This window comes from Nonomuraea sp. CA-141351 (genome assembly GCF_050944675.1).
Taxonomy (GTDB): Bacteria; Actinomycetota; Actinomycetes; order Streptosporangiales; family Streptosporangiaceae; genus Nonomuraea.
This window is the reverse complement of the sequence record NZ_CP191982.1, coordinates 6,998,225-7,112,018: the sequence shown is the minus strand read 5'-3', so window position 1 is coordinate 7,112,018 and position 113,794 is coordinate 6,998,225. Positions and strand designations below refer to the sequence as shown.

Annotated in this window: 97 protein-coding genes, 3 pseudogenes and 1 riboswitch (2 of these 101 cut by a window edge); of the genes and pseudogenes, 35 read left to right on the top strand and 65 right to left on the bottom strand. The window is 70.5% G+C overall.

The window, feature by feature from the left end:
* Window positions 1-351 carry the 5' portion of a TetR-like C-terminal domain-containing protein gene (locus ACQPWU_RS33620; RefSeq protein ID WP_433428927.1) on the bottom strand. 255 nt of this gene lie to the left of the window's left edge, so only the first 351 of its 606 coding nucleotides appear in the window; its start codon is at window positions 349-351; its stop codon lies off the left edge, out of view.
* Window positions 352-429: 78 nt separating this feature from the next.
* Between ACQPWU_RS33620 and ACQPWU_RS33615 the strand changes: the two genes are divergently transcribed.
* Complete coding sequence (locus ACQPWU_RS33615) at window positions 430-921, top strand: DinB family protein (RefSeq protein WP_433428924.1); 492 nt, start codon at window positions 430-432, stop codon at window positions 919-921.
* Between the two features lie 12 nt (window positions 922-933).
* Here the strand turns inward: ACQPWU_RS33615 and ACQPWU_RS33610 are convergent, their stop codons facing one another.
* A complete protein-coding gene (locus ACQPWU_RS33610) occupies window positions 934-1,797 on the bottom strand; it encodes an SMP-30/gluconolactonase/LRE family protein (protein ID WP_433428921.1) in 864 nt (287 codons plus the stop codon).
* A 72-nt stretch (window positions 1,798-1,869) separates the two neighbouring features.
* On the bottom strand, window positions 1,870-2,718 hold the full coding sequence (locus ACQPWU_RS33605) for a class I SAM-dependent methyltransferase (protein ID WP_433428918.1): 849 nt from the start codon (window positions 2,716-2,718) through the stop codon (window positions 1,870-1,872).
* A gap of 86 nt (window positions 2,719-2,804) precedes the next feature.
* Between ACQPWU_RS33605 and ACQPWU_RS33600 the strand changes: the two genes are divergently transcribed.
* A complete protein-coding gene (locus tag ACQPWU_RS33600; protein WP_433428915.1) occupies window positions 2,805-3,254 on the top strand; it encodes a winged helix-turn-helix transcriptional regulator in 450 nt (149 codons plus the stop codon).
* 61 nt (window positions 3,255-3,315) lie between these two features.
* Here ACQPWU_RS33600 and ACQPWU_RS33595 read toward each other — a convergent pair whose 3' ends face one another.
* The 3 genes from ACQPWU_RS33595 to ACQPWU_RS33585 all read right to left on the bottom strand — a co-directional run bounded on the left by ACQPWU_RS33595 (window position 3,316) and on the right by ACQPWU_RS33585 (window position 8,518).
* Window positions 3,316-6,255 (bottom strand): pyridoxamine 5'-phosphate oxidase family protein, encoded by a 2,940-nt coding sequence (locus tag ACQPWU_RS33595; RefSeq protein ID WP_433428913.1) that lies wholly within the window; start codon window positions 6,253-6,255, stop codon window positions 3,316-3,318.
* A gap of 173 nt (window positions 6,256-6,428) precedes the next feature.
* Window positions 6,429-7,550: an esterase-like activity of phytase family protein gene (locus ACQPWU_RS33590; protein WP_433428911.1), complete on the bottom strand. Its 1,122-nt coding sequence runs from the start codon at window positions 7,548-7,550 to the stop codon at window positions 6,429-6,431.
* Window positions 7,551-7,729: 179 nt separating this feature from the next.
* Window positions 7,730-8,518: a putative protein N(5)-glutamine methyltransferase gene (locus ACQPWU_RS33585; RefSeq protein ID WP_433428908.1), complete on the bottom strand. Its 789-nt coding sequence runs from the start codon at window positions 8,516-8,518 to the stop codon at window positions 7,730-7,732.
* Window positions 8,519-8,771: 253 nt separating this feature from the next.
* Here ACQPWU_RS33585 and ACQPWU_RS33580 point away from each other — a divergent pair, with 253 nt between their 5' ends.
* From ACQPWU_RS33580 to ACQPWU_RS33570, 3 genes are all read left to right on the top strand, one after another.
* Window positions 8,772-9,602, top strand: a complete 831-nt coding sequence (locus ACQPWU_RS33580; protein WP_433428906.1) for a hypothetical protein — start codon at window positions 8,772-8,774, stop codon at window positions 9,600-9,602.
* A 136-nt stretch (window positions 9,603-9,738) separates the two neighbouring features.
* The gene (locus tag ACQPWU_RS33575; RefSeq protein WP_433428903.1) at window positions 9,739-10,632 is read left to right on the top strand and encodes an ABC transporter permease; all 894 of its coding nucleotides are present in this window, start codon (window positions 9,739-9,741) and stop codon (window positions 10,630-10,632) included.
* A gap of 63 nt (window positions 10,633-10,695) precedes the next feature.
* The gene (locus ACQPWU_RS33570; RefSeq protein WP_433428901.1) at window positions 10,696-11,172 is read left to right on the top strand and encodes a VOC family protein; all 477 of its coding nucleotides are present in this window, start codon (window positions 10,696-10,698) and stop codon (window positions 11,170-11,172) included.
* Here ACQPWU_RS33570 and ACQPWU_RS33565 read toward each other — a convergent pair.
* From ACQPWU_RS33565 to ACQPWU_RS33535, 7 genes are all read right to left on the bottom strand, one after another.
* Window positions 11,167-11,316: a hypothetical protein gene (locus ACQPWU_RS33565; RefSeq protein ID WP_433428899.1), complete on the bottom strand. Its 150-nt coding sequence runs from the start codon at window positions 11,314-11,316 to the stop codon at window positions 11,167-11,169. The two genes, ACQPWU_RS33570 and ACQPWU_RS33565, sit on opposite strands and share 6 nt — an antisense overlap.
* A 124-nt stretch (window positions 11,317-11,440) precedes the next feature.
* Window positions 11,441-12,646 (bottom strand): RNA polymerase sigma factor, encoded by a 1,206-nt coding sequence (locus ACQPWU_RS33560; protein WP_433428897.1) that lies wholly within the window; start codon window positions 12,644-12,646, stop codon window positions 11,441-11,443.
* Between the two features lie 20 nt (window positions 12,647-12,666).
* Window positions 12,667-13,029 (bottom strand): YciI family protein, encoded by a 363-nt coding sequence (locus ACQPWU_RS33555; protein WP_433428894.1) that lies wholly within the window; start codon window positions 13,027-13,029, stop codon window positions 12,667-12,669.
* Between the two features lie 75 nt (window positions 13,030-13,104).
* Window positions 13,105-13,491: an Rv1733c family protein gene (locus ACQPWU_RS33550; RefSeq protein ID WP_433428892.1), complete on the bottom strand. Its 387-nt coding sequence runs from the start codon at window positions 13,489-13,491 to the stop codon at window positions 13,105-13,107.
* Window positions 13,419-13,691, bottom strand: coding sequence for a hypothetical protein (locus ACQPWU_RS33545; RefSeq protein WP_433428890.1), 273 nt, complete (start codon window positions 13,689-13,691; stop codon window positions 13,419-13,421). The genes ACQPWU_RS33550 and ACQPWU_RS33545 overlap by 73 nt, the downstream gene beginning before the upstream one ends.
* A gap of 24 nt (window positions 13,692-13,715) precedes the next feature.
* Window positions 13,716-14,615, bottom strand: coding sequence for an oxidoreductase (locus ACQPWU_RS33540; protein WP_433428888.1), 900 nt, complete (start codon window positions 14,613-14,615; stop codon window positions 13,716-13,718).
* An 86-nt stretch (window positions 14,616-14,701) separates the two neighbouring features.
* Window positions 14,702-15,280, bottom strand: a complete 579-nt coding sequence (locus ACQPWU_RS33535) for a helix-turn-helix domain-containing protein (RefSeq protein ID WP_433428885.1) — start codon at window positions 15,278-15,280, stop codon at window positions 14,702-14,704.
* A gap of 93 nt (window positions 15,281-15,373) precedes the next feature.
* Here ACQPWU_RS33535 and ACQPWU_RS33530 point away from each other — a divergent pair, with 93 nt between their 5' ends.
* On the top strand, window positions 15,374-16,978 hold the full coding sequence (locus tag ACQPWU_RS33530; protein ID WP_433428883.1) for an FAD-dependent oxidoreductase: 1,605 nt from the start codon (window positions 15,374-15,376) through the stop codon (window positions 16,976-16,978).
* Between the two features lie 24 nt (window positions 16,979-17,002).
* On the opposite strand, the gene ACQPWU_RS33525 is transcribed toward ACQPWU_RS33530, so the two are convergent.
* Both ACQPWU_RS33525 and manA read right to left on the bottom strand, forming a co-directional pair.
* Window positions 17,003-17,644, bottom strand: a complete 642-nt coding sequence (locus ACQPWU_RS33525; RefSeq protein ID WP_433428882.1) for a flavin reductase family protein — start codon at window positions 17,642-17,644, stop codon at window positions 17,003-17,005.
* A 55-nt stretch (window positions 17,645-17,699) separates the two neighbouring features.
* On the bottom strand, window positions 17,700-18,896 hold the full coding sequence (manA, locus tag ACQPWU_RS33520) for a mannose-6-phosphate isomerase, class I (protein WP_433428880.1): 1,197 nt from the start codon (window positions 18,894-18,896) through the stop codon (window positions 17,700-17,702).
* A 111-nt stretch (window positions 18,897-19,007) separates the two neighbouring features.
* On the opposite strand from manA, the gene ACQPWU_RS33515 reads away from it, so the two are divergent.
* Window positions 19,008-19,628: a TetR/AcrR family transcriptional regulator gene (locus ACQPWU_RS33515; protein ID WP_433428877.1), complete on the top strand. Its 621-nt coding sequence runs from the start codon at window positions 19,008-19,010 to the stop codon at window positions 19,626-19,628.
* A gap of 12 nt (window positions 19,629-19,640) precedes the next feature.
* Entirely contained in the window at window positions 19,641-20,519 is an 879-nt protein-coding gene (locus ACQPWU_RS33510) for an ABC transporter ATP-binding protein (protein WP_433428875.1), read from the top strand.
* 25 nt (window positions 20,520-20,544) lie between these two features.
* Here ACQPWU_RS33510 and ACQPWU_RS33505 read toward each other — a convergent pair whose 3' ends face one another.
* From ACQPWU_RS33505 to ACQPWU_RS33485, 5 genes are all read right to left on the bottom strand, one after another.
* On the bottom strand, window positions 20,545-21,822 hold the full coding sequence (locus tag ACQPWU_RS33505; RefSeq protein WP_433428873.1) for a cytochrome P450 family protein: 1,278 nt from the start codon (window positions 21,820-21,822) through the stop codon (window positions 20,545-20,547).
* Between the two features lie 19 nt (window positions 21,823-21,841).
* Window positions 21,842-22,936 carry an NAD(P)/FAD-dependent oxidoreductase gene (locus ACQPWU_RS33500; protein ID WP_433428872.1) on the bottom strand — a complete coding sequence of 365 codons (1,095 nt, stop codon included), beginning with the start codon at window positions 22,934-22,936 and terminating at the stop codon, window positions 21,842-21,844.
* Window positions 22,933-23,898 carry a hypothetical protein gene (locus ACQPWU_RS33495; protein ID WP_433428871.1) on the bottom strand — a complete coding sequence of 322 codons (966 nt, stop codon included), beginning with the start codon at window positions 23,896-23,898 and terminating at the stop codon, window positions 22,933-22,935. Before ACQPWU_RS33495 ends, ACQPWU_RS33500 begins: the two co-directional genes overlap by 4 nt.
* Before the next feature lie 17 nt (window positions 23,899-23,915).
* A complete protein-coding gene (locus ACQPWU_RS33490) occupies window positions 23,916-24,494 on the bottom strand; it encodes a hypothetical protein (RefSeq protein WP_433428869.1) in 579 nt (192 codons plus the stop codon).
* Between the two features lie 102 nt (window positions 24,495-24,596).
* Window positions 24,597-25,856 (bottom strand): amidohydrolase, encoded by a 1,260-nt coding sequence (locus ACQPWU_RS33485; RefSeq protein WP_433428868.1) that lies wholly within the window; start codon window positions 25,854-25,856, stop codon window positions 24,597-24,599.
* A gap of 122 nt (window positions 25,857-25,978) precedes the next feature.
* Between ACQPWU_RS33485 and ACQPWU_RS33480 the strand changes: the two are divergent.
* Window positions 25,979-27,161, top strand: a pseudogene (locus ACQPWU_RS33480) (RNA-guided endonuclease InsQ/TnpB family protein).
* A 91-nt stretch (window positions 27,162-27,252) separates the two neighbouring features.
* Here the strand turns inward: ACQPWU_RS33480 and ACQPWU_RS33475 are convergent.
* The gene (locus ACQPWU_RS33475) at window positions 27,253-27,729 is read right to left on the bottom strand and encodes a MarR family winged helix-turn-helix transcriptional regulator (RefSeq protein ID WP_433428866.1); all 477 of its coding nucleotides are present in this window, start codon (window positions 27,727-27,729) and stop codon (window positions 27,253-27,255) included.
* A 47-nt stretch (window positions 27,730-27,776) separates the two neighbouring features.
* Window positions 27,777-28,526: a helix-turn-helix domain-containing protein gene (locus ACQPWU_RS33470; RefSeq protein WP_433428864.1), complete on the bottom strand. Its 750-nt coding sequence runs from the start codon at window positions 28,524-28,526 to the stop codon at window positions 27,777-27,779.
* A gap of 79 nt (window positions 28,527-28,605) precedes the next feature.
* On the opposite strand from ACQPWU_RS33470, the gene ACQPWU_RS33465 reads away from it, so the two are divergent.
* Window positions 28,606-29,451, top strand: a complete 846-nt coding sequence (locus ACQPWU_RS33465; RefSeq protein WP_433428861.1) for an NAD(P)H-binding protein — start codon at window positions 28,606-28,608, stop codon at window positions 29,449-29,451.
* Between the two features lie 52 nt (window positions 29,452-29,503).
* Here ACQPWU_RS33465 and ACQPWU_RS33460 read toward each other — a convergent pair whose 3' ends face one another.
* Genes ACQPWU_RS33460 through ACQPWU_RS33450 form a run of 3 tightly spaced genes read right to left on the bottom strand, consistent with a single transcriptional unit; the run spans window position 29,504 to window position 32,063 of the window.
* The gene (locus ACQPWU_RS33460; RefSeq protein WP_433428859.1) at window positions 29,504-30,211 is read right to left on the bottom strand and encodes an ABC transporter ATP-binding protein; all 708 of its coding nucleotides are present in this window, start codon (window positions 30,209-30,211) and stop codon (window positions 29,504-29,506) included.
* A complete protein-coding gene (locus ACQPWU_RS33455; protein WP_433428857.1) occupies window positions 30,187-31,014 on the bottom strand; it encodes an ABC transporter permease in 828 nt (275 codons plus the stop codon). The genes ACQPWU_RS33460 and ACQPWU_RS33455 overlap by 25 nt, the downstream gene beginning before the upstream one ends.
* A complete protein-coding gene (locus tag ACQPWU_RS33450) occupies window positions 31,011-32,063 on the bottom strand; it encodes an ABC transporter substrate-binding protein (protein WP_433428854.1) in 1,053 nt (350 codons plus the stop codon). Before ACQPWU_RS33450 ends, ACQPWU_RS33455 begins: the two co-directional genes overlap by 4 nt.
* 146 nt (window positions 32,064-32,209) lie before the next feature.
* A riboswitch (TPP riboswitch) is annotated at window positions 32,210-32,304 on the top strand.
* Here ACQPWU_RS33450 and tenA point away from each other — a divergent pair.
* Window positions 32,296-32,979 carry a thiaminase II gene (gene tenA / locus ACQPWU_RS33445; protein ID WP_433428851.1) on the top strand — a complete coding sequence of 228 codons (684 nt, stop codon included), beginning with the start codon at window positions 32,296-32,298 and terminating at the stop codon, window positions 32,977-32,979. (Overlaps the previous riboswitch by 9 nt.)
* Before the next feature lie 10 nt (window positions 32,980-32,989).
* Here tenA and ACQPWU_RS33440 read toward each other — a convergent pair whose 3' ends face one another.
* Window positions 32,990-35,860 (bottom strand): BTAD domain-containing putative transcriptional regulator, encoded by a 2,871-nt coding sequence (locus ACQPWU_RS33440; protein ID WP_433428849.1) that lies wholly within the window; start codon window positions 35,858-35,860, stop codon window positions 32,990-32,992.
* A gap of 209 nt (window positions 35,861-36,069) precedes the next feature.
* Here ACQPWU_RS33440 and ACQPWU_RS33435 point away from each other — a divergent pair, with 209 nt between their 5' ends.
* Complete coding sequence (locus tag ACQPWU_RS33435; RefSeq protein WP_433428847.1) at window positions 36,070-37,050, top strand: M23 family metallopeptidase; 981 nt, start codon at window positions 36,070-36,072, stop codon at window positions 37,048-37,050.
* A gap of 4 nt (window positions 37,051-37,054) precedes the next feature.
* Window positions 37,055-38,479 (top strand): N-acetylmuramoyl-L-alanine amidase, encoded by a 1,425-nt coding sequence (locus ACQPWU_RS33430; protein WP_433428845.1) that lies wholly within the window; start codon window positions 37,055-37,057, stop codon window positions 38,477-38,479.
* Between the two features lie 56 nt (window positions 38,480-38,535).
* Here ACQPWU_RS33430 and ACQPWU_RS33425 read toward each other — a convergent pair whose 3' ends face one another.
* The 3 genes from ACQPWU_RS33425 to ACQPWU_RS33415 form a co-directional block, all read right to left on the bottom strand.
* Window positions 38,536-38,898 carry a cupin domain-containing protein gene (locus tag ACQPWU_RS33425; RefSeq protein WP_433428844.1) on the bottom strand — a complete coding sequence of 121 codons (363 nt, stop codon included), beginning with the start codon at window positions 38,896-38,898 and terminating at the stop codon, window positions 38,536-38,538.
* 156 nt (window positions 38,899-39,054) lie between these two features.
* The gene (locus ACQPWU_RS33420) at window positions 39,055-40,011 is read right to left on the bottom strand and encodes a helix-turn-helix transcriptional regulator (protein WP_433428842.1); all 957 of its coding nucleotides are present in this window, start codon (window positions 40,009-40,011) and stop codon (window positions 39,055-39,057) included.
* Entirely contained in the window at window positions 40,008-40,958 is a 951-nt protein-coding gene (locus ACQPWU_RS33415; RefSeq protein WP_433428840.1) for a LuxR C-terminal-related transcriptional regulator, read from the bottom strand. Before ACQPWU_RS33415 ends, ACQPWU_RS33420 begins: the two co-directional genes overlap by 4 nt.
* Window positions 40,959-41,073: 115 nt before the next feature.
* Here ACQPWU_RS33415 and ACQPWU_RS33410 point away from each other — a divergent pair, with 115 nt between their 5' ends.
* Window positions 41,074-44,901 carry a S8 family peptidase gene (locus ACQPWU_RS33410; protein ID WP_433428838.1) on the top strand — a complete coding sequence of 1,276 codons (3,828 nt, stop codon included), beginning with the start codon at window positions 41,074-41,076 and terminating at the stop codon, window positions 44,899-44,901.
* Window positions 44,902-44,947: 46 nt separating this feature from the next.
* Complete coding sequence (locus ACQPWU_RS33405) at window positions 44,948-45,892, top strand: NAD(+)/NADH kinase (protein ID WP_433428836.1); 945 nt, start codon at window positions 44,948-44,950, stop codon at window positions 45,890-45,892.
* A gap of 38 nt (window positions 45,893-45,930) precedes the next feature.
* Here the strand turns inward: ACQPWU_RS33405 and ACQPWU_RS33400 are convergent, their stop codons facing one another.
* Both ACQPWU_RS33400 and ACQPWU_RS33395 read right to left on the bottom strand, forming a co-directional pair.
* The gene (locus ACQPWU_RS33400; protein WP_433428834.1) at window positions 45,931-46,974 is read right to left on the bottom strand and encodes a hypothetical protein; all 1,044 of its coding nucleotides are present in this window, start codon (window positions 46,972-46,974) and stop codon (window positions 45,931-45,933) included.
* 91 nt (window positions 46,975-47,065) lie between these two features.
* Complete coding sequence (locus tag ACQPWU_RS33395; RefSeq protein ID WP_433428832.1) at window positions 47,066-49,444, bottom strand: glycogen debranching N-terminal domain-containing protein; 2,379 nt, start codon at window positions 49,442-49,444, stop codon at window positions 47,066-47,068.
* 152 nt (window positions 49,445-49,596) lie between these two features.
* On the opposite strand from ACQPWU_RS33395, the gene ACQPWU_RS33390 reads away from it, so the two are divergent.
* The 4 genes from ACQPWU_RS33390 to ACQPWU_RS33375 are packed head-to-tail and all read left to right on the top strand — an operon-like array spanning window position 49,597 to window position 53,778.
* On the top strand, window positions 49,597-50,622 hold the full coding sequence (locus ACQPWU_RS33390) for a LacI family DNA-binding transcriptional regulator (RefSeq protein WP_433428830.1): 1,026 nt from the start codon (window positions 49,597-49,599) through the stop codon (window positions 50,620-50,622).
* Window positions 50,623-50,658: 36 nt separating this feature from the next.
* A complete protein-coding gene (locus ACQPWU_RS33385) occupies window positions 50,659-51,906 on the top strand; it encodes a sugar ABC transporter substrate-binding protein (protein ID WP_433428827.1) in 1,248 nt (415 codons plus the stop codon).
* Window positions 51,903-52,940 carry a carbohydrate ABC transporter permease gene (locus tag ACQPWU_RS33380; RefSeq protein WP_433428824.1) on the top strand — a complete coding sequence of 346 codons (1,038 nt, stop codon included), beginning with the start codon at window positions 51,903-51,905 and terminating at the stop codon, window positions 52,938-52,940. Before ACQPWU_RS33385 ends, ACQPWU_RS33380 begins: the two co-directional genes overlap by 4 nt.
* Window positions 52,933-53,778, top strand: coding sequence for a carbohydrate ABC transporter permease (locus tag ACQPWU_RS33375; protein ID WP_433428821.1), 846 nt, complete (start codon window positions 52,933-52,935; stop codon window positions 53,776-53,778). The genes ACQPWU_RS33380 and ACQPWU_RS33375 overlap by 8 nt, the downstream gene beginning before the upstream one ends.
* 39 nt (window positions 53,779-53,817) lie before the next feature.
* Here ACQPWU_RS33375 and ACQPWU_RS33370 read toward each other — a convergent pair whose 3' ends face one another.
* From ACQPWU_RS33370 to ACQPWU_RS33345, 6 genes are all read right to left on the bottom strand, one after another.
* On the bottom strand, window positions 53,818-56,715 hold the full coding sequence (locus tag ACQPWU_RS33370; protein ID WP_433428819.1) for a DUF7507 domain-containing protein: 2,898 nt from the start codon (window positions 56,713-56,715) through the stop codon (window positions 53,818-53,820).
* A gap of 105 nt (window positions 56,716-56,820) precedes the next feature.
* Window positions 56,821-57,651 (bottom strand): carbohydrate ABC transporter permease, encoded by an 831-nt coding sequence (locus ACQPWU_RS33365; protein ID WP_433428816.1) that lies wholly within the window; start codon window positions 57,649-57,651, stop codon window positions 56,821-56,823.
* A gap of 64 nt (window positions 57,652-57,715) precedes the next feature.
* Window positions 57,716-58,651, bottom strand: a complete 936-nt coding sequence (locus ACQPWU_RS33360) for a carbohydrate ABC transporter permease (protein ID WP_360695603.1) — start codon at window positions 58,649-58,651, stop codon at window positions 57,716-57,718.
* Window positions 58,651-59,937 (bottom strand): ABC transporter substrate-binding protein, encoded by a 1,287-nt coding sequence (locus ACQPWU_RS33355; RefSeq protein ID WP_433428813.1) that lies wholly within the window; start codon window positions 59,935-59,937, stop codon window positions 58,651-58,653. The genes ACQPWU_RS33360 and ACQPWU_RS33355 overlap by 1 nt, the downstream gene beginning before the upstream one ends.
* Window positions 59,938-59,944: 7 nt before the next feature.
* Complete coding sequence (locus ACQPWU_RS33350) at window positions 59,945-60,679, bottom strand: hypothetical protein (RefSeq protein WP_433428812.1); 735 nt, start codon at window positions 60,677-60,679, stop codon at window positions 59,945-59,947.
* A gap of 18 nt (window positions 60,680-60,697) precedes the next feature.
* Complete coding sequence (locus ACQPWU_RS33345) at window positions 60,698-61,282, bottom strand: hypothetical protein (protein ID WP_433428810.1); 585 nt, start codon at window positions 61,280-61,282, stop codon at window positions 60,698-60,700.
* A gap of 123 nt (window positions 61,283-61,405) precedes the next feature.
* Between ACQPWU_RS33345 and ACQPWU_RS33340 the strand changes: the two genes are divergently transcribed.
* Window positions 61,406-64,309 (top strand): CBM35 domain-containing protein, encoded by a 2,904-nt coding sequence (locus tag ACQPWU_RS33340; RefSeq protein ID WP_433428808.1) that lies wholly within the window; start codon window positions 61,406-61,408, stop codon window positions 64,307-64,309.
* 153 nt (window positions 64,310-64,462) lie between these two features.
* Here ACQPWU_RS33340 and ACQPWU_RS33335 read toward each other — a convergent pair whose 3' ends face one another.
* The 6 genes from ACQPWU_RS33335 to ACQPWU_RS33310 all read right to left on the bottom strand — a co-directional run bounded on the left by ACQPWU_RS33335 (window position 64,463) and on the right by ACQPWU_RS33310 (window position 70,050).
* Window positions 64,463-64,573, bottom strand: coding sequence for an MFS transporter small subunit (locus ACQPWU_RS33335; RefSeq protein ID WP_433428806.1), 111 nt, complete (start codon window positions 64,571-64,573; stop codon window positions 64,463-64,465).
* The gene (locus ACQPWU_RS33330) at window positions 64,570-65,928 is read right to left on the bottom strand and encodes an L-lactate MFS transporter (RefSeq protein ID WP_433428804.1); all 1,359 of its coding nucleotides are present in this window, start codon (window positions 65,926-65,928) and stop codon (window positions 64,570-64,572) included. Before ACQPWU_RS33330 ends, ACQPWU_RS33335 begins: the two co-directional genes overlap by 4 nt.
* Window positions 65,929-66,072: 144 nt before the next feature.
* Window positions 66,073-66,894 (bottom strand): carbohydrate ABC transporter permease, encoded by an 822-nt coding sequence (locus ACQPWU_RS33325; RefSeq protein WP_433428802.1) that lies wholly within the window; start codon window positions 66,892-66,894, stop codon window positions 66,073-66,075.
* Window positions 66,891-67,880: a carbohydrate ABC transporter permease gene (locus ACQPWU_RS33320; protein WP_433428799.1), complete on the bottom strand. Its 990-nt coding sequence runs from the start codon at window positions 67,878-67,880 to the stop codon at window positions 66,891-66,893. The genes ACQPWU_RS33325 and ACQPWU_RS33320 overlap by 4 nt, the downstream gene beginning before the upstream one ends.
* The gene (locus tag ACQPWU_RS33315; protein WP_433428797.1) at window positions 67,880-69,235 is read right to left on the bottom strand and encodes an extracellular solute-binding protein; all 1,356 of its coding nucleotides are present in this window, start codon (window positions 69,233-69,235) and stop codon (window positions 67,880-67,882) included. The genes ACQPWU_RS33320 and ACQPWU_RS33315 overlap by 1 nt, the downstream gene beginning before the upstream one ends.
* A complete protein-coding gene (locus ACQPWU_RS33310) occupies window positions 69,232-70,050 on the bottom strand; it encodes an NAD-dependent epimerase/dehydratase family protein (RefSeq protein ID WP_433428794.1) in 819 nt (272 codons plus the stop codon). The genes ACQPWU_RS33315 and ACQPWU_RS33310 overlap by 4 nt, the downstream gene beginning before the upstream one ends.
* Before the next feature lie 144 nt (window positions 70,051-70,194).
* On the opposite strand from ACQPWU_RS33310, the gene ACQPWU_RS33305 reads away from it, so the two are divergent.
* Window positions 70,195-71,424, top strand: coding sequence for an ROK family protein (locus ACQPWU_RS33305; protein ID WP_433428792.1), 1,230 nt, complete (start codon window positions 70,195-70,197; stop codon window positions 71,422-71,424).
* Complete coding sequence (gene dgoD / locus ACQPWU_RS33300) at window positions 71,421-72,566, top strand: galactonate dehydratase (protein WP_433428790.1); 1,146 nt, start codon at window positions 71,421-71,423, stop codon at window positions 72,564-72,566. Before ACQPWU_RS33305 ends, dgoD begins: the two co-directional genes overlap by 4 nt.
* Before the next feature lie 31 nt (window positions 72,567-72,597).
* Here the strand turns inward: dgoD and ACQPWU_RS33295 are convergent, their stop codons facing one another.
* From ACQPWU_RS33295 to ACQPWU_RS33275, 5 genes are all read right to left on the bottom strand, one after another.
* Window positions 72,598-72,723, bottom strand: coding sequence for a hypothetical protein (locus ACQPWU_RS33295; protein WP_433428787.1), 126 nt, complete (start codon window positions 72,721-72,723; stop codon window positions 72,598-72,600).
* Window positions 72,724-72,906: 183 nt separating this feature from the next.
* Window positions 72,907-73,431, bottom strand: a complete 525-nt coding sequence (locus ACQPWU_RS33290) for an NUDIX domain-containing protein (protein WP_433428784.1) — start codon at window positions 73,429-73,431, stop codon at window positions 72,907-72,909.
* A 108-nt stretch (window positions 73,432-73,539) separates the two neighbouring features.
* Window positions 73,540-73,884, bottom strand: a complete 345-nt coding sequence (locus tag ACQPWU_RS33285) for a hypothetical protein (protein ID WP_433428782.1) — start codon at window positions 73,882-73,884, stop codon at window positions 73,540-73,542.
* A 50-nt stretch (window positions 73,885-73,934) separates the two neighbouring features.
* Window positions 73,935-74,366, bottom strand: coding sequence for a PPOX class F420-dependent oxidoreductase (locus tag ACQPWU_RS33280; RefSeq protein WP_433428780.1), 432 nt, complete (start codon window positions 74,364-74,366; stop codon window positions 73,935-73,937).
* Complete coding sequence (locus ACQPWU_RS33275; RefSeq protein WP_433428778.1) at window positions 74,363-75,259, bottom strand: NAD(P)-dependent oxidoreductase; 897 nt, start codon at window positions 75,257-75,259, stop codon at window positions 74,363-74,365. Before ACQPWU_RS33275 ends, ACQPWU_RS33280 begins: the two co-directional genes overlap by 4 nt.
* A 73-nt stretch (window positions 75,260-75,332) precedes the next feature.
* Between ACQPWU_RS33275 and ACQPWU_RS33270 the strand changes: the two genes are divergently transcribed.
* Both ACQPWU_RS33270 and ACQPWU_RS33265 read left to right on the top strand, forming a co-directional pair.
* Window positions 75,333-75,752 carry a MerR family transcriptional regulator gene (locus ACQPWU_RS33270; RefSeq protein ID WP_433428775.1) on the top strand — a complete coding sequence of 140 codons (420 nt, stop codon included), beginning with the start codon at window positions 75,333-75,335 and terminating at the stop codon, window positions 75,750-75,752.
* 132 nt (window positions 75,753-75,884) lie between these two features.
* Window positions 75,885-76,061, top strand: a pseudogene (locus ACQPWU_RS33265) (SDR family NAD(P)-dependent oxidoreductase); the annotation flags it as partial.
* Between the two features lie 103 nt (window positions 76,062-76,164).
* Here ACQPWU_RS33265 and ACQPWU_RS33260 read toward each other — a convergent pair.
* Genes ACQPWU_RS33260 through ACQPWU_RS33235 form a run of 6 tightly spaced genes read right to left on the bottom strand, consistent with a single transcriptional unit; the run spans window position 76,165 to window position 83,959 of the window.
* Window positions 76,165-76,689 (bottom strand): luciferase family protein, encoded by a 525-nt coding sequence (locus tag ACQPWU_RS33260; protein WP_433428772.1) that lies wholly within the window; start codon window positions 76,687-76,689, stop codon window positions 76,165-76,167.
* Window positions 76,690-76,709: 20 nt separating this feature from the next.
* Entirely contained in the window at window positions 76,710-77,546 is an 837-nt protein-coding gene (locus ACQPWU_RS33255; protein WP_433428770.1) for a carbohydrate ABC transporter permease, read from the bottom strand.
* The gene (locus tag ACQPWU_RS33250; RefSeq protein WP_433428767.1) at window positions 77,543-78,457 is read right to left on the bottom strand and encodes a carbohydrate ABC transporter permease; all 915 of its coding nucleotides are present in this window, start codon (window positions 78,455-78,457) and stop codon (window positions 77,543-77,545) included. Before ACQPWU_RS33250 ends, ACQPWU_RS33255 begins: the two co-directional genes overlap by 4 nt.
* Before the next feature lie 10 nt (window positions 78,458-78,467).
* Window positions 78,468-79,787, bottom strand: a complete 1,320-nt coding sequence (locus tag ACQPWU_RS33245) for an ABC transporter substrate-binding protein (protein WP_433428765.1) — start codon at window positions 79,785-79,787, stop codon at window positions 78,468-78,470.
* Window positions 79,788-79,798: 11 nt separating this feature from the next.
* Complete coding sequence (locus ACQPWU_RS33240; protein WP_433428762.1) at window positions 79,799-81,892, bottom strand: glycoside hydrolase family 36 protein; 2,094 nt, start codon at window positions 81,890-81,892, stop codon at window positions 79,799-79,801.
* An 18-nt stretch (window positions 81,893-81,910) separates the two neighbouring features.
* Window positions 81,911-83,959: a hypothetical protein gene (locus ACQPWU_RS33235; RefSeq protein WP_433428759.1), complete on the bottom strand. Its 2,049-nt coding sequence runs from the start codon at window positions 83,957-83,959 to the stop codon at window positions 81,911-81,913.
* Between the two features lie 549 nt (window positions 83,960-84,508).
* Here ACQPWU_RS33235 and ACQPWU_RS33230 point away from each other — a divergent pair.
* Complete coding sequence (locus ACQPWU_RS33230; RefSeq protein ID WP_433428756.1) at window positions 84,509-87,757, top strand: BTAD domain-containing putative transcriptional regulator; 3,249 nt, start codon at window positions 84,509-84,511, stop codon at window positions 87,755-87,757.
* Window positions 87,758-87,760: 3 nt separating this feature from the next.
* Here ACQPWU_RS33230 and ACQPWU_RS33225 read toward each other — a convergent pair whose 3' ends face one another.
* Window positions 87,761-89,062 (bottom strand): SGNH/GDSL hydrolase family protein, encoded by a 1,302-nt coding sequence (locus tag ACQPWU_RS33225; RefSeq protein WP_433428753.1) that lies wholly within the window; start codon window positions 89,060-89,062, stop codon window positions 87,761-87,763.
* Between the two features lie 204 nt (window positions 89,063-89,266).
* On the bottom strand, window positions 89,267-90,697 hold the full coding sequence (locus ACQPWU_RS33220) for an FAD-dependent monooxygenase (protein WP_433428751.1): 1,431 nt from the start codon (window positions 90,695-90,697) through the stop codon (window positions 89,267-89,269).
* Window positions 90,698-91,184: 487 nt separating this feature from the next.
* On the opposite strand from ACQPWU_RS33220, the gene ACQPWU_RS33215 reads away from it, so the two are divergent.
* On the top strand, window positions 91,185-94,349 hold the full coding sequence (locus ACQPWU_RS33215) for a choice-of-anchor P family protein (RefSeq protein ID WP_433428748.1): 3,165 nt from the start codon (window positions 91,185-91,187) through the stop codon (window positions 94,347-94,349).
* Window positions 94,350-94,626: 277 nt separating this feature from the next.
* Here ACQPWU_RS33215 and ACQPWU_RS33210 read toward each other — a convergent pair whose 3' ends face one another.
* From ACQPWU_RS33210 to ACQPWU_RS33200, 3 genes are all read right to left on the bottom strand, one after another.
* Window positions 94,627-94,764 (bottom strand): aldo/keto reductase, encoded by a 138-nt coding sequence (locus tag ACQPWU_RS33210; protein WP_433428745.1) that lies wholly within the window; start codon window positions 94,762-94,764, stop codon window positions 94,627-94,629.
* A gap of 1 nt (window position 94,765) precedes the next feature.
* Window positions 94,766-95,386, bottom strand: a complete 621-nt coding sequence (locus ACQPWU_RS33205) for a hypothetical protein (protein ID WP_433428743.1) — start codon at window positions 95,384-95,386, stop codon at window positions 94,766-94,768.
* A 343-nt stretch (window positions 95,387-95,729) separates the two neighbouring features.
* Window positions 95,730-96,767: a sigma-70 family RNA polymerase sigma factor gene (locus tag ACQPWU_RS33200; protein WP_433428741.1), complete on the bottom strand. Its 1,038-nt coding sequence runs from the start codon at window positions 96,765-96,767 to the stop codon at window positions 95,730-95,732.
* 68 nt (window positions 96,768-96,835) lie between these two features.
* Here ACQPWU_RS33200 and ACQPWU_RS33195 point away from each other — a divergent pair, with 68 nt between their 5' ends.
* From ACQPWU_RS33195 to ACQPWU_RS33185, 3 genes are all read left to right on the top strand, one after another.
* Window positions 96,836-97,195 carry a VOC family protein gene (locus ACQPWU_RS33195; protein WP_433428738.1) on the top strand — a complete coding sequence of 120 codons (360 nt, stop codon included), beginning with the start codon at window positions 96,836-96,838 and terminating at the stop codon, window positions 97,193-97,195.
* Window positions 97,196-97,217: 22 nt separating this feature from the next.
* Window positions 97,218-97,871 (top strand): maleylpyruvate isomerase family mycothiol-dependent enzyme, encoded by a 654-nt coding sequence (locus tag ACQPWU_RS33190; protein WP_433428736.1) that lies wholly within the window; start codon window positions 97,218-97,220, stop codon window positions 97,869-97,871.
* 284 nt (window positions 97,872-98,155) lie between these two features.
* Window positions 98,156-98,932, top strand: coding sequence for a DUF2267 domain-containing protein (locus ACQPWU_RS33185; RefSeq protein WP_433428733.1), 777 nt, complete (start codon window positions 98,156-98,158; stop codon window positions 98,930-98,932).
* Window positions 98,933-98,996: 64 nt separating this feature from the next.
* Here ACQPWU_RS33185 and ACQPWU_RS33180 read toward each other — a convergent pair.
* A pseudogene (locus ACQPWU_RS33180) lies at window positions 98,997-99,062 on the bottom strand (hypothetical protein); the annotation flags it as partial.
* A gap of 393 nt (window positions 99,063-99,455) precedes the next feature.
* Between ACQPWU_RS33180 and ACQPWU_RS33175 the strand changes: the two are divergent.
* Window positions 99,456-100,337, top strand: a complete 882-nt coding sequence (locus tag ACQPWU_RS33175) for an N-acetyltransferase family protein (RefSeq protein ID WP_433428731.1) — start codon at window positions 99,456-99,458, stop codon at window positions 100,335-100,337.
* A gap of 122 nt (window positions 100,338-100,459) precedes the next feature.
* On the opposite strand, the gene ACQPWU_RS33170 is transcribed toward ACQPWU_RS33175, so the two are convergent.
* Window positions 100,460-101,209 (bottom strand): polysaccharide lyase, encoded by a 750-nt coding sequence (locus ACQPWU_RS33170; protein WP_433428728.1) that lies wholly within the window; start codon window positions 101,207-101,209, stop codon window positions 100,460-100,462.
* A gap of 325 nt (window positions 101,210-101,534) precedes the next feature.
* Here ACQPWU_RS33170 and ACQPWU_RS33165 point away from each other — a divergent pair, with 325 nt between their 5' ends.
* A complete protein-coding gene (locus ACQPWU_RS33165; protein ID WP_433428727.1) occupies window positions 101,535-102,785 on the top strand; it encodes a hypothetical protein in 1,251 nt (416 codons plus the stop codon).
* A gap of 43 nt (window positions 102,786-102,828) precedes the next feature.
* Here the strand turns inward: ACQPWU_RS33165 and ACQPWU_RS33160 are convergent, their stop codons facing one another.
* The 3 genes from ACQPWU_RS33160 to ACQPWU_RS33150 all read right to left on the bottom strand — a co-directional run bounded on the left by ACQPWU_RS33160 (window position 102,829) and on the right by ACQPWU_RS33150 (window position 107,685).
* Window positions 102,829-104,328: an Ig domain-containing protein gene (locus ACQPWU_RS33160; RefSeq protein WP_433428725.1), complete on the bottom strand. Its 1,500-nt coding sequence runs from the start codon at window positions 104,326-104,328 to the stop codon at window positions 102,829-102,831.
* 11 nt (window positions 104,329-104,339) lie between these two features.
* Window positions 104,340-106,298: an Ig domain-containing protein gene (locus ACQPWU_RS33155; RefSeq protein WP_433428723.1), complete on the bottom strand. Its 1,959-nt coding sequence runs from the start codon at window positions 106,296-106,298 to the stop codon at window positions 104,340-104,342.
* Between the two features lie 355 nt (window positions 106,299-106,653).
* Window positions 106,654-107,685, bottom strand: a complete 1,032-nt coding sequence (locus tag ACQPWU_RS33150) for a LacI family DNA-binding transcriptional regulator (RefSeq protein WP_433428720.1) — start codon at window positions 107,683-107,685, stop codon at window positions 106,654-106,656.
* Between the two features lie 133 nt (window positions 107,686-107,818).
* On the opposite strand from ACQPWU_RS33150, the gene ACQPWU_RS33145 reads away from it, so the two are divergent.
* The 4 genes from ACQPWU_RS33145 to ACQPWU_RS33130 are packed head-to-tail and all read left to right on the top strand — an operon-like array spanning window position 107,819 to window position 112,832.
* Window positions 107,819-109,672: a glycoside hydrolase family 127 protein gene (locus ACQPWU_RS33145; protein WP_433428718.1), complete on the top strand. Its 1,854-nt coding sequence runs from the start codon at window positions 107,819-107,821 to the stop codon at window positions 109,670-109,672.
* A gap of 12 nt (window positions 109,673-109,684) precedes the next feature.
* Window positions 109,685-111,052 (top strand): extracellular solute-binding protein, encoded by a 1,368-nt coding sequence (locus ACQPWU_RS33140; RefSeq protein WP_433428715.1) that lies wholly within the window; start codon window positions 109,685-109,687, stop codon window positions 111,050-111,052.
* A complete protein-coding gene (locus ACQPWU_RS33135) occupies window positions 111,052-111,933 on the top strand; it encodes a carbohydrate ABC transporter permease (RefSeq protein ID WP_433428712.1) in 882 nt (293 codons plus the stop codon). The genes ACQPWU_RS33140 and ACQPWU_RS33135 overlap by 1 nt, the downstream gene beginning before the upstream one ends.
* Entirely contained in the window at window positions 111,930-112,832 is a 903-nt protein-coding gene (locus ACQPWU_RS33130) for a carbohydrate ABC transporter permease (protein WP_433428709.1), read from the top strand. Before ACQPWU_RS33135 ends, ACQPWU_RS33130 begins: the two co-directional genes overlap by 4 nt.
* Here ACQPWU_RS33130 and ACQPWU_RS33125 read toward each other — a convergent pair.
* Window positions 112,829-113,794: the 3' portion of a cobalamin B12-binding domain-containing protein gene (locus tag ACQPWU_RS33125; RefSeq protein ID WP_433428706.1), read on the bottom strand. Its footprint extends 81 nt past the window's final position; 966 of the gene's 1,047 nt are visible here — the last part of the coding sequence; its start codon lies off the right edge, out of view — the gene reads right to left on this strand; its stop codon occupies window positions 112,829-112,831. The genes ACQPWU_RS33130 and ACQPWU_RS33125 overlap by 4 nt on opposite strands.

The window sequence follows — 113,794 nt, the reverse complement described above, 5'->3', positions numbered from 1 at the left end:
CCCCTGGGACGTGGCCACGACGGCCGGGTCCAGAGCCATCTGGGTGGCCTGGTAGCGGCCGGGACGGGTCAGCGCGAACTCGCGCCAGGCGTTGGCGAACCCGGTCAGCGACTCCTTGCCCGACCGGCCCGACGTCGCGTCTGCGAGCCGGTCGGCCAGCTCCCGCGCGGCCAGGACGGCCACGCGGGTACGCAGGTCCCGGAGGTTCTTGACGTGCGAGTAGAGGCTCGCGTCGGCCACCCCGAACCTGCGTGCCAGCGCGGACACGGTGATGTTGTCGAACCCGGCCTCGTCGGCCAGATCGGCGGCCGCCTCGGTCACCCGATCCGCTGTCAGCCCGGCACGAGCCATGGGCACCTCCTCATAACCTAGGAATCCTAGTTTTTACCCTAGGGTCACAAGGTATCGCAACCGGTGTACGGTCACCGCATGAGCAGACGGGTGCCGTTGACCGGCGGCGAGAAGGAGAGCCTGCACGCCAGCCTCGACCGCCACCGCGACGCCGTCCTGTGGAAGGTGGAGGGGCTCGACGAGGAGCAGGCCAGGCGGCCCATGACACCATCGGGCACGAGTCTGCTCGGCCTGGTGAAGCACCTGGCGGCGGTGGAGAACGGGTGGTTCTGCCTGACGTTCGGGCGGGAGCCGGAGCCGCTGTGGTTCGCGCCGGAAGAGGACATGGAGATCCGGCCGGAGGAGACCATCGAGCAGATCGTCGCCTTCTACGGCCGCGCGCGAGCCCGCGCCGACCGGGCGATCAACGACCTGGACCTGGAGACCACGGGCACGTCATGGTCGGGGGAGACGGTGAGCATGCGGTGGGTGCTCATCCACATGATCGAGGACACGGCGCGGCACGCGGGTCACATGGACATCCTGCGCGAGCTCATCGACGGCGCCGCCGGCGACCACCGCCCCGCCTGACCGGCGCGCGTGTCACAGGGCGGTCGGCAGGACCGGCCGCCCTCTGACTCCGGGGTCGGCGGCGAAGACGGCGCCCGCGTCCGGCTCCTCGGCGCGGTCCACGCCGAGCGCCGAGGTGGTGATGAACAGCCGGTCGAGGCCCTCGCCGCCGAACGTCACCGCGGTGACCTTCCGTACGGGCAGGTTGACGACGGCGTCGAGCCGGCCGCTCGCGTCGTAGCGATGCACGGCCGCGCCCTGCCACAACGCCACCCACACCCCGCCCTCGGCGTCGACGGTCAGCCCGTCGGGGGCTCCTTGGGCGGCATCGACGACGGCGAACGGGCGCCGTCCGCTCAGCCCGCCCTCCGGGTCGTAGTCGAGCACGTCGACCCGGCCGGTCGTGGTGTCGGCGTAGTAGGCGAGGGTGCCGTCCGGGCTGAAGTCGAAGCCGTTCGAGATCGTCACCTCGGGCAGCACGACCCGCAGCCCGCCGCCGGGCTCGGCCACGTAGAACGACCCGCGGCCCGGGCTCTCGTCGTAGGCCATGCTGCCGATGTAGAAGCGGCCGTCGGGGTCGCAGCCGCCGTCGTTCATCCGGACGGCGGGGTCGGTCCAGGCCTCGCCCAGGGAGCGCAGCGGGGCGTCCAGGTCGTCGGTGCCGGACAGCAGCAGCTCGCGCTCGCCCGCGACCAGGTAGCCGCCGGACACGCGTGGCCGTACGACGGCGGCCACCTTCCCCACGTGGCGGCGGCGCACCTTGCCCTGGGCGTCGAGCGCGAGCACGTCACCGGCCAGCATGTCCACCCACCGCAGCCCGCCCCAGCGGCTCGACCACACGGGGCCCTCGCCGTGCTCGGAGACGGGGTCGGTCACGGTGTACGGGGCGATGCTCATGCCGCTCTCCTGAGGGTCGCAGGGTCGTGATCCAGACCCTACCGCCGCTCGGCCCGCGTCCTTCGGTGAGCGCTATGCCGCGGCGACGGCACGGACGCAGAAGGCGGTCGAGGGCAGCACGACGGTCCCGTCGCCGTCCAGATGGGGACGTGCGGCGGTGCTGATGAGCTCGGCGACGGCGGCGTCGGAGCCGAGGAGCTGCCGGGCCGCGGCGAGCAGCCGGGGCGCCGTGACGGCCAGGGTGACCTGTACGTAGCGCTCGAGGCCGGCGAATCTGAACGGGATCACCAGTTCCCCGCCGCTGACGTCGGCGAATCCCGCCCCTCGCAGCTGCTGGATCAGCGTGTCGAGGTCGGCCATGGCGAACGGGCCCGGTGCGCCGGGCGGCGGGGAGGCGCCCAGGGCGCGGGCCACGGCCAAGGTGCCGGTGGCGAAGCCGTTGAGCTGTGGGGAGGCCCACACGGTCGCGGCCAGAACGCCTCCCGGGGCCAGGACACGCCGGATCTCCGCGAAGGTACGGGCCGGCGCGGGGGCGAACATCAGGGCGAAGCGGGCCAGAACGACGTCCGCCGACGCGTCCGGCAGATCCAGGGTGTCGAAGTCGCCTACGAGGAACTCGACGTCCGGCTGGCCGGTGGCGCGCCGGCGGGCCAACTCGATCATCTCGCCGGACAGGTCGATGCCGATCACGTCGCCGCCGGGTCGCAGCAGCGGGGCCACCGAGAGCGCGGGCTCTCCGTATCCGGTGCCGAGATCGAGGACGCGTTGACCGGGGCGCGGGGACGCCAGCTCGATGAGCCGGTCGGTGGCCGACGACAGCGCGGCCTCCAGGTCGTCCACTAATCCTTCCAGGCCCAACGCGGCCGCGTCCCAGTCCTGGGCCTGTGCGTGTTTGATCGCGGCGATCTCGTCGACGGTCATGTCGTTGCCCCCTTCGCTTGTGGTTGCGTGATAGGACCACGAATCTATGAGGAGTGGTCCCATCACGCAACCACTAAGATGGGTCCATGCTCGGCCGGACCTACGAGGGACAGAACTGCTCCGCGGCTCGCGCTCTGGAACTCGTCGGAGAGCGGTGGACCTTGTTGATCTTGAGAGATGTGCTGCTGCGCCATCTCAAGACGTTCGGCGAGTTCCGGGCCAGCCTCGGCATCGCCAGAAATGTGCTGTCCGCCCGGCTCGATCATCTGGTTCGGGAGGGCGTCCTCCAGCGCCGGCCCTACGGCGGCCACGCCGACCATTACGAGTACCTGCCCACCGACAAGGCCACCGATCTGCTGCCGGTCATCCTGGCCCTGACCGCCTGGGGCGACCGCTGGGCGGCGCCGCAAGGTCCGCCGGTCCTGTTCCGGCACGGCTCCTGTGGCGCGGCGGTCGAGCAGAGGGTCGAGTGCGCCGGATGCGGCGAGCTCGCCGACCTCCACCAGGTGGTCGCCGTGCCGGGCCCGGGCCGCTGACCAGGTAGGGCCTCCCGGAGGCCCAGGACCCTGCCCGGCTGGGCGGCGCGGTGGCGGGTGGTCAGATGCAGTGGATGCGGTGGCCCATGATCTGGTGCGGGACGATCCGGATGTAGAGCCGGCGCTCGCCGCCCGCCCACGGCGTGACGTCCGCGTCGGCCACGTCGCCCATCTCGTCCGGCGTCACATGATGAGCCGGCCCCTGCACCAGGACGCTCCACCCTTCGCGGTTGGTCTCGTCGATCTGGTCGATCTCGAAGGCGATCTTGATGTCCACCCCTTCCAGCCCTGTACGGAGGTCCCGGTCCATCGAGCCGCCCACGGCCGTGCGGAAGACGATCGCGCCGTGGTGCATCTTGTAGTTGACGGGCAGCACGGTCGGCCCGTAGGAGCCGTAGAACGCGACCCGCCCGATCCCGCCCGGCTCGATCAGCCGCAGGCATTCCTCCCGGTCCAGCACCTCCAGCGTCGGGTTGGCCATGGCGGGCCCGTGCCCGGGCGGGCGGTCCTTGTCGCCGCCCAGCAGTTCGTGCACCGTGGTCTGCAGGGCGTCGGCCAGGCGGAAGAGGGCTCCGGTGTCGGGCATGTCGGGATTCTCCTCCAGGTATTTCAGGTAGCCCGGCGACATGTCCGCATGCTCGGCGACCTGTTCGCGGGTCAGGCCGAGGCGTTCGCGGTGATGGATGATGCGGCGTCCGAGATCTCCGGTGCCGGTCATGATGGCTACTCCTCGCGTATAGGTACGGCACGCGGTGCCGTTCACGCGTGCCTCGTTGTGGTCGGCGTCGATGAAGATCTGGCGCCCGCGATAGCAGATCGGCATGGACAGCACGCCGAGCCGGCCGGGCAGCAGGGGATCCAGCCGAAACCCGTCCGGCCGCAGTTCCAGGCCGAGGTAGCAGCGTTGGAGGAGGTCGAGCGTGCCGCCCATGGCGCCCAGGTGGATGCCTTCAGGGGTGGTGCCACCCTGGACGTCCTTGATGTCGCTGTAGAGGGCCTCGGTGAAGAACCTCCAGGACTGCGAGCGGTTGGAACGTGCCAGGACCCAGGCGTGCACGACGGCGCTGAGTGTCGAGCCGTGGCTGGTGCGGTCCAGGTAGTAGGCGACCGTACGGGGGATCAGGCTGGGCCGGACAGGGTAGCCGAGCCGTTCCAGGAGGCCGAGCAGCTCGGCGCCGGTCAGCAGGTAGCAGAGCATGAGCGTGTCGGCCTGTTTGGAGGCCTTGTAGCGGTTGACGTCGTCGCCGCCGGCCTCCAGCGCCCGGTCCAGGCGCCGCACGCCGCGGTAGCGGCTCCAGTCGAGCTCGAGCAGGTCCGCGTACCCGGTGAACTGGCTGATCACACCGTCGTGGAAGTCCACCCGCATCCGGCGGCTGATGTCGTCCCAGCGGGCCAGCTCCGCTGGCTCGGGCTCCAGACCGGGCACCAGCGAGGCCGTCTCGCGGGCGCGGATCATCAGCCACACGGTCATGACGTTCGTGTACGCGTTGTTGGCCAGCCCCGGCACGGCGGCGCCCGGGTAGCCGTCGTGGTATTCGTCGGGCCCCATGACGCCGCGGATCTCGTACCGGTCGCCGTACGGCACGGCCAGGGAGGCGAAGAACCTGGCGATGTCGAGCAGCAGCTCGGCGCACCACGAAGGCATCGAGCCGGTGGCCAGGTAGTGCTGCCACACGTTGTAGGCGATGGCCAGGCCGACGTGCCGCTGCAGCCGGGAGTGGTCGGGCAGCCAGCGGCCCGACATGGGGTTGACGTGGAGGGTGGGGGTCTCCTCGCGGCCGTCGCTGCCGCTCTGCCAGGGGAACATCGCGCCGTCGTACCCCGCCTCCCTGGCCGCGTCCCTGGCCTCGGGCAGCCGCCGCCAGCGGTAACGCAGCAGGCCGAGCGCGATCTCGGGGAAGCGCAGGCTCAGCCACGGCTGCACGAACAGCTCGTCCCAGAACACATGCCCCCGGTACGCCTCCCCGTGCAGGCCGCGGGCGGGCACGCCCGCGTCGAGCTCGGCGGTGTGCGGGGAGAGCGTCTGGAGCAGATGGAAGATGTGCAGGTGGACGATCCGGGACAACCTGGGGCCGCCCACGTCGAGCTGGGCGCGCCGCCACAGCCCTTCCCACGCGGCGGCGTGGCGGGCCAGCAGGTCGTCGAAGCGGGGTGCCCGGCGTACGTGCCTGAGTGCCGACGAGCGGGGGTCGTGGGTGGCGGGGTCGCGCGAGGTCGTCAGCGCCACGATCTTGGTGAGCGTCGCGGGCTCGCCCCGGGTCAGGTGAAGCACGTGGTCGGAGAAGACGTAGTCGGGGCCGGGCGACGGCCTGGCGGCGGTGACGCCGGGGCTCGCGGGCGGCGGCCGCGCGCCGGGCACGTCCGCGTCGATCCTGGCGGCCAGGGCCACGGTGATGTGCGAGCAGCTGGTACACGCCGTCAGCCAGGCCAGGTCGTCCTCGGAGCCGGTGGCGTGCCCGATGAGGTGGTCGCCGCGCAGCTCCCGGTAGCGGGCCACGCTCCGGTTCGAGACCCGGCCGTCCAGTGTGGCGCGCACGCGGATCGGCCCCGACCAGTTCTCGGCGGTGAACGTGGTCTCCAGGGCGGCCAGGTACGGGTCCGCCATGGACACCAGGCGGCGCTGCCGTACGCGTGTGACGCGGCCCTCGCCGTCGCGCCAGCGCAGCGCACGCACCAGCACGCCGTGCCACAGATCGAGCTCGTGCCGGTACGCCGCCGGCGCCGCCCGCTCGGGCCGGAACCACTCCGACCCCGGCGTGGCGAACGTCAGCGGCAGCCAGTCCGGCATGTTGACGATGTCCTCGTTCGTCACGGTGTGCCCGGCGACCACGGAGTCGAGCCGGTCGTAGCAGCCCGCCACGTAGGTGCCCGGCACGCGGGACTCGCCGTCGGGGGTGGCGCCCCGGGTGGCGAACCGGCCGTTGCCGAGCGTGCACAACGCCTCCCGCAGCCCCTCCCCGGCGGGGTCGAGGCCCTCGAAGACGAGCATCCAGGCGTTCATCGCGGCTCTCCGGGCACGTCCCTGCGGAGCGTGGTCGGGTCGAAGGTGCCCACACCCGGACGCTACCCACGCACGTCCCGGCCAGCCCTCTCCTGACCAGGCCGAACACCCGGAGCCGAGGCCCGTCCGGCAGGGCCCTCAGCGCGGCGGCGGCGCCGTGAGGGCGCGCACGGTCACGGGCAGCCCGTCGCGGCGAAGGCCAGGAACTGGGTCGCCTCGCGCTGGTCGAAGTTGTCGTCCGAGCCGATCACGAGGGTGCACTCGCCACTGGCCAGGCGCGGCCCCCAGGCCATGCTCTCCAGGTTCTGCACCGGCCGGCGGAAGGAGCCGAGATCGTAGACCAGTCGCTTGGTCACCGGCCGGTACGGCGCGCCCTGCGACAGGTCGTTCCTGTCCAGCACATTCGTGGCGTCATGCCGGTCGATCTCGTAGAGCTTCACCCGGTAGCCCACGCCCTGGATCCAGGACCGCTCGAGCGCAAGGTAACGGTAGTCGTCGATGGCCAGGATCTCCGACACCCCGGTGTCGGTCGCCCCATCGGGCGGGATCGGCGCGACGGGCAGCGGGTCGAGCGGGTAGGCGTACTGGCCGCGCTGGAAGCTCTGGCGCCTCCACACGGTGAGCCGTGCGGGCGAGCCGCGCTCCACCGTGGGCACCGGCCCGTCCTCGTAGCGCGGGCCCTCGGTGACGGCGGTGATCCGCCGGGGGGTGACGGCCAGTCCCTCGAAACCGAAATTACGCCGCGGCCCGCTCTCGGTATCCGTCAGCAGCAAATTCTGAGGCACGCGCAATTCGCCGACATTATGCCCCTTGAGATCCGCCAGGCGCACCCTGGGGGGTGAAATCGGAATGGCCGGATTCCGGCTGTCCGGCCGGTCCCCTTCGTCTCCCCACAGCAGCACTCCGCGCCGCGGGTCGTACCTGATCGACTCGGGGTCGGCCGACCCCGGCCTGCCGTATCCCGGGTACGGAGTGCCGTCGGTCCTGGTCAGCGTCGTGACCCCGGTCAGCCGAACGCCGGTGAACTCCCCCGTCTCCCGGTTGATGTCCAGCCGGCCGGTGTAGTAGCGGGCGGGGTTGTAGCGCCACCGGTCGTCGGAGATGAAGTACCAGGTGCCGGTGGCCGGGTCGCGGTCGATGCCCGACAACCCGCCCACGGTGGTCCCCCGGAACCGCATCAAGTGCGGCAACCGCTGCTCCCCGAGAAACCGCGTGATCCGTACGGGCTCCGCCCGCGCCGCCGAGGCGGGAGGGGCGGCGCTCACCACCATCGCGAACGCGACGGCGATTTCCATTGTTCTCCGCGAACGAGCCATATGATCCCCACAATTCCAGGAGCGGAACCGACGGAGAAAATGAAAGCGCGGATCACCGGCCAAGTCCACGGACAACCAACGGCACGCCGCCCATCAAAAAGGGTCAAATCATTCCAAGAAAAGCGCCCGGTATTCTCCCGGGCGCGCACGCCGCCGCATCAATGAAGACGGGTCCCGATGACCGTCGTGGCGTCCAGGTCGTCCGAGCGTGCCACGCGGGCGGTAAGTCCCGAGCGGATGACGGCCTCGGCGGTCGCGGCCGCCTGCCGTTCGCTGGTCTCGACCAGCAGGTGGCCGCCGGGCGCGAGCCATTGCGGCGCCCCGGCGATCACCCGCCGAACGACGTCGAGCCCGTCGCCTCCGCCGTCGAGCGCGACGAGCGGCTCGTGCAGCCGGGCCTCGGACGGCAGCAGCGCGACCGATTCCGAGGGCACGTACGGGGGGCTCGCGATGACGACGTCCACCCGGCCACGCAACGAGGCGGGCAGCGGCTCGTACAGATCGCCCTCATAGACGTGACCGGCGGCGAGGTTGCGCCGGGCGCAGCGCACGGCGGCGGGATCGAGGTCGGTGGCGTGCAGCTCGGCCCGCTCCAGCCCCGCGGCCAGCGCCGCCCCCATCGCGCCGGTGCCGCAGCACAGGTCGAGGACGACCGGCGTCCCGGCGACCCGGCGGGCCAGCTCGACGGCCTGCCGGATGAGGAACTCGGTGCGCGGCCTGGGCACGAACACCCCCGGCTCCACCGCCACCCGCAGCCCGCAGAACTCGGCCCAGCCGAGGACGTGCTGGAGGGGCTCGCCGGCCACGCGCCGCTCGACCATGGCGGCGAGCTCCTCAGAGGTGGCGGCGGTGGAGACGAGCAGTTCGGCCTCGTCCTCGGCGAACACGCAGCCGGCGGCGCGCAGCCTGGTGACGAGGGTACGGACAGATGACGAGGAAATCGACATGACAGCCTTTCGGGACGCCATGGGCGCTCCCGCGGTCACCTGGCCCGGTCGCGGGGAGGGAGCACCCAGCCTGACACAGCGTTGATGGGTCTCACCTCCTCAGGACGATCTGTCCGAGAGAGTACCAGAGCCTTTCCCTGACACCGGCGCGCTCCCGGGTCATCTCTGTGACGGAAAGGCCATGTCAGAGAGGCGGTCAGCCGGGGTACTTCCTTACGCAGCGGGCATGATCGCCACTGCCAGGAGGTCCCCCATGAATCCCCTCGCCCGGCACGTCCTGCCGGTGCTGGTCGTGCTCGGGCTGGCCGCCGCCGGGTGTGGGGAGGCCGGGGCGCGGCGAGCCACGACCAGCGCCACGGCCTCGCCCGTCCCCACATCCGTACCGACCAGCGCCACGGTCTCGCCGCCCGGGCCCACCGCCTCGCCGGCCGGGTCCACCGGCGCGTCCCGCCCCCGCGACGGCCTGGTCGCCGGCCGCTATCAGCCGCTGTGGCCGTTCTCCGACCCGGACGAGGCGGCGGCGTGGCGGCGCGCGTACCTCAAGGACGGCCGCGGGTCGTGGCATCTCGACGCGCGCCGTACCGCGCTCGCCTTCGCCCGCGACTACCTCGGCTTCACCGAGATCGACCGGGTCGCCAAGACCGTCGAACAGGGCGCCCACGCGCGGGTGCACGTCGGCTACCGCGGAGAGGAGGGCCCGCGACCGCTGGTCGCGGCCGTCGTACACCTGGTCAGGTACGGCTCGGGCGGGGACGCGCCGTGGGAGGTGGTCGGCACGGACGACACCACGCTCTCGCTCACCAGGCCCGGGTACGGCGCCGCCGTGCGATCCCCGCTGACGGTGGGAGGGCGGATCTCGGGCGTGGACGAGAGCATCAGGGTCCAGGTGCGGCAGCCGGGCTCGCCCGCGCCGGTGGGGGAGACGTGCTGCATGAGCGCCGGCGGGAGCGACTCGCCGTGGTCGGCCCAGGTCTCCTTCGCGGCGGCGCCGGGGCGGACGCTGACCATCGTGGCCTCCACCGGCGGCCACCTGGCGGCCGTCGAACGCTTCGCGGTGACGGGCGTGAGTCTCGCGATGTCCTGAGCGCCCGGGCTCGGTAAAGGTCGCCGCGTACTAGCGGGGAGGTCGCCGGTTGATCGGTTAGCCTCGGCATCGGGGAGCAGGTGCGGACGTGCCGCCCGCCGCCGGGGGCCGAGGACCGCTACGCAACGAGGTGCTCATGAGCGAACTGGAAAACGCCTCGACGGAGAGCGGGTCGCTGGCCGAGCTGGCCAGGAAGCACGGGCTGCGCCCCGCCATCGCGCGGCCGATGCTCTCCGTGTACACGCGCCGGCTGTGGGAGCGACGGCATTTCATCCTGACGTACGCGACCTCGCGCAACGTCTCCAAGTACTCGGGTTCGGCCCTGGGGCAGCTGTGGCAGATCCTCACCCCGTTGCTGAACGCGGCCATCTACTACGTGATGTTCGGTCTCATCCTGGGCGGCAGCAAGAACGTCCACAACTACCCGGCGTTCCTGCTCACCGGGATGTTCGTCTTCACGTACACGCAGCGGACCGTCACCGCGGGCGCCAAGTCGATCTCCGGGAACCTGTCGCTGATCCGCGCCCTGCACTTCCCGCGGGCGTCGCTGCCGCTGGCGTACACGATCCAGGAGCTGCAGCAACTCGTCATCTCGATGGGAGTGCTGCTGCTGATCGTGACGCTCACCGGGGAGCTGCCCACGTGGTTCTGGCTGATGATGCCGATCGTGCTGCTGCTGCAGACGTCGTTCAACATCGGGGCCGGGCTCGTGCTCGCCAGGATGGGCGCATCGATGCGCGACCTGAGCCAGCTGCTGCCGTTCATCATGCGTACGTGGCTGTACGCGTCCGGGGTGTTCTTCGCCATCCACGACAAGGTCGTCAACAGCGCCGGCCTGCCGGAATGGGTGGCCACGGTGATGTACCTGAACCCGGCGGCCTCCTACATCGAATGGATGCGCGACATCCTCATCGGGAGCCACGAGCCGCCGCGGACGGTGTGGGTGTCGTGCGTGTTCTGGGCGGTGTTCGCGCTGATCTTCGGGTTCTGGTACTTCTGGCGGGCCGAGGACCGTTACGGGCGGGGATGACGGGCTGGGCCCGGTGGGTTGGAGCAGGGAAACGAACGTCCCCGTTTCCCTCGAGGAGATCCCATGAGCGCGCCCATCGAAGACCGCCCCGTTCGCCAGCTCCGGCTGGTGGTGGAGGCCGAGGATTACGAGGCAGCGGTCGCCTTCTACCGCGACGTGCTGGGCCTGCCCGAGCAGGCCGCCTTCTCCAGCGGGGACGGCGCGCGGGTGGCGATCCTGGACGCCGGGCGGGCGACGCTGGAGATCGCGAACCCTGCCCAGAAGAAGATGATCGACGAGGTCGAGGTGGGCCGTCAGGTGGCGCCGAAGATCCGGGTGGCGTTCGAGGTGGACGACGCCCGCGGCACCACCGAGCGCCTGGTGTCGGCGGGTGCGTCGGAGGTGGCGCCGCCCACCGTCACACCCTGGGAGTCGCTCAACTCGCGGCTGGACGCGCCCGCGGGCCTGCACATCACGGTGTTCCAGGAACTGCGCACCCTCGAGGAACGCCAGGAGCTCGACGGCTTCGGCACGGACACGCACCGGCTCCCGGACTCATGATCCGCGCCCGGCGCGCCTGCCGGTGGGCCACGGGGAGGAGAGCCCGCGGGGCGCCCGCGGCGACTGCGGCGGCTCCAGCACCGCCCGGCCGAACAGGGCGCCCCGCGCCCGCACCCCGTCCATCAAGCGGGCGAACACGTCCATCCCTCTCACCATAGACGCTGAGAAATGCGCGCGACCGGCACAGGCATGGCCCGTGAGCTCGGCGGGCCGTTGACCTGGCGCATGACTGATTATGCGATTTCGGTATCGCGCGCCTGGGATCTCGTCAGGGGGTGAGGAGGCGGGCGCGTTCGGCGAGGAACTCCTGCTCGGCCGCGTTGTCGCTGAGCGCCAGCGCCGCCCGGTACGCCTCCACCGCCTCCGCGTCCCGCCCCAGCCGGTGCAGCAGGTCGGCCTTGGTGGCGGGCAGGTAGCGGTAACCAGCCAGGCGGCCCTCGCGTTCGAGCGCCTCCACCTCGGCCAGCGCCGCCTCCGGGCCGTCCACCATGGACAGCGCGACCGCCCGGTTGAGCGCGACCACGGGCGAGGGCCACACCCGCAGCAGCGCCCCGTAGAGCGTGAGGATCTGTGGCCAGTCCGTCTCCTCGTAGGCGGCCGCCTGGGCGTGGACGGCGGCGATGGCCGCCTGCAGCGTGAACCGCCCCGGCGGGCCCGCCGTCAGCGACGCCACGAGGAGCCGGTCGGCCTCGGCGATCAGCTCCCGGTCCCAGGCCGAACGATCCTGCTCCTCCAGCCGGAGCAGGCGGCCGTGCCCGTCGGTACGGGTGGTGCGCCGGGCCTGGTGCACCAGCAGCAGCGCGAGCAGCCCGGCCGCCTCCCGTGCGGCGGGCAGGAGCAGGTGGAGCATACGCGCCAGGTCGAGCGCCCGCTCCGCCAGGTCGTCGCGTACGAGATCCTGCCCGGAGTGGGCGGTGTGGCCGGTCGAGTAGAGCAGGTGGATGACGGTCAGCACCGCGTCCAGCCGCCCCGGCAGGTCCGCCACTGACGGCACCCGGTACGGGATCCGCGCGGCGGCGATCTTCTTCTTGGCCCTGGTGAGCCGGGCGGCCATGGTCGCCTCGGCCACCAGGAACGCCCGCGCGATGTCCGCCGTCGCGACCCCGCACACCAGCCGCAGCGTGAGGGCGACGTGTGCCTCGGGGGCGAGCGCGGGATGGCAGCAGGTGAAGATCAATCGCAGCCGGTCGTCGGGGATGGCGTGGAGTTCGGGCATGGGGGCGTCCTCCGGCTCCAGCAGCAGCGGCAGCTTCCGCTGCAGCGTCTTGCGCCGCTCCAGCGCGTTGAGCGCGTTGCGCCGCGCGGCCGTGGTCAGCCACGCCCCGGGCCGCCGGGGCACGCCGTCGCGCGGCCAGGTACGCAACGCCTGGACGTAGGCGTCCTGCACCGCCTCCTCGGCCGTGTCCAGGTCGCGCGTCACGCGTACCGTCGTGGCGAGCACGAACGCCCACTCCCGGCGGTGCGCCTCGGCCACGGCCTCCTCGACCGCGCCGCTCAGCGCTTCTCCACGTGCTGGGCGTTCTCCTCAAGGAGCTGGAAGTCGACCAGCGGCCTGACCTCGACGCCGCCGCGTACGATCGGGGTGAGCTTGGCGATCTCCAGGGCGTGGTCGAGATCCCGCGCCTCCACCACGAAGACCCCCGCCAGCACCTCTTTCGTCTCGATGAACGGCCCGTCCGTCACCAGGTCGCCGCGTACGGAGGTGGCCGTCTCCGGCTGCTCGAGCGCCATCCCGGCGACGATCCGGCCGCCCAGCCCGGCCACCTGCCCCGGCATCCCCAGGTGCGCCCGCATGACCTCCTCGGGCAGGTCCTCCGGGGGGACCTGCTCGTACAACAGCACCGCGTACTGCGCCATCACTCCACCACCCTGTACTCAACCGTCCTTCCATGACACCGACAATCGGGAACGACGGGAATCGACAGACCCGCGCTAGGACTGGCGTGGGCGCCGCCACCGTTCGCCGGCCAGCGACCAGGCGGCCTCCCAGTCACGGTAGCGTCCCCGATCGAGCATCCGGCGCAACCCCGCGAACGCCGGCAGCACGACCACCGCCGCCACGGCAACGAGCAGCAGCGCCGTCACCACGGCCGTGACCCGGAGATCCGTGAGGCTCGGCGGCGCGGGGACGCGCCGGCCGCGGGTATCGACCCAGATCCACACCTTCGCACCCGCCTTGGCCAGGGACGGAGCCGGCACATGGCCGGCGCGCTCCGGCCCGGAAGGCGCCGTCCACCGCGCGGGTGTCAGCTCACCCCGGGAGACCTCCCCGAATGACAGGCGCGTGACCGGCGCGTCCGCCAGCAACGTCGCCTCCACCCTCCGGCGCCCGTTTCGGCGCCCGCACGCTGCGCGCCCTCGTACGCCTGCCGCCCCGCCACGACCGCCGGCCACACGCTGAGCAGGATGAAGAGCATCGCCACCGCCAGCGCGGCGCTCTCCAGGCGGTCGGAGCGCCGCCGCAGCGGATTGCCGTCCGGCCGGTGCCTGCGCACCCACCGCTTCACGGACTCGGTCACGTGGTTCATCATGCACCCGGCGGTTCAGTCTCCGCGGCGGTGCACGCCATCGAGCCGGGAGAGTTCGTCCTCCGAGAGACGCAGCGCCCCGGCCGCCACGTTGTCGACCAGGTGGCCGGGGTTGCCGGTGCCGGGGATGGCCAGCACGTGGGGCCCGCGCTGCAACGTCCATGCCAGCCGTACCTGCGCCCCTGTCACGCCGTGCGCGCGGGCCACGGCGAGCACCTCCTCGCTGTCCGTGCCGCTCGCGCCGGCCTCGCGGCCCTCCCCGGCGATCGCGAAGTACGGCACGAACGCGATGCCCTGCTCGCCGCACGCCGTGAGGAATTCGTCGTCCTCGGGCCGGGAGTCCACGCCGTACTGGTTCTGGACGCACACGACCGGGGCGATGGACCGGGCCTCGGCGAGGTGCTGCGGCGTGGCGTTGGACACGCCGAGATGGCGGATCAGCCCGGCCTCGCGCAGCTCGGCCAGCACCCCGAAGTGCTCGGCGATCGAGGGGGTGGTCCTGCGCGTGCGGATGCGGAGGTTCACCACGTCCAGGTGGTCGCGGCCGAGCTGGCGCAGGTTCTCCTCCACCTGGCCGCGCAGCTGCCCGGGCGTGGCCCACCACCACTCGCCCGACGGATCGCGGCCGGGGCCGACCTTGGTGGTGATGACCAGATCATCGGGGTACGGGGCCAGCGCCCGGTTGATCAGCTCGTTGGCCGAGCGCAGGGGCGAGAAGTAGAAGGCGGCGGTGTCGATGTGGTTGACGCCGAGCTCGATCGCGCGACGGAGTACGCCGATGACGCGGTCGCGGTCGCTGGGTGTGCCGTCCGCGTTGGCCGTGAGCCGCATCGCGCCGTACCCGATCCGGTTCACGGTGAGGTCGCCGAGCCGCCAGGTCCCCGACGCCGCCGCGCTGATGGTCTCCAAGGTCATGGTCGTGGAGTGTGCCACACACCCCCACCGCCTCGGAACGGACGAAGTCGCCGCTTCTCCTGGCCCCGAAGAGGGAGGCGGCGCGGTCAGCGGGGGGTGGGACGGGCGCGGACGTGCATGCGCTCTCCCTGCGGCCCGAACAGCGCCAGGACCTCCACCGGCTCCTGCCCGGGGTTGGTGGTCGCGTGCGGCGTCCTCGTGTCGAACTCCGCCACCTCCCCCTGCGTGAGCACCACATCATGCTCCCCGAGGCGCAGCCTCAGCCGCCCCGACAGGATGTACAACCACTCGTAACCCTCGTGGACCTGCTGCTCGGGCTCGTACCCAGGCCAGTGCGGCGGGTAGATCTGCTTGTACGCCTGCATTCCGCCGGGCCGGCGGCTCAGCGGGATGAAGGTCGTGCCGAAGCGTTTGAACGGGCGCATATGCACGCGGGGGTCGCCGGTCACGGGTGCGTCGATCAGCTCGTCGAGCTGCACCTGATGGGCCTGGGCCAGCAGGAGGAGCAGCTCCAGGGTCGGTTTGCGCTGACCGGACTCCAGGCGGGACAGCGTGCTGACGGAGATGCCGGTGCTGCTGGACAGCTGCGCGAGTGTCGCCCCGCGCTCCTGGCGCAGCGCACGGAGCCGCGGGCCCACGGAGTGGAGCACGTCGTCGAGGTCCATGCGCTCACTTTGCCATTTCGGCAACGTAGTTTGTCAAATCCTCGGCCGATCGCGGACAGTGGCGCAGACGGAACGTTTGAGAGGAGACGCGCGATGGACGCGAAGTACGACGTGGTGGTCGTCGGCGGCGGGGCCGCCGGTCTGAGCGGGGCGCTCACGTTGGGCCGGGCGCGGCGCAAGGTGCTGGTCATCGACGCGGGGCGGCCGCGTAACGCCCCCGCCGAGGGTGTGCACACGTACCTGACGCGCGAGGGCGTCTCGCCGCTGGAGCTGCTGGCCGCCGGCCGCGAGGAGGTGATCGGGTACGGCGGGGAGATCGTGACGGGCGTCGTCGAGACCGCCGAGCGCCTGGACGGCGGGGGCTTCCGCGTCGTGCTCGACGACGGGTCCGCGGTCGAGACGGACCGGCTGCTGGTGACCACCGGCCTGGTGGACGAGCTGCCGGACGTGCCCGGCCTGGCCGGGCGGTGGGGGCGGGACGTGCTGCACTGCCCGTACTGCCACGGCTGGGAGGTGCGTGACCAGGTCATCGGGGTCCTCGGCACGGGTCCGCTCTCCGTTCACCAGGCGCTGCTGTGGCGGCAGTGGAGCGAGGACGTGACCTTCTTCCTGCACACCGCCCCCGAGCCCGACGCGGAACAGCGCGAGCAGCTCGCCGCCAGGGGCGTCACCGTGGTGGAGGGGAAGGTGACGGGCCTGGAGGTGACCGGCGACCGGCTCGCCGGAGTGCGGCTCGCGGACGGCCGGGTGGTTCCGTGCCAGGCCCTCGCCACTGCCAGCCGTCTGACCGCCCGCGCGGGTCTGCTCGCCGGGCTGGGGCTGGAGGCGGAGGAGCAGGAGATGTCCGGCTACGCGATCGGCACCCGCGTGCCCGCCGACCCGTCGGGCGCCACGAGCGTGCCGGGGGTGTGGGTGGCCGGGAACGTGACCAACCTGACCGAGCAGGTCATCGGCGCCGCGGCGGCGGGCGTACGGGCGGCGGCGGCGATCAACGCCGACCTGATCGCCGAGGAGACCCGCCGCGCCGTCGCCGCCCGGGCCTGGGCCCACGGCTCCCACGAGTCGTACGACTCCGACGCGGCGTTCTGGAACGCTCGTTACGCGCAGAGCGCGCAGATATGGAGCGGGAACCCCAACGCCATGCTGGTCCGCGAGGCGACGGACCTCGAGCCTGGCGCGGCGCTGGACCTCGGGTGCGGCGAGGGCGCCGACGCGATCTGGCTCGCCGGGAAGGGGTGGCGCGTCACCGCGGTCGACATCTCCGACGTGGCGCTCGAACGCGCCGCCGAGCACGCCGGAAGCGCGGGGGTCGCCGACCGCATCGACTGGCAGCGGCACGACCTCGCCGCGTCCTTCCCCGAGGGCGTGTTCGACCTTGTCTCCGCCTGCTTCCTGCACTCTCCCCGCGACCTGCCTCGCGACGAGATCCTGCGCGCCGCCGCGTCGGCCGTCGCGCCCGGCGGCGTGCTGCTGGTGGTCGGGCACGCGGGATGGCCGTCCTGGGAGCACACGCCGCCCTTCGACGCGCACTTCCCCACGCCGCGTGAGGTCCTCGAGACTCTCGAGCTGCCGGAGGGGGAGTGGGAGGTGCAGCTCAGCGAGGAGTACGAGCGCACCCAGAACGGCCCGGACGGCAGGCCCGGCACCCGCACGGACAACGTGCTCAAGATCAGGCGGCTGCCCGGCGAACCTCGCTGAGCAGGCGTGCCGCCCCGGCCACCATCAGGACGTACTGCCCGACCGGGTGTGGGGTGTCTGGCTGCGGTAGGAATGGCCGAGTTCGGGGCCGAGGCCGAAGTAGTGGCGGAAGTTGTAGATCAGCGGGCTCCACGCCCCGGGATCCACGTGGTGCGTGCCGGGCACGACGATGCGCGGGTCCGCGTGGACCCGCCCGACGACGGCCTCGGCGATGACGAACGAGCCCGAGACGTCATGCCCCACCCGTTCCGCCCGCGCCTCGAACTGGATCGGGCACTCGGCCACGCGCGGCGGCCGTACCGTCTCCGACGGCTCGGGTCGCAGCCCGGCCGCGCCGAACTTGTCGGGCTCGTGACGGCAGCCCGCGGGCTTGCTCGCCGGCACCGGATGGCGCCCCGTGAGAGGCGCCAAGCGTTCGACCGCCGTCCACTGGTGGGGAGCGGGCAGGTTGATCACCACCTCGGGGCGGCTCATGAGGTTGCGCGCGGTCTGCCCCTCGGCGCCCAGCCCGAGCACGATCACGTTGCCCAGCGCCCACGCGGAGGACATCGGGGCGAGGTTGAAGGTGCCGTCGGGGTTCTCCGTGGAGAGCAGGACGACCGGCGTCCCGAAGTACAGGATGCTCGGCTCGATGGTCACATGGGTGGCAGCTGTCGCGAGGTTCATGCCACGGAGCCTAGGAACGGGACGTTCAAGCCGGGACCTAAACGTCCCTGCGGATCTACTTTGTAAAGGCGCCGGGCAGAGCGCGATAGGCCGTTCCCTTGCCGGAGAGCCGCGCCGACGGAACCGACGCCGGGATGAACGCGGACTCGCCGGGCCGCAGCGTCAGGTCGCCGAGGTGGGTCTCGCCGTCGATGCAGACGACGATCTGGGGGACGCCCCCGGGCACCGAATGGGGCGACTCCAGGTCGTAGCGGGTCAGGGCGAACTCGGGGGCCGGCGGCCGGTAGTGGTGCTCGCCCCGTGCGTCCTCCTCCGGCCGCACCAGGTGCGGCTCCGAGGGCGTGAAGTCCACGACGCGCAGGAGCTCCGGTACGTCGATGTGCTTGGTGGTGAGCCCGCAGCGCAGCACGTTGTCGGAGTTGGCCATGATCTCGACGCCGATGCCGCCGAGGTAGGCGTGGGGGACCCCGGCGCCGAGGTAGAGGGCCTGGCCGGGGAGGAGGTTGACGTGGTGGAGCAGGAGGGCGGCGGTGACGCCGGGGTCGCCGGGGCAGGCGCGGGCGATGTCGCCGTAGACGGCCAGGTCGGGGTCGTCGTCAAGGGCGAGCAGGGCCTGCTCGACCTGGGCGCGGAGCGGCCGGTTGGAGTCGTCGAGCATCTGGGCGAACACCTCCCGCAGGCCGCCCGCTCTGAGCAGGTCGGTCCAGGGGTGCAGGTCCGGCAGGGCCAGGCGGTCGAGGAGGCCGGCGGTGGCGGCGGGGTCGCGGAAGCCGCACAGGCCGTGGAAGGGGGTGATCGCGCAGACCATCTCGGGTTTGTGCGAGGCGTCCTTGTACGTGCGGGCCGGGTCGTCGATGGGGATGCCGCGCGCGTTCTCGTCGGCGAACCCGGCCTCGGCCTGCGCGGTGGTGGGGTGGACCTGGAGGGAGAGCGGGCGTTCGATGGCCAGGACCTTGAGCAGGTAGGGGAGGGCGGGGCCGAAGCGGGCGGCGGTGGGCTCGCCGAGGATGGCGGTGGGGTCGTGGGCGATGAGCTCGTTGAGCGGGGTGCCGGCGACGGTGGAGGGGTCGCCGGGGTGGGCGCCCATCCAGAGCTCGGCCTGCGGCCGGCCGGTGGGCTCGGTGCCGAACAGGTGGGGGAGGGCCGTGACCGAGCCCCAGTCGTAGGGGCGGATGGCGGTGGTCAGGCGCATGGGCGCGGTGGCCGGCGGGAAGTCGGGCTGTGGCACGGCGGAGGCTCCAATCGTCGTCATGGAGCGTAGAACGGGACGGGTTGATGTGCGTAGTCGGGGGCACGTTGCGTCGTGCTATACATGGGTATAGTCTGCTTGCTGTATGAACAGTCGGCTATACAGGGGAACAGGATGACGACCGTACCGGACCCGGAGGACCTCACGGCGCGTGCGCGGATCAGGGACGCGGCGATGCGGCATATCGGTGAGTACGGCTTCGAGCGGGCGACGATCCGCGGGATCGCCGAGACCGCGGGAGTGTCCCTGGGGCTGGTGCGCCACCACTTCGGCTCGAAGCAGGCGCTGCGCGAGGCGTGCGACGAGCACCTGATGAAGACCATCCGCAGGCTGCACGAGGAGGCCGCGCGCGACCCGCGGGGCGGCCTGAACCCGGTCGCGGTGATGGGGCCCTTCCAGCCCTACCTGGCGCGGGCGCTGACGGAGGGCTGGGCGGCGCCGCTGTTCGACGAGATGGTCGACATCGGTGAGCGGTGGATCACGGAGGCCGACAAGAGCCGCCCCGAACCGCCTGACGCCGACGCGCGGTCCCGTTCGACGATGATCGCCGCGATGGCGCTGGCGCCCACGGTTCTCCGGCAGCACGTCGAGCGCGGCCTGGGCGTCGATCTGACCAGCCCGGAGGGGCAGGTCAAGGTCATGCGGGTGGTGCTGGACATCTACTCCCACCCCCTGCTCAGCCTCGAAGAGGCCGCCGAGGCCAGGAAGGCCCTCGATCGGGGCCAGACGACATGAAGGAGCATCACCATGCCTGACGCCATCGTCGTGAAGGGGTTAGTGAAGACGTTCGGGCCGGCCAGGGCGCTGGACGGCCTCGATCTCACCGTGCGCACCGGCGAGGTGCACGGGTTCCTGGGGCCGAACGGGGCGGGGAAGAGCACGACGATCCGGATCCTGCTGGGCATGGTGCGGGCCGACGCGGGCACCGCCCGGCTCCTGGGTGGCGATCCGTGGTCGGAGGCGACCGAGCTGCACCGGCGGCTGGCGTATGTGCCGGGCGACGTGACCTTGTGGCCGAACCTGTCGGGCGGCGAGGCGATCGACCTGCTCGGGCGGTTGCGCGGCGGGCTGAACGAGCGGCGCAAGGCGGACCTGCTGGAGCGGTTCGACCTGGACCCGCGCAAGAAGGCGCGCACGTACTCCAAGGGCAACCGGCAGAAGGTGGCCCTCGTGGCCGCGCTCGCCTCCGACGTGGAGCTGCTGATCCTGGACGAGCCCACCTCCGGTCTGGACCCGTTGATGGAGGAGGTGTTCCGGGAGTGCGTCAGGGAGGAGCAGCGTACGGTGCTGCTGTCGAGCCACGTCCTGGCCGAGGTGGAGGCGCTGTGCGACCGGCTGACGATCATCCGTGACGGCCGAGCGGTCGAGACGGGCACGCTGGCGGAGCTGCGGCACCTGACGCGCACGTCGATCGAGGCGGAGCTGGCGGGGCCGGCGGACGGGCTGGCCGAGCTGCCGGGGGTGCACGACCTCAGTGCCGGTGACGGGCGGGTGCGGTTCACGGTGGACGGCGCGGCGCTGGACCAGGCGTTGCGGCGGCTCACGGAGGCGGGCGTGCGCAGCCTGGTCAGCCGGCCGCCGACGCTGGAGGAGCTGTTCCTGCGCCACTACGAGACCGCGCGCTGACCGGCATCAGCGTTGAAGGCCCCGGTCAGCGGGCGCGAGGGCCGAGCCGGGCGGGCATGGTGCGGGTGCCGTTGCCCAGCAGCGTGTTCAGCGGAGCCAGCTCCTCGGGCCGCGCGGCCGGTGTGATCCGGGGGAACGCCTCGAACAGCGCGGTCAGCGCGATCTCCGCCTCCAGCCTGGCCAGCGGCGCGCCGAGGCAGAAGTGCGGCCCGTGCCCGAACGACAGGTGGCTGCTCGGCGGCTTGCTCACGTCGAAGACGTGGGCGTGCTCGCCGTAGTGGCTCGGGTCGCGTCCCGCGGAGGCGAAGCAGGCCAGTATGGGCTCGCCGGTCCGCAGGTGCACGCCGTCGATCTCGATGTCGCGTACGGCGTAGCGCATGGGGAAGTAGGCGATCGGCGAGTCCCAGCGCAGCGTCTCCTCCACCGCCGCGCTGTAGGGGCACCGGCCCGAACGCAGCAGGCCGAGCTGGTCCGGCCGGTTGATGAGGGCGCCGATGGCGTTCGTGATGAGGTTGACGGTCGTCACGTGCCCGGCGATGAACAGCAGCTCGATCGTGGCGAGGAGTTCGTCGGCGGACAGGCGGGCGCCGTCCTTGTCGTGCAGCCTGAACAGGTCGGTGATGAGGTCCTCGCCCGGCGTGTCCCGGCGCTCCTCGATGATCTGGTCGAGCAGTTCGTGCAGGGTCCCGCGCACGCCGGGCGTGTCGTCGGGGCCGTCGGCCACCTGGACCACGGCGTCGGAGAGCTCGTGCAGCCGGTCCTGGTGCGCGGCCGGGATGCCGATCAGCTCGGAGATGACCTCGCGGGGGAGCGGGTAGGCGAACTCCTTGCGCAGGTCCACCGGCTGGTCGGGCGGCATCGCCGCGAGCCGGTCGATGAGCCTGCCGGTGATCGTCTCGATCTTGGGGCGCAGCCGCCGCAGCCGGCGCGCCGTGAACGCGCCGGCGACCGAGGCGCGCAGCCGCCGGTGGAGCTCTCCCTCGGCGTTGAGCATGGAGGTGTCGGTGACGATGCGGTCGATGGCCGTGCCGCGCGGGGATCGGTCGCGGGCGGCCCAGTGGCGGATCTCCCTGGACAGGTTCGGGTGGGTCAGGACGGTCAGCAGTGTGGCGTAGCGGGTGGCGGCCCAGGCGGGGACGCCCTCGGCCGTCACGGGCACGAGTGGCCCGGCCTCGCGCAGCCGCTCGTTGTCGGCGTGCACGCTCGGGGTGGCCGGGTCGAGCACGAATCGAGGCTGCCCGGCCCCGGCGTGTGGGGCCTGCGCGTCTGGGGCCTGCGTGTCCAGAGTGCTGTCGTGGGTCATGAGTCGTCCCATCCGTCTGTCATGGCCGTCCGGTCCGTCGCGGGCCCATCGCCAGCGCGGTCACGTCGAAACCGGGGTCCTGGTTGAGGTACAGGTCGCGGACCAGCTCTCCGGCGGCGGGCGCGTTGCACAGGCCGTGCCCGGAGAAGCCGGTCGCGTACAGAAAGGCCGGCGGTCCCGGCCGGTGGCCGATGAAGGCCGTCTTGTCGGGGCTGGCGTCGCGCAGGCCGGTGACGGCCGGGCGCAGGGTGAGCCCGGCCAGGCTCGGGTACGTGGCCGCGAGCTGTTCGGCGACCTCCCGCCGCCATGCCTCCCGGTCGCGTCCCGGGTAGCCCATGCCGATCAGCAGCCGGTCGTCGCGCATCCGTACGAGCAGGCCGCTGGCGGCGTGCAGGGTGACCGGGATGTCCGGCGTGCCGCGCGGCAGCGGGTCGGTGGTGAGCAGCTCCTGCTCGATCGGCTCGGTGAGCGGAAGGTCGACACCCGCGCTCCGGACGAGCGAGGCCGACCAGGCGCCGGCGGCGCACACGATGGCGTCGGCGCCGATCTCGCCGCAGGTGGTGCCCACGCGCCCGGCCTGGGCGTCGATGGCGGTGACCGGGCAGCCGGTACGCAGTCTCGCGCCGGCCTGCTCGGCCGCTCGCGCGTAGGCGGTGACGATGGCCGTGGTGTCGGAGATGTAGGCCTGCGGCGAGTACGCGGCGGCGCGCAGCGGGAAGCCCCCGATGAGCGGGTTGCGTTCCCTGGCCTCCTCCGCGCTGATCAGGCCGACGTCGACCCCGGCGGCGCGCTGGGCGGGCAGGTCGGCCTCGAACGCCTCCACCTGCTCCGGCTCGGTGAACAGCACCAGGTAGCCGACCTGCCGCAGCGGCAGATCGATCCCGGGCCTGCTCGGGAAGGCGTGGTAGGCGTCCAGGCTGCGGACGGCGAGCGCCGAGCTGACCGGGTTGCCGGCGAAGTAGGAGCGGACCACGTCGGCGGTGGCGCGCGAGGCGCCCGAGCCGAGCGTGCCCTGCTCCAGGAGCGTGGTGTCGATTCCCGCCTCGGCCAGGTGGAACGCGATCGACAAGCCGATCACGCCGCCACCGATGACCACCACCCGGTGCCCGCTCATACCGGTGTGCTCTCTGCTACCGGTGGGCTCCCTGCGCGGCGCAGGTGCTCGCCGGCCTGCCACGGGAACAGGTGCAGGTTCCAGCCACCCAGGCAGTTGCAGTAGAGCGCCATCTGGGCCATGACGGAGATGAAGTCCTCATGGCTGTCGAGGCGTTCCAGCCCGTCCAGCAGCCGCTGGGTGAAGTCCCACAGAGTGCTCAGGCCGCAGTAGCCGAGGAATTCGGCGGGCGTGTGGGCCAGCTGGCGGGTCATCTGGCGCAGCCACGGCATCGGCATGCCGTCGAGCGCGGCGCGTACGAGGCCGCCGTAGCAGCTGTAGCCGAGCGGCCGGGTCTCGCCGTTGACGAACAGCAGCGTGGTCAGGACCGTCTCGTAGCTGCCCGCACCCGACGGGATGCGGCCGGCGTGCAGGTCGAGCAGCTCGCGCGGTGGATCCAGCCAGATGCGCTCGGTCTCGGCGTGCACGTCCTTGACGAGCTCGTTGAGCTTCGGGTCGCCGATGGGCAGCCGGGGGAGCCGGTGGCCGCCGGGTTCGCCCACGCGGCGCACCTCGGCGATGACGGGCTGCTTGGTGGTGTAGACGGACTGCCAGACGTCGCGGCCGGCCTGGATCAGGGCGTCGAGGTCTTCCTGGACGACCTGGCCGATCGGGGCGGCGGTCATGGGCTCGGTCAGCTCGCCGTACTTGATGCCGAGATGCTGCAGCCGCGAGCAGAAGACGGTGCCGTCGGGCACGGCGCGCCGGTCCACGCGGTGTTCGGGCTGCGTGTGCAGCAGCGAATGGACGGGAGCGACGTGGTACAGGTGATAGCCCGCGACGAGGGCATGTCCCTGCAGGCTGCGGTACGGCAGCGCGTCCCACAGACGCTGGGCCAGGGTGCGGTTGCGCTGGTCGAGTTCGACGGTCACGGTGATGCCGATGCTGGGCCACGTGATTTCCACGCGCTTCGATTCGTTCACAAAGAGTCACTATATCGTCACGATTTGTGGTGATAGAGGTGGGGGTGGTTCTCGTTCGCGGCCGAGATCATGCACCCCGTGCCGTCGGTGTCGACGAACGCGGTGATGTCGCGCGACATGTGGCCGAGCGGGCGGAAGCTGCGCAGGTAGGTGTAGGCGCCGTCCACCGTGTCCGAGACCGCCACGGCCGCCCGCGCCTCGCCGTAGTCGCGGCCGTTCTCCTTGTGCATCCACATGACGAACTGGCCGGTCGAGGCGTTGTAGACGACCTTCGGACGCTCGATGTTGGCGACCTGCAGCTCGGCGGCGCTGGACTGGGTGAGCACGTGGTTGCGGAACTCCCAGGTGCGCAGGTCGGCCGAGCGGTAGGCGGAGACGTACCTGAAGGTGCCGTCGGCGTTGCGGTTCTCCCCGAACCAGTAGTAGTACGAGCCGACCTTGATCACGCCGCCGCCGTGGGCGTGCAGCAGGTTGCCCGACGTGTCGGTGAACTGGGCGCCGACCGGTACAGCCACGGACAGGGCCCGCGCCGCGGCGGCAGGCTGGAGCGCGAATGCCAGGCACAGCCCGGCCAGGAGAGTCAGCACACGGGACATGGCCGCCTCACCATAAGACCGGCCGGGCGGGAGCGCCACGGCCGCGCCCGCCGAGGCGGCATCCACGCACGTCGGCCGCTGAAACTTTCAGCGCCCCCCGGGTCAGCGCGCGGACAGCCAGGCCAGGGCGGCGGTGGTCAGCGCCTCGACGCCCATCGGCAGGGTGGGAAGGATCTGGGGGGCGAAGAACGGCGAGTGGTTGCCCGGCACGTCCTCCCGCAGGCGGCCCTCCCGCTCGGCGCGGGCGTACAGGTCGGGGTCGGCACCGCCCAGGCCCCAGAAGACGGATGGCACGCCCGCCGTGGCGCCGAACAGGCCGAAGTCCTCGCTGCCCATCAACGGCGCCATGTCCGGCACCCGCTCGGAGCCGAACCGGCCGTCGAACGCCTCACGCACCTTCGCGGTGGCGCCGTCGTCGTTGACGGTCAGCGGGAACGCGTTGAGCGTGCGGAACTCCGGCGGGCGTGGCGCGCCCGACGCGGCCGCCTCGGCGTTGACGACGCGCTCCACCGCGGCCAGCAGGGAGCGGCGCACCTCAGGGCTGAACGAGCGCAGGTTGATCGTGATGGACGCCTCGTCGGGGATGATGTTCTCCTTGTGGCCCGCGTGGATCTGGGCCACCGTCAGCACCGCCCGCTCGAACGGCGACACCTCCCGCGAGACGACCGTCTGCAGCCTCATGACGGTCGAGGCGGCCAGGACCACCGGGTCGACGGTCCGCTCCGGCTGCGAGCCGTGCCCGCCCCTGCCGTACAGGCGGATCTCCACGCTGTCGGCGGCGGCCAGGACCTCGCCGGGGCTGAGGAGCACCGTGCCCGCCGGGGCGGGGAAGACGTGCTGGCCGAGCACCACGTCGGGCGTGCCGGTCCGGTCGAACAGCCCGTCGTCCACCATGGCCTGCGCCCCGGCCGCGATCTCCTCCGCCGGCTGGAACAGCGCCACGAGCGTGCCCCGCCACTGGTCCTTGCCGGCCGCCAGCAGCCGGGCGGCGCCGCTCAGGCACGTCACGTGCACGTCGTGGCCGCAGGCGTGCATGACCGGCACCCCGTCGGGTGAGGTGGCGGTGCTCGCGTACGGCAGGCCCGTCGCCTCCAGCACCGGCAGCGCGTCCATGTCGGCCCGCAGCGCGACGGTCGGGCCGTCGCCGTTGCGCAGCACGCCCGCCACGCCCGTGCCGCCGATGCCCGTGCTCACCTCGAACCCGGCCGCTCGGAGCCGGTCGGCCGCGATGCCCGCGGTGCGCTCCTCCTTGAAGGAGAGCTCGGGGTGCCGGTGCAGGTCACGGTAGAGCTCGGCGAGGTCGTCGAGCGCCGGGCCGTCCAGCCCGGCCATGATCTTGTCGATGGGGTCCTGGTCGCTCATCGAAGAGTCCTTACAGCATGGAGACGCCGGGCTTTAACTCTGGGAAGGAAACGCGGCACTGGACGGGACATAATGCGAACACACACTCGATTCTCAACTGATCTTGGGCTAGAATGTGAACCGTGGCGCAGATCGTGAAGCGATCCTACAAATACCGCTTCTATCCGACCTCCGAGCAGGCAGAAGAGCTTGCCCGGACGTTCGGCGGCGTCCGCCTCGTCTACAACAAAGCCCTGGAAGAGCGCACCCGTGCCTACACCTTGGAAGGCAGGCGCGTCTCCTACGTGGAGTCGTCGGCGATGCTCACGGCTTGGAAGCGCAGTGGCGAGTACGATTTCCTGTTCGAGGTGTCGTCCGTGCCGTTGCAGCAGGCGCTCAGGCACCTGCAAGCCGCGTTCTCAAACTTTTTCACCAAACGCGCCAAGTATCCCACCTTCAAGTCCCGCAAGAAGTCGCGGGCCTCGGCAGAGTACACCCGCAGTGCTTTTCGCTGGCGTGACGGGCAACTGACGCTGGCGAAGATGAACGAGCCCCTGAACATCGTCTGGTCCCGGCCCATCCCTGAAGAAGCTGAGCCGTCCACGGTGACCGTGTCCAGGGACGCGGCCGGACGCTGGTTTGTGTCTCTGCTGGTGGAGGCGAAGATCGCGCCGCTGGGGCCGGCCGAGGCAAGGGTTGGCATCGACGCGGGGATCTGTGCGCTGGCTACGCTCTCCACAGGCGAAAAGATCGCCAACCCGAAGCACGAGCGAGCTGACCGCCGCAAGCTCGCCAAGGCCCAGCGCTCGCTGGCTCGTAAGGGGCAGGGCTCGGCGAACCGGGCCAAGGCTAAGCAGAAGGTGGCCCGCGTGTACGCGCGAATTGCCGACCGCCGCCGCGATCACTTGCACAAGGTCACGACACGGCTTGTTCGCGAGAACCAAGCGATCGCCGTGGAAGACCTCACCGTACGGAACATGGTCCGCAACCGCTCGCTGGCCCGCGCCATCTCGGATGCGTCCTGGCGCGAGTTGCGGAGCATGCTGGAGTACAAGGCCGCTTGGTACGGGCGGGAACTGGTGGTCGTTGATCGCTGGTTCCCCTCTTCCAAGCTGTGCTCGGCGTGCGGAGCCCTGCAAGAGACGCTGCCGCTGGGCGTCCGGGAATGGGTGTGTGCATGCGGCACGCATCACGACCGCGACGTGAACGCGGCGCAAAACATCCTCGCCGCCGGGCTGGCGGAGAGGTGAAACGCCTGTGGAGCTGGTGTAAGACCTCAAGGGGCGGAAGCCCGGCGGGCGACTGGCGGTGAAGCAGGAAACCTAGCCCGCGAGGGTTGGAATCCCCCGGCTTCAGCTGTGGGGAGGAGGTCAAGCTGGCATCCGTTCCACGCCGCCGCGCCGCCTCGCCGTACGCGTCAATTCTTGTGCGTGGCGGCGTCGCCCGGCTCCATGAACACCATCGGGACCTGGTTGTCCTCGACCACGCGGCCAAGCAGCCCGGCCAGCGCGGCGCGGTCGGCGGCCGCCAGGCCCGAGGGAAGGTCGTCGATCCGGCGGCAGGTCTCGGTGTAGAAGGCCTCGGCCAGCTCGCCGCCCTGCTCGGTGAGCGCCACCCGCACGGCGCGCCCGTCGCGCGGGTCCGGCTCGCGGCGCACCAGGCCGCGCCGGACGCTCCGGTCGACCAGCTCGGTGAGGCTTGACTTGGCCAGGTGCAGAATCCCGCCCAGCTCGCTCATCCCGTACGGCTGCGCCATCAGCACGCACAGGAGCTGCCCCTGCTGCGAGGTGATGCCGTACTCGCGCGCCGACTCGGCGTAGACGGCGCTCACCAGGAAGGAGGCGCGCACCAGCGCGGTGACGACGCCCATGTGCTCACCCGTTGCCTTGGCCATGCCGCCGACCCTCTGACCTCTATTGATTCGGAAAGCGAACTATCAGTTTAGCAAGGCTGGAGCGCGGGGAGGCGGCCCGCGAAGAAGGCGCCGGGAGTCACGCCCATCATGGCGCGGAACTCGGCCGTCATGTGGGACTGGTCGTAGTAGCCGGCCGTCGCCCAGCTGGAGGCACGGCCGCCCGCGAGCACCCTGCGGACGCGGGTGATGCGTTCGAAGCGCTTGGGCGGGACGCCGACGCCGTCGGAGAACAGGCCGCGCAGATGGCGCTCGCTGACGGCCAGCCGCCGCGCGATGGCGGGCACCGGCTCCCGTCCCCGGCCGGCAGGCCGGGTCAGGGCCTTGGCGGCGGTCCGCACCAGCTCGCTGCGTTCGAGGTCGGCGGGGCTCTGGGCGGCGATCCGGGCCAGCAGCGCCGACTCCAGATGCTTCAGCACGAGCTCCGCGTCGGTGCCCGACTCTGCCAGCCGGCGGACGAGGCCGTCCGAGTCCGGCCACACATCGCCGATGGCGGCCGTCCGGTCGACCAGCTCGCCCACCCCCAATCCGAGCAGCGGTCGCGCGGCACCCGGGCGAAGCCGAAGCTTGACGACGAAGGGGAGGTCCTTGCCGATGTGGTACGAGGCGCGCGTACGCGGCCCGACCACCAGCAGGTCGCAGCGTCCGTCCGGCGTCGTGCGCACGACCAGCGCGGTGCCGGCGTCGGGGACGTGCACCAGCCGATCGCCGGGCCCGTGGCCCGCCAGCACGGTGACCTCGCTGACCCAGGGCCGCAGCCTTTCGGACGGGATGCTCATGACCCCACGCTATCCGGCGCCCGGCGTCGTGCCGGAACTTCCTATAAGTGCCGGTAGGTGCGCTGACAGCATGCCAGGCATGATTCTTGTCACAGGTGCCACGGGCACCATCGGCGGTGAAGTGCTCCGGTTGTTGTCGGCTCGTGGTGAGCGGGTGCGGGCGATGACCCGGGAGCCGTCGCGAGTCCCCGCACTGCCCGGCGTCGAGGCCGTACGGGGCGACTTCGACGACCCCGCGTCCCTGGCGCAGGCGGCGGCGGGAGCCGGCACCCTGTTCCTGCTCAGCGCGCCCGGCCCGGAGATCATCCGCCACGACGAGGCGGCGCTCGCCGCCGCGCGCGCGGCAGGCATGCGAAAGGCCGTGAAGCTCTCGGCCATCGGCACCGGCGAGCACGTCAAGGTGGGGGACTGGCACCTGCCGGGGGAGCAGGCGCTCCGGGCGGGCGGGATGGAGTGGACGGTGCTGCGGCCCACCCGCTTCGCCTCCAACACCCTGTTCTGGACCCCCTTGATCCGGGCGGGTAAGCCGATCCCGAACATGACGGGCACCGGGGCGGAGGGCTACATCGACCCGCGCGACATCGCCGAGGTCGCCGTACGGGCCCTGACGTCCGGCGACCTGGCCGGGCTGGTGCTGACGTTGACCGGGCCCGAGCTGCTGAGCGTCCCGGACGTCGTCGGGCAGCTGGGCGAGGCGCTGGGACGTGAGCTGGAGACGGCGGACATCTCGCTGGACGCCTACCGGCAGCAGCTGCTCGCCGCCGGGCGTGACCCCGGGTTCGTCGACGTCGCGCTCAACGGGGCCGAGCTGGTCCTGCGGGGCGGCAACGCCCGGCTGACCGACGACGTGGAGAAGGCCCTCGGACGGCCGCCCCGCACGTTCCGGACATGGGCCGAGGACCACCGCGCGGCCTTCACCGGCTGACCGGCAGGCCCGCCGCGCGCACGGAACTCCCGGTGCGACGCGGCGGGCCGTCTCACGGGCCGTCTCCCGTAACGCCGAGCGCCCGCAGCAGCTCCGCCCGGATCTCGGCGGTGCTCCTGCCCGCGTCGAGCCGCTGCTCGGCCGCGATCCTCCCTTGATCGAGTACGAGGACGCGGTCGGCCAGCGCGATCGCCTCGTCCACGTCGTGGGTGACCAGCAGCACCGCGGGGCGGTGCTCCTCGAACAGGCGGCGCAGCAGCGCGTGCATCTTGAGCCTGGTCAGGGCGTCGAGCGCGCCGAACGGTTCGTCGGCGAGCAGTAGCTGAGGCTCGCGCACGAGGGACCGCGCCAGCGCCACGCGCTGCTGCTCGCCCCCGGACAGCTCGTTCGGCCAGGCCCGTTCCCGCCCGGCGAGCCCGACCTCCGCCAGGCTCTGGCGTCCCCGTTCCGCGGCCCCGTCGAGGCCGAGCACGACGTTGTCGAGCACCCGCTGCCAGGGCAGCAACCGGGCGTCCTGGAAGACCACCGACACCTGCGCGGGCACCGCGACCAGTCCGTCCCCCGCGGCGCCTCCGATGGCGTCGCCATCCAGCCCGGCCAGCGCGCGCAGCAGCGTGCTCTTGCCCGAGCCGCTCTGCCCGAGCAGCGCCACGAACTCGCCGGGCGCGATCTCCAGGTCCAGGCTGTCGAGCACGGTACGGGTTCCGTACCGGCGGGTCAGGCCCTGGGTGCGGGTCAGCCGGCCAACGTCCGTCGCCACGACAGCGCCCTCCTCTCCACGAGCCGCACCGCGGCGTCGGAGAACAGGCCGAGCAGCCCGTACAGGACGATGCCGACCAGGATCACGTCCGTCTGCCCGTACGTGCGCGCGAGGTCCATCATGTAGCCGATGCCGCTGGTGGAGTTGATCAGCTCGGCCACGACCAGGAACAGCCACGACGTCGTCACCGCGAACCGCATCCCCAGCAGGAACCCCGGCAGCGCGCCCGGCAGGACCACCTTCCTGATGAACGCGCCGCGCCCGAGATCGACCGTCTCGGCCAGCTCGACGTAGCGGCTGTCGATGCTGCGCAGCCCGTTGTGGGTGTGGATGTAGATCGGCACGAGCACGCCGACGGCGATCACCGTCACCTTCATCACCTCGCCGATGCCCAGCCACAGGATGAGCAGCGGCATCAGCGCCAGCGCCGGGATGGCCCGCTTGATCTGGATGGGCCCGTCGACGACGGCCTCGCCCCAGCGGCTGAGGCCGGACACGAGCGCGAGCACCGTGCCGAGCGGCACGCCGATGGCCAGGCCCAGCACCACGCGCTGGACCGAGGCCAGCAGGTTGTCCTGGAGGCGGCCGTTCTCGATCAGGTCGGCCGCGGTGGTGACCACGGTCCAGGGCGCCGACAGGAACCGGGGGTCGAGCAGGCCCGAGCCCGATGCGGCCGCCCAGAGCGCCAGCAGCAGGAACGGGCCCAGCAGGAAGCCGAACTTGATCGGGCGGCGGGGGCGCAGGCGGCGCCGGTTCCGCGCGGGAGCGACGGCGGCCGGCCGGGAGGTGACGAGTGTCATCATGCGCCGCCCTTCAGCGCGTCCGCCTGCACCGACTGGAAGCGCAGGTCGTACAGGTCCTGTGCCTTCAGCGGCGGGTTCCCCGTCTCCTTGGCCAGGATGTCGATGGTCTCCTGGTGCCTGGCGACGGCATCCGACCAGTCGCCCGGGATGTCCGGCTCGCCCGCCAGGTCGACCAGGTACTGGCCGTCGGCGGCGGACAGGCCCTGGTCCTTGACGTAGTAGCCCTCGATCCACTCCTTGGGATGCTCGTAGACCCAGCGCGTGGCTCGTGCCCAGGCGGCGACGTACTCGCGGATCGCGGCGGCCTTGGCCGGGTCCTGCAGGGTGACCGTGCGCACGTAGAGGTGGCCCGGGTCGTCACGCAGACCGTGCCGGATGGTGGTGGCGCCGTCCTTGCCCCACTTGGCGGCGTACCGCTTGATGTTGACGCCGCCGATCGGGGCCACGTCCACCTGCTTGGAGGCCAGCGCGTTCGGGTAGACGTCGCCGGTGCTCGGCAGCTCGACCAGGGTGACGTCGTCCTTGGTGAGCCCGGCCTTCTTCAGCACCTTGAGCACCAGCGCGCCCTGCGCCTGGCCAGGGCTGTATGCGATCTTCTTGCCGCGCAGGTCGGTGAGGGTCTTCACGCTCACCCCCGGCGCGATGCCCAGCTCGTACGTCGGGTGGTTGAGCGGGTCCTTGCGGAACTTGGAGGCCACGATCTTGACGGGCAGGCCGGTCCAGGTCGCGTGGATGGGCGGGATCTCGGCGACCGCGCCGACGTCCAGCGCGTCCGCCCGGAACGCCTCGCTCGTCTGTGGCCCGCCGCTGATGTTGGCCCACTCGATGTCGAACGAGAACTTGTCGATCTGGCCCGAGAGCTGGAGCGCCACCTTGGTCGGCGGGTCTCCGACGATCAACTTGGTGCCCTTGGGCACGGAGGCCGGCAGCGGAGCGTCCGCCGCGAGCGTTGACGCGGGCCGTTCACGCTCGCCGCTCTGACCGCACGCGGCCATCGCGGCGAGCAGGAGTACGGCGAGCGCCGGTCTTAACAGGGAGGAGACAGGCATACGGAATGGTCCTTGTCGTGGGACGGCAGCAAGCCCGCACTCACGATAGGCACGCCCCGACCGCAAAAGCAACATTTCCTACCGATTTATCGGGTATTCTGCTGGTGTGCTCTGGAGGTGGGGAGGGGAGCGAGTCTGCTAACGTCGATCACGACGCGGGGTGCCCGGGCGCCGGGCTGAGATCACACCCGTCGAACCTGATCTAGTTCGCACTAGCGAAGGGACGTCATCGTTGACTTTCTCCGAGAAGATCTGGACGCGCACGGCCACGCTGCTCGACGCGATCCACAACCACCCGTTCAACACCGCCCTCCGCGACGGCACCCTCGACCGGGACCGCTTCGCGTTCTACCTCGTCCAGGACGGGCGCTACCTCGTGGCGTACTCCAAGGTGCTCGCGACCGCCTCGGCCCGCGCCACGGACCCGGCCGACGCCGCGTTCTTCGCCCAGAGCGCGCACACGGCGCTGGTCGTCGAGCGCGGCCTGCACGCCGGTTACCTCGAGGAGTTCGGGCTGACGGCCGGCCAGACGGAGGGGATCGCCACGTCGCCGACCTGCCTGGCCTACTCGTCCTACCTGCAGGCGACGGCGCTCGCCGCCCCGCTACCCGTGCTCGCCGCCGCCGTGCTGCCGTGCTTCTGGGTGTACCAGGACGTCGGTACGGCGCTGCTCGAGCGTACGGCGGGCGCTCCCGGCCACCCGTACCGGACCTGGATCGCCACCTACTCCGACCCGTCCTTCGCGGCCTCGGTGGAGCAGGCCAAGGCGCTCGTGGACCGGCTGGCCGAGCTCGCCGACCCGGCGACGCTCCAGGCGATGGAGGAGGCGTTCTGCCGGGCCACCGAGTACGAGTGGATGTTCTGGGACAGCGCCTGGCGCCTCGAGACCTGGCCCACGGCGCGATGGCTGGCCTGACACCCCGCCGTCACGCGAACGACTCGCTGAGCTCCCTGCGCAGCTCGCGGGCCTGGTGCAGGTAGTGGCGCGCCAGCGCCGTGCGCCCGGCCGACCGGTACAGCTCGCCCAGCGTCTGGTAGGTGTCGGCCTCGCCGCTCCGGTCCCCGAGCTGCTGGAAGATCACCAGCGAGCGCTCCAGCTGGTCGGAGCCGTCCGACCGGTCGCCCCTGGCCACCTGGAGCCCGCCCAGGTTCCGCATCGCGTACGCGCCGCAGTGCCGATCCCCGAGCGACTCGAAGATGTCCAGCGCGTGCCCCTGGAACCGCATGGCCCTGTCGGACTCGGCGACCAGGTCGTACATGCGGCCGAGCTGCATCGACACGCAGCCCTCGCGGTGGGCGTCGCCCAGCTCCTCGGCCAGCCGCAGTGCGTCCCCGAGCCACCTGGAGGCCTGGCGCACGTCACGCAGCGACAGGTGGACGCGCCCGATCGCCTGCCGCGCGTACGCCTCGCCGCTCCTGTCCCCGATGGCCAGGAACATGGCCAGCGCGTGCCTGAAGGACCCGAGCGCCCTGAGATGCCGGCCGGAGAACTGGTTGACGGCCGCCAGCCCGCAGATCGAGATCGCCTCGCTCCGCGTGTCGCCCAGCTCGTGGAAGATGGCTCGCGCCCGCCGGAACATGTCGCCGGCCTCGGCGTACCGGTCCTGGTAGAGGCACACCTGGGCCAGGCCGCGGAGCATGGCCGCCTCGCCGTGGCGGTCGCCGGCCGCGCGGGCGCTGTCCAGGGCGACGCGGTGCGTGACCTGCCACTCCTCCAGGCGGCAGTGCAGATCGAAGTACGGGACCAGGGTCGCGGCCAGCCCCCACGCGGACTGCGCCAGGCCCGCGTCGGCGGCCAGCCGTACCGCCTCCACCAGGGACTCCCGCTCGGCGTCGAACCACGACAGCGGCTCGGCGGTCAGGCGGCCGAGTGTCTCCCGCTCCAGGCTCCAGCGGGGCGCCCCGTCGGACGTCAGCCCGAAGAGGGTGGTCGGCAGCCGCGTGGCGGCGTGCTCGGCGGCGGTCAGCCAGCCGCCGAGCACCCTGATGAGCGCGTGCCGCTCGGCCCCGTCGACGGTCGGGCCGCCCGCCTTCTCCTTCGCGGCGCAGCGGACCAGGTCGTGCAGGCGGTAGCGGGGCTGGCCGACGGGGTCGGTGCCGGCCAGGCGCAGGAGGTTCGCGTCCACGAGGGTGTCGACCACGGTCTCCGCCCGGTGCCTGTCGAGCACGGCGTCGGCCACCCAGCCCGGCACGGAGTGCGAGCCGAGCAGGCCGAGCGCGCGGAAGGCCAGGGCCGCGTCGCCGGGCAGCCGCCGGTAGCTGAGCTCGAACGAGCCGCGTACCTCGAGGTCGCCTGCGCGCAGCTCGTCGAGGCGGCTCGTCTCGTCGTCCAGCCGCTGCCGCAGCACGCTCAGCGGCCAGCCGGGCCGCCCCGCCAGCCGGGCCCCCGCCACCCTGACGGCCAGCGGCAGGTGGCCACAGGAGCGCACGATCGCCTGGGCGGCCTCGCGCTCCCCGGCCACCCGCTCGGCGCCGACGATCTTGCCCAGCAGCTGCTCGGCCTCCGCGGGCGGCAGCACGTCGAGCTCGAGCTGGAGGGCGCCCGGTAACTCCGCGATCCGCCGCCGGCTCGTGACGAGCACCGCGCAGCCGTTGCCGGGCAGCAGGGCGCGCACCTGCGCGGTGTCGGCGGCGTCGTCGAGGAAGACCAGCATGGGCCGCTCGGACAGCAGAGAGCGATAGAGCGAGGCCCGCTCACGCAGCGTGGGCGGCAGGGCCGGCTCCGCGACGCCGAGCGCCCGCAGCGCCTCGGCCAGGAGGTCGAGGGGGTCGGCCGGAGTCGCGTCGGTGCCACCCAGGCACAGATAGAGCTGCCCGGCCGGATACTCCGCCCGTAAGGCGTGCGCGCAGTGCACGGCCAGCGCGGACTTGCCGACGCCGGGCTGCCCGGTCACCACGGCGATCGACGGCGGCCCGTCCTGCGGCGGCTCACCCGCCGACAGGGCACGCGTCAGGGCCGCCACGTCCTCCGCCCTGCCGGTGAAGTCCGGCACGTCCGCGGGGAGCTGGTGGGGCGCGGCGACGGCGGGCGCCGGGGGAGGATCGCCCGCCGGCACGGGCGTGGGCGGGGGATCGCCCGCCAGCACGGAGGCGTGCACGTCACGTAATTCCTGCCCAGGCTCGATGCCCAGGTCGTCCACGAGCTGCCGCCTGATCGTGGTGTAGGCGTGCAGCGCCTCGGCCCGCCGGCCGCTGTGGTGCAGGGCGAGGATCAGCCGCTGCCACAGATCCTCCCGGTAGGGGTGCTCGCCGATCAGCTCGCGCAGGTCGTCGATGGCCGTGGCGTGCTCGCCGCGGGCCAGCTTCGTCTCGACCAGTTCCTCGGCCGCGCCCAGCCGGGCCTGGGTGAGCGCGCGCAGGCGCCCGTCCCAGAGCGGGCTGGCGGGCAGCTCGCCGAGCGGTGTCCCGCGCCACAACGCCAGCGCCCGGCGTAAGTGCTCCGAGCCCTCCTCGGTACGGCCCGCCGCCCGCGCCCTGGCCACCAGCTCCTCGAACCGCAGGGCGTCCAGCCGGTCCGCGTCGAGCTCGATCGCGTAGCCGGAGGCCTGGGCCGCGATCTGCACGCCGGCCGAGCGCAGCGAGCTCACGTACGTGCGCAGATTGGCCACGGCGGAGGAGGGCTGCGTGCGCGGCCACAGCACCTCGACGAGCACGTCGGAGCTGACCACCTGGTTGGCGTCCAATAGCAGCGAGGCGAGCAGGAGCCTGGGCTTCCTGCCCGCGATCCGAAGGGGCCCTTCCGGGACCCGGACCTGTAACGGCCCGAGGACACCGAATACGGGCTGTTCAACCACCATGACCGCGCGTTCTCCTGAGCTGGGCGCCGGGCGGGGCGCCCGTTGGGTTAGGCGTTCAAGCTGGAAGGGCCTTTATACCGATTTTGGATGTTCTTTGTATGTCGTACTCGCAATCTTGGGCCCCAGCAAGAGCGCTTCGAAAGATCCAACGGACAGTTCGCGGCGCCGGCCGGGGCCCGCCCCTCCGGCGCGCGCAGAAAGGTATCCGCATGAGACCCAGAGGGGTGCTTACGGCCGGGTTCGCCCTGCTCTTCAGCCTCGCCACAGGCACGATGACGGCGGCATGGGCCGCCCCGACCCCGGCGCCCGCGTCGTCGGACGAGGGGCCCATGGGCGACCCGGCCAACCAGGTGGACGTCCCGCCGGTGTCCACGCTGGCGGCGCCGAGCTTCCAGCTCCCGTTCCCCTGCGGCCAGAAGTGGACGGGCAACAACAGCGGGAGCAGCGCCCACCGGTCGTACGAGATCGACTTCAACCGGGGCAGCACGGCCGACGCCGACCTCGGTGACACCGTGGTCGCCGCCGCGGCCGGCACCGTGGTCATCTCGGCCCACCAGGGCTCGGCCAACGGCTACGGCAACCTGGTCAAGATCGACCACGGGGGCGGCTGGACGTCGTACTACGCCCACCTGAACTCCCGTTCCGTCTCGGCCGGCGTCCAGGTCGCGCAGGGCCAGAAGATCGGCACGGTGGGCAACACCAGCAAGCCGGGCAACAACATCAGCCCCCACCTCCACTACGAGGTGCGCAACGGCACCAGCTACCCGTCCAACATCCGCAAGGCCGTCTTCAACGGCGTCACTTTCGGCTACCCGATCGCGACCGTGACCTCGAACAACAAGTGCGGCGGTGGCGGCTCCACCAACCCGCACACGGCCCAGTCGGTGTGCGGCAGCGGCTACAAGGTGATCGACTCCGCGGTCCTCGGCTCGAACGGCACGGTCTACCTGCTCTACAACTCCGCGAACGGCAACAACTGCGTGGCCACCATCAAGAAGACCTCGCTCGGCAAGGCCACCGCGACCAGCGCCTACCTGGAGGTGCAGGGCAAGACCCGCGTCACCGACAGCGGCAACTTCGAGTACTACGCCGGACCGGTCCGGGGCTCGGCCTCCGGCAAGTGCGTCAAGTGGGGCGGCAAGGCCGGCTCGAGCACGTACAACAGCCCGTCCGAGCACTGCGGGAGCTGACCCTGTGAACCTTCGCATCCTCCTGACCGGCGCCGTCATCCCCCTGGCGCTGCTCGCGGGGCGGCCCGCCGTGGCCGCCGCCGCCGATCCGATGGCCGACGCGTTCACCCAGGCGGCGTCGAAGTACGAGGTGCCGCGTGACCTGCTGGTGTCGGTCGCGTACTCCGAGACGCACTTGGACGGGCACAAGGGCGAGCCCAGCGCGAGCGGCGGGTACGGCGTGATGCACCTGGTCACCTCGAAGACCCTCGACCGCGCCGCCACGCTGACCAATAAGCCGGTTTCGGCGCTGAAGTCGGACGACGCGGCCAACATCGCCGGCGGCGCGGCCGTGCTGCGCGCCTACGCCGACGAGCTCAAGCTGGACGCCACCGCCCGCAAGGACGCGGGCAAGTGGTACCAGGCCGTGGCCAAGTACGCCGGCGCCTCCACGCCCGAGGTCGCGCGGCTCTACGCCGACACCGTCTACGACCTGCTGGCCGAGGGCATCCGCGCCACCACTCCCGGCGGCGAGACCGTGACCGTGCCGTCCCACACCGTGACACCCGACCGGGGCCCGTACGGCAAGGCGGGCGACCTGGACAAGCCGAGCACGCTCGCGGCGAGCACCGACTACCCGTCGGCCGCGTGGGCTCCGGCGCACAGCAGCAACTACGCCGTCTCCAACCGGCCGGCCAGCGACGCCATCGACCGGATCGTCATCCACGTGACGCAGGGCTCCTACGCGGGGACGATCTCCTGGTTCCAGACCGGGCCCAGGCCGAACCCCACCTCGGCCCACTACGTCGTGCGCTCCTCCGACGGTGCCATCACCCAGATGGTCAGGGAGAAGGACCGCGCCTTCCACGCCGGCGACTACAACCGGCGCTCGGTCGGCATCGAGCACGAGGGCTTCGTGGACAACGCCACGTGGTTCACCGACGCGATGTACCGCTCGTCGGCCGCGCTGACCCGCGACATCGCCGACCGGTACGGCATCCCCAAGGACCGCACCCACATCGTGGGCCACAGCGAGGTCCCCGGCGCCGACCACACCGATCCCGGCGGATACTGGGACTGGACCAGGTACATGCAGTACGTCACCGGCAGCGGGGGCGGCGGCACCAACCCGCACACGCCGGAGTCGGTGTGCGGCAGCGGCTACAAGGTGATCGACTCGGCCGCCCTCGGTACGGCGGGCACGGTCTACCTGCTCTACAACTCCGACAACGGCAACAACTGCGTGGCCACGATCAAGAAGACCTCGCTCGGCACGGCCACCGCGACCAGCGCCTACCTGGAGGTCGAGGGCAAGGCCCGCGTCACCGACAGCGGGAACTTCGCGTACTACGCGGGACCCGTACGGGCCGCCGCCGCCGGCAAGTGCGTCAAGTGGGGCGGCAAGGCGGGCACCAGCACGTACGACAGCCCCTCCGAACACTGCGGATGACAACCCCCTGACCTGTGGCCGGATCGCACGGGCTGGCGATCCGGCCACAGCCGTGTTCAGCCGGTTGTCTCCCTGCCGTACTTCGCGGCCCCGCCCGCGAAGTCGTAGATCACGCACTGTTCGTCGCCCACGACCCAGGCGTCGTGTCCGGGCGTGCAGACGAAGACGTCGCCGGGCCCGACCTCGGCCTCGCCGCCCTCGTCGGTCCGGAAGCGCAGCCTGCCTTGGACGACGAAGCTGTTGTGATGAACCTGGCACGAGTCGGTGCCGACGATCGGCTTCACCGACTCCGACCACCGCCAGCCGGGCTCGAACGTGGCCACGCCGAAGCTCAGGCCCTCCAGGTTGCATACTTCGAGATGCCCCATGGGGAAGTCGCGACGCTCGTCCGGCTTCTCGATGCTCTTGACCTCGATCATGACGTCCCCCCTTCCGTCATCTCCAGTTTACCGTCCGTGATCGCCCCACCGCGGCTCGCGGAGTGCCCTTGTGGGGCGGCGCCCCGTTCGAGGGGTGTTGCTGTCCTTTGAGGAAGGGTGCCGAAGGGGCCGCAACGCCGGACGGTGGCACCGCGGTCATGGGCGGTGGGAGCGGGCGGCCTGGACGCCGGCCTGGAAGCGGGTGCGGGCGCCGAGGAAGGCCATCAGCTCGGCGATCCGGCGCTCGGCCGTCCGGTGGCCGACGCCGAGCTGGCGGGCGATGGCCTCGTCGGTGAGGCCCGACAGCAGCAGCGCGATCAGCCGCGCGTCGTCCCTGGAGTCCCGGGCGGGGTTGCGCGCGGACGGCGCCAGGCCCAGCGGCAGCGCCCGCTGCCACAGCCCCTCGAACAGCCTGATCAGCGCCTCCAACAGCCCCGACGGGTGGATGACGAGCGCCGCCACCGCGTCCGCGGGCTCATGCCTGAGCAGCAGCAGCGCCAGCCGGTCGTCCACGACGTACAGCTTCATCGGCAGTTCGGGGAGCACCCGCGCCTGCTGCCCCGCCCCCACCATCGCCTCGATCTGCCGCAGCGCCCCCTTCGCCGCCACGAACTCCCGCTCGTAGATCATCCGGCTGGTGACACCGCGGTCGAGCAGCTCGCGCTGGGCCGCCACGCTGCCCAGCGGGTCGAAGTAGGGCCGCTTGGACAGGCAGCGGAGCTGCTGGCGGGCCGCGCGCTGGATCTGGGCGTGCCGCTGCTCGACCGCCCGCCGCCCGGTCACCACCTCGACGACCACCGGCGGCGTGCGCTCCCTGGCGCGTTCCTGGAACGCCTCCTCCAGCTCGCGGGCCCGTTCGCGGACCCGCAGCAGGTCGCGCTCCGCGGCGAGCAGGAGGACGTCGAGCGCGATCTCCGGGGCCACCGCCGTATAGAGGGGCCCGGCGGACGCGCTGATCAGGCCCCTGGACTCCAGCGACGCGAGCAGAGGCTCGAGGCCGGCGCGCGGCCAGGTGGCGGCGAGCTGGTCGAGGGTGGCGGGGGAGCGGTCAAGCAGCACCTCGTACAGCGCCTCCTCGTCCGGGGCGAGCCCGATGGCGCCGAGAGAGCTCATGGCGCGTCCAGCCAGCCGCGCACCACCGCCTGGTAGCCCGCCTGGAAGCGGGTCCGCGCGTCGAGCCGGACCATCATCGCGCGGACGTGGCGGCGTACCGTACGGTCGCTCCAGCCGAGGTGCGCGGCGATGGCCGCGTCGGTCAGCCCGGCGGTCAGCAGCGGCAGCAGGTCGCGCTGTACGTCGGCGGTGCCGGTCGCCTCGGCCAGGCGCCCGTGCCTGACCTGCAGCGGTACGGCCCGCTCCCAGCACATCTCGAACAGCGCTGACAGAGCGTCCAGCAGCGTCGAGTCGTGGACCACCAGCGCCGACTCCACGACGTGCTGGTCGTGGCGGAGCGGCATGATCGCCAGGGGGAGGTCGTTCAGGGCCAGCTTCACCGGCACGTCGCCGACCCTGGCCTGCTCGCCTGCCGCGACGTAGCGGGTGATTTGCGAGAGCGTGCCCGGCACCTCCATGGCTCGCCTGTCGTACAGCGCCCGGTACTCGACACCCCGCTCCAGCAGCTCGAACTCCACGGCGTTGCCGCCCACGGGGGTCGCGTACGGCGGCGCGTCGAAGACGCGGATCAGCCGCCGCGCGCCCTCCTGGAGCCGCCGGAACCACCGCCCCACCGCCTCCTTCCCGACCACCACCTCCACCCTGTCGTTCTCCGGGTCCTGATCGGGCACCGAGCGGTGGAAGCGGGCCGCGAGCTGGGCGGCGCGGTGGCGGGCCGCGGCCAGTTCGCGGGTGCGCGCCCGGATCAGGGCGTCCAGCCCCATCTCGGGGGAGACCGCCACGTAACGCGGCGGGTCCTCGGGGAGGCGGGTGATCAGGCCGAGCTCCTCCAGCCCGGCGGCCGTGGACACGACGTGCCCCAGCTCGGCCAGCGTGGCGGGGGAGTGCTCCACCAGCGCCTCGTACAGGGCCTGCTCGGCGTACGAGAGTCCGATGATCTCCAGCACGACCACAGCATGTCCTATTTACGCACATGGCGGGAAGAGGACTCTCAATCGTCTTTCGCGACTTTACTGCCATCTGTCATGGTTCCCGGGGACACGATGATCTCTGAGGAGACGCATGATCGGCCGGTCGCTTGTCGCGTTAGGGGTGCTGCTGTCCACCGGGATGGCCGCGCCGACCCCACTTCCCGCCCCCTCGGTCCCGGCGCCGGTCGCCGGCATGACGGGGGAGTCCCCGAAGAAGATCACGTTGATCACCGGGGACGTGGTGACCTACAGCACCGCCCCGGACGGCGGCCCGCAGGCCCAGGTCGAGCCGGCCCAGCGCCCTGGGGGCACACCGGTGTTCTTCATGTCGGTACGCGAGGGCGACGCGTACTACGTCTACCCCACGGACGTGATGGGCGAGGTGTCGGCGGGACACCTGGACAAGGGCCTGTTCGACGTGACGTACCTGGCGGGCAACGGCTACTCCGACGCGGAGAGCCCCACCCTGCCCCTGATCGTCCAGCACGGGCCGCAGCAGCGGATCGCCGGGGCACGCACCCTCACCAGCATCGACGGCGTGGCCGTCAAGGTGGACAAGAAGGCCGCCGGGCAGTTCTGGTCCGGGGTCAGCACGGTCAGAGCCGCCTCCTCGAAGATCTGGCTCGACCGCAAGGTGCAGGTCACGCTCGACCGGAGCGTCAAGCAGATCGGCGCCCCCGAGGCGTGGGCGGCCGGGTTCAAGGGCACGGGCGTCAAGGTGGCCGTGCTCGACACCGGCGTCGACGCCACCCACCCCGACCTGGCAGGCCGGATCGCCGCGACCGAGAACTTCAGCTCGGAGAAGAGCGCCCAGGACGGGCACGGCCACGGCACGCACGTCGCCTCCATCATCGCGGGCAACGGCGCCAAGTACCGAGGGGTCGCCCCCGAGGCGTCGCTGCTGATCGGCAAGGTGCTCAACAACTACGGCAGCGGCCTGGAGTCCGACGTCATCGAAGGCATGCAGTGGGCGGTCGACCAGCAGGCCCGCGTGGTCAGCATGAGCCTCGGCGGCTGCTGCCCGGGCCCGGACAACCCGCTCGACCAGGCCCTGAACAAGCTCACCGCCGACTCCGGCGCGCTGTTCGTGGTCGCCGCGGGCAACGACGGCAAGAGCCGCGCGATCGGCTCGCCGGGCACCGCGGCCTCCGCGCTGACCGTCGCCGCGGTGGATCGCTCGGACGCGCTGGCGTCCTTCTCCAGCCGGGGCCCCACCGCGATCGACTACAGCCTCAAGCCCGACATCAGCGCCCCCGGCGTGGACATCGTCGCCGCCCGCGCGGCCGGCACGTCCATGGGCGAGCCCGCCGAGGACGGATACACCACGGCGTCCGGCACGTCCATGGCCACCCCGCACGTCGCCGGGGCCGCCGCGATCCTCGCGCAGCAGCACCCCGGCTGGACCGACACCGAGCTCAAGGCCGCGCTCACCAGCACCGCCCACGGCGACGGACAGGACGCCTACGAGGAGGGCGCCGGACGCGTCGACGTCGCCCGCGCCGTCAAGCAGCAGGTACGCGGCTCCGGCGGCGTCGACTTCGGCTTCCTGCCCTCGCCCCAGAGCGGCCCCGTCACCAAGACCCTCACCTACACCAACGACGGCGACCAGCCGGTGACCCTCACCCTGAGCACCGGCGTCAAGGCGCACCGAGGAGATCCGCAGGCCCGCACGCTCACCCTCGACCACGACACGGTCACCGTCCCCGCGCACGGCACCGCGCCCGTCGCGGTCACGTTCGACCCCGCCGGCCCCGACACCTGGTACGAGGGCTACGTGCGGGCCTCGAGCGGCGACGTCCAGGTGAACACGGCCGTCGGCGCGTTCGTCGAGCCGCGGAAGGTCACCGTGCGGGCCCGGGTCGTGCTGCCCGACGGAGCCACCGCCCCCACGGCGATCCCGTGGATGTTCATGCGGACCGACGACCGCGACGACCTCCAGTACTCCTACACCCCCGCCTCCGGCGCCGAGACCGAGGCCCAGGTCTATCCCGGCACCTACACCGTGCTCACCGCCCTGGCCTGGCGCGGCGCGGACGGCGAGTGGGTCCAGTCGCTGCCCTCCGACCCGCAGGTCGAGGTCACGAAGGACACCACGGTCACGCTCGACCTGCGCAAGGCCCGCAAGGTGTCGGTGGGGACGCCGCGCGACTCGGAGGTCCACCTCTCGCAGTACGCCTACCGCCGCACCGCCGCCAACGGCGTCGCCTACGTCGACGTGCAGTCCCTGTATCCCGCGTACGGGCTGCACAACTACGTGATGCTGTCCACCCGCAAGGTCACGCAGGGCGCGTTCGACCTCACCGGCCGCTTCCAGCTCGGCGCGCCCGCGATCCGCATGAAGGTGCCCGGCGGTCCCGACCTCACCCCGCGCTACCTGAACGTGAACCCGGAGACGCCCAAGCTCGACGGACGCGCCAGGCTCCCGCTCGTCTACGCCGGCAAGGGCACCGACTTCAGCGCCCTGGACGTGCGCGGCAAACTCGTCCTGCTGAACCTCGAGGACCTCTGCCCGACCATGGCGTGCTCGGGCAACGCCCTGGACCGGGTCAAGGCCGCCCAGCAGGCCGGCGCCGTAGCTGTCCTGGGGTACGGGGCCGTCAACCGGGCCTTCCTCGACCCGGCGGGCAGCTGGCCCACGTACCCGATCCCGACCATGAGCCTGACCGCCACGCAGGGCCGGGCGCTGGCCGCCCTCGCCGGGCGCCGGCCGGTCACCGTGACGGCGGAGGGCGTCGCGACCACGCCGTACCTGTACTCGCTGATGCTGCCCGAGCGCGGCCGGGTCCCCGCCGACCTCGGCTACTCGATCAAGACGCGCGACCTGGAGCGGATCGACGACCGCTTCCACGCCGACCGGCCCGGCACCGTGGGGCTGAGCACCTCGGCGACGCTCCTGACCCGGCCGGGCAGGTACGCCGGGACGTGGTCCATGGACCACACCGTGCGGGCGCGGACGACCTTGACCGAGTACGTCGGGCCGGTCTCGCCGGACGTCATCTGGACCCGTACCAACACGACGACCTACGACGAGGGCACCGACTACTACACCAAGCGCGCGCTGACGGCCACCGCCATCGACCTGTTCGCCTCCGCCGGCTCGCGCACCGAGGCGTGGGGCATCCAGCCCCGCGTGCCCGGCAACGTCGTCGTCTCCGACGCGGTGCTCAAATCCGGCACCGCGCAGTGCTTCCCGTGCCGCACGAACGACACCTGGCTGGCGGCCCTGCCGATCATGGGTCCCATGCCGAACCACCAGGAGGCGTTCGCGTACAACGCGAACTTCCAGAGCGCCACGCACGGCGGCAAGGACGAGATGCACCTGTACCGCGACGGGCAGGAGATCCCGCTCGTCGAGAGCACGATCGTGCTCGCCATCTTCGCGATCATCGTGCCGACGTTCTCCCTCCCGGAGGCGGACACGACCTACCGGCTCACCGACAAGTTCCACACCCCCAACCCGTCTCAGCTGTACGCCAAGGACGTCGAGACCGCGTGGACGTTCCGCTCGAAGCGGCCGACCGGCGGGATGACCACGACGGACGACGGGCTCTGCCTGGCCTGGCTCGCCACGGGCAAGCTGGCGCCGTGCGAGCCGGTCAGGCGGCTCAATCTCCGCTACGACGTGCCCCTCGACCTGGACAACCGGCTCAAGGCGGGCACCTCGCACCGGATCACCGTCACCGGCTACCACGGGTCCTATGGCGTGCCGGACGCGAAGCTCACCGCGCTGAAGCTCTCGGTCACGTTCGACGACGGCGCCCACTGGACGCCGGTCCCCGTCTCCGCCTCGGGCCGCGCCACCATCACGCCTCCCGAGCCGGCCGGCACCACGGGCGCGGTGGGGCTCAGGGCCCAGGCCACGGACGCCGAGGGCAACACCGTGGAGCAGACCGTCCACCGGGCATACGGCCTGAAGTGACTCGTGGCAGTGGGCGCTGACGCTCCTGCTGGGTAGGGGCCTCTTCGTGAAGAGCTCCTCAGACCAGCGGCACCTCACTCTGGGGTTGATGGTGCACCCGGACCGGCCGGTCCTGGACTCCGTACAGGTGATCATCCGGTTCGCGCACCGCACCGGAGCGGCCGTCATCGCCAGGGAGTGCGACGCCGAGCGGGTCGGGCCCGACGTGGTCACCGTCCCGGACGAGGAGTTCGTCGACGTGGTGGACGGCGTGATCAGCCTCGGCGGCGACGGCACCATGCTGGGCGCGATGCGCCTGGTGGTCGGCCGCCGTGTGCCGGTGCTCGGCGTCAACCACGGCCACCTGGGCTTCCTCATCGAGGTCGCCCCGTCGGAGCTGGAGCCCGCGCTCGAGCGCATGGCCGAGGGCCGCTACACCCTCGAACCGCACAGCTGCCTGGAGGCGGACGACGTCACCGCGTTCAACGACATCGTGGTCACCGCCGCCGAGCCGCTGTCGAGCCTGACGCTCGATCTCGAGGTCAACGGGCTGCGGCACGGCTACTACCGGGGGGACGCGGTGATCGCCTGCACCCCGACCGGCTCGACGGCCTACAACTACGCCGCGGGCGGCCCGGTCATCTCGCCGTCCGCCCCGGCCTTCGCCCTGACCCCGGTCGCCCCGATGTCCGGCATCAGCCGGCCGGTCATCCTCGGCAAGGACGATCACGTCGTCCTGCGCAACCCGTCCGGGGACGTCCCGATGCTCTTCTCCGTGGACGGCACCTCCGCCGACCCGCTCCAGCCGGGGGCCGAGCTGTCCGTACGGCTGCGTACCGACGCAGTGGACATCGTCCGGTTCGACGCCGACACCCACCTCCAGCGCAACCGGGTCAAGCTCAGCCTGCTCGACCTGCCGCTCAGGCCGGACCAGCTCGTGGAGCTCATCCCCCAGCCACTCCGCGAACAGGCCGAACGGCTGCGCCAGACCTTCCCGCAAGACCCGCGCTGACCCGCGCACACGCCTGACGGGCAGGACCGGGGTTCCTCTCAGACGCGGATGCCCGCCTTCCGCCAGACCTTGAGCAGGCGGCGGGCCGAGCCGCCGACGGGTCCGACCGCCTCATACAGCACTTCCCGCGACACCGGCTTGGCTTCCGCCACGGCGGTCACGGCCTCGTCCGCGGTGGTGATCGTGTGCGAGCAGACGCTCAGCAGGTAATCCGGGATCCGCAGGCCTGGATCCGTGCAGCCCACCAGCGGGACGCCCACGGCCGCGACCACGGGGAAGACCGTCCCCGGGATGCCGATGGCGGCCTCGGCCCGCGCCGACGCCTGGACCGACGGCACGGAGCTGATCTCGTACTGCTCCCACAACGAGCGGTCCTCGCGCGGGTGCAGACCGACCAGGATGTGCTTGCCGGCCGCCGCCAGCCGTCCGGCCGCGGCCAGGAGCAGCTCGGTGCCGGGGGCGGAGCCGCCGGTGCTGCTGGACTTGGTCACGCTGGTCAGCACCAGGACGGTGCCGGGCTCGGGGGAGTGCCTGGGCAGGTCGTCGGTCTGCGGGGTGCCCACGACCGTGATCGGGCGGCGGGTGCCCAGGTAGTCGTCGAACACCTTGGCCTCGGCGGGCGAGGACGCGGTGATAGCCCTGAGCCGGTCGCGGAACTCCTTCGCGCGGGGCGCCTCGACGGGCAGCTGGTAGGCCAGCGAGCTCGCGATCAACGGCAGCTTCCGGAACCGCGCGGCGCACTCCGCCGGCCAGTCCCCGGCGCCCGTCACGACGAGCAGGTCGGCGCTCTGCACCTGGTCCGGCGTCACCACCGGCACCGGATCGCCCGGCTTGATCCCGGACAGATCCGGCACCAACTGCGTGATCTCCCACCCTTGCCGCCGCGCCTCGGGCAGCAGCGGGGCGGCGTGGTAGGTGCCCCACGGCTCGTTCGTGGCGATCAGGACCCGGGGCGTTCTCCGGCTCCGCACGGTGGCCGCCTGCGCGGCGGTGCCGCCCAGCACGGTGAGACCGGCTCCGGAGAGCGCGCCGGCAAGAAGGGAACGCCGGGAAAGCACAGCAGGTTTGTCATCAAATTTCACGAGATTCGAATCTATGGGCTGGTTGCTACCCGTTTGTGAACATGGGTTGACGTCCAGGCGAACCACGCGGACGCATGAACCGGGTCGCGTGTCACCGGATCTCGGGAGCCTCCTCCCGCACGAGGTGCATGCCCGTGGGCAAACCGGCGACGGTGGCGGTGCCGTCGTGGGCCACTCCCGCCTCGATCTCCGTGTCCGCCACGCGCAGTCCGGAGACCGTCAGCGCTCCCAGGGGGGCGCCGGACAGCGGGCGCACGTGCGCCCGGCCCTCCGGCACGTCGGGGTAGAGGCCCAGGGCCGCGTGGGCGATGGTGACCGCGGCGGCTGCGGACCAGGCCTGGGGGCGGCAGGCGGCGGGGTACGCCACCGGTCGGCCCACCTGGTCCCGGGCGTCACCCGCGTACAGCTCCGGCAGCCGGTAGCCGAACGACTCGGCCGCCGCCAGCAGCCCCTCGGCGAGGGTGACCGCCTGCTCGTCGAAGCCCTCCTTGGCCAGGGCGGCGATGACGATGGCCGTGTCGTGGGGCCAGACGGATCCGCAGTGGTACGACAGCGGGCTGAACCCGACCTCACGCGACGACATCGTGCGCAGCCCGAATCCCTCCGCCATGCCGGGAGACGCCAGCAGGCCGGCGACCTGGGCCGACTCCTCCCGCGAGAGCAGGCCGGTGCCGAGGAGGTGGCCGATGTTGCTGGTGAGGGCGTTCACCGGGCGCTTGTCGCCGTCGAGGGCGAGCGCCGGGAAGCGGCCCTCAGGCCCGTCGACCCAGAAGGCGGCGCGGAAGCGCTCGGCCAGCGCCGCGGCGTACTCGCGCCAGCGAGCCGCTCCCGGGAGGCCGAAGGCGTCCAGCAGGGCGGCCCCGTGCAGGGCGGCCTGGTGAGCGTAGCCCTGCACCTCGACCAGCGCGATCGGCGGCTCGGCCTGACGGCCGTCGTGGAAGCGCACCGAGTCGCCCGAGTCCTTCCAGCCCTGGTTGGCCAGGCCGCGGCCGCTCGCGTCGACGTACTCGATGAACCCGTCCCCATCGGGGTCGGCGTGGTCGGCGAGCCAGCCCAGCGCGGCCCGCAGGTTCGGCAGCAGCGCCTCGACCTCGCGCGGCGGCATGCCCCAGCGCCACGCGTCGTGCAGGAGGCTGATCCAGAGCGGGGTGGCGTCGATGGTGCCGTAGTAGGCGGCGGGCAGCCGCCCGTCCTGGCCCGCCAGGTCGAACGCCTCCCTGCGCAGCTCGTGCATGATCTTTCCGGGAGCCTCACCCGTCTCCGGGTCGAGGCGCCGCCCCTGGCGGCGGCCCAGCACGCGCAGGGTGCCCGCGGCCAGGCGGGTGCCGAGCGGGAGCAGCATGCGCGCCGCCCAGATGCTGTCCCTGCCGAAGAGGGTCAGGAACCAGGGCGCTCCCGCCCCGAGGAACGTGTCACCGGACGCGCCCGGCTCGGCCAGCCGCAGCGACCTCAGGTCTTCGAGCGACTGGTCGAGCAGCCTGGTGATGCGCCGGTCGTCGGCGGTGACGCGCGGCGGGCTCCATTCGAGGGAGGAGGTGGGGGGCACGACGACCGCGGCGGGGTCCTCCACGGCGAGCTCCCAGCGCAACGTCACCCGGCCACGCGGCGGCAGACTCACCTCCCACCGCAGGCACACCCCACCCGCTACTGGCGCGAGCGACTCGCCACGCCCCTCGGCACCGCCCCCCGCCTCCGCCCCAGCGTCGCCCAAGCTGCTCGTCTCGGCGCCGTCGCCCGACCGGGCCTCGGAGCGGCCGGTCGCCGGAGCGCCGTCGTCGGCCGCAAGTGGAAGGCCGTCGGGGATGTGCCCCCCGACGCTTTCCGCCGCGCCCGCTGGGGTGCGCCCGGCCGGTGCTGTTCTCGCGCCGCCGCCTCCCACCTCGGAGCCTCTCGCCGCACGCGCGCCGTCACCCGTCCGGGCTTCGGTGCCGTCGCTCAACCGCCGTGGGACGCCGCCCGCCACGAGCGCCTCGGCGCCGTGGCCCGTGACGGTGACCTGGGTGGTGCCGGAGCGCCAGGTCAGGCGGCCCGCTCCGGCCACGGTCGCGCGCGCGGGGCGGCCGGAGCGGCCGGACTTGACCGCTTCGATGGCCGCGAAGTCGCACGACAGCTCGACCGTGACCGTGGCCGTCACCGGCGACGACGATGTGGAGATGATCTCGATCTGCTCGCTCATCCCGTACGGCCCGAGCTCCCGCAGCCGGTCCAGCCGGACCGTGGGATCGGCCGTGCGGTCGCCGAGCCAGCGGGCCAGGGACACGAAGCGGGCACGGCCGGCGCCGTCGGGCGCGTGGCCGACGGACTCCGGCTCCCGCCCGCCCACCAGCAGCCGGGCCTGGGACAGCACCCGGCGGTCCGCGCAGAAGAGTCCCTGCACGCCGGCCGGGCGGATCTGGCCGTCGGCGTCGCTCAGCGCGCTGGCCGGCGCCATGACGGTGCTGACCAGATCGTGCAGCAGCGGCTGAAGCACTACGACTCCCCCTTGGGGTTAGGTCAATGATCACCACCGGGTCTTGACAGGAGGACGCCGGGGGTGCAGATTTCGAAACACTCCGCTAACTTTTGAACGATCAAATCATGCCTCACCAGACTTTGAACGTTCAACCCCTCGAAAGGCGCTTCATGGCGGAAAAGGTGACGATCACCGACGTGGCAAGGGTGGCGGGCGTGTCGCGCCAGACGGTGTCCAACACGCTCAACAGCCCGGAAGTGGTCCGAGAGGAGACCCGCAAGCACGTCCTTGAAGTGATCGAGCGGCTCGGCTACCGCGCCAACCAGGCCGCCCGCCAGATGCGCACCGGCCGCTCTCGCCTGATCGCCATCGGCATCGAGCCCGACGGCGACGGGATCAGCGGCTCGTGGGCCGATCGTTTCCTGCACAGCCTGACGGAGACGGCGGCCCAGGAGGGGTACCGGATCCTGCTCTACACCGCCGCGGACGACCGCTCGGAGATCGCCACGTACGAGGACCTGCTCGGCGCCTACAAGCCGGACGCCTTCGTCCTGACCGCCACGCATCACGACGACACCCGCGCGTCCTGGCTGCTGGAGCGCGGGCTGCCGTTCGTCGCCTTCGGCCGGCCATGGAGCGAGCTGCCCGACGCCCGCCATCCGTGGGTGGACGTGGACGGCGCCGCGGGCACCGAGGCGGCCACCCGCCACCTGCTGGCCGCCGGTCACCGGCGCATCGGCTTCATCGGCTGGCCGCCGGGCTCGGGCGTGGGCGACGACCGCCGGGAAGGATGGGCCCGCGCGCTCGCGGCCGTCCCCGAGGGTCAGCCCCGCGCAGGTGGCCCGGGCCTCGACGGGTTGCAGCGGGCGGTCGAGGACGGCATCGCCGCCGGGGAGGGCGCGGCCCGCGACCTGCTCAGGGCGGATCCCGAGGTGACCGCCCTGGTGTGCGCCAGCGACTCGCTCGCCCTGGGCGCGCTGCAGGCCCGCGAACCCGACCGGCCCGTCGCCGTGGTCGGCTTCGACGACACGCCCGCCGCGAAGGCCGTCGGCCTGACCAGCGTCCACCAGCCGCTCGCCGAGGCCGCGGCGGCCTGCGTCGAGCTGCTCGCCCGCATCCTCGAGAGCCCCGACGCCGAACCGCCGTCCGCTCACGTGCTGCTGCCCCCCACTCTGACCTTCCGCCAGTCCGCTTGACCCCCCACCCCCCGACGCGAGAACAGGACCACACCGATGACGCCAAGCACCCGTCGCGCCGCCACGCTCAGCAGCCTCGCCTGCGCATCACTCCTGCTGTCGGCCTGCGGCAGCGGCTTCGACGACAAGCCGAGCCCGGCCCAGCAGACCGGAGGCCAGGTCACGCTGCAGATCCTCATCGGCTCCTCCGGCGAGGCCGAGACCGCCGCCGTCAAGCAGGCCGCCCAGACGTGGGCCGCCTCGGCCGGGGCGGGCGCGACGGTGACGCCCGCCCAGGACCTCGCCCAGCAGCTCGGCCAGGCCTTCGCCGGTGACAACCCGCCGGACGTGTTCTACGTGGACGCCTCCCGCTTCGCCGACTACGCCAGCGTCGGCGCCCTGGAGCCGTACGGGGACAAGATCAGCCAGCCTGACGACTTCTACCCCTCCCTGCGCACGGCGTTCACCCGCGACGGCAAGTTCTACTGCGCCCCCAAGGACTTCTCCACCCTCGCCCTGATCGTCAACCAGGACCTGTGGTCCAAGGCGGGGCTCGGCGACGCCGACGTGCCCACCACCTGGGAGCAGCTGACCTCGGTCAGCGAGAAGCTCAAGGCCAAGGGCATCACCCCGCTGGCGATCGGCCCGACCCGTGACCGCGTCGGCGCGTTCATGGTGCAGGCGGGGGGCTGGCTCACCAGCGCTGACGGCAAGCAGGCCACCGCCGACAGCCCGCAGAACCTCGCGGCGCTCGACTACGTTCGCTCCCTGGTGTCGGCCAAGCTGGCCAGGTATCCCGACCAGCTCGACGCGGGCTGGGGCGGCGAAGCGTTCGGCAAGGGCAAGGTCGCGATGACCATCGAGGGCAACTGGATCAAGGGCGCGCTCAAGGCGGACTTCCCCGACATCAAGTACGCCGTCCACGAGCTGCCCGCCGGCCCCAAGGGCAAGGGCACGCTGTCGTTCACCAACTGCTGGGGCATCTCGGCCAAGAGCAAGCACAAGGAGCAGGCCATCGCGTTCGTCGAGGCGATGACCAAGGCCGACCAGCAGATGTCCTTCGCCAAGGCGTTCGGCGTCATGCCCTCACGCCAGTCCGCCAAGAGTGCCTACACCAGCGAGTTCCCCGCCGACGCTCCCTTCGTCAACGGCGCCGACTACGCCCAGGGCCCGGTGAACGCCCCCAAGATGGACAGCGTCCTGGCCGACTTCGACACCGGGCTCCAGCAGCTGGCCACCACCGCGCCCAAGACGCTGCTGCAGCGGACGCAGAAGAACATCCAGGCCGCGCTCGGCACGTCATGACCGCACGCAAGACACGCGAGAACCTCGCGGGCTGGCTGTTCGTGGCGCCCGTCGTGGTGATCCTCGGCCTGTTCATGCTGGCGCCGATCCTCATGGCGTTCTGGGTGAGCCTGACCGACTGGAACGGGCAGGGCAGCCCGTTCCGGAGCGGCGTGCCGTTCGCCGGCGTGGACAACTACGCCCGCCTGTTCACCGAGGAGGGGCTGGCCCGGCAGGACTTCATGACGAGCGTCCGCAACAACGTCTACTACGTGGCCATCGTGGTGCCCGTCCAGACCGTGCTGGCGCTCGGCCTGGCCCTGATCGTCAACAGCCGGCTGCTCAGAGGCAGGACGTTCTTCCGCGCCGCGTTCTTCTTCCCCTCGGTCACCAGCTCGGTGGCGATCAGCGTCGTGTTCCTGTTCGTGTTCGCCAACTCCGGTGCGGTGAACGGCATGCTGAGCCTGCTCGGCATCGACGGGCCCCAGTGGTTCGCCGACTCGCGCGGCCTGCTGCACCTGCTGCTGGGCGCCGTCGGATTGGTCGATCCTGAGGCGCCACCGGAGGCACTGACCAGCGGCGGGCCGTTCGGGCTGTCGTGGTGGGACTGGCTGTCGGGGCCGAGCGTGGCGATGACCACCATCATCATGCTGGTCGTCTGGACCACGTCCGGGACGTTCATGCTCATGTTCCTGGCTGCGCTGCAGGACATACCCGTGTCGCTGGAGGAGGCCGCCATGCTGGACGGGGCGGGCCGCCGTCAGGTCTTCCGGTACGTGACGCTGCCGCTGCTCAAGCCGACCCTGTTCCTGGTGCTGACGCTGGGTCTGATCTCGACGTGGCAGGTGTTCGACCAGATCTACGTGATGAGCCAGGGCAATCCCGCCAAGACCACGCTCACTCCGGCGTTCCTGTCGTACCAGACGGCTTTCCGCAGCTTCGAGTACGGCTCGGGCACCGCGATCTCGTTCGTGCTGTTCGCCATCATCGTGGTGCTGACCCTGGTCCAGCGCTGGGTGATGAGGGAGAGGACCGGGAGTCTCCGCCATGGCTAAGGACAACGCGCGCTCGCTGGCCTCCACGTTCGCCGGCTACTTCGTACTGATCTTCTTCGCGCTCGTCTTCCTCTACCCGTTCGTCATCCAGATCGCCACCTCCTTCAAGACCGAGCCGGACGCGGCCGCCCACCCCCTGTCGCCGATCCCCGGCCCATTGTCGATGGGCGGCTACGAGAAGGTGTTCGTCAACACCGATCTGCCGCTGTGGCTGGGCAACTCGCTGCTGGTGACCGTGGTGGTCACGGCCGGGCGCGTGCTGCTCGACTCCATGGCCGGCTACGCGCTCGCGCGGCTGCGCTTCGCCGGCCGGCGCGCGCTGTTCTCGGCCATTGTGGCGATCATGGCGGTGCCGGGGGTCGTGCTGTTCATCCCGAAGTTCCTGGTGCTGAACCAGCTCGGCATGTACGACAGCTACACCGCGCTGATCCTGCCGGTCATCGCGGACGCGGCCGGGGTGTTCATCATGAAGCAGTTCTTCGAGTCGCTGCCTGCCGGCGTCGAGGAGGCGGCCCGGGTGGACGGGGCGGGGGTCTTCCGCACGTACTGGTCGGTCGTGCTGCCGATGGCCCGGCCCGCGCTGCTGACGCTCACCATCATCTCGTTCCAGGGCACCTGGAACGAGTTCCCGCACAGCCTCGTCGCGGTGCAGAGCCCGGAGCTGTTCACGCTGCCGCGCGGGCTGGCCGACCTGGTGAGCGGGTCGCTGGGGAAGGGCACACAGTACCCGCTCAAGCTGGGCGCCGCGTTGCTGGCGACCATTCCGGTGGCCGTCGTCTTCGTGGTCTTCCAGCGGTACTTCGTGCGCGGCGCCAACGAGGGCTCCGAGAAGGGCTGACCGCCCGGGGCGCTTGCCCCCGGCGGTCAGCAAGCTCAGTCAGTAGCGTTCGCTGAGGTTGAGGTTGATCTCGTTCAGCACGACGGTCACCTTGGTTTCGCGCAGCGCGTCCGCCGCCTGCAGGGCGGACTGCGCGTACCTGGCGGCCTGGCCTGTGGTCGTCAGGTCGAGCAGGCCGGCCGGGACCGAGACGATCCTGGTGGCCGCGTTGATCCGCCGGTCGGACAGGTTGAGGTACGTGGTCAGCAGTTCGGCCCGCAGCAGCCTGGGCTGCAGGAGCGGCAGCGTGAAGGCGGCGCCCACCTCGGCCTTGGAGAGCGCCCCGTCAGGGGTCGAGCCGTCGGCGCCGTCGTAACGCTGGTCGGTCGCCTGCACACGGGCCAGCAGGTCGGGCGTCCAGTCGCTCTGGTGCAGCGCCCAGGCGAGCTGCGCGCGCGGGTCGCGGCCGGGCGGCTGCTCGGTGACCGTCGAGCCGGCCGTGGCCGTCACGCCGGGATACTCGCAGTCGCCCGCGCCGCCGTACTCGAGCGTCGCGCGGGTGGCGACGACGGTCCCGCCGGTGGTCAGCAGGCTCGTGCGCGCGGTGTAGCTGATGGTCGCGGTCGCGCCCGGGGCGACCGTGCCCGGCTTCCAGCGCAGCGTCGTGGTGCCGTCGCCGCCCTTGACGACCTCGGCGGGTTTGGGGCCCGTGCCCTGGTCGAGCGCCTGGCTGTAGTAGACGTCGCCCGGCAGCGTGTCGGTCACGACCACGCCCGTGGCGGGCGCCGAGCCGGTGTTGCGGTAAGTGAGGGTGTAGGTGAGGGGATCGCCGGCGTGCGCGCTGGGCGTCGCCGTCTTGGTCAGCGTCAGCACGGGGACGTGGGCGGTGGTCTTCGCGGTGGCGGTGTCGTCGCCCAGCAGCAGCTCGGGCTCGGCGCCGCCGGAGGCGTCCTTGCCGGTGACCTTGGCGGTGTTGGTCAGCACGGCGCCGTCGGTGACCGTACAGGGGACCAGGTAGGTGAAGGTCTGCTCGTTGCTCTGCCCCGCGGGCAGGTCGGGCAGGTCACGGGTGACGGCCGCGCCGGTGGGTGGCGTGTCGGTGAGGGAGACGGCGGTCGCGGTGCTGGGGCCCTTGTTGCCTGCCTTCACCGTGTACGTGAGCTGATCGCCGGGCACGGCGTCCGCCTTGTCGACGGTCTTGGTGACGTTCAGGTCGGCGGCGAGCAGCCGTTGCAGGTCATCACCGGAGATCTCTTGCAGGTATGGGCCCTGGGAGCCCTCGGCGAAGTAGCGGCTCGAGGAGAAGTCGTACACCAGGCGGTCCCAGTCGGTATGGCTGAGCAGTGTCTGCCCTGCGGAATGGTCCGCGCAGCCGTCGAAGGAGGGGATGCGATTGATGTCGACATTTACCGACTTTTCCAGATTTGGCGTGTCCGGTGGGTTCGGCGGGCTGGGCAGGAAGTCCACCCGCCAGTTGAGCGGCCCGTTGGCTGGGTCGTGGAACCACCGGTTGTCGGGGCCGCCGCCCCAGATGACCCGGCGGTTGCCCGCACCGCCGACGCCGGGGACCTTCGTCTCATCCAGGTTGCTCTCCACCAGCGTGTCCGGTTGCACGCGCTGGTAGTCGAGCGGCCGGTTGGGGTCGAGCTGCTGGTCGTCAGCCAGAGTCGAGGCGGTGGCGAACTGCAGCGGGTAGTTCATGACGCTGAAGTAGTTGGGCTTGCAGTTGATCGAGTCGAGGCGGCCGTCGTCGGTGCGCCCGCCGTGGCCCAGGCCGAAGGTGTGGCCCAGCTCGTGCAGCAGCGTGGCCTGCCGGACGGCGCCGATGCCGTTGTAGCGGTTGACGTCGACGTTCGCCGCCAGGCGGCCGACCGACACCACGAAGTCGTTGCTGCCCCGATCGTCCAGCTCGGCCATCCCCGTGGTGAGGTTGGGGCGCTGCTTGCCGTTGCTGTCGGTGACGGTCGCGGGGCTCAGCCCGTGGATGAAGATGCCGTACCGGAAGTGCAGCCGCTTGAACAGCAGGACCTGCTCGCACAGCGGACTGGCCCGGTCGGCCGCGGTGCCGAAGTGGCCGTCCTCGCCACCGTGCGCGCACGTCTTGTCTGAGGCGCCCCACTTCAGGGCGTCGAATTCGGAGTTGTCGCCGTCGAAGCGCAGGCTCTCCGCCCAGGGCACCTCCTCGTCGGGTATCACGTGCAGGGCCAGCCCGGTCGCGCCGGTGAGGTCGTTGGTGACCGGCGCTGCGTTGAACACCTGCTGCACGGCGTTCAGGTCGGCCTGGCCCGGCTGTTCGCCCTTCATCCAGTCGATCTCGACGAACAGGTCACGGCGCCTGGTGTCGGCGTACTGCTCCAGGTGCAGGTCGATGGTGCCGTCGTCGTTGAAGTCGAGGCCGCGGTACTCGGCATAGTCGGTGAAGCTGTCGCCGTCGCTGTCCTCGAAGGAGTACGGCCGGACGTCGAAGCAGACCTGCACCGGCGGCTGGTCCTCTTCGCCGTTGCCGAGCAGGCACTGGTTGGACGAGGTCAGGTCGCCGGAGACGTCGCCGTCCACGAGGTCGAGCTTGAACCGTGTGGTGGCGTCGCCGGCGCGTGGAGAGGAGTCGGCCAGGTCGTCGCCGTTGGGGTCGGGGGCGGGGTCGAAGTCCCAGATCTGGACCGAGATGTCCACCGAGGCCAGCGAGGTGGACACCTGGCGGGTCATCGTCCACCCCTGGGGCAGGAAGACCTGCGTCTGGTCGTCGGGGGCCCGGGGAGTGGTGAACGTGTCGGAGCCGATGGTGATCTTCGCATAGAAGTCAGGGGCGCTCATGCCGGCGTCCTCGAGCCCTTCATTCCTGCAGTGCTCGCATTCGACGGACATGATCCGCACCGTCACCGGCTGCGTGGCCGGAGCGCTCCAGGCGGGAGCGGCCGGGAGCCCGAGCAGGCCCCCGGCGACCAGTAACAAGGCCACCAGAACTCTTGTGTACATGTCGTTCCCCCGCGCGTCGGCGTCGTGTCGGCAGTACCGACGATCATGCTCCCTCGCGCGGGGAGATCTCGCATGAGTAGCCCCTACTCAGCCCTTGGTCGCGCCGCCCGTCAGCCCCTTGACGAACTGCTTCTGCAGCAGCAGGTAGAAGACCAGGATCGGCAGCGTGGCCAGGAACATCAGGGCGAACATGCCGCCGAAGTCCGCGGCGTACTGGCCGAGCGACTTGTACACGCCCGTCATGATCGTCGTGCCCTCGCGGGGCCCGTAGATGATCAGCGGGTTGAGGAAGTCGTTCCAGATCCACACCCCGAGGAAGATCAGCACGCTGGCGGTGGCCGGCCGCAGCAGCGGGAAGACGACACGCCAGAACGTCTGCCACCGCGTCGCCCCGTCGATCGCGGCCGCCTCCTCCAGCTCGCGCGGGATCCCCTTCATGAACCCGGAGAAGACGAACACCCCGAACGGCACGTAGTAGCCGACGTTGAACAGGACGAGGCCCTGGAGCGTGGACATCAGCCCGAGCGACTTGAGCACCTGCGTGACCGGGATGAGGATGACCTGCGGCGGGATCATCAGGCCGCACAGCAGCAGCACCATCACGGCCCGGGACCACCACTGGTCGTGCCGCGCCAGGTAGTGGCCCAGCATGGCCGACAGCAGCGTCAGGATGACGATCGACAGCGAGGTGACCACGACGCTGGTGCGCAGCGAGGACCAGAAGAGGCTGTCGGGGTCGGTCAGCACGCGGACGAGGTTGTCCAGGGTGGGCGGCGCAGGCAGGGACATCGTGTCGCGGGCGACCTGCCCACTGGCCTTGAAGACGTTGATCAGCGCGATGTAGAGCGGGATGAAGAAGACGGCGCCGATGACGAGCGCGACCAGCGGGCGCACCCACGGAAGCCGGGAACCGGTCATAGGCCCTCCTTCGTCGGTCCTGTAACCGAACCACCGTGCCCATTGGTGCCCTCGCTCCGCTCGGTCACAGCTGCACCTCCCTGCGCTGCAGGATCCGCAGCGTGACCACCGACAGCACGGCGATGATGACGAGCATGACGACCGCCTCGGCGGAGGCGTAGCCGGTGCGGTTCTCCACGAACCCCTCCTGCAGGACGACGAACGCCACGCTGGCCGTCGTGCCAGTGCCAGGGCCGCCGTTCGTGATGACCTTGACGTGGTCGAAGATCTTGAACGCGGAGATCAGCAGCACGACCGTGTTGATGGTCAGCGCGGGGGCCAGCAGCGGCCAGGTGACCTTCCAGAAACGCCGCAGCGGCCCGGCCCCGTCGATCGCGGCCGCCTCGGCCAGCTCCTGCGGCACCCCCTGCAACCCGGCCAGATAGACGACCACGCAGAAGCCCAGCATCTGCCAGCAGACGATGGACGACAGCGAGTAGAGGGCGATGTCCGGGTCGGACAGCCAGCCGGGCGGCTCGCTGACGCCCAGGGCACGCAGCCCCTGGTTGACCGGCCCGTCGTCGGCGAGCACGCGGGTCCAGATCACGCTGATGACCACCGAGCTGATCACCATGGGGGTGAAGAAGACGCTGCGCAGCGCGTTGTAGAGCCAGCCGCGCCGGTCGAGGATGACGGCGATGGCCACGCCGAGCACGTTCGGGACGATGACCACGATCAGCGACAGGATGGTGGTGACGCGCAGCGAGTTCAGGAACGTCTCGTCCTTGAACAGCAGCGCGTAGTTGCGCAGCCCGACGAACTGCGTGTTCGGCCTGAGCAGCGCCTGGTTGGTGAGGCTGTAGCCGACGCTCATGGCGATCGGCAGCAGCACCAGGCACGTGTAGACGAGCGTTCCGGGCGCCGCGAAGGTCAGGAAGTGCCACAGGCCCGGCCGCGCCGGTCGCCTGCTCCCATGGCGCGCGAGCGCGCCGGGCCTGCGTTGGGTGGTGCTGACGGCCATCAGCCGCTCTTCTCCCATTCGGTGTCGAGGAACGCCAGCACCTGGTCCGTCGTCTTCTTGCCGCTGACCAGGTCCTGCGCGCTCGACCAGAACTTGCCCTGCATGCCGGGCAGCATCGCCGCGTCGCCCGCCTCCCAGCTGAACGCCGGGACGGTCGCGTTCTGCTGCAGCGCCTGCTGCCACAGGTCGTACACGGCCTTGAAGACCGGGCCGGTGGTGGACGGCGGCGTGTAGCCCTTGATGGCCGGGAACAGCGCGTCGGCCTTGACCGAGGCGTCCAGGTTCTCCTTGGTGAGCTGGAAGGCCAGCGCGAACTTCTTCGCCGCGCTCATGTTCTTGGCCGTGGCGCTCACGGACAGACCGCCGCCGGTGAACGCCGGCAGGTGCAGGCTCCCGTCGTCGCCGGGCCAGGCGAACACGCCGATGTCGTCCTTCATGTCCGACTGGTCGGCCGCGGCGGCGAACCAGCTCCCCATCGGGTACATCGCGCCCTTGCCGGCCAGGAACGCCTCCTGCGTCTTCGGGTAGTCCTGACCGATCTGCCGCTTGTCGATGTAGCCCTTGGCGGCGAGGTCGGCGAACTTCTGCGTGGCCGCCTTCATGGCCGGGTCACCGGCGAACGTCACCTGGCCGGCGCGGCGCCTGGCGATCCAGTCGGGCGTCTTGGCGTACAGGTCGGTGGCCAGGATGGCGGTCCACGGCTGGGAGGTGACGAACACGCCGCCGCTCACGAACGGCGTGATCCCGGCGGCCTTGAGCTTCTCGGCGTCGGCAAGCAGCTCGGCGTACGTCTTCGGCGGCGCGGCGATCCCGGCCTTCTTGAAGAGCTTCTTGCTGTAGTAGACGTTGGGGATCGTCTGGGTGTTGGCCGGCAGCTGCAGCACCTTGCCGTTGACCGCGCCGCACGTCGGGCAGATGAAGTCCTTCAGCTCCTGCTCGGTCCAGGTCGCCAGGTTCGGCTCCAGGGCGATCAGGTCCTGCATGCCGATCTGCACGTCGGGCAGCTGCCCCGACGCGGCCAGTTGTTTGGCGTAGTCGTTGCGCTCGGACTCGGACGGCGCGGCGACGAGCTCCACGTCGAGGTCGGGGTTGGCCTTCGTCACCAGCGCGACCTGTGCCTTCCAGTACGACTCCGGCAGGTTCGGCGACGGGAAGACCAGGAAGGTGACCTTCTGCTTGCCGCCGCTCGAGGGTGCGGCGGACGTGCCGGGCGTACCGCTCGAGCAGGCGCTCAGCGCCAACGTGACGGCCAGTGCGATCGCACCGGACACGGACAGCTTGTTCATGGTGAGCTCAGTCTTCTTCGGTGGTGGGGGATGGGGTGTCGTCGCCGGTCGTCCGGTGGACGACGTTCGACGGCGGGCCGTAGCGGAAGGCACGCACCCGGTAGGACGCGTGCCGCTCCTCGGGCAGGGTGACCAGGCCGAACGCGTTGACGTCCGGCGCGAGCACGGCGGTCACCCGGTAGTCGGGCCAGCCGGCCGGCCGGTCCTCCAGCAGGAAGCCCTCCTCGTCGCGGGCCTGGTCGGCCCACCGGAACGCGATGCCGCCGGCCCGCGTCACCGTCGCCTTCAGACTGGTGGGAGCGGCCCCTTCACCGCCCACCGGCCACGTCCCGGGGGACCCGCCCGGGAGCACACGCGGCTCGGCCCAGCGGGGGTCGGGCGCCGGGTACGGCCCGCGGCCGAGCGTCACGTCGACCGGCGCCGAGGCCGCGCCGTAGTAGGGCCGCAGCCGGTAGTGGAAGGTGGTCCGCGGCATGAGGTCGGGATGGGTGTACGTGGTCTGCTCCGGCGGCAGGAAGCCCAGGATCGTGTACGGCCCCGCGGGCTCGGTGGCGAACTCGATCACGTGCCCGGCGGCGCCCGGATCGCGGCCCTGCCAGCGCAGCGTGATGTCGGTCGGCGACACGAGCTCGGCCTCCAGCCGGACCGGCGGCTCCTGCCGCTGCCGCCGCTCCTGCTGCACCTGCCGTGGGGCCGCGCACGCGGCGGCCACCAGGACCGACGCCATCAGCACCAACGCCATCCGGGCCCTCATCGCCCCCTACTTACGCCAGAAGCGAATGCCGCTCCACTCGACCGTGGCGGGCCCCTGGCCGCTGGCCGTCCGGTACGCGCCGAACTTGTCGTAGAAGCTGCCGCTCTCGCTGGACACTGTGTGCTTCAGCGACCCGTTGATGTACGTGCGGTGGACGCTGCCGACCACGTGGACGGTGTTGACGCGGACCGTGGTGCCGATCGTCGCGCCCGTGGCGATCGTGTCGCCGCCGTGCACCGCGTACAGCCGCCCGCCGCGCTCGACGGCCAGCATGAAGAAGGGCCCGGTCGTCTTGAACGTCTGCTTCAGGCTGATCCGGGTGCCGGGCAGGCTGGTGATCTTGAAGTAGCCCTCGAACTGGCGGGTGCCGCTGGAGTAGGTGGCGTAGCGCCGCTCGGCCCGCTGGTCGCCGCTGCCGGTCGAGCAGGTCAGCTTGAACGTCAGGTCGCTGACGTCGCCGCAGCCCCGCTCCTGGACGGTGAACGTGGGCGAGTATTCGGTCCACGGCCCCGACTCCATCGGGTCGGCCGAAGCAGGGAGGGCGGGAAGGAGCAGCACGGCGGTCAGAGCGGTCGCGGTGAGTAATCGCATCGACCCTCCATTAGGAAACTTTCCTATCACCGGTCATAGGATCACTTCGTGCGTTAGTGCGTCAAGACCCTTGACCGTGGCCTGTGGCTGCTGTATTCATCGGATGTCTGGAGGGGGTTGCCCATGGCACTTCGACGCACTCTCGTTGCCGCACTGGTCCTCGCCGTGATCGTGAGCCTCGGCGCGGCGCCCGCCGGCGCGGAGATTCAGCACCCGAGGCAGCAGTGGTTACGCGACTCCACGGCCGGGCTGTTCCTGCACTGGGGCATGTTCACCGCTCCACGCCACCTCGACTGCGCCGCCTGGGAAGGCGACGTCACGGGAGGCGGCTGGAGCCCGGACTACTGGGTGGACGAGGCCCGCAAGCTGGGCGCCTCGTACATCGTCCTGGCCGCCTTCCACAGCAGGCTGGGCTACGCGCGGCCGTGGCCGTCCGAGATCCCCGGCTCGTGCAGCACCAAGCGGGACTTCCTCGGCGAGCTCGTGACCGCCGGGAAGGCGAAGGACGTACGGGTCATGCTCTACATGACCGACGATCCCCAGTGGCACAACGAGCAGGGCGTCGAGACGCTCGACTCGGCCGCCTACTCCGCCTACAAGGGCCGGCAGGTCGATCTGACCACCCGTGCCGGATTCGGCATGTATAGCTATGACCTCTTCTTCGAGGTAATGGCGAAATATCCGGACTTGGCGGGGTTCTGGATCGACAACGACAACGAGTACTGGGAGCAGAACCACCTCTACGAGCAGATCCGTGAGAAGCGCCCGTCCTGGTTGCTGAGCAACAACAACGAGGACACCCCGATCATGGACACGGTCAGCAACGAGCAGAAGACCGGCATGACCCCGGCCTACGACTACCCGCAGGCCGCCTGGACCCCCATGCCGCGCCTCGTCGAGGCCGACTACAAGCTGCCCACCACCGGCGACTGGTGGTACGACGGCGGCAGCCACCCCGTGGACTTCCGGCTCAGCACCGGCCGCTACGTCACCAACGCCGGCTCGTCGATGAAGTCGCTGATGGCCGAGACCCCGATGGTCAACGGCAGATTCCCGCCCCAGCAGGAGGAGTTCAACGACTTCATGGCCACCTGGGTCCCGCCGATCAAGGCGTCCCTGCAGGGCACCGAGGGCGGCGGCTACATGTACGGAGGCATGCAGCCGGGCTTCTGGAACGACGGCGCGCACGGCGTCGTCACCGTCGAGCGCGGCGGCGCGCCGTCGACCGGCAGGGTCCAGTACGTGCACGTGGTGACCAGGCCCAGCACCGACCTGGTACGGCTGCGCGACAACGGCTACCGCGTGACCGGCGTGAGCGACCTGCGCACGGGGGAGCGGATGCGCTTCAGCCAGTCCGGCGGCCATCTGACGATCCTCGGCATCACGAAGTGGGACACCTACGACACCGTCTTCAAGGTGGAGACGGCCGGGCAGCAGCACTTCTACGACCAGTCCGCGCTCAAGGCCACCGCCTCCTCCTCGCGCGACGGTCACCCGGCCGGGGCGCTCGTGGACGGCAGCCATGAGGTCTACTGGGACAGCGGCGCGAAGCTCCCCGTGTCGGTGACACTGGATCTCGGCAGGGTGCGCAAGGCCGCGTATCTGGCGGTCAGCCAGCGCGAATGGTCGCCGACGTATGCGCGAGAGACGTTCGGCCGCCCCGAGGACTCGGCGCGGATCAAGGACTACCGGGTCTACGTGAGTGACGACGGCCGGCACTGGAGCAGGCCCGTCCGCACGGGCGCGATGCGCAGTGCCCGCGGCACGCAGTTCGTGGACCTCGGCGAGCAGCGCGCCCGCTACATCAAGCTGGAGGTGCTCAACACCTGGGCCGGAGCGCAGGCACCGCGCTTCTACCAGGAGCTGCAGATCGACGAGATCAGGGTCGCGTACGACTACCCGGTCTCCTCCGGCGACCCGGTGCCGCTGGAGGCCGAGCGTCAGCACCGCTCGGGCGCGGCGCGGGTCGAGCCGTGCCAGGCGTGCTCAGGCCGGGCGGAGGTCGCCGGGCTCGGCGGCGGCTCGCGTAACGCGATCAGCTACCGCGACGTCACGGTGGCGGCGGCGGGCGACTACCGGCTGCAGATCGACCACACGGCGGCCGCGGCCACCTCTCTGAAGGTCGCCGTCAACGGCGCCGCTCCCGTCGAGGTCCAGGTCCCGGGGGACAACACGGACGTGCCGCTCTCCACCGCCCTGCCGGTGCCGCTGCGCGCCGGGGCCAACACGATCACCCTGTCCAGCGACGCGGCCAAGGGGCCGGGCGTCGACCGCCTCGCGGTGGCGCCGCTGCCGCCCGCCTCGTACGTGCCCAAGACGACCATGACCGTCGAGCCGGGCGGCCTGCAGTGGGCCGGCCCGGGACAGCAGTCGATGAAGGTGTCGGCGAAGCTCCGCCTCGACGCCGACGACGCGCTCGACCAGGTGCGGCTCGCCCCGGTCGCGCCCGCGGGCTGGACGGTCGAGGGCGCTCCGGCGACGGCGGGCACGCTGCGGCTCGGGCAGACGCTGGAAGGCACGTGGACCCTCACCTCGCCGCCGGGCCAGGACGTCACGCCGGCCGACATCCCGATCACGGCCGCGTTCCAGGTGCTGGGCCGTTCGAACACGGTCACCAGGCAGGTGCGGGTACGGCCGCGCCCCGCCGACCGGGTGTTCGTGCGCGAGGCCGAGGACTCCCGCAACCAGCTCGGCAGCGCGGGCATCACGAGCTGCTCGCCCTGCTCCGGCGGCCAGAAGGTACGCAACCTCGGCGGCGCCCCCGACGCCTACGTGCTGTTCGAGGACGTCGTGGTGCCGGAGGCCCGCCAGTACACGCTGTTCATCGACTTCACGGTCAACGGAGATCGGTCGTACTTCGTGACCGTCAACGGCGGGACGCCGGTCGAGGTGAAGGTGAGCGGCGTGGGCAACAACACCCCCTACACCACGTCCGTGCCCGTCACCCTGAAGGCCGGCGCCAACACCATCAAGATCCACAACGACACGGCCGCCGCGCCCGACCTGGACCGGATCTCGCTGGGTTGACACGTGCCGGGGTACGACGTCGCACCCGGCCCGCCTTCGCCGGTCATCTGCTCGAGGTCACGGCTTTCAGCTCGTCGAACTCTCGGATGAGTCGCGGGGCACCTCGGCGAAGGCCACTACTTCCGCGACCCGTCCGCATGACCGGCGGCGCCGCTAACCCACCAGCTGGGTGAGTTTCAGCACCAGCTCGTACACGCCGAAGGCGAAGGGCAGGCCGACCCAGGCCCACGCCAGCACCATCAGGGCGGTCCGCCTCGGGGTCATGTCGCCTGCCCTTCCATCGCCGGCTCCGCGGGCTTCTCGTGGTACTTGTCGCTCACCGGCCGGATCAGCTCATTGGCGAGCAGGCCCACCGCCAGCAGTCCGATCATGATGAAGAGGGAGGTCGTGTAGAGCGCGGGCCCCGACCGGCCCGCGGCCTTCTGCGCGTCGGCGATGGCGTTCACGATGAGCGGGCCGAGCACGCCCGCGGTGGACCACGCGGTGAGCAGGCGGCCGTGGATCGCGCCGACCTGGAAGGTGCCGAACAGGTCCTTAAGGTACGCCGGGACCGTCGCGAAGCCGCCGCCGTAGAAGGACAGGATGCCCAGCGCGCACATGATGAACAGCACCTTCGAGGAGTTCCCCGCCAGCGCGATCACCAGGTAGAGCAGCGCGCCGACCCCCAGGTAGACGCGGTACATGTTCTTGCGCCCGATCAGGTCGGAGGTGGACGACCAGACGAACCGGCCGGTCATGTTCGCCAGCGACAGCAGCGCCACGAACCCGGCGGCCGCTCCCACGGCGACCGGCGTGGCCGTTCCCGTGAAGAAGTCCCGGATCATGGGCGCGGCCTTCTCCAGGATCCCGATGCCCGCGGTGACGTTGCAGCACAGCACGACCCACAGGAAGTAGAACTGCGGGGTGCGGATCGCGTTGCGGGCCGAGACGTCCGCGTCGGTGATCAGCGGCCTGGCCGCGACCGCGGCCCGCGTCCACCCCGGCGGCGACCAGCCCTCCGGCGGGACCCTCACCAGCAGCACGCCCATCGACATGAAGAACGCGTAGACCACGCCGTGCACGAGGAACGTGGTGGCGATCCCGCCGGTGCCTGTGCCGAACGACTCCAGCATCTGCGCCGACCACGGCGAGGCGATGAGCGCCCCGCCGCCGAACCCCATGATCGCGATCCCGGTGGCCATGCCGGGCCGGTCGGGGAACCACTTGATCAGCGTGGAGACGGGGGAGATGTAGCCGATGCCGAGCCCGATCCCGCCCACGAACCCGTAGCCGAGCACCACCAGCCAGTACTGGCGGGTGGCCACGCCCAGCGCGGACAGCAGGAACCCGGACGAGAAGCAGGCCATCGAGACGAACATCGCCCACCGCGGCCCGTTGCGCTCCACCAGTGTGCCGCCGAAGGCCGCCGACAGGCCGAGCATGACGATGCCCAGCTGGAACGGCAGGGCGCTCTGCGTGCCCGACAGATGGAGTGAGGACTCCAGCGGGGGTTTGAAGACGCTCCACGCGTACGCCTGCCCGATCGCCAGGTGGACGGAGAGCGCCGCCGGCGGCACCAGCCACCGGCTCCACCCCGGGGCCGCCACGATACGGGAACGGTCGAGGAATCTTGTCGCCACGTGTTACGCGTATCACATACAGTATGCAGTATTGGAGATCTTTACGGCGAGCGGTCAGAATTCAGCGACGAACGGCAGTAAGGCAAGGTGCCTCGTCGACGAGCGTTGGGTTAATCGTCGGGAGATCGACCACAAGTCGGTTCCTCACTTCAGTCCGGCGGTGGTGAAGCCGCTGACGAAGCGCCGTTGCATGAACAAGAACAGGACGAGCACGGGCAGCAGGTAGATCACCGCTCCGGCAGCGACGAGGTTGTTGAGCGGAAGGCCCTGCTCGTTGACGTAGCCGGCGGCCATCGCCACCGCGAGGGTGGTGCTGTCCGGGCTCAGCAGGAGTGCGGGGGCGACGAAGTCACCCCAGCTCCACGTGAAGTTCAGGATCACACTCGCGGCGATCACCGGCCACGACTGCGGCAGGAAGATCCGCCAGAACATCCGGGCGTAACCGCACCCGTCGATGACCGCGGCCTCCTCCATCTCCCGGGGGATGCCCGCGAAGAACTGGCGGAAAAGGAAGATCAGGAACGGGCTGCCTCCGAGACCCCACAGCACCCACGGCCAGAACGTGTTGACCAGGCCGGCCTTGGCGAAGATCAGGTACGTCGGTACCAATGTGACGATGCCGGGCAGCATCATCGTCGACAGCAGCACGACGAACAGCTGCTTCCTCCCCGGCGCGGTGAACCTGGCGAACCCGAAGCCCACCCACGCCGAGCTCAGCGCGGTGAGCGTCGTGTGGATCACTGCGATCGTCAGGGAGTTCTGGGTCGCGCCAAGGAAGTCGATGCTCATCACGGCGTCCCTGTAGTTGCCGAACCGGGGCGCGTCCGGCAGCCAGGTGGGCGGGAAGGCCGCCATCTCGGCCGGGGACTTCAGCGACGTGAGCACCAGCCAGGCGATCGGGCTCAGCAACGCGAGCACCACCGTGATCAGTACGACGTACAAGGCGTAGCGATAGGGCCGGCTCATCGCTTCCCCTCCGGATCGACGGTGTAGAAGACGGTCCGGGCGCTCACCTTGATGATCAGCAGCGTCACGACGAGGATCACGGCGAACAGTATCCACAACATCGCGGAGGCGTACCCGAAGCGCGAGGCGCCGAAGTACTGCGCGATCACGTGGATCATGAACAGGTAGTTGCCCTCCGGCACCGAGCCGGCGCCGCTGAGCGAGCCCGTGGACAGCAGCAGCGGCGCGAACGACTGCAGGGAGCCGATCACGCCGGTGACGACCTGGAACAGGATCACCGGCGACAGCAGCGGAATGGTGATCCGGGTGAACGCCTGCCACGACGTGGCGCCGTCCACCCGGGCGGCTTCCAGTACTTCGCGAGGTACGTCCTGCAGGCCCGCAAGCGAGATGATCATGGAGCCGCCACAGCCCCACATCACAAGCGCGTAGAGGACATAGCGGGCGTTCGGGTCGACCAGCCAGGTGATCGGATCCGCGCCGATACTGCTGAGCACGCCGTTGGCGGCGCCCGCGTCACGGTCGAAGATCAGCCTGAACGCCAGAGCCGCACCGACCGGCGGAACCACCGCGGGAAGATAGATCATCGCCCGGAAGAAACCCCGGGCACGGATCGGCTGGTTCACCATCACCGCCAGCAGCAACCCGGCGATGACCGACAGCGGCACGGTGATCAGCGTGAACGATCCGGTCCTGGCCAGCGAATTGAGCGTCAGAGGATCCTGGAAGAACTCGACATAGTTCTCCAGCCCCACGAAATGCGTGCGGGGGGACAGTCCGTCGGAGTCGGTGAGGCTGAGCCAGAACGCGTAGCCGAGCGGGAACACCGTCAGGGCGACGAACCCGATGACCCAAGGCGCGACGAACATGTAGAACGTCCGCGTCCGTCGCAGAGCGGACGTCGGCTTCTTCGGCCGCGCGGTGCGGCTCGTCGCCGAGGGAGCTTCCGCGGCCGGCGGCGGCGCAGCCGTCAGCTGCCTGGACATCACCGCAACCGCTTCTTCCCGTCGGCGAGCTGCTTGTTGAGCTCGTCGTTCAGGGTGTCCGCCAGCTGCGCCGGCGACAGCTCGCCCTTGATCGCCTTGGGCAACGCACGGGTGATCGCGGTGTCGAGGGCCTCGACCCGCGCGTACGGCGTGAACGAGAGCACTGAGAAGTGGTTCAGCTCGGCCATCTGCACCTCGTACGCCTCCTTCTGGTAGGGCTGCTGCTGCGGCATGAGTTGCCGCAGGGACTTCAGCGTCGGGATCCCCCAGCCGCCGCCGGCGCGTTTCCTGGCGGGATCGCCGGCGAGGTACCACTCCATGAACTGCCAGGCGGCATCCTTGTTCCTGCCGGCCTTCGGCATCCACAGACCCGTGGCCCCGTAGCACGGGCTGATCCGCCGGCTGGTGTCGAACTGCGGCGCCGGCAGCAGGCGCGCGACCTTGGCGGTCTTGGCGTCGGTGGCGAACAGCGCGCCCAACCAGTAGCCGTTGGTCGTGATCGCCATCCGGCCGGCCTGGAAGGTCGGCCCGTCCCAGCCGTTCGGGTCGGGGTTGAGCACCGTCGGCCCTATACCTGCCTTGGCGTAGTCGACGTACCAGGTGAGCGCGCGAAGCGCCTCCGGGCTGCTGAAGTCGACCGACGCGAGGTCGTCCGACAGCAGCTTCCCGCCGGCCGAGGCCGTCATACCGAGCAGCGTCGTGAACAGGCTCAGACCGTTCGGGTTCAGCCCGTAGACGCTGACCTTCGCGCCCTGGCGCTTCGTCAGCCGCTTGCCCATCTCGAGCAGGTCGGCGAACAGCAGCGGAGTGGTCGCGCTCGGCGGGTCGACCTTGGCGGCCTCGAACAGCGCCGCGTTGGACCAGAGCATGGCGTCCTGTGAGTAGTCCTTCACCATGCCGTACCGGGGGCCCGCGCCCTGCTTCTGACCGTCGAAGCGCCATGCGTCGTTGATGGGGTCGAGGTCGTCCGCCTTGATCAAGGTGCTCTTGGCGAAGTAAGGGTCGAGGTTCTCGGCCGCCTCGCGGGCCACGAGGTACGGCGTGTCCGTCGCCCCCAGGCCCCGCACCACGTCCGGCGGGTTGCCGCTGGTCAGCATGGCGGTCAGCTTGGTCAGGTCGTATTCGACGGTCTTGACGGTGAAGCCCAGTGCCTGCGAGGCCGCCTTGGCCTCCTCCGGGCTGAACTCGCCCGAGTTCGTCATGATCGTGATCGTGGTCTTGCCGGGGGTCGAGCCTGCGGCCGCTGTCTTCGTCGAGGAGGCCGGCGCGCAACCCGCGGCGAAGGCGCCGCCGGCCGCAGCCGTGGAGAGGGCAAGGAACCGGCGCCTCGAGAGGCCCTGGCCCGCTGTGGTCATGTCATTCCTCGCATCCTGAGTTCTGAAGAGTCGTCGAAGATCCGGCACACGGGACCGCTGGCCGGTCCCGCGCTGTCCGCGTACAACTCGCTGTCGTCCTGAGGCCGGTAGCCGAGCTCGGTCTGCGCCGACGCGGTGTCCCAGTGCCGGCGGCTGTTGGCCGAGACGCCGAAGTGCACCCCGAACGGTTCGCGGGCGCACAGCGCGGCGAGCACGAGCCTGGCCGCGTCACCGTCCGACAGCCACATGCCGAGGTACCGCCGTTCTGTCAGCGGCCAGCCGGTCAGGCCGAGCCGCAGGCAGGTGACCGAGGCGCCGGTGCGTTCCGCGTGGGAGCGGCCGAGCGCCTCGACGACGACCTTGCTGAGCCCGTACGCGCAGCAGGGTTTCGGCTCCAGCCGGGGGCTGACCGGCCAGAACACCGGCCGGTTGTACTCGCCTGCGGCATGGAGCGAGCTGGCCAGCACGATCTTCGGCACGGCGTGCGCGGCGGCCGCCTGCAGCAGCGCAGGCATCGGCCGCACATTGGCGCGGTACACGTCTTCCCAGCCATGCCAGGGGTTGGCGTCGCCGGCCAGGTGCAGGATCGCGTCCGCTCCGTTGAGAAACTCGTACGCCGCATCGGGTTCGCCGATGTCGGCGCGGCGAATGTCCACCTCTGGTTCGGGCTCGACCGCATCAGCTCGTTCAGCCGTGTCGACGATACGCAGCTTGTGGTGTCGCCGCAGGTACGGCCGCAAAACGGTGCCCACCCGGCCGAGACCGCCGGTGATCACCACCAGTGGCCGGTCGCGATCGTTCTTCGGTGCGTCCATGTCGCCATCCAGGTCGCCTGGCCGGGACCGATGCCCGAACTTGCCGAAATTGTTCGAGCACTGTTGGGTTTGTGTCAAGAGTGTTGCCGAACAATGTCGAAACTCTGTTGACGCTCGAACGACGGCGCATCGATACTCGACCACGTGGCTACAAAGGACACCGGATCGCTCAGAGCGCTCCGGCGGACGAACTCGGAGCGACTGCTGTCCGCGCTGATGGAGCACGGCACGCTGCATCGCGCGGAGCTCGCGCGACTGTCGGGCCTGTCGCGCACGACGGTGTCGACCATCGTCGGCGAGCTGATCGCGATCGGCGTGGTGATCGAGTCCGCCGGTGACGCAGACACCTCTGCCGTGGACGGGCGAGCACGTGCCTTCCTCCGCGCCAACCCCGCCGCGGGCACCGCGGCCGGGCTCGACTTCACGCTCGAGCGCATCTGGTGCCACGTCACCGACCTCGCCGGTACGACCCTTGCCAGCGAAGGCACGACCGTGGAGCCGGACACGCCCTGGCAGGAGCGGCTGGCCGCCGGCCTCCGCCTGCTCGACGGCCTGCTCGCCGCGGCGGGGCAGGACCGCTCGGCACTGCTCGGTGTCGCCGTCGGCGTCCCGGGCCCCATCGACCTGCGCACCGGCGTGGTGGGACCGTCGTTGCCGGGCCAGGCGTGGGCAGGCGTGAACGTGGCCCAGGAGTTCGGCCGGCATCTGTCCCCTCCGGTGCTGGTCGAGAACAACACCCGGCTGGAGGCGATCGCCGAGTTCACCTGGGGTGCCGGCAGCGGCGTCCGCGACGTGCTCTACATCGGCCTGTCGACCGGGATCGGCGCCGGTCTGCAGCTGGAGGGCCGGCTGCACCATGGCGGCGCCCGCGGTGGAGGCGGTTCGGCCGGGCACATCTCGGCCGATCCCTCAGGCGAGGCATGCCCTTGCGGGAACCGCGGCTGCCTCGTCCAGTACGCGTCGATTCCCGCCGTGCTCGCCGCGCTGAGGCCGACGCTGGGCGCGGACATCGGCATCGACGACGTCCTCGCCGCCACAGGGGCCGGGGATCCCGGCTGCCGTCGCGTGCTCCACGAGGCCGGCGAGGTCGTCGGACGGGTGCTCGCGAACATCTGCAACCTGCTGAACCCGGAGCGGATCATCGTCGGCGGCGAGCTCGCGCGCGCCGGCGAAGTCCTGCTCGAACCGATCCGCGCGACCTTGCGCCGCTCCGCCATGGTGCTCACACGCGACGCCGACGTCGTCGCGGCAGCCCTCGACCTGGGAGAGCGAGCCGCGGCTTCGGGCGCGGCCGCCCTGGTCCTGCGAGAGACCGACCAGCTCGTCAGCGCGCTGCTGGCCGGTGCCGAACCCGAACCGAATGAGGCAGTTTGAAGATCACCGCATACGAGACGTTCCTGGTGGCACCGCGCTGGCAGTTCCTGCGGATCGACACCGATGAAGGCCTCAGCGGCTGGGGCGAACCGATCGTCGAGGGTCGCGCCGAGGCCGTCCAGGGCGCCGTCACCACATTGATGGAGCACCTCGTCGGCGCGGACCCGCTGGGCATCGAGAAGCACTGGCAGGTGCTGGCCAAGGGCGGCTTCTACCGCGGCGGGCCGGTGCTGTCGAGTGCGCTGGCCGGAATCGATCAGGCCCTGTGGGACATCAAAGGCCGCTATCACGACGCTCCCGTCCACGAACTGCTCGGCGGCCCGGTCCGCGACCGTGTGCGAATGTACACCTGGGTAGGCGGCGCCGATCCCGCCGAGTTGGTGGACGACGCGCTGGCCAAAGTGGCGAGCGGGTTCACGGCCGTCAAGCTCAATGTCTCCGAAGCCCTGCCGCCTGTGCCGAGCGCGGCCGAGATCCGGGCGATGGCGCGCCGCGTGGAGATCCTGCGCGACGCGCTCGGAGACGACGTCGACATCGCGCTGGACTTCCACGGCCGGTTCAGCGCCGCGGCGGCCCGCCGGATCCTGCCGCTGCTCGAGCCGCTGCTCCCGTTGTTCGTGGAGGAGCCGGTGCTGCCGGAGTTCGCGCGAGACATGCGCCGGATCACCGACGCCACCAGCATCCCGATCGCCACCGGGGAACGGCTCTACTCCCGGTGGGATTTCCGTGACGTCCTGCCCACCGGCATCGCGGTCGCGCAACCCGACCTGTCGCACGCGGGCGGCATTTCCGAAGTGCGGCGGATCGCGGCGATGGCCGAGGCGTACGACGTGGTGGTGGCGCCGCACTGCCCGCTCGGGCCGATCGCCCTGGCCGCGAGCCTGCAGATCGACCTGGCGACACCGAACTTCCTCATCCAGGAGCAGAGCCTGGGCATCGAGTACGGCGGCGGCAGCGCGCTGCTCGACTACCTCACGGACCCGCAGGTGTTCAGGTTCGTGGACGGTCACATCGAACGACCCACCGGACCCGGCCTCGGCATCGACATCGACGAGGCCGCGGTGCGATCTGCCGCGGAGAAGGGCCACACCTGGCGCCCACCGCTCCTCCGCCGGAACGACGGCTCCTTCGCGGAGTGGTGACTCACGCCACCATGGCCATCCTGACGGAGGCTCAGAGGACCTGCCGGCCCTCCTGGAGAAGCTCTTCGCCGACATTCTGGACGGGCACCTGCTCCTCGGCCGCGGACAGGCCGACGGCAACGCCCTCGCCCTGGGGGACGCCGCCTACCTGGTCCACGCCCGCCGTCCCGCAGCTGTGCCGCCCTCGTGCTCGACGAACAGGACCACAAGGTGGCCCTCGCCCGGCGCCGCGACGCCGTGGTGGCGACCGTCCGCACCCTGGCCGCCGACCGGGGCAGCGGCGCGCGGGTGTGACGACGAGCGCTTCACGGCCAAGCCCGGGGCGAACGGCCGCTGACACCTACATGTCGGTGAGCACGTAGAGGAGCGCGTTCATGCTCGTCCCGCCCACGATGTCGCGCTTGTCGATCAGGCGGCGGATGTCCGAGAGCGGTATCCACTCAATGCGCTCGGCCTCCCATGCCTCGGTTGGCGGCCCGATGTGCTGGGCGCTGTCGGCGCGGAAGATGTGGTGCTCGGAGTCGGAGATGCCGTTGGTCGGCTGGGCATAGAGCAGCGGACGCAAGGGGCCGGGCCGCCAGCCGGTCTCTTCCTCGACCTCTCGGGCGGCGGCCGCGATCGGCTCCTCGCCGTCGTCGACCCTGCCGATGGGGATTTCCCAGCCCCAGGTGTCGGTGATGAAGCGGTGCCGCCAGATGAGCAGCACGCGGTTCTGCTCGTCGGTGATGACCGCCCCCGCTCCGGGCGCGGTGCGGATGAGCCGGTGATCGAGATGTCTTCCGTCCGGAAGCTCCACATCGGCAACCCGGACATCAAGCCACGGGTCGGTGTAGAGCGGTCTTTCCGAGTGGACCTGCCAACGCATGCGGCTGCTCCCAGGATGGACGCCTGAATCGGCACCACGCTACAAGGGATGCCGGCTCGCGCCCGACGCCGACACGGACGGGTAGTGCCAGGGCGCCTGAGGAGGCGACTATTTCCACAAGTAGTCGTAGCGCGGCGGGGCCGGGTTGATGACGACCTCGCCGTCGCGGACCTGCCACTCGCTTTGTCCTTCCACTTCATGGAAGGCGAAGAACAGGCCGCAGACGAGGTCGTGGTCGTCATCGGTGGCGGGGAGCGCGGCGATCTGCCGGACCTGGTCGAGCACCTCATGGACTTCATGGGCGCGGACGGCGCGGGCGTAACAGGCGGCGTCCAGCCAGCCTCCGTCGGGGAAGGCCCAGCCTTGAGCTTCGCCTTGGCGAATGATGCGTTCGGCCGCCGGTCGCTGCCCGTGGAACTCGAGCCAGCCGCGAATGTGAACCCAGGTGCCCATGATTCGATGATGGAGCAAGCGATGCCATACGAGGCTACTTCGGGGCGCTGTCAGCGGATCTTGGCGCCGTACACGTGGTCGACCGTCATCACCATGAGCACCCTCCGGTCGGACACCATCACCGACCGGTACTCGTCCCAGTCCGGGTGCTCCCCGGCGGCGATGCGGTAGTAACGCACCAGCGCCTCGACCTCGGGACCGTGGGGGTCGGTTCCCGGGCCGGTGAGTGTCACCGGGCCCTCGGCGGTGGCCCACGCCCAGCCGTCGGGGCTGGTGACCTCCAGAGCGGCTCGCGGGTCCCGGCGCAGATTCGCCGTCTTGGCCCGTCCCTCGGTCATCGAAACGTAGACGACATCGGCCTCCTGGTCGTAGAAGGGCATGACGGGGGAAAGCTGGGGGCGGCCGTCCGACTTGATCGTCGCGAGAACACCCAGCCGGCTTTCCGCGAGCAGCGTGCGCGGGTCGAACGGTGCGGCGGTCATGGCCGAGCCCCTGAGAGCTCGCGGAACTGCCCGATCATCGCCGCATAGCCGTCACCGCCGTGTCCATCGGCTACGGCCCGGTCGGTCAGGGCCTTGATGAACTTCGGAAGTTGGGCGTTGACGCCGAGGGACTCGCTCTCGTGGATGAGGTGCTCCATCGCGGCCAGGTGGGTGTCGATGGTGGAATCGAAGGCCGGGTACGTGCCGTCGTCGATCTGTTGTGCGTAGGCGGACAGCCAGCCGTTCACGGTTTCGATCCCCTTGGTCGCGATCGGGGCGAACGTTGTGGCGTCCACACCCGCCGCGCCGACCAGGGCGGCACCATGCAGGAAGCCGTTCAGAATGTTCCACATCAGGCTCAGCACAGCCACGTCATACAGCGACGACAGGCCGTGGTCGTCGCCGAGATACGTCGTTCCCGCGCCGAGGCTCCTCAGGGTCGGTTCGTGCAGGTCGAAGGCCGATCGCGGTCCGCTGTAGAGGATGACGGCATCGGCCCCGACGGCTGAAGGGGTGGCCATGATCGCGCCGTCGAGGTAGGTGCCGCCCCGCTGCGCCGTCCACTCGGCGGTCTCGCGGGCCCCGCGCGACGTTCCCGAGGCCAGGTTCACCAGGACCCGGCCGTCGAGGACCTCGCCCAATGGATCGAGGAGCTCGTGCACAGTCTCATAGTCCGAGACGCAGACGACCACAACAGGGCTGGCCGCGACGGCCTCGCCGACCGAGCCGGCGAGCTTCGCGCCCTGGGCGACCAGTTGTCCGGCCTTCGCTGCCGTGCGGTTCCACACGGTGGTGGGGTGCCCGTCGCGCAGGAACGCTCCGGCCAGCGCCTGGCCCATCAGGCCCAGCCCTATGACCGTCACGGGCGTGTGGGTGGCGACGCGATTCTGCATGTGTCCTCCCTCGAGGGGTTGGTGGTCATGGCAGAATCCTCAACGTTCACACCGGTATGAAGGTCAAGGAGGAGTGAGCGTGCTGATCGGGGAGTTGAGCCGGCGGACCGGAGTCCACGCGCATCAGCTGCGTTACTACGAGGCCCAGGGCCTGCTCGAGCCCGGCCGCGGCGCCAACGGCTACCGCGAGTACGCCGACGACGCCATCCTGACCGTGACCCAGATCAGGAGGCTGCTCGAGGCCGGACTGTCGACGCAGGAAATCGGGTTCATGCTGCCCTGCGCGACCGGTGCGGCCCCGGACCTCGAGCCCTGCCCGGAGCTCCTGGACATGCTACGAGCACGCCTGAACGGGCTGGACGGACACATCGACACGCTTATCCGCTCCCGCCAGGTCCTGCACGACTACATCGATGCCACCGAACGGCGTGTGTCACCGCACTATCAGGGATACGACTCCGCCACGCCGGAGCCGGCACCGGCGTGGTCGTAAACGGGTACTGCCGGACCCCGGTTGAGCAGGACCCCTTCCATCGCTGTGACCTGCCATTTCGGGTGCTTGTCTGGAAAGGAGACACGATTCGGCGCTGCCCTGGACGGCGGGGCGCACAGGAAGGCTGATGGCATGACCGAGCACGGACGCATCGTCACCCCGTTCGGCGCGCAGACCACCGCAGCGGAGGTCGTCGCGGGCGTCGCTCTGACCGGCCGCCGCGCAATCGTCACCGGCGGCTCCTCGGGCATCGGCCTGGAGACCGCTCGGGCCCTGGCCGCAGCCGGAGCCGAGGTGACCCTCGCGGTCCGCAACTCGGGCAGAACGCCGTCAGAGATCTCGTGTCCTTCCGGAATGTTCAGTGTCGGGTGCAGCTCGAAAGGAGGCTCACATCAGCAGCGCTTGTGTCCACCTACTGTCCCGATGCGAAGGCGTGGCTGCGGCGTACCAACTGCCACACCGTCTCCAGGTCCGCCTCGTTCCGAGGTCCGTACAGCATCACCAGCGTCGGTGGGTGGCGGCCCTCGTGTACCGCCGGGTGGAACTCGGCCCATCCCTTCGCCACGACTTCGGTGGCCTCTCCCTCGGGCAGGAGGGCGTGCAGGCTCCCGTCGTGGTCCCCGTGGAGGTGGGCGAACTCCGTGCTGTCCTGGAAGAACGCCGAGCTCGGCCCGTACGCGTACGCCGGGTCCAGGTGCAGCGCCCGCGTCTCCGGCAGCGAGATGACGCTGGTGCCGGTGCGGACGTGGGCGAGGGCGGACATGCGGCGCCACAGGTCTTCCTGCAGCTCGACTGGTGCGATCTGGTCGAGCTGCTGGTGCGGGATGCCGGTCGTGGTGGCCGGGCGCGGGCCGCGACGCGACCGCAAACCCGGCCCGGCCAAGCCGGGGTCGGCCAAACCGGGCTCCACGGGAATTTCGGGCTCTCTACTGCTCACAGACAGTAATGGTACAACTACTACTTGACGGCCCCGCTGGTGATGCCCGAGATGATCTTCCGTTGGGCCACGGCGAAGACCACGACCAGCGGCAGGCTCATCAGGATCACGTACGAGAAGATCAGGTGCCAGTTGTTGAGGTAGAGCCCGGCGCTCGCCACGCGGAAGAGGTTGAGCGGGAGCGTGTCCAGCCGTCCGCCGATGACGAAGAAGGCGTAGAAGACGTCGTTCCAGACGTACAGGCAGACCAGGATGGTGGCGGTGGCCAGCACCGGGCGCAGCAAGGGGAGCACGACCAGCCAGAAGACCCTGAACGGGCTCGCCCCGTCGAGCTGCGCCGCCTCTTCGAGCGAGACGGGGATGGTACGCACGAAGCCGGTGACGAAGAAGATCACCGTCGACATGTAGATGCCCATGTAGACGCCGATCATCCCGACCGCGGTCCCGGCCAGGCCGAGCTGGCGCAGCAGCAGGACGACGGTGACGACGGCGGGCGGGAGCACGATGCCGCTGATCGCCAGCGCGTACAGCACGGCGCTGATCCTGCTGGCGCGCCGGGCCAGGATCCATGCCGCCATCGACCCGAACAGCAGCACCCCCACCACCGACGGCACGACGACGAGCAGGCTGCCCAGCGCCCCCTGGAGCACCTTGCCGTCGGCCCACACCTGGCCCAGGTTCTCCAGGAGGTGCCATGTGGACGGCAGCGAAAGGTCCGGCTGGAGCGCCTCGCTCTGGGACTTGGCGGCCGTCACCAGCACCAGCCACAGCGGGGTGCCGATGGATGCCACCACGAGGACGAGCGCGACGGCCGGCTGCAGCCGCCTCCAGCCGCTCGCATCACTCAAACCGTTCACAGGACCTCCTCCCGCTTGCGCAGGACATAGATGACCGGGAAGGCCATGAGGGCCACCAGCAGGAACAGCACCAGGCTCATCGTCGTGGCCTGCGCGAACAGTCCCTGACCGAAGGTGCGGTAGATGAAGATGTTCAGGATCTCGGTCGTGCGGGCGGGACCGCCGCCGGTGGTGGCCTGGGCGACGTCGAAGCCGTTCATCGAGCCCAGCAGCGCCGTGGCGACGTTGAACGTGATCGCGGGCGCCAGCAGCGGGAAGCGGACCGTCCAGAACGTACGCCACCGCGACGCCCCGTCGATGTGGGCGGCCTCCACGATGTCCTCAGGGATGGTCTTCAGCCCGGCCAGGTAGATGAGCATCGACAGCCCCATCCACTTCCACGCGTGGATCAGCGCGACCACCACGATCGTCCAGGTGGTGTCGCCGAGCCAGGCGTAGTCGATCCCGAGGAGCTGGTTCAGGCCGCCGGTGGGCTTGAGCAGGGCCTGGAAGATGTAGCCGACGGCCAGCGCGGACATCAGCACGGGGATGAGGAAGAACACCCTGGCCACCCGGTTGACCAGGGTGTCGCGTTCGAGCAGCACGGCCAGGCCGAAGCCGAACGCGTTCTGGAAGACCGCCACCAGCACCGCGTACACCACCGTGACCCGTAGCGACCGGAACAGCGTGCCGTTGGAGGCCAGGTCGGTGAAGTTCTCCAGCCCGACGGGACTGATCGAGCTCTTGAAGCCCGACCAGTCGGTGAAGGCGTAGACGAAGTTGAACACCGTCGGCAGGAAGAAGAACACCAGCAGGATGGCGAACGCCGGAGCCATGAACCACATGGGGTGCGTCCGCCGCCGGACGACGGGACGTCCGGGGCTCGTGGCGCGGCGGGGCACGGTCTGCCTGGCGGTAGTGGTGGTCAGCATGTGGAACTCCTCAGAAACCGCTCGCCCCGGCCGCCTTGGCGAGCTGGGCGAACTGGTCCTGCGTGGCCGAGGCGACCTTCTCCGGCGTCAACGTCCCGTTGATCATGTCGGCCAGGTTCAGGTACAGGTCCGGGTTGGCCACCGCCAGCGCCTGCATGGACCCGACGGCGGTGGGCAGCGAGGCGTGCACGTCGAGGAGCGCCTGCGGCACGCCCGCCGGGCTGGGCACCGACGGCTCCAGGGAGACGGTGTTGCGGTCGGCGACGAAGTCCTTGTAGCCGGGGCCCATCCAGTACGCCAGGAGCTGCCGCGCCGCGGCCTCGCGCTTGGCGTCACCGGTCTTGAACGCCACCAGCGCGTTGGACTGGTCGGGGATGAACGTGCCGACGTTGCCCGACGGCGAGATCGGGAAGAAACCGATTTTCTTGTTCAGCGTCGCGGTGTCCGCCGAGGCCTGGAGTTGCCCGAAGAACGAGTTCACCTGCACGGCCATGGCGGCCTTGCCGGACAGCAGCGCCGCGCCCTGGTCCTCGAACTTCGCGGTCTTGATGTCGGAGTTGAACAGCCCCTCGTCGATCAGCGACTTGTACTTCTTGATCGCCCCGACCACGGTCGGGCTGTTGAACGTCTCCTTGCCCGTGTTGATCCGCTCCCACAGGCCGTCCTTGGCCGCGTCGGCGAGCTGGACCTGCACCCACCACTGGGTCGCCCACTTGTCGCCGGCCATCTCGAAGAACGGCGTGACGCCCTTGCCCTTGAGCGTGCGCGCCAGCTCCACCATCTCGTCGAAGTTCTTCGGCGTACTGGTGATCTTGTTGGCGGCGAAGACCTCCTTGTTGTAGTAGACGCCTTCGACCGCGGGGCTCGTGACGAGGGCCGCGTACCGGGTGCCGTTCAGGATGCCGGTCATGTCCTTCAGGTCCGGCGACAGCTGCGACAGCCACGGCGCGTCGTTCAGCGGCTGGAGGTTGGCCTTGGCGTTGATCGCGGTCAGCATGGACGCGGTCGGCTGCCAGAACGCCAGGTCGGGCTTGTCACCGGTGGCGACCTTGGTCTGGATGCCCTGCTCGTACGGGTCCGGGATCGTCACGACCTCGACCGTCGCGCCCGTCGCCTGCTGGAATCCGGCGATGACCGCCTTGGGCACGGTGTTGCTGTTCTGCGCGGCCCAGATCGTCAGCTTCACGCCGTCGAGCTTCGCGGTCGGGTCGGCCCAGGTCGCGGCGGCGGCGGGGGCGGAGGAGGAGGTCTCGACCGAGGGGTCGCTGCAGGCGGCGAGCCCGAGCGCGAGCGTCGCCGCGGCGGCGGCGGACGTCCATTTCGTCTTCATGGTGGTCTCTTTCATGAGGCGGTGCGGATGCGGAAGATCCGGGCGGAGAGGGGCTCCTCGCCACGGGACGTGAGCGTCAACACGCCAGGGCCGGGCTGCCAGTCGCGATCCCAGTCCGGCAGGTGCCGCGGGTAAAGGACGTCGATCTCGACCGCACGGCCCGCCAGGTGGGGCAGGTCGAGCCGTACGGACCACGCATCATCCCGCCGCCAGACGCCAGCGTATGTGGTGTCGCCGGCACGTAGTCCCAGCGCGACCGTGCCGTCGTCCCAACGCGGCAGCCCGAGCGGCCACAGCGGCGTCGCGCGGGCCAGGTCCGCGCGAATCTCCTGGTGGACGCGTACGGCGTCGCGGACGGACTCGAGCTGCGCGGCGCTCATCCCGTCCAGGTGGCCGGACAGGTAGAGCCGCCCCAGCATGCCGGTGCACAGCGTGAAGGCGATCTCCTCGTCCGACATGTCGGGTTGCGGGTAGGCCCAGCTCGCCGACTGCTCGGGCAGCAGCGACATCGGCGCCGACACCGCGATCGGCGGGTAGAGCCGGAAGTCCTGCTGGTCGCTGGTGGACTGCAACTGCAGCCTGGACAACATCGCGTAGTCCATGCGCATGGCGCCCGACGCGCAGTTCTCCAGCGTGAGCCCGGGGTGGCGCTCGAGCACGCCCTCCAGCCATGCCAGGTGCGCCCGGTTGGCGGCCAGCAGCCCGTCCCCGGCGCTGTCGGCGTCCAGGTCGGTGCCCGCTCCCGGGTCGATGTTGTAGTCGAGCTTGAAGTAGCCGACGCCCAGCTCCTCCACCAGCCGGTCCACGACCTGGTCCAGGTGCGCGACCGCGCGGGGGTGGCGCAGGTCGAGGTGGTAGCGGCCGTGCTCGACCAGGCGTACGCCGCCGCGCTGCAGGAACGCCTCCGGCGGCAGCTTGTCCGCCATGGGGCTGCGTACCCCGATCACCTCGGGCTCCAGCCACAGGCCCGGCACCATGCCGAGCTCCCGGATGCGGCCGAGCACCTCCTCGATGCCGCGCGGGAACCGCGTCTGCGACGGCTGCCACTCTCCGACGCTGTCCCACCAGGTGCCGCCGTCGTCGTACCAGCCGGCGTCCACGCAGAACACCTCGGCCCCCGCGGACGCGGCGGCGTCGATCAGCGGCAGCAGCTTGGCCGTGGTCGGGTCGCCCGACAGCGTGTTCATGTAGTCGTTGAACACCACCGGCAGCCGCTCCCGGTCGGGGTGCGGCCGGACGATCGCCCGCCGATGCGCGGTCAGCGCCTCAGCCGCGCCCTCCAGGCCGGCGTCGGACACCGCGACCGACACGGGCACCGTGGTGAACGACTCCCCGGGGTGGAGCCGGTGCTGCCACTGGTGGTCGATGTCGGTCGGGCCGAGCAGCGCGACGCACGGGTCGTCGAGCCGCTCGCCCACCTCCCAGCGCCAGGGACCGTTGTGCTCGATCTGCCACAGCCACGCCTGCCCGCTGCCGCGGTCGATCAGCCCGCCTGTGGGCAGGTGGCTGCCGGTCGACCAGGTGCCCGTGCTGACGACCGCGAGCCGGCCGCGGCCGTCCTGCCCGTGAAAGGGCAGGTGCAGGTCGGGTACGGCCTGCGCGCGGAGGCCCTCGCGGACCCAGCGGCTCTCGCCCAGCCACTCGCTGTCGGCCCGCACCACGTCGGTGGAGTCAACCGACCCCGCGAAGGCGGCGGCGAACGACGTGACGCCCAGCAGCAGCGCGGGCTCCTGGCCGCGGTTGGTCACCTTTGTCCACGACTGGAACGCGGCGACCCCGTCCGCCGAGCGGAGGAACACCTCGGCGTCCAGCCCGCTCTCCGCATCGTGCAGGTGTACCCGCAGGACGTGCCATGCCCCGTCCGTGCGCTGGTCGCAGCCCAGATAGGCGAGGCGCCGGCCGACCGCGGTCTGGGAGAAGCGATGCGAGGCGCGCGCCCGCCCGGTGCCCGGGAGCAGCAGCTCCACCAGCGGCTGCGTCGCCCGGGGCCGGTGCGCGGTGGCCGCGTCGCCGCGCGACAACGACCGCACGCCGACCGGGCCGTCGGGTGAGACGTCGAGCACGACCCGAAGGCTCGGGTGGCCCCAGACGACGCTGGTGTTCATGGATCTCCCTTGCTTGTTCTAGCCGAGTGGTGCGGCGATCTGGATGCGGTCGATGTCGGGTGCGTAGCGGCTGGAGGCGTTGCCGAACGTGATCGTGTTCGCTCCGGCGGCCAGCGTGACGTCCACCACAGTGGTGCGGTAGTTCGACCAGCCCAGCGTGTTCCGGAAGTAGTGCCGGATGGCTGAGCCGCCGTTGACGGAGATGTCGGCGTAGCGGTCGACGATGTTGGTGTTGTAGTTGGTTGCGCCATCGCCCAGCTCGCCGTTGGCGTACGTGACGACCATGCGGTAGCGGCCCGCCGACGGGACGGTGACGTTGTTGAAGCGCAGCGTGTTGGCCGCGCCGGCGCCGATGAAGCCGACGTACCGGCCGCCCGAGGCGGCCGAGTTGGAGGCGACCTTGGCGGCGCCGCCCAGCGTGTTGGCGCCGGCCTCGGCCTCGTACGCGGTGATCGTGCCGGACGACGATGCCACGTCGATGTAGTCCAGCAGGGCCGTGCCCACCTCGAGGCGGTTGATCCCCGCTGTCAGGAACACCTTGACGGTCGCCGTGGTCCAGTCCTGCGCGGCGGGCAGCGTGACGTCGGTCAGGTCGGAGCCGTTGAGCCGCAGCCTGACCACGCGGGAGGCCTGAGCCGAGTAGCGCAGGCCGACGTTGTAGTAGCCGTCCGTGGGCGCCGTGACCACGAACTTGGTGCCGCCGTCCACGTAGGAGACCGGGCCGTACGTGATCGACCCGGACAGGGCGGCGTACTCGGCCTCATAGCGGGAGCCGCCGGTCGCCGCCTTGGCCGGGGTCACGATCACGTGGTACGCCGAGGCGCCCTTCAGGCCCGTCAGCGGGATCGTGATCTGGCCGCTCGTGGGGGTGAAGTTCGTGTCGGTGAGCTTGTACGGGCCGGAAGAGGGGTTCAGCCCGGTGTCGTCCACGCCCCGGACGGTGGCGTGGACCGTGGTGCCCAGGGCGCTCGGGATGCCCTTGACGACCAGGTTCGTATCGTACGTGCCGCTGGCCGGGTTGTTGCCGCCGAAGATCACCCTGGCCTGCTTCTTGGTCTGGTCGAACGCGGCGAGGCCCTGGAGCGAGCCGCCCGCGGCCGGCGGGGTGACGGCCACGGTGTTGCCGGTCAGCTCGCCGTACCACTTGTACAGCCACCAGCCGCCGGTCGCCTGGTTGTTCCTGGTGACCAGGTCGTTCAGCCCGCCGGCCGTCGTCCAGTACGCCAGGCAGCCGTCGACCTTGCTGTTCTCGAACTTGGCCACGAACTGCACCAGATTGCCCGGCACACCCAGGTCGCCCGACGACCTGCCGTACTCGTTGATCGTGATGGCTCTGGCGGATATGCCGAGGCTCGACTCGATCGCCCGGTAGTCGGAGTAGTGCGTCTGCCAGCTCGTGAAGAAGTCGTTGCCCAGCTCGTGCCAGGTGGTGACGTCGGGCAGCACGCTGTTGTCCCGCGCGAACTGCATGAACGTGCGCATGTCGGCCGAGCGGTAGCTCGCGAAGTTGGGGCCGGCGATGCGGGCGCCGGGGTCGAGCGAGCGGATCCGGCGGTAGACGGTCCTGTAGTCGTTCATGAAGCCGGTCAGGTTGCCGCCGTACCAGATCTGGTCGGGCTCGTTGAAGGGGACGTACACGTACGAGGTGCGGTACGGGTCGGCGACGACCTTCCTGACCATCGTGTCCACCTTGGCCAGGTAGTCGTCGATGCCGAGGTTCTCGTACGGCCACTGCTTGTAGATGTCCTGCATGTAGATCTGGATCTCGCGGCCGCCCGCGCGCTTGAACATGGGGGCGATCTTGAGCGCGTCACCGTTCGGGTGCTGCAGGCCGTCGGGGGCCTTCTGGGCGGTGACCTGGGGCTTGAGGGCGGCAAGCATGGTCTCGTTCGGGATGCCCTCCTCGCCCAGTCCGTACAGGAAGCCGGTGGCGCCGTAGCGAAGCGCGCCGGTCTGTGAGGCGAGGTCGACGACGAGCTGGAACGCGGCCTGGACGGGGGCGGCATGCACGGCGGCGGTCACCATGACCACCGTCGGCACCGCTGACCAGGCATTTTTCCTCCTCATGACGGGACAACCTCCTTGCGCGCTGGGACGTTTTCGCGCACTTGGGGGACGTGGAGGTGCTAGATGTGACCGGTCACATTTCCTTGTGGCATGAGTGTGACCGCTCACATAGCCCAGGAAAAGACCCTGTTACCAGGTTGTTACCAGCAAATGTCCGACGAGCGACCAGTAGGCGGGCCGGCAACAGCCCACCCGTTGACCGACGAAGTGGTGGACCGGCCGACGCCCACCCCGGACCGGCATCGCCTTCGGGCGATTGGTGGGCCGGAGCACCATAGCCGGGTGAGGCCGGACTCTCCCAGCCGCGGCTTCCGACCCTCGTTCCCGCTGCCCCTTATGCAAAGCGGCCCACACTGCCGCACGGGAACGACCGCGCCATCTGGACGCTCCGGCGGTGCCGCGTCCGGTCGTGCGCATCGGCCACGATCTCTTTCCGGACCCCGCCGGGCCGCGGCCTGGCGGGCCGGGTCCCCGACGCGGGTGCTGACGGCCTGCGCACGCTGGAGGGGCGGGTTGGGGCTTGCGGGCCGTACGCGGGAGGATGGGGCGGTGCACGGGAACGAGGAGACGCGCCTGAGGGTGAGGCTGCTCGGCACCCTCGAGGTGTGCCGCGGCGACGCCGTGGTGGCCGTTCCCGGCGCCCGGCTCCGCGGCCTGATCGCGCGGCTGGCGCTGGCCGGCGGCCGGCCGGTCGAAACAGGCGTCCTGGTCGATGCGCTGTGGCCGCAGGAGCTCCCGGCCGACCCGGCGAACGCGCTGCAGTCGCTGGTCTCCCGGCTGCGCCGGCTGCTCGACGAGGCCGGCGCGGTCACTCAGTCCGAGGACGGCTACCGCCTCGGCGTCACGGATGACGACGTTGACGCGCTGCGGTTCGAGCGGCTGGCCGCGCACGGCCGTGACCGGCTCCGGGCCGGCGATCCCCGGGAGGCGGCCGGGCTGCTGGGCGAGGCGGTCGCGCTCTGGGGCGAACCGTCGGTGATCGCCGCGGTCGCCCCGGCGGTCGCGACGCGGCTGGCGTGCACCGCGGTAGAGGCGGGCGCGGATCTGGCCGAGGCGGAGCTGGCGCTGGGCCGCGCCGACGACGCCGTCACCCGGCTGAGCGCCCTGCTCGCCGAGCACCCGGCGGACGAGCGGGTGGCCGCGCTGCAGATGGACGCGCTGGCCGCCCAGGGCCGCCAGGCCGACGCCCTCGACCTGTATGAGCGGGTGCGCGAGACCCTCGCCGACCGGCTCGGCGCCGACCCCGGCGCCGCCCTGCGCGAGCGTCACCTGCGCCTGCTGCAGTCGCCGCCTCCCGCTCACGAGGCGCAGCGGGAGGAGCCCGCGAGTAATCTGCCCGCTGCCCTGACCAGCTTCATCGGGCGCGACGACGACCTCGCCCGGATCGACACGCTGCTCGCCCGCGGGCGCCTCGTCACGGTGGTCGGGCCGGGCGGGGCAGGCAAGACCCGGCTCGCGGTCGAGGCGGGCCGCCGCCACCGCCACGAGTACCGCGACGGCACCTGGCTGGTCGACCTGGCTGCGGTCACCGAGCCGGCAAAGGCCGGTGCGGCGATGCTGGCCGCAATCGGGCTGCGCGGCGCCGCGCTCTTCGAGGCCTCCGGCCGGATGCGAGGCGAGGGCAGCGAGCTGGACGTGCTCGCCGACCAGCTCAACGGCCGGGAGAGCCTGCTCGTGGTGGACAACTGCGAGCACCTGATCGACGCCGTCGCGCACCTGATCGCAGCGCTGCTGCCGCGCTGCGCCGGGCTGCGGGTGCTGGCGACCAGCCGCGAGCCGCTCGCGATCGACGGCGAGGCGCTGGTCCCGCTCGGCCCGCTGGAGCTGCCGGGCCCCGGCGACGACCTCGAGGACATCCGCCGCAGCGCGGCGGTACGCCTGTTCACCGAACGGGCCGCGGCGGTGCGCCCCGGCTTCGACATCGACGAGCAGACACGCGCAGACGTGGTCCGGCTGGTGCGCGGCCTGGACGGCCTGCCGCTGGCGCTGGAGCTGGCCGCGGCCCGGCTGCGGACCCTGTCGCTGGTCGAGCTCGCCGCCGGGCTGTCCGACCGGTTCCGGCTGCTCACCACAGGCAGCCGGGCCGCGTCGCCGCGGCACCGCACGCTGCGCGCGGTCATCGCCTGGAGCTGGGATCTGCTCGGCGAGAACGAGCGTACGGTGGCCGAGCGGGTCTCGGTCCTGCCCGGCGGCGTGACGCAGGAGTCGGCCGCCGCGGTCTGCGCCGGCACCGCGGTGCTCCCGGGCGAGGTCCCCGAGCTGCTCGCCGCCCTGATCGACAAGTCGCTGCTGCATCTGGCGCCCGACGCGGGCCGCTACCGGATGCTCGAGACCCTGCGCGAGTACGGGATCGAGCGGCTCGCCGACCGGGGCGCGCTCGACGCCGTCCGGGATCTCGCCGCCCGCTACCTGGCCGACCTGGTCGCCCGCGAGGAGCCGCTGCTGCGCGGCCCCGATCAGCTCGCCGCGCTGCGCGTGATGCGCACCGAGTACGACAACGCGCTCGCCGCCCTGCGCCACCTGTGCGACACCGGCAACGCCACCGCGGCCGTCACGCTCGCCATGGACCTCTCCTGGTACTGGCAGATACTCGGCCGGCATGCCGAAGCGGCGTACTGGCAGGGGGAGGCGCTGGCGCTACCTGCCGCGAGGCACACGCTGGACCGCGACACCGCCGAGGCAGTCCTCCTGCTCAGCCGCATCAACGCCCGCTCCCCGCTGACCGTCGAGGGCCTGCACGAGAACGAATCCGCGCTGCGGGCCCTGGCCGATCGCCTGCTCGCCCACCCGTCGCTGCCCGGGTTCGCCGGCGTGCTGGCCGCGATCACGCTCCACTTCCTGCGGGAGCACGAGGCGTCGCTCGCCTTGGTTCAGCATCTCGTCGACGGCCCCGACGTCTGGCTGTCCGGGCTGGCCCACATGTTCCGGGCCTCGTTCGCCGAGAACGAAGGCGACCTCGACCAGGTACGCGCCGACGTGGCCGCCGCGCTCGACGCCTTCGGCCGGGCCGGCGACCGCTGGGGCCTGGCCGCCGCGCTGCCGATGCGCGCGCTGCTGCGGCAGTACGACGGGGACCTCGACGGCGCGTTGGCGGACCTTCGCGAGGCCCGGGCACAGGCGCAGCAATTCGGCTCGCTGAGCCTGGCCGACGAGATCTTCCTCGACGTGCGCTGGATCGACCTCTGCCTGCGGCGGGGCGAGGACGCCCGAGCGAGGGCGATGCTCGAGGCGGTCCGCGAGCGGGCGGGGCGATCGGCGTCGCCCGAGCTGGTCGTCATCGTCACCGCTCTCGAGGCCGGCATGTGGCTACGACTCGGCGACCCGGACCGCGCGCAGGCCCGCATCGAGGCGGCCGAGGCGGAGATGGCCGGCGAGTCCCCGGCCGGCGGCGCCCACGGGCGGGCGATCGTCAGCTCGGCGCGGGCCTTGCTGTGCGTGCGGCGGGGCGACGCCGAGGGCGCCGAGGCGGCGCTGGCCCGGGCGTACGGGGCGGCCCTGGAGAACCGGGACCTGCCGATCATGGCGATGGTCGCGGTGGCCGAGGCCGAGCTGGCCGGGCTGCAGGGGCGGCACCGGGACGTGGCCCTGCTGCTCGGCGCGGCGGCCCGGCTGCGCGGCACCCACGACCTCAGCGACCGGCAGATCCAGGAGATGGTCGCCCGCGGCCGCGCGGCGCTGGGCGAGGACGTCTTCGACGCGGCATACCAGGATGGCTGGCAGCTGGACGGGAAGACGGCCTCGCTCCAGGTCGATCCGGCGCGCCTGCGCCGGGAGCTGGACGGCCCGGTGCAGGCGTAAGCCCTATCCCCGGAACAGCTCCAGGTCGAAGGCCTCGGCGATCGCCTTGTTGCCCGCGTCGTTCGGATGGATGTTGTCGCCGGAATCGAACTCGGCGCGCAGCTTCGTCGGTGCGGCCGGGTCACGGGTGGCCGCGTCCAGATCGACCACCGCGTCGAACTCACCGCTGCTGCGGATCCAGCGGTTCACGTCCTGGCGCATGCGCTCGCCCTCCGCCGTAAAGACGAACGTGCCGCCGAATTGCGTCAGCGTGCAGCCGATGATCCGCAGGCCGTGCAGATGCGTGCGGCCGATCAGCAGGCGGTAGCCGGCGATGATGTCCTCCGCCGTCGCCCGCTCGCTCTCCGGCATGCCCGGCATGTAGCCGAAGCAGATGTCGTTGCCTCCCTCGGACAACACCACCCAGCGCACGCCGGGCCGGGCCAGCACGTCGCGGTCGAAGCGCGCCAGCGCGCTGGCGCCGAAGCCGTCGGTCTCGCGCAGGACGCGGTTGCCGGCGATACCCATGTTGATCACCGCGCGCGGCGGCAGGTCCTGCTGCGCGGCCAGCCGGCGCGCCAGCAACGAAGGCCACGGCGTGTCCGCATCGGGCGTGGTGCCGGCGCCATCGGTGATGGAATCGCCGAAGGCGACGATGGTGGCGGCCGTGGGCTGCGCCAGCACGTCGATGCCGGCGAGCCACAAATAGGACTGAAACCCGGTGGCGTCATGCAGGCTCCGCGTGGCGGCCTGGTTGCCCGGTGCGAGCCACGCCGTGCGCAGTCCGACCTCGTGCGTCGTGGGAATGACGTTCTCGCCGGGGATGTACAGCGAAACGACCAGATCGGTCTGCGCGGGCACGTCGTACTCGATGGGATCGCTGTAGATCTGCGCGCCCGTCGGCAACACCACCGCATCGCGCCCGCCGAAGGTCAGTTCGCGCGTGCTGCCCGCGCGGATCGCCGCGCCGCTGTCGTGCCGCGCGATCTGCGCGGCATCGATGCGCACCGGCGCGTAACCGAAGGAGTTCGACAGCGCGACACGCACGGCCGTGCCGCCCACGGTGGCACGCGCCACCATGCGCACGGTCTGCGCGCTGACCTTCGTCGGCGCGGCCGGCGGTTCGGCCGGCTGGGGCGTGAAATCCTGTGCCGCCGCGTCGGCGTCCGGCGCACCGGCCAGAGGAGCGTCGTCCGGAGGACCCGGCATCTGCGGCCCTCCACCGGGCTCGGCGGGCTGCGCCAGCTGCTGCGCCGTGCCCCAGGTGGCGATCCAGTTTCCCTGGTTTGCAGGGCTTGTCCTTATGCTTTCGCGGACCTCGTCCATGGACCCAACCTCACAAATTGAAATGGCTCGTGGTCATATTGCGGATCGATGTTTCCGTCCGGGCCCGGCGGTCGAAGTATTTCCCGTCTACCGCCTCGGGGGGATGGGCGGCACAGGCCCTCGGAGCCGGCCCGCGCCGCTGCGGCCGCCTCGTGCCCGAGGTGCCGCCGGATGGCGGCGCGGCGACGGGCACGGCGCTCTCATTCAGAACCAGCGCGCGAGCGCCTCGTCGAGTGACTTGGACGACGCGTCTGTCCACGCGATGCAGCCGTCGGGACGGATCAGCATCGACGTGCCTTCCTTGGTGTGTGCATGGTGCACGTTTCGCGGGAGCGACCGTTCCGAAGGCGAGACGAACAGGCCGCCGCCTTTCTCCATCAGCGCGTAGAGCCGCTCTTCGCTGCCGTCGGCGAGCGTGAGGAGCCGGTCCTTCGCGAGCGTGCCGACGAGCGGGTCGTCGTCGCCGAGGTCGTAACGAATGCCGGCACCCGAGAGCATCTCGCCGATGTGGCGATTGCCTTCGGGCAGCTTGATCAGGTCGCTCACGATGGTGCGGAGCGCGCTCGTGAGCGGATCAGGACGTACCAGCGCGACTTGCGCGCGGGTGTTTTCCAGGACGCGCGCACCGACGCAATGGCGCTCGGCGGTGTAGGAGTCGAGGAGATGATCGCGCCCCTTCACCGCCGCGGCAAGCTTCCAACCAAGGTTGGCGGCGTCGACGAGACCGAGGTTCAAGCCTTGACCGCCAAAGGGTGAGTGGACGTGCGCGGCGTCGCCGGCGAGAAGGACGCGGCCCATACGGTAGGTCGTAGCCTGCCGCGCGTTATCGGTCCAGCGCGTCGCCTTCGACATCGAAAGGATCTTGACGTCGGTGCCGCTCACGCGCTGGATCGACGCTTCGACCTCGACCTGCGTGATCGGCGCATCCCGATCCGGCGGCGGGCCGTCGAACTCCGCCGTGAAGACACGCCCCGGGATCGACGTGATGAGGCCGCGCGGCGTTCGCTGCCAACCCTTCACGAGCTTCTCGGGCGCATCGAACTCGACGAGAGCCTGATAGCCGGTGATGGTCGGATCCGTGCCGGGGAACTCGAAGCCGGCGACCTTGCGGACGCGGCTCCGGCCACCGTCGCAGCCGACCAGGTACTTCGCGCTCAGCGGGCCCGCGCTCGTCCGCACGGTCACGCCGTCGTCGTCCTGCTCGAAATCTTCCACCACAACGCCGCGACGGATCTCGATCCCGAGCTCGCTCGCGCGCGCGGTCAGCATCCTCTCGAGCGCCTCCTGCGGCACCATACGGCTGTGGCGCTCCGGGTCGCGCTGAAGATCCTGGTCAATCACGAACAACGCGGAAAAATGGCCGCCCGGCTTCTTCACCGGTCCGGATCCGGCACGCGCCGCCTTCGTCATCGGCATCGTCACTTCTTCCTCATCCAGCGCAGGCGCGAACCCGCGTCGCTCCAGCGCCTCGACTCCCACCGCGCCGATTGCGGCGGCCTTGATCCCGCGGTCGGGCTCCACGAGCCGCTCCAGCACGAGCGGCTTCACGCCCGCGATCTCGAGCTCGATTGCGAGGAAAAGGCCGACCGGGCCGGCGCCGACAATGACGACGTCGTGCACCACAAGATCGCTCATGTCTCCGTCCTTTCGTCTCGGACCGGGCCTTGCAGGCTCCGCCCTCGACATGCAGACTGCAGCGGCCCTCTGGCATCGCCCGCACATGCTGCTGGCAGGCCACTGGCTTATCGCCCTGCACGCGGCTGACCAGCTAGATCGCCTGACATCGCCACGGCGGGCCGCTGTTCAGTCGAGCAGGAGGTCAGCGGGGCTGTCGGCGGGCGTCTGCGGTGACCTGGGCAGGGGTTCGTTCGCCGAGTTGGACGTAGCGGCCGGGGCTACCCAGGTGCTGGTGCCGGGATTTGGTCGCCTGAGCTGTTTGCGCATCGCAATTGGATCTTGCGCCTGGTCCGCTCTGGTGGATGAGTCCTACTTTCTGGGCGGCTGGCCGCAGATCGGCGAATCTGAGCATGAGGTACTCATGTGCTCACCCAACGGGACATCGGATGCTGGATGACGTCCAGCCGCCCGCGCAAATGCGCCCTGTCACGATGGGAGACCTGTCATGTGTCGTTTCCTCCTCCCCGCCTGGAAGGCCTGGGAGGTCCTGTTAAGACGAAGGCGATGGACGGCCGCGGGCGCGGCCACGGCGGCTCTCCTCACGTCGATGGTGGCGTTGAGCAGTCCGGCCAGCGCGGACACGGGCGTGACAGTCACGGTGAGCGTGGACTATCTCAAGCAGATCGAAAGTCCGGATGGCACCGGGGACTTCTATTCGGTCGTCAGCATCGACGGCGAGACCTTCCCGCGCAGTCCGCGCATCGAGGACGACGAATTCGAGCCGAAAGGCACCCCGGAAGCGCCGAACGGCTGGGTCTTCTCCAAGAACGTGACCCTGTCGGGCAACAACACCACCGTCCCCGTCGTGATCCAGATCTGGGACTACGACAGCGGCGGCAACGGTGGCGACGACCATGTGGACGTGAGCCCCAAGGACCGCAACGTCGACGTCGACCTCAGCTACGACATCGTCACCGACCGGTGGACATCCTCCGACGACCTCACCTGGGGCGTGCCGTGCTTCCGCGGCGCGACCCCGGAGGGCCAGAGCTGCGCAACGGGCGACGGTGACGAGGACTTCCCGGACGTCAACGACGGCGCGGCGACCCGGATCGGTTTCACCGTCTCCTCCACGGTGACCAGCAGCAGCGACAGCGACGGCGACGGGCTGAGCGACCTGGCCGAGCTCAACGGGATCCGCAATCCCGACGGCTCGATGGCGCTCGACCTGCCGGCGTTCGGCGCCAACCCGCGGCACAAGGACATCTTCCTCGAGCTCGACTTCACCACCGGGCAACAGCCGACCAAGGCCGACATCCTGGCTATGAAGGCGGCCATGAACGCGGCGCCGGTGACGAACCCGGACGGGGTCGACGGCATCCATCTGTGGGTCGATACCGGGCCACTGGTCGACACGACCGCGCGTAAGGGTGCGGCGACCGGCACATGCGCGGACGGCATCGACAACGGCGGCGACGGCCGGATCGACGGCGCCGACAGCGACTGCAAGTACCTGGATGGCAGCGCCGAGGACCCGTCCGGCACCATGTGCGCGGCCACCGACACCGGCGACCGGACCTGCCTGGTGGGCGACAACCTCGGCGGCGGCGGTGTCGTCGGCGCGCTGAACAACTGCGGCGTCGACAGCACATTCCGGGCGGCGGTCAACAACACCACCAACTTCGCGGCCGTACGACGGGGTGTCTTCCGCTACGCGATCAGCACCTCGAAGGCCGCCACGTGCATCATCGGCGGGCAGACGAGCACCAACAAGCGATCCTTCGTCGAATACAACCACGACGGCGGGACGCTGCTGCACGAACTGGGCCACACCCTCGGCCTGGAGCACGGCGGATTCGAGACCGTCAACTGCAAGCCCAACTACGTGAGCGTGCTCAACTACGACCTGCAAGGCGGCATCCCGCGTGTCGGCGGCGGCCGCATCCTCGACTACTCGCCGCCGCGGATCGCGCTCAACGGCTCCTCCCGCGGCAAGGTGCCCGGGCAGCTCGTTGAGACAGCCCTCAATGAGGGCGCCGCGCTCGACTCCACCGACCCGCGCAACCGCTTCGTGTTCGTCAACGGACGCGACCAGCTGCCGGGCACGCCGGGAGTCCAGGGCCGCAAGGTCACCGAGGACCTCAACCGCAACCCTGACTGGAGCGGCGACGGCCCGAACGTACAGAATCCGGTCGTCCCGGCCGTGAACATCAACACCGCCGGCCCTAACGGCCGCCCGCGCAACTGCGCGACGAACACCTCAAGCGCCGACACCCTGCAAGGCTTCAACGACTGGGCGAAGGTCGCGGTCTCCATCCCGTACACCGGCTTCCGCGGCCTGCCGCGGCAGGCGAGCGACGAACCGCCGCCCGATCCCCAGCCGCTGGATGACCCGGACCTGCCGACGCGGGACGAGCTGGAGCAGGGCTGGGTCGACCTCAACACCACCGACCTCGGCGTGACCATCACCGGCAGCCCCGATCCGGTACGCGGCGGCCAGAGACTGACCTGGACGGTCACCGCCACCAACCACGGCCCCAACCCGGCCAGTTCGCCCCAGGTGGACGTCACCCTGCCCGCCGAGGTGACCTACGCGGGCAGCAGCATCCCCTGCGACCACACCGGGCTGAAAGTGCACTGCGTCCTTGACGAGCTGACCTGGAACGCGGCCAAGACGTTCACCATCAGGGCGCAGGTCCCCGACGACGTCGTCCACACAGGCGCCGGCTGCACGATCACCGCCACGGCGGTCGTCGACAACCTCGCCGGACCCGACCCCAACTCCGCCAACGACACCGCAAAGGCCGACACCACGGTGCTGGTGACGACCAACCTGGTGATCAACGGCCCGGCCAACGTCGCGAACGACTCCCCCGCCACCCTGCGCGCCACTCTCACCGACGCCAAGGCCAACCCCGTCAGCGACCGTACGGTCACCTTGACGCTCGGCAGCGGCGCGACGGCCCAGTCATGCACGGCGGTCACCGATGCCAGTGGCGTCGCGCAGTGCGTGATCCCCAGTGTGGCCCAGCCCGCGACGGCCACCAGCACCCCGCTGACGGCCACCTTCGCCGCCGACGGCTGCTACCTGCCCTCCGACGCCGCCGGCACGGCGAAACTGCTCTACTACACGGGCCACTCGTACGCGCTGTCGCTGAAGCCGGCGCTGCTCGCGCAGACCATCGTGGCCGACACCGGCGAGGTCTCCACTTCGGCCGCGTCGACCAGGCAGAAGACGGCGGCCTCGGTCAACCTGCTGCTGGCCGGTGCCACCGGGCTGACGGGGAGTGTGGTGACCGGCGGCGGCGTGTCGACCGGCCAGGCCACAACCGGCGTGGTCACGGTGGGCCTGCCGGGGCTTCCGGTCATCCGGGCCACCGAGGTCCGCGCGACTTCGGTCAGCACCTGCCACATCGGCGCCTACACGGCCGACTCGTCGGGCACGGTCACCCTCGGGACGCTGACCATCGGCGGCGTGTCCCAGACGGCCGGCACGATCGCCCCCAACAGCGTCATCCACGCGGGGGCCCTGACCATCACCCTGAACGAGCAGACCCCGGTGCCGGGAGCGTCGGACGGGATGCAGGTCAACGCCATGCACATCAGCGCCCCCGGCGTCGCCGACGTCGTGGTGTCGTCGGCCAGGAGCGACGTCCACAACTGTCCATAACCATCCGTGAGGCGTGAACTCTGGCCCTGCCTGCGGGTCAGAGTTCACGCGTTCATCCTGGCGACGCCGGCGCGCACGAGACAGTAGTGAGGATGCCGGTCCAGAAACCGAGCGGTAATTCCTGCACGCCGGACGGGAAGCATCGCATGTAGCGCTGTGGTCACGTGGCATCCACCGGGAGCGTGTCCTCGCCGCGGGTAACGGTGAACAGGTGTCGCAGGAACGTGCTCGGTGTGTCGCCACAGCGTTGGTTGTCGCTCGATGGGCGGGATTCAGCTCACCCGAGCTCCGCGATGTCTTCCTTGCTCAGCCTCAGCGTGCCGGCGGCGAAGTTCTCCTCCAGGTGCTCCAGCGAGCCGGTGCCGGGAATCAGCAGGATGTTCGGAGATCGGGCCGGCAGCCAGGCCGGGGCCACGTCAACCTCGGCGGTCCGAGGTGGACGAGTCCAGTTCGTCTGCTCGGCGGAGGTCCTTGGGGCGGCCTATGGCGCGACGCATCTGGATCAGGTCTTTTCTGGAGACGTAGTGAACTTCCAGGCCGCCCGGGTCGACTGCGGTGATCGCGCGTTCGAGGCACTCTCGGACTTGAAGGGTCCCCCAGGGGAGCGCCGGGGTGCAGCAGTCGCCGCCGGCTCCGGGTGAGGTGAACTGCACTTTGGGGCGGAGAAAGGAATCCGGGTGAGTTGCTACGGGGTTGCCCGTTTCGTCGGCGAGTTGGGCGTTGACGGAGGTGAAGGCGGTCGCCAGGGCTGGGGCGTGGGCCGGGGAGCCGTCCCAGAGCAGGTCCAGATCGCCGGTCAGTTCGGTGGATCCATGCATGATGCCGGCGACCTGCCCGATCACCACGACCCGGACGCCGCTGTGGTGGAGGGCTTCGAGCAGAGGGAACGGGTCGAACCCGAGGGCAGCGTCCGTGCCGATCGTGCCGACGTCGTCGTCGGCGTCCTCGTGGCCCAGGCCGGTGGCCGCCCGGGTCAGGGCCAGTTCACGGGTGCCTCGTGCGGCGGCGCGGAGCCGTTCCAGCGGTTCGTCGATCATCCGATTCATGCAACACCGGGCTGCACCCCTGGCGCACTCGAATTTCTCAGGGCGACGCCGCAGGCCCGCCTCCCGGCACGCTCTTTGAGGTGACCGCCGAGGGGAGTCTGCAGGCGGCGCGGCGGCGCCCACTCCCGCGACGCCCTGACATCGCACGCTGTCTCGTGCACAAGTTCGGTGATCCCCGGCGTCCACCCGTCCATCTCATCAACGTCGCACCGCTTCCCCAGCAGCCCGATCTGGATGGATCGGATCGGTAGGCAACGCCTCGCGAGCGCCCCGTGATCCCGTACGGCGCGTTGCTGCGCTGGACGATGGCCGGGTGTCCATCATCCTGGCGTTCTCAGGGCAGCGAGGCGGGCAAGGCGAAGGATGCGAAGTGGCCGGGGCCGAGGAACGAGACGATCTCGGCAATGTGCTCGCCACGCAGCCCGAGTACGGTGATCGACCACGCGAGGTGCGGTCCCGCGGGGTCCGCGCCGACGTAGAAGGCCACGGCGGGCTGGCCGTTCGCGCTGGTGGGCAGGGTGCGCCAGCTGGGGCATCTGGTCATCGGGACCTGAAGGGCGAAGTCGGTGACGGCCTCCAAGCCGCGGTACCAGTGCGCCAGGGGCGGCATCGACCAGGTGACGTCCTCGGTCAGCAGCGCCACCAGGGCGTCGGCGTCGCCTTGTTCCAGCGCCGCGGCGAATCCGGTGACCAGCTTGCGTACGTGGGCGTCGCCGAGCTTCCGCAGCGTCTGCTGCTGAGTGGGGGAGGAGGCTCTCTGCGCGGTGAGCTTGCGGGCCCGCGCCAGGGCGGAGTTCACCGAGGTGGTCGAGGTGTTCATCATGGTGGCGATCTCGGCGGCGGAGAACCCCAGGACGTCGAACAGCAGCAGCGCTGCCCGCTGGTTGCCCGGCAGGTGCTGCAGCGCGGCGACGAAGGCGAGTTCGACGGACTCGCGCTGCTCGTAGCGGGCCTCAGGCGTGGCCGGGCCGTCGGCGAGGCCCTGATCGGGGTACGGGCCCAGCCAGGCGATGTCGGTCAGCGGGGCGGCGTCGGGTACGGCTCGGTCGCTGGACGGGCCGAGGTCGGTGGGCAGCGCCCGCTTGCCGCGGGATGCGATGAGGTCCAGGCAGGTACGGGTGGCCACGGTGTAGAGCCACGAACGCAGCGAGCCTCGGCCGTCGAACCGGGCGAGTCCCCGCCAGGCTCGCAGCAGGGCGTCCTGGAGCGCGTCATCGGCGTCATGGGTCGAACCCAGCATGCGGTAGCAGTGCGCATGCAGCTCGCGGCGCAGCGGTCCCACCAGGCGGGTGAAGGCGTCATCGTCTCCCTCGCGCGCCCGGGCCAGATCGGCGGCCTCGGTCGCGGAGTGCCCGAAAGAAATTTCCCCCACAAGCGACGATTGTGCCGCACAGCGGCAGTCCTACCTGCGACAGGCCATGACGACCCAGGAGGACTGCAATGACATCGACCCCTCATCACCATGCGCCCGGGTGGTTCGACATCTCCACTCCCGATGCCCGGCGAGCACGACGCTTCTATCAGGAAATGTTCGGCTGGCCGATGAACGCCATTGACGAGACGTACGCGCTGGTCGGCGACGACGGCGGGCGGCCGACGGGCGGGATCGGACAGGCCGGTCCTCACAGCCCTTACACCGGGATCGTGGTCTACTTCCCGGTCGACGACGTCGACGACGCACTGGCACGAGCGCAAAGACTCGGCGGCGGCCGCGTCATGGAGCCGGCGCGGACGCCGCTCGGCCGGATCGCGGTGTTCACCGACCCCGACGGGAACCTCGTCGGCGTACTGAGCCGCTGACAGCCCGGACAGGAGGGAACATATGACCGACCCCACCCGGCACCGCGACGCCGGCCTCTGGTCGCTGATCCACGCCGAACGGGCGGCCCTGGCGGCCGACCTGGCGGATCTGACCGACGAACAGTGGGCCACGCCGTCGCTGTGCACCGGCTTGACCGTGCGCGAGGTGTTGGCGCACCTCACCTCGGGGGCCTCTCTCAAGCCTCTGCGATGGCTGGCAGGCGTCATTCGCTGCCGCTTCGACTTCGACGAACAGGTGGCCATGCGGCTGGCCGAGCAGTTGGGAGCAGGCCCGGCCGAGACGCTCGACAGGTTCCGCGGCGTCATCGCCGGCACTACCAAACCGCCCCTGCCGACCGTGGCGATGCTGGGCGAGACGATCGTGCACGGCGAGGACATCCGGCGGCCTCTGGGCATCCGCCGGGACTACCCGACGGAGACGCTCACCCTGCTGGCCGATTACTACCGGCGCTCCGACCTGGTCGTCCTCGCCAAGGGGCGAATCCGCGGCCTGCGCCTCGTCGCGAACAACGGGCCGTTCACCGCCGGTTCCGGGCCGCTCGTGACGGGCACCACGTTGGCGCTGATGATGGCCATGACCGGGCGCACCACGTACTGTGACGAGCTCGAGGGCGAGGGTGTCGCGACCTTGCGCGACCGCGGTGAGACCCCATGACGCCGGCCGCGTCCCGTCATGCGTCAGGTACTGGTGGAGGCCGCGCTGAGAGGTGTTCGCGAGGAGGCGGTGCCCGTCACCGCTGTGGCCGAGGCGGCGGCTAGGTCGGCAGGTGTGAGGGAGCCGCCAGGCGCTCGGATCCGGCCCGTCACCCTGCGCCGGCCGAAGCCGGCCAACCCCCGTGGCCGGTGGCCGAGCTCTCGGGAGCGCGGGTGACAGTCTCCATTACGGGGTAGTTGACCAGCAAGAACGCGTACTGTGACGGAGCCGGCGCGGGGGTTGGCATGGATTACGAGCAGTTCTTCAAGATCGTGGAGCGGCAGATCGGCGGGGGGAGGCAGGCTGTGGAACGCGCTGTGCAGGCCACGCTCCGAACCCTCGCCGAGCGGCTCTCGAAGGGGCAGAGCCGGGATCTCCAAACAGAGCTGCCTCCCGAGTTGATGCCCTGGCTCTACACCGACACGGACGCCGACGCCTTCGATGTCGACGAGTTCCTGCGGCGCGTCGCCGAACGCGAGGGTGTGGACCTCGACACAGCAGACCGGCACGCCCGTGCGGTCTTCTGGGCGATCGGGCAGGCCGCGAGCCCCGACGAGATCGCCGACATGGCGGCCGAACTCCCGGACGACTTCGAGCCCCTGGTCGCGGAGGCCCAACGGCGGTTCGTCGAGATCTTGCCGGCCGACGAGTTCCTGGCCAAGGTCGCGAAACGGACCGGGCTCGACCCCGAGGGCGCACGCCGGGCCACCGAGGCGGTGCTGGAGACGCTCGCCGAGCGCATCGCTCCGGGCGAGGTCGACGACCTGATCAGCCAGATCCACGTCGACCTGCACCCGCCGCTGAAGCGCGGCAAGGCCGCGGGCCCCGGCCGGGCGGTGCGCATGTCCGTGGACGAGTTCGTGCAGCGGATCGCCGAGCGCGAGGGCGCCTCGCCGGCGATGGCTCGCGAGCACGCCCAGGCCGTCTTCGGTGTGTTGCGCGAGTCGATCTCCAGTGAGGAGTACTTCGACGTGACCGCGCAGTTGCCCGACGAATACTGGCAACTGCTGCCCCGACCATAGGGATCTCCTCCGGCGCGTACAGGTCCGGGTGCGCGTCGATCCACAGGACCGTCAGCCGGTCGCCGTACCGGGCCCGGGCGGCGGCGATCGGTGCCAGGTCCACCCCGCAGTCGCCGCCGACGGTGACCACCGCGTCGTCGATGCCGGCCAGGGCTTCCCCGGTCAGCCGCAGGTTCTCCACGAGCACGCCGAGCGCGCGTACCCCTGCCTCCTTCTCCCCGGCCGTCGCGAGCACGGGCACGGTGACCCAGGCGTCGGCTGGAACCAGCTCGGCGGCGCGCCGGGCGCCCGCTTCGAAGCCGATCCTTGCCACTGTGGTACGTAGAGCACTGTCGTCATGTGGTGACACGCTACGAACCACGGCCGTCGCACAGCCAGCGGTTCGCGGGTGAATGCGGCTATAGTCTGCATTTCGAGCTCGATGTCAGGCCCTTACTCGAGGAGGTGTGCAGCAGATGCGCACGACTGTCCAGCAGCGAATCCGCAGCTCTGTCATCACCAACCTCCTCAAGCCGGAGACATCGTGTCGATTCGCATCACCCCTCTGACCGACCCTCAGCTGACTCCGTCCAGCCGCCGCCTCGCCTGGCTGGCCGCGCTACCTACCGGCGTTCCGGCCGGGTGGGCCTTCCTCCGCCTGTTCACCAGGGCCGGCCAGGATCACCTGGCCGAGCTCGAGCTCCAGGTCCATCCGGCCGAGCGGCGTAGCGGCATCGGTTCCCGCCTGCTGGCGGACGCGGTGGCGGCGGCCCGCGAAGACGGGCGACGCCGCGTCATCGCACAGGCAGATGCCGGCTCGCCGGGAGACGCCTTCCTCGCAGCGCATGGTTTCCGTACGGTCCTGACCCTGACGTACGCGCGGCTGCCGCTCGCGCAGGCCGACCTCGCGGCCCTCGCGGAGATCGTGCGCAGCCCGCACCCCGGTTACCGGCTGGTCGTGTGGGACGGGGTCGTGCCGGACGAACTGGCGGAGACGTTCGCCGCGTCCCGCCGCGCCATGGACGACATGCCGATGGACGACCTGGACTACGGCACTGTGAGCTGGGACGTCGACCGCGTGCGGGCCGCGGCGCAGGCCGTCGCGGACCGGGGCGACCTGCTCCGCACCGTCGTCGCCATCGCGGAGCCGGACGGCTCGGTGGCGGGGTTCACCGAGCTGGTCGTCCCCGGAAACGGCAAGGGCGACGCCCAGCACTACGGCACCGGTGTGCTCCCCGAGCACCGCGGGCACGGCCTGGCGCGCTGGATGAAGGCTGAGGCGATCCGGCAGGCGCGCGAGCGCCATCCGGACCTCGCCGGCCTGCTGACCGACACGGCCGACGGCAACCGCCACATGCGCGCCGTCAACGACGCGCTCGGCTACGTGCCGACCCACAAGACGGTGACGTGGCAGCTCGACCTGTAGCGGCAGCCCAGGCTTTCCCGGGCGACCCGATCTGAGTACGTCGTGCCGGCCGGAGTCAACGCCGGCCGGCACAACGTGGTGCCGGCCGGCTCGGGCGGCGGCCGGGCTCACGGTTGTCGACGCTAGCCGGACCAGTTCGCCGGGTCGGCCTCGGCGTACGTGGTCGCGATCCGCAGGCTGTCATGGTAAACGGACAAGTCCGACTGGCCCTTGGGCGGTTGCGTGCTCCACGCGCCCGCGTAAATGCCGGTCGACCAGCGGATGGAGGGGCTGCCGTTCCAGCTCGTGGACCAGTCGCCGGTCTGGCTCACCTTCTTCACCCCGTCCACCCAGATCTCCAGGATGCCCGAGCCGGTCATCTTGAGGCGGGTGACGATGCGGACCCAGCGGCCGCGTGGCATGTCCGCGAAGGCTTGCCGTATCTGGCCCGAGCCGCGGACCTTGTCGTAGACGAGTTTGTCCCCGGTGATGTTCATGCCCAGCCAGGGACTGGCCGGGGTTTCCGTCGCCCACTGCTGAATGACGACGTCCTGGTCGTGGTACTGCCAGTCGGATGGGATGTAGACGGCCTGGCCGTAGTAGCGGTCCTGGCCGTTGACGAAGAGGCCGCGTTCGATGGCTTCGGCGTGATAGCGGTTGCCGTCGCTGGTCTCGTAGATCTGGCGGGCGCGCAGGGCCTTGGTGCCCTTGTAGACCGGGCTTCCGACCTCGGTGACCGTGCCCTGGCGCTGGGTGGCGATGTCCCAGCCCGCCAGCACGCCGGTGTTCGAGAAGTCCACCGACGCCTGGGCCGGCTCGGCGACGGCGGCCAAGAGCGCGGCGGTCAGTAACAGCGTGCCGGGCAGCCGCCTGGTGATGGGGGGTGCGGTCATGTGTGCTCCTCCTCGTGCCGGGTCCACGGTCCGCCTTTCCGACGTGGGCCACGGTCGGGGTCAATTTTGAGAGAAGGTAGCAGAATATTTTGAGAGAAGGTAGCAAAATAGGCGCACCCGCCGGCCGCCGTGCTCATCGGCGCGGTCGCCCTCGGCCGAGCCCGCACGCCGTGCCGGAGCGTGAAAGTTTCAACGCGAACCCGCAGGTCGCCGACGGCACCGCCGCTCCCGGATTGACGCGAGCGCCCGTCCGTGCGATCAAAGCAAGCGCTTACCCGCCGATGGCGCGCCGCAATGTTAGCGCTACCAAGACCAGAGGTGTCGTATGAAACGCCTGGCAGTCCTGCCCCTTCTCTTGATCGCCTGCTTCTTCTTACCCATCCAGAACGCCCTGGCCGACACGAACGTGGCCAGGAGCGCGACCCCGTCCGCCTCGTACACCTCGTCCTGGGAGAACGTGGCTGCGATCAACGACGGCATCGACCCGCCCAGCTCCAACGACACCGTCAACCCCCGCTGGGGCACCTGGCCCAACACCGGCAGCCAATGGGCCGAGCTCACCTGGACCTCCACCCAGACCCTCAAAGCAGCCGACGTCTACTTCTTCGACGACGGCGGCGGCGTCCGCGTCCCAGCCTCCTGGAAGCTCCAGTACTGGAACGGCAGCGCCTACACCGACATCGCCGCCACCTACCCGGTCGCGGTCAACGCCTACAACAAGGTGAGCTTCACGCAGGTCAGCACCACGCGGCTGCGCGTCGTCCTGCAGAGCGGCCAGGGCTCGGTGGGCCTGCTCGAAGTGAAGGCGTACGCCCCCGACTCCGGCGGCGGCACCTCGACCTGGAACCCGCCGGCCAATCTGGTCACCCCGCTCAACGAGGTCTGGCAGCACGTCGAGAGCACTTATCCCAACCTGTACGGGTTCCGCAACTACGGCTGGGACCAGGTCATGGCCAACGGCGGCTCGATCAACTACTGCGTCCGCTGGGACAGCACCGCCACGGTGACGGCGGCTCAGCGTGACCAGATCCACGCCGCGCTGGCCCGCCAGTTCAAGAAGTGGATGGACGTCATGGCCGGCCACAACGGCTGGCCGTACGCGACGGTGCCGGTCAAGGTCGTGGGCTGGGCCGTACGCGACCGGGCGCAGCTGCAGTGGAGCGACAACTCGGTGGACATCTACGTCAACAACATCCGGGAGAACGCGCCCCAGTGCGCCGAGCCCTGCGGCCGGTTCTTCAACCAGAGCGGCACCTACCCGAACTGCCCGGGCGGCGCGTCGCACCACTACGACATGTCGCTGTGGCTGACCGCCGGGTTCGGCGGGGGAGCCGGGGGCGACTGGGGGCAGCGGATCGGCAGCGAGTACTACATGTCCAACCTCAACACCGACAACATCCACATCCTCCTGCATGAGATGGGCCACTCGTTCGGCCTGGACGACTTCTACGACTGGACTCCGACGGGCCAGTGCTGCTTCCTGATGAAGGCGGGCAGCGCGGCGTACATCACGGACTTCGACGCGTGGATGTTGCGCGACTGGTGGCGGCACCTGAAGAGCCGCTACGGCTACTAGCGAAAAGAGGAGGGCGGCGGGGTCTCCGCCGCCCTCCGGTCGTTCACGCCACCGTGAGCTTGTACTCGCGCGTGACAGGGGTGCTCAGCTTGTCGTTGTCCCTGAGCTGGACGGTGAACGTGGCGGTCCCGGCCGCGGTGGGCGTGCCGGTGATCGCCCCGGTGAACCGGTCGAGGTTCAGGCCCGCGGGCAGCGAGCCGTCGACGACCTGCCAGTCGTAGAACGGGACCCCGCCCTTGGCCTGGAGCCGCTGCTCGTACGCGGCCCCTGCCTTCGCCGCGGGGACGGCGGAGGTCTCGATCGAGGGCTTGAGGAACGGGGTCAGGTTCCTGTTCAGCTTCCACCCGGCGTTCTCCGCGATCAGCAGTGAGAGCTTGGTCAGCTCCCACCTGCGGGTCGGGAAGACGTGCCGCCAGCCGCCGCTCTGCCCGCTGATCCGGTCCCAGTACGGATCGTCGCCGGGCACGTGGTAGCTGGTGTCGAGGGGCACGGGGTAGCCCTGGTAGTCGATGACGTCCTGGTCGTTCTTGCCCTTGGAGGCCACGTAGTCGGCCATGCCCTGCCAGTCGCTGTGGAAGGCGACCGCGTGGCCGTACTCGTGCATGACCAGCCCCTCGACGTCGATCACCTGGCCGAGGTCGGTCTTGTACCAGTCCTCGTCCTTGAGGGAGGTGAACAGCTTCATCAGCTGCTCGTCGTACTCGAGGATCATGCTGGTCGAGCGGTGGTAGGGGGTGGGCTTGCCGTTCTGGGTGTGGAACTTGCCGTTGATGGTCGGGTAGCCGGTCGAGTACGGCGTCTGGATGCCGCGGAAGAACACGTACATGCCGTTGTACGGCTTGGCGTTCGAGACCTCGACCTCGTTCTGCCAGTCGTCGCCCGGCAGCCGGTTGACCTCGTCGCCCGCGGGCACCGTGTCGAACGGCTTCAGGTCGAAGAACGCGAACCAGTTCCTGACCGCGGCCTCGGCGGCCTTGCGCACGCCGGGGTCCTTGAAGTAGCCGGTGATGTCGTCGTAGCGGTAGTCGAAGTCGATGGGGATGGTGGGCTTGAGCGGGGTCTTCTCGTCCTGCTGCACCCTGATCGGCATGGTCTGCGTGTTCGTGCCGCCGGACGCGTCCGTGGTCTTCATGATCCACTGGTGCAGCTCGTCCTGGCCGCCGCTCTGTTTGGAGTGGATGGCCAGCCGGACGACCTCTCGGTCGGCGGGGCCGGTGAGCGTGAAGGACTTGGTCGCGCCGGTGGCCGTCAGCTCGCTCGGCATGTTGAACATCAGCCTGGACGTGCCCTTGGCCTGCAGGTCCACCTTCAGCGGGTAGCTGATGCCGGGGACCTTCGGCGCGCGTACCGTCAGCTCGATGTACGGGTTGGCGAGGTAACCCTGCCAGTCCACGAGCTGGACGCCGTAGTCGTTGACCTTGCGGTAGAAGATGTCGTACACCTCCAGCGCGGGAGCCGGCTGGCGCGCGGCGAGGCTGGGGGAGGGGATGGACAGCGCGCCGGCCAAGGCGGCCAGCGCGCTGAGTGTGGCGAACTTCCTCATCGAATCCTTTTCTAGGTAAAGGCCTTCACTTCGAGCAGCCCTACCGAGGCCTGGCCGCTCTGCAGGACCACGCGCAAGCGCGTGGTGCTGATCTGGTTGAACGTGACGTGGTTGTAGGCGTTGATGGCGATCGGATAGGTGCCGGGGATGTCGGCGTACGCGCTGCCGTTCCAGTACTGGAGCTTCCAGGAGGAGGGCAGGCGGACGCCGTCGTTGTCGTCGAAGAAGTAGACGTCGGCGGCCTTGAGGGTCTGGGCGGCCGGCCAGGTGAGCTCGGCCCACTGGGAGCCGGTGTTGGGCCAGGTGCCCCAGCGGCGGTTGACGGTGTCATTGGAGCTGGGCGGGTCGATGCCGTCGTTGACCGCCGCCACGCTCTCCCACGGGGAGGTGTACGAGGCGGTCGGCGTCGCACTCCCGGCCACGTTCACGGAGGTCCCGCCGCCGCTGCCCACAGTGAGCTGGAACGTCCTGGTCACCGGCGTGCTGAGCTTGTCGTAGTCCCGCAGCTGCACGGTGAAACCGGACGTCCCCGCCGTGGTGGGGGTGCCGCTGATCGTCCCGGTGAACCGGTCGAGGGTGAGCCCGGCGGGCAGGGAGCCGCTCGTGACCTGCCAGTCGTAGAAGGGCACGCCGCCCTTGGCCTGGAGCGTCTGCTGGTAGGCGGTGCCGGGAGTGGCGGAGGGGAGCGAGGCGGTGACGATGGACGGCGGCAGGAACGGGGTGAGGTTGCGGTTGAGCTTCCACCCGGCGTTCTCCGCGATGAGGAGCGAGAGCTTGGTCATCATCCACCGGCGGGTGGGGAACATGTGCGTCCAGCCGCCGTTCTGCCCGCTGATCCGGTCCCAGTACTTCTGGTCGCCCGGGATGTGGTAGCTGCTGTCCAGCGGAACGGGATACCCCTGGTAGGCGACGACGTCAGGATCATTGCCGCCGTTCTGGACGTATGCGCGCATGCCGGCCCAGTCGCTGTGGAAGGCGACCGCGTGGCCGTACTCGTGCATGACCAGGCCGTGCACGTCGAGCACCGAGCCCGCGATGTCCGTCTTGTACCAGTCCTCGTCGGCCAGGGAGGTGAACAGCTGCTTGTTCGCCTCGTCGTACTCGAAGATCATCGCGGTGGACCGGTGCAGCGGGCCCGCGAGTTGCTGGCCGCCCCGGGTGCTGTACTTGCCGTTGGCGGCGGGGTAGCCGGTCGAGTACGGCGTCTGGATGCCGCGGAAGAACACGTACATGCCGTTGTAGGCGGCGTTGTTGGTGACGTTGATGTTGTTCTGCCAGTCGTTGCCCGGCAGGTGGTTGTTCTCCGCCCCGGCCGCCACGGTGTCGAACGGCTGCATGTCGAAGAACCTGAACCAGTCCTTCACCGCCTCCTCGGCGGCGGTCCTGAAGTTCGGCTCGTTGAAGTAGCCGGTGATGTCGTCGTAGCGGTAGTCGAAGGTGAGGGGCAGGCTGGGCTGCAGCGCGGTCTTCTCGTCCTGCTGCACCCGGATCGGCATCTGCTGCTGGTACGTCGTGCCGCTCGCATCCCTGATGCCGAGCTTGAGCGTGTAACTTTCATCCTGGCCGGGGCCGCGCTTGGAGTGGATCGCGAGGCGGAACGGCTTCTGATCGGTGGCGCTGGCGAAGGTCAGCGTCTTGGTGGCGCCGGTGGCGGTGAGCTGGCTGGGCAGGTCCATCATGAGCCTGGAGGTGCCCTCGGCCTTGAGGTCGATGGTGACGGGGTACCGCGCGTCGGGCGGGGGTTTGAGGGTGAGCTCGACGTACGGATTGGCCAGGTAGCCCTGCCAGTCGACCAGCTTGACGCCGTAGTCGTTGACGGTCCTGCCGAACATGTCGACCACCGTGGCGGTGGGCGCGGCGTGCGCTTGCTGCGGCACGCCGCTGAGTAAGGAGGCGAGTAAGACTGCCGCAACGGTGATTCGCCTGGCGCCCTTCGCGGCCTTGAGGGCGTGGCGGGATCCTCGGTCCATCCGGACTCCTCAAAGGATTTGGGAATAGGTTTTCCCACGCGCACAGTAAGGTGTTACACAGCACCGGTCAACCCCCGCCCCCACGGCTGTCATCTCCCGGGCGCGGGCCCCTTGGGGGACGGGATGGCAGTTCGGTGTGGCGGACCGGGACGCGTCACGGGTGCGGTTCTTTGTGACGCCGGACGTGCCGCGTCCAGCCGCGCACGTCGGTCCCTCGGATGAGGAGCGGCCCCTCGCCGGCATGAGCCCCTCGAGCGCCGGTGCGGCTAGTGGGTGTGCGGCGGTGTTCGGCGCAACGTGTGCGGCGGCCGGCTGACGGCGTGTCGCCGACATGCGAGCAGGTTGCGGCCGGGGGTCAGGGGGCGGCGCGGCGGGTGGACTCGCGCAGGACCAGGCTGGCCGGGACGATGGTGACGCCGCCGGTCGTCGGGTTGCCCGCGATCGCGTCCAGAATGTGACGGGCGGCCAGGCGCCCGATCTCGCCCAGATTCATGTCGACGGTCGTCAACGGCGGCCGGCACCCCAGCGCCATCGGCTCCCAGTTGTCGAACCCCACCAGCGCCACGTCCTCAGGCACCCGCCGCCCCCGCTCCCGCAGCGTCTCGGCCACCCCTCGCGCGATCTGGTCGCTCCCGCAGAAGATGGCGTCCACGTCGGGCGCCGCGTGCAGCAGCACGTCGGCCCCCTGGCGGCCCCACTCCTCACTCCACTGCCCGTAGAGGATCTCACCCGCGGGCGACAGCCCGGCGGAGGCGAGGGCGGTGGTCAGCCCCTGCGCGCGCCGCCGCGCCGCCTCGAAGCGCTGAGGGCCGGTCACGTGGCCGATGCGGGTGCGCCCCGTAGCCATGAGGTGCCGGGCGGCCAGCGCTCCGCCGCCCTCGTCGTCCGGGATGATCGAGATGTCCGAGTCGTCCGTGGACTGCGTCATCGCGTACACGACCGGAACGGGCAGGTCCCGGCCGATCCCAGGCCGCGGCTCCGTGCGGCGCCCCGTGACGATGATGCCCTCGACGCGCCTGGCCAGCAGGCGCTCGACATAGTGTCGTTCCCTGATCGGGTCGTCGCGCGTGTCGCACATGAACACCGAGATCTGGCCCGCGCCCAGCGCGTCCTCGGCACCCAGCATCACCGGGATGCTGAAGCGGCCGAAGCTGTCGCCCGTGACCAGGCCCACCGTGTACGTGCGGCCCGCCAGCAGCCCCTGGGCCAGCGGATTGGGCCGGAAGCCGAGCCGTTCGGCGGCGGCGAGCACCCGGTCTCGGGTCTCGGTCCGCATCCGGCCGCGCCCGTTGAGCGCCTTGGACGCGGTGCCGATCGACACGTCGGCGGCCGCCGCGACGTCCCTGATCGTGACGGTTCTCGTTGTCCCATCGGAAGCGTTGGCCAACCGAGTCCCCTTTCGCGATCACACCTTATTGCGCACAAGCATCCTCTTGACCTGTGATGTATCACACCTTACCCTCCGTTTGAGAAAACCTATTCCCAAGGTTTCTCAATGAGGTCAGAGGTTGAGGAGCTAGATGCAGCAGAGTCCTGTCATTCCGTCCGGCCGGACAGTGTGGCGGCCGCTCGGGATCCAAGACGTGGTCATCACCGGCGGCCCGTTCGCGCGGTGGCAGCGGATCAACCACGAGGCCAGCATCCCGCTGGGCCTGGAGCAGATGGAGCGCTCGGGCGCTCTGCCCAACCTGCGGCGAGCGGGAGGGGAGGGCGAGGGGCCGTTCCAGGGCTACCGGTTCCAGGACTCCGACCTCTACAAGCAGCTCGAGGCGATCTCCTGGGAGCAGGTCCGTGCGCCCGAGCCCGGGTACGGCGAGTTCGCCGACCAGGCGGCGGCCGTACTGAAGAAGGCCCAGCGGGCCGACGGCTACCTCAACTCGCACTACCAGGTCGTCAAACCGGACAAGATCTACGCCGAGCTCGAGTACAGCCACGAGATGTACTGCGCGGGCCACCTGTTCCAGGCGGCGGTGGCGGCCGCCCGTGCCGGGATCGGCGAGGGGGTGGTCGAGGTCGCCAGGCGCTTCGCCGACCACCTGGTCGAGGTGTTCCTGACCGGCGGGAACGACGGCATCGACGGCCACGCGGAGGTCGAGACCGCCCTGGTCGAGCTCTACCGGGTGACCGGCGAGCGCTCCTACCTGGACCTGGCCTCCAAGCTGATCGACAACCGCGGCAAGGGCCTCATCAAGGACAGCGGCATGGGCATGCTGTACGCCCAGGACCACCTGCCGGTACGCGAGGCCGGCACCGCGGTGGGCCACGCCGTGCGCCAGCTCTACCTGGAGGCCGGCATCGTCGACGTCTACCTGGAGACCGGCGACGAGTCGCTGCTGGAGTGCTCGCTGCGCCGCTGGGAGGACATGGTCGCCACCAAGACGTACATCACGGGCGGCCTCGGCTCGCGCCACGACGGCGAGGCGTTCGGCGAGCGCTACGAGCTGCCGCCCGACCGCGCCTACAGCGAGAGCTGCGCCGCCATCGCCGGCATCCACTGGAACTGGCGGCTGCTCCTGGCCACCGGTCACGGCCGCCACGCCGACCTGATCGAGCGCACGCTCCACAACGCCTTCGCCGCCTCGACCTCGGCCGACGGCCTGCGCTTCTTCTACGTCAACCCGCTCCAGCGCAGGGACGACCTCGTCGAGGACGCCTACCTCGGGCGGCGCAGGGAGTGGTTCGCGTGCGCCTGCTGCCCGCCGAACATCATGCGCCTGGTGGCCTCGCTCGGCGCCTACGTGGCCACCACGACCGATTCCGGCCTCCAGCTGCACCAGTACGTCCCGGGGACGGTCGGCGGGAAGATCCGGGTCGAGACCGACTACCCGTGGGACGGGCTCATCCGCATCACGGTCGAGGAGGCGGGCGAATGGGAGCTCGCCCTGCGCATCCCGGCCTGGAGCGAGGCCACATACGTCGACGACCGCCCGGCCCGGGCCGCCGAAGACGGATATTTCCGCATCCGTCGTAACTGGCAGAGCGGTGACACGGTCGAGCTGCGACTCGACATGACGCCCCGGCTCACCTACCCCCACCACAAGATCGACGCGGTCAGGGGCTCCGTGGCGCTGGAGCGCGGACCGCTCGTCTACTGCTTCGAGAACATCGACCAGCCCGAAGGCGTGGAGGTGGACGACCTCGCCCTGAGCCCGCAGGCTCCGCTGCGCGTGAAGCCCGTCGACGACCTCGAGGGCGTCGGCCGCACCGTACTGATCGAAACCGACGCCACCGCCGTGCACCAGCCGGGCGGTGGCCTGCCGTACACCACGAAACCCCTGGCGACCACCACCAGCGTGACCGCGACCGCCGTCCCCTACTTCCAGTGGGACAACCGTGACGGCGGCGCGATGCGGGTGTGGATCCCCCTCGCGTAAGGAAAGACGCGGATGAGAAGACGCGACCTGTTGAAGCTGGGCGGGCTCGCCGCCCTCGGCGCCACGGCGGCGGCCTGCGGCGACGGCTCGGGCTCCGGCTCGGCCGGGAACGTGCAGCTGCAGTTCATGTACTGGGGCTCGACGTTCGAGAAGGCGGCCGTCGAGCGCATGCTCAAGCAGTACGAGCAGAAGCACGCGGGGGTGAAGGTCAAGCCGCTGTACACGCCCGACGAGTACGACGTGAAGCTCAACACGCTCGTGGCCAGCAACCGGCTCCCGGACGCCGGGTATGTGCCGCTGGCGATGTCGTACCGCCTGGGCCAGCAGGGCAAGCTGGTCAACCTGTTCCCCTATTTGAAGAAATATCCGCAGCTGGCCGGTTACCTGCCGGATGCGTACCTGTGGAGCGGCCAGGACAACCTGCACGGTGTCGCGACGGCCAACGAGATCGAGCTGCTGTGGTTCAGCAAGTCCGCCGTCGCGGCCGCCGGCGTCACGCCGCCCGCCGACGCCGCCTCCGCCTGGACCTGGGACCAGCTCGTCGAGAACGCCTACAAGCTGACGATCGACCAGAACGGCAAGCACCCGGACGAGTCGGGCTTCGACTCGAAGCAGATCAAGCAGTTCGGCATCTCCAGCAGCATCACCTACGGCGCGGCCTGGTACGGGTTCCTGCGCAGCAACGGCGTGGACTTCGCCGACGAAGCCGGCAAGAAGTGCCTGCTCGACACGCCCGAGGCGATCCAGGTGTTCCAGAACCTGCAGGACCTCGTCTACAAGCACCGCGTCGCGCCCGGCCCGGGCCAGCTCGCCGCGACCGGCGACGACGCGCCGGGCACCAACATCCTGCTCAAGACCAAGCGGGTGGCCATGGTGGTGGACGGCCACTGGAGCCTGCTCGACATGAACGAGAGCAAGGTGGACTACGGCATCGGCGTGCTCCCCAAGTACAAGGAGCCGTTCACCGCCAGCCAGGTGGCGGGCGCGTCGGCGGTGTTCGCGGGATCCAAGCACGAGCAGGAGGCGGTCGAGCTGTTCGCCTTCCACAACGACCCGCGCTACGTCGACCTGTTCGCCAAGGGCCTGTGGATGCCGCAGGAGAAGAAGTACTACGAGGACCAGGCGTCCGTCGACTCCTGGACGAAGAACGAGCTGCACCCGGCGGAGTTCCGCACCGCCGTGGTGGACTACGCCCGCGACCACGGCGTGCCCACGTTCGGCAACCGCGTCAAGAACATGTCCACCATCAGCAGCGACGTGCTGACCCCCGCGCTCCAGGAGCTCGAGACCGGCAAGCGCCCGGCCGCGGAGATCCTCAAGGAAGTCGCGCCGAAGATCACCAGCATGCTCCAGGGCTGGCAGCACACCCAGGAGCTCTGATGCGCCGCCTCGAGACACGCTGGGGCATCCTGATGGCGCTCCCCGCCATCCTGGGGTTCGTCATCTTCACCATCGGGCCCATGGTGGCCTCGGCGTTCTTCAGCATGACCGACTGGACGATCGGCGCCAGCCCGTCGTTCATCGGCCTGGACAACTACGCCACGATGGTCCACGACGACCTGTTCTGGAAGTCGCTGAGCACCACCACGTACTACACGCTCGGCGCGGTCCCGCTGGTGCTGATCGTCAGCTTCGTCGTGGCCCTGCTGCTCAACCAGAAGGTGCGCGGCCTGGCCATCTGGCGGACGATCTTCTACCTGCCGACGCTCGTCCCGGCCATCGCGAACGTCGTGCTCTGGATCTGGATCTTCAACCCGGACTTCGGCCTGCTGAACTCCCTGCTCCGGGAGGGCGGCCTGCCCGGCTCCCAGTGGATCTACGCCGAGTCGACGGCCGTGCCCTCGATGATCATCATGAGCACCTGGGGCTTCGGCAACACCATGGTGATCTTCCTGGCCGGGCTGCAGGGCGTGCCGAGGCACCTGTACGAGGCCGTGTCGATCGACGGCGGCGGCGCGTGGCGGCGCTTCTGGCACGTCACGCTGCCGATGATGACGCCGACCATCTTCTACAACCTGGTGGTCGGTGTCGTCGGCACCTTCCAGGTCTTCAACCAGGCGTACGTGATGACCGAGGGCGGCCCGAACCACGCCACGCTCTTCTACGTCTACTACCTGTTCCGCAAGGCGTTCACGGAGAGCGAGATGGGTTACGCCAGCGCGCTCGCCTGGACGCTGTTCATGATCATCATGGTGGTGACGTTCCTGATGTTCAGAAACGCCCGCCGCTGGGTCTACTACGAGATGGCAGGCGCACGATGACGGCCCTGGCAACCCCGGACAAGACCCGCGCGGCCCGAGTGGCTCCCACCGAGGGGTTGCGCAAACCTCGCAGGTACGGCCGGGCTCTGCTGTACGTGGCACTGGTGGCGGGGTCGATCCCGACCCTGCTGCCGTTCGTGTGGCTCGTGCGCAGCGCTCTCATGCAGGACGCGCAGATGTTCCTCTCGCCGCCCCAGTGGATCCCCTCGCCGTTCCAGTGGTCGAACTTCACCGAGGCGCTCACCACTCAGCCCTTCGCCCGCTACTTCCTCAACACGCTGGTCATCGCCGTCATCAGCGTCCTCGGCACGGTGCTGACCTGCGCGGTCGCGGCCTTCAGCTTCTCCCGGCTGCGCTGGCGCGGGCGCAACGTCGTCTTCGCGCTGCTGCTGAGCGGCGTGATGCTGCCGTACGCGGTGACGCTCATCCCGACGTTCGTCATGTGGCAGGAGCTCGGCGCGATCGACACGATCGCGCCCCTCACGGTGCCCAGCTGGTTCGCGGGGGCGGGCGGGGGAGTGTTCAACATCTTCCTGCTCAGGCAGTTCTTCCTGACGATCCCGTTCGAACTGGACGAGGCCGCCTACATCGACGGGGCCTCCCCGTGGCGGGTGTTCTGGACGATCGTCATGCCGCTGTCCAGGCCCGCGATCATCGTGGTGACCATCTTCACGTTCATCGGTACCTGGAACGACTTCCTCGGGCCGCTCCTGTACCTGCAGAACGAGGAGAACTACACGCTGTCGCTGGGGCTGGCCTCGTTCCAGAGCATGTACATCACCCAGTGGGGATACCTCATGGCGGCGTCGGCGGCGGTGATCGCGCCGATCATCGCGCTCTTCTTCTTCCTGCAGCGGTACTTCATCGAGGGCGTCACACTGACGGGCATCAAGAACTAGCCGCCGGTCGCGGTGGCCCGCGCCCGCGCCAGCGTGGCGAGGGCGCGGGGAAAACCGGGCAGGCTGCGGGCCAGCGCGTCCAGGACGGAGAGCAGCACGCGCGCCGGGATACCGCGTGCCGCGAGCATCTTCGCCATCCAGCCCACGAAGGAGGCGAACAGCTCGGGGTCGTCGACGTACAGAGCGGCCCGTAGGAAGTCGACGACGTACGCCACGTCATCGGCGGTGTGTCCGAGCTGGTGCTCCGCGTACGCCGCCTCCATCTCGGGGACGCGCCGGGTCAGCTCTTCCACGACGCCTCTCACCAGGTCTCCGGCGGACCTGGTGAGAGTGGCGTACTCGTGGCCGGCCAGGTGCGGCGGCCCGCCGTCGCTCTGGCCGGACCCGGGCCGGCGCGGCAACGGCCCGCCGGCCAGGAGGTCGGCGGCGGCGCACGCGTCGGGAGCCCAGGCGTCGGCTCCGAGCAGGCGGGCGTAGCGGCCGTCCGGGCCGAAGGCGGCGCCACCGGCCAGCACCGGCGTACCCGCCGCCTGGCACGACGTGATCGCCGCGTGTGCGGTGGGCAGCCGGCTCGCGAGCGAGCCGGACAGCGCCGCCGCGTCCGGGTTGGTCCGGTGCAGGTGTGCGACCAGCTGCGGCGTGGGCACCTGCGCGCCCAGGTAGTCGACGTGCCAGCCGCGCAGGCGCAGCACCTCGGCGAGCAGCCGGGCCGGGAACGCGTGCCACTCGCCGTGGACGCATGCCACCGTGACGCGGCCCCTGCTGGGCTCCGGATTCCCCCGTACGGAGGGATGATGGGCCAGTGCGGCGAGCACGCGCTCGTTGACCGCCGTGGCGGTGTGCTCCTGGGCGACCGTGATGCGGTTGGCCACCCACTCCTGGCCGACGCGCGACTGCACGGCGGCGACGACGTCCAGCAGCAGGGTCTCCATCGGGACCCCGGCGTCGAGCGTGGCCAGCAC

Coding starts and splice junctions, on each gene's coding strand:
- ACQPWU_RS33615 (WP_433428924.1), top strand. CDS start 430: ATGAGCAGACGGGTGCCGTTGACCGGCGGCGAGAAGGAGAGCCTGCAC.
- ACQPWU_RS33610 (WP_433428921.1), bottom strand. CDS start 1,797: ATGAGCATCGCCCCGTACACCGTGACCGACCCCGTCTCCGAGCACGGC.
- ACQPWU_RS33605 (WP_433428918.1), bottom strand. CDS start 2,718: ATGACCGTCGACGAGATCGCCGCGATCAAACACGCACAGGCCCAGGAC.
- ACQPWU_RS33600 (WP_433428915.1), top strand. CDS start 2,805: ATGCTCGGCCGGACCTACGAGGGACAGAACTGCTCCGCGGCTCGCGCT.
- ACQPWU_RS33595 (WP_433428913.1), bottom strand. CDS start 6,255: ATGAACGCCTGGATGCTCGTCTTCGAGGGCCTCGACCCCGCCGGGGAG.
- ACQPWU_RS33590 (WP_433428911.1), bottom strand. CDS start 7,550: ATGGAAATCGCCGTCGCGTTCGCGATGGTGGTGAGCGCCGCCCCTCCC.
- ACQPWU_RS33585 (WP_433428908.1), bottom strand. CDS start 8,518: ATGTCGATTTCCTCGTCATCTGTCCGTACCCTCGTCACCAGGCTGCGC.
- ACQPWU_RS33580 (WP_433428906.1), top strand. CDS start 8,772: ATGAATCCCCTCGCCCGGCACGTCCTGCCGGTGCTGGTCGTGCTCGGG.
- ACQPWU_RS33575 (WP_433428903.1), top strand. CDS start 9,739: ATGAGCGAACTGGAAAACGCCTCGACGGAGAGCGGGTCGCTGGCCGAG.
- ACQPWU_RS33570 (WP_433428901.1), top strand. CDS start 10,696: ATGAGCGCGCCCATCGAAGACCGCCCCGTTCGCCAGCTCCGGCTGGTG.
- ACQPWU_RS33565 (WP_433428899.1), bottom strand. CDS start 11,316: ATGGACGTGTTCGCCCGCTTGATGGACGGGGTGCGGGCGCGGGGCGCC.
- ACQPWU_RS33555 (WP_433428894.1), bottom strand. CDS start 13,029: ATGGCGCAGTACGCGGTGCTGTTGTACGAGCAGGTCCCCCCGGAGGAC.
- ACQPWU_RS33540 (WP_433428888.1), bottom strand. CDS start 14,615: ATGACCTTGGAGACCATCAGCGCGGCGGCGTCGGGGACCTGGCGGCTC.
- ACQPWU_RS33535 (WP_433428885.1), bottom strand. CDS start 15,280: ATGGACCTCGACGACGTGCTCCACTCCGTGGGCCCGCGGCTCCGTGCG.
- ACQPWU_RS33530 (WP_433428883.1), top strand. CDS start 15,374: ATGGACGCGAAGTACGACGTGGTGGTCGTCGGCGGCGGGGCCGCCGGT.
- ACQPWU_RS33525 (WP_433428882.1), bottom strand. CDS start 17,644: ATGAACCTCGCGACAGCTGCCACCCATGTGACCATCGAGCCGAGCATC.
- manA (WP_433428880.1), bottom strand. CDS start 18,896: ATGACGACGATTGGAGCCTCCGCCGTGCCACAGCCCGACTTCCCGCCG.
- ACQPWU_RS33515 (WP_433428877.1), top strand. CDS start 19,008: ATGACGACCGTACCGGACCCGGAGGACCTCACGGCGCGTGCGCGGATC.
- ACQPWU_RS33510 (WP_433428875.1), top strand. CDS start 19,641: ATGCCTGACGCCATCGTCGTGAAGGGGTTAGTGAAGACGTTCGGGCCG.
- ACQPWU_RS33505 (WP_433428873.1), bottom strand. CDS start 21,822: ATGACCCACGACAGCACTCTGGACACGCAGGCCCCAGACGCGCAGGCC.
- ACQPWU_RS33500 (WP_433428872.1), bottom strand. CDS start 22,936: ATGAGCGGGCACCGGGTGGTGGTCATCGGTGGCGGCGTGATCGGCTTG.
- ACQPWU_RS33490 (WP_433428869.1), bottom strand. CDS start 24,494: ATGTCCCGTGTGCTGACTCTCCTGGCCGGGCTGTGCCTGGCATTCGCG.
- ACQPWU_RS33485 (WP_433428868.1), bottom strand. CDS start 25,856: ATGAGCGACCAGGACCCCATCGACAAGATCATGGCCGGGCTGGACGGC.
- ACQPWU_RS33475 (WP_433428866.1), bottom strand. CDS start 27,729: ATGGCCAAGGCAACGGGTGAGCACATGGGCGTCGTCACCGCGCTGGTG.
- ACQPWU_RS33470 (WP_433428864.1), bottom strand. CDS start 28,526: ATGAGCATCCCGTCCGAAAGGCTGCGGCCCTGGGTCAGCGAGGTCACC.
- ACQPWU_RS33465 (WP_433428861.1), top strand. CDS start 28,606: ATGATTCTTGTCACAGGTGCCACGGGCACCATCGGCGGTGAAGTGCTC.
- ACQPWU_RS33455 (WP_433428857.1), bottom strand. CDS start 31,014: ATGATGACACTCGTCACCTCCCGGCCGGCCGCCGTCGCTCCCGCGCGG.
- ACQPWU_RS33450 (WP_433428854.1), bottom strand. CDS start 32,063: ATGCCTGTCTCCTCCCTGTTAAGACCGGCGCTCGCCGTACTCCTGCTC.
- ACQPWU_RS33440 (WP_433428849.1), bottom strand. CDS start 35,860: ATGGTGGTTGAACAGCCCGTATTCGGTGTCCTCGGGCCGTTACAGGTC.
- ACQPWU_RS33435 (WP_433428847.1), top strand. CDS start 36,070: ATGAGACCCAGAGGGGTGCTTACGGCCGGGTTCGCCCTGCTCTTCAGC.
- ACQPWU_RS33425 (WP_433428844.1), bottom strand. CDS start 38,898: ATGATCGAGGTCAAGAGCATCGAGAAGCCGGACGAGCGTCGCGACTTC.
- ACQPWU_RS33420 (WP_433428842.1), bottom strand. CDS start 40,011: ATGAGCTCTCTCGGCGCCATCGGGCTCGCCCCGGACGAGGAGGCGCTG.
- ACQPWU_RS33410 (WP_433428838.1), top strand. CDS start 41,074: ATGATCGGCCGGTCGCTTGTCGCGTTAGGGGTGCTGCTGTCCACCGGG.
- ACQPWU_RS33390 (WP_433428830.1), top strand. CDS start 49,597: ATGGCGGAAAAGGTGACGATCACCGACGTGGCAAGGGTGGCGGGCGTG.
- ACQPWU_RS33385 (WP_433428827.1), top strand. CDS start 50,659: ATGACGCCAAGCACCCGTCGCGCCGCCACGCTCAGCAGCCTCGCCTGC.
- ACQPWU_RS33380 (WP_433428824.1), top strand. CDS start 51,903: ATGACCGCACGCAAGACACGCGAGAACCTCGCGGGCTGGCTGTTCGTG.
- ACQPWU_RS33375 (WP_433428821.1), top strand. CDS start 52,933: ATGGCTAAGGACAACGCGCGCTCGCTGGCCTCCACGTTCGCCGGCTAC.
- ACQPWU_RS33365 (WP_433428816.1), bottom strand. CDS start 57,651: ATGACCGGTTCCCGGCTTCCGTGGGTGCGCCCGCTGGTCGCGCTCGTC.
- ACQPWU_RS33360 (WP_360695603.1), bottom strand. CDS start 58,651: ATGGCCGTCAGCACCACCCAACGCAGGCCCGGCGCGCTCGCGCGCCAT.
- ACQPWU_RS33355 (WP_433428813.1), bottom strand. CDS start 59,937: ATGAACAAGCTGTCCGTGTCCGGTGCGATCGCACTGGCCGTCACGTTG.
- ACQPWU_RS33350 (WP_433428812.1), bottom strand. CDS start 60,679: ATGGCGTTGGTGCTGATGGCGTCGGTCCTGGTGGCCGCCGCGTGCGCG.
- ACQPWU_RS33345 (WP_433428810.1), bottom strand. CDS start 61,282: ATGCGATTACTCACCGCGACCGCTCTGACCGCCGTGCTGCTCCTTCCC.
- ACQPWU_RS33340 (WP_433428808.1), top strand. CDS start 61,406: ATGGCACTTCGACGCACTCTCGTTGCCGCACTGGTCCTCGCCGTGATC.
- ACQPWU_RS33335 (WP_433428806.1), bottom strand. CDS start 64,573: ATGACCCCGAGGCGGACCGCCCTGATGGTGCTGGCGTGGGCCTGGGTC.
- ACQPWU_RS33325 (WP_433428802.1), bottom strand. CDS start 66,894: ATGAGCCGGCCCTATCGCTACGCCTTGTACGTCGTACTGATCACGGTG.
- ACQPWU_RS33320 (WP_433428799.1), bottom strand. CDS start 67,880: ATGTCCAGGCAGCTGACGGCTGCGCCGCCGCCGGCCGCGGAAGCTCCC.
- ACQPWU_RS33315 (WP_433428797.1), bottom strand. CDS start 69,235: ATGACCACAGCGGGCCAGGGCCTCTCGAGGCGCCGGTTCCTTGCCCTC.
- ACQPWU_RS33310 (WP_433428794.1), bottom strand. CDS start 70,050: ATGGACGCACCGAAGAACGATCGCGACCGGCCACTGGTGGTGATCACC.
- ACQPWU_RS33290 (WP_433428784.1), bottom strand. CDS start 73,431: ATGCGTTGGCAGGTCCACTCGGAAAGACCGCTCTACACCGACCCGTGG.
- ACQPWU_RS33285 (WP_433428782.1), bottom strand. CDS start 73,884: ATGGGCACCTGGGTTCACATTCGCGGCTGGCTCGAGTTCCACGGGCAG.
- ACQPWU_RS33280 (WP_433428780.1), bottom strand. CDS start 74,366: ATGACCGCCGCACCGTTCGACCCGCGCACGCTGCTCGCGGAAAGCCGG.
- ACQPWU_RS33275 (WP_433428778.1), bottom strand. CDS start 75,259: ATGCAGAATCGCGTCGCCACCCACACGCCCGTGACGGTCATAGGGCTG.
- ACQPWU_RS33250 (WP_433428767.1), bottom strand. CDS start 78,457: ATGCTGACCACCACTACCGCCAGGCAGACCGTGCCCCGCCGCGCCACG.
- ACQPWU_RS33245 (WP_433428765.1), bottom strand. CDS start 79,787: ATGAAGACGAAATGGACGTCCGCCGCCGCCGCGGCGACGCTCGCGCTC.
- ACQPWU_RS33240 (WP_433428762.1), bottom strand. CDS start 81,892: ATGAACACCAGCGTCGTCTGGGGCCACCCGAGCCTTCGGGTCGTGCTC.
- ACQPWU_RS33235 (WP_433428759.1), bottom strand. CDS start 83,959: ATGAGGAGGAAAAATGCCTGGTCAGCGGTGCCGACGGTGGTCATGGTG.
- ACQPWU_RS33225 (WP_433428753.1), bottom strand. CDS start 89,062: ATGGACGAGGTCCGCGAAAGCATAAGGACAAGCCCTGCAAACCAGGGA.
- ACQPWU_RS33220 (WP_433428751.1), bottom strand. CDS start 90,697: ATGAGCGATCTTGTGGTGCACGACGTCGTCATTGTCGGCGCCGGCCCG.
- ACQPWU_RS33215 (WP_433428748.1), top strand. CDS start 91,185: ATGTGTCGTTTCCTCCTCCCCGCCTGGAAGGCCTGGGAGGTCCTGTTA.
- ACQPWU_RS33205 (WP_433428743.1), bottom strand. CDS start 95,386: ATGATCGACGAACCGCTGGAACGGCTCCGCGCCGCCGCACGAGGCACC.
- ACQPWU_RS33195 (WP_433428738.1), top strand. CDS start 96,836: ATGACATCGACCCCTCATCACCATGCGCCCGGGTGGTTCGACATCTCC.
- ACQPWU_RS33190 (WP_433428736.1), top strand. CDS start 97,218: ATGACCGACCCCACCCGGCACCGCGACGCCGGCCTCTGGTCGCTGATC.
- ACQPWU_RS33185 (WP_433428733.1), top strand. CDS start 98,156: ATGGATTACGAGCAGTTCTTCAAGATCGTGGAGCGGCAGATCGGCGGG.
- ACQPWU_RS33170 (WP_433428728.1), bottom strand. CDS start 101,209: ATGACCGCACCCCCCATCACCAGGCGGCTGCCCGGCACGCTGTTACTG.
- ACQPWU_RS33165 (WP_433428727.1), top strand. CDS start 101,535: ATGAAACGCCTGGCAGTCCTGCCCCTTCTCTTGATCGCCTGCTTCTTC.
- ACQPWU_RS33160 (WP_433428725.1), bottom strand. CDS start 104,328: ATGAGGAAGTTCGCCACACTCAGCGCGCTGGCCGCCTTGGCCGGCGCG.
- ACQPWU_RS33155 (WP_433428723.1), bottom strand. CDS start 106,298: ATGGACCGAGGATCCCGCCACGCCCTCAAGGCCGCGAAGGGCGCCAGG.
- ACQPWU_RS33145 (WP_433428718.1), top strand. CDS start 107,819: ATGCAGCAGAGTCCTGTCATTCCGTCCGGCCGGACAGTGTGGCGGCCG.
- ACQPWU_RS33140 (WP_433428715.1), top strand. CDS start 109,685: ATGAGAAGACGCGACCTGTTGAAGCTGGGCGGGCTCGCCGCCCTCGGC.
- ACQPWU_RS33135 (WP_433428712.1), top strand. CDS start 111,052: ATGCGCCGCCTCGAGACACGCTGGGGCATCCTGATGGCGCTCCCCGCC.
- ACQPWU_RS33130 (WP_433428709.1), top strand. CDS start 111,930: ATGACGGCCCTGGCAACCCCGGACAAGACCCGCGCGGCCCGAGTGGCT.